Below are 93,554 nucleotides of genomic sequence, written 5' to 3' on the forward strand. Positions count from 1 at the left end.
TACTTGGCCCTGATAAGAAACCTGCCCGGTGAGGGCGCGGAACAGGGTGGTTTTGCCGCAACCGTTATGGCCGATAACTGCCACGAAGGCTGGGCCAGGCACCGTAAAACGCAAATTGCGGAGTAGGACGCGCTGTCCATACCCCGCAATCAGGTTATCAATAGAAAGTACTGAGTACTGAGACATGAGTAGTGAGAATCGGGCTACCGGCTGAACGGTACAAGTATCAACACTGACTACTCACTACTGCTTACTCATTACTACTAATACTCGTCTTCATTGAACATAAAGTCTTCCTTGGTCGGATAATCCGGCCAAACTTCTTCGATGTTCTCGTAGGGCTGACCGTCATCTTCCAGAGCCTGGAGGTTTTCTACCACTTCCATGGGCGCACCCGAACGGATAGAGTAATCAATAAGCTCATCCTTGGTTGCAGGCCAGGGAGCATCTTCCAGGTACGAAGCAAGTTCTAGAGTCCAGTACATAGTCGTGTGCTACTAAAAAAATGTGGTCAAAAGGTGAAATGCCGGTAGCAAAAATCCGGCCGTTGGGTCAGAACTGACACCATTACCGGTTCGGCGTTGCGCAGGTTGCTGACGACAACGTAAAATACGGGTTAGGGTTGGGCTAGCCAACCTGCTGCTGCTGGAAGATGGAAATCAACTCGTTTTTCGTGCGGATTTTTCGGTCGAACGCCCGGATTTTGCCCTGCAGCATCGTCCGGAATGCTTCGTTGCCGGGGGAGTCGCTGAGCTTGCCCAAATTCTCGTTGAGCACCTCCTGCTCCTGCTTGTCGAATTTGATGAACTCCTGCAACGCCTGCACGCGCAGGGCCGCCTGGCTTTGCGGGCTGCTGGTTTCGGGGGTAGCAGGGCGCTTGCGCATGTAGTGTTCCAAGGCGCTCATCTCAAACACTTTGTCGCAGGCCAGAATAAACTGCTCCCACACCCGGTCCGATTCTTCGCCGCGCACGGGGCCCACCTTTTTCCAGGCGGCCTGCAGCTCTTTGGCCCGAGCTACGGCCTCCTGCATGGGGCGGTTAAGCAGGGCGGTGGCCTCCGCTACCAGGGCGCGCTTGCGGCTCAAATTATCCTCGCCGGTGTTGCCCGTGGGCGTGAACTGCTGCTCCTGGCGCTTGCTTTCGATGTGGACCTTCAGGCGCTCAAAAAAGTGGTTGTGCGCCGCCCGGAACCGGGTCCAGAGGTCGTTGGCCTGCTTGCGGGGCAAAGAGCCGTCAATTTCTTTCCACTGCTGCTGCAGTACTTTCAGCTTGCGGGTGGTTTCCTCGAAATCGGGGGAGTTCTGCAACGCCTCCGACTTATGAATCAGGTCTTTGTACTGGTCGTATACCCGGTTGGTCATGGCCTTCTTCTCGGCCAGGAAATCCTTTTTGCGGGCGAAGAAGGCATCGACGGCGGTTTGGAAACGGGTTTCCAGCTCATCAACCAGCTGTTTTTCTACCGGGCCGGTTTTGATCCAGCCCTGGCGCAGGTCCTTGAGCTTGTCGCTGCCGGCTTGCCAGTCGATGGTGTCGTGGAGGGCCTCGGCCTCCTGAATCAGCCCGATTTTGGTGGCCAGGTTTTTTTCCCGGTTGCGGTTCACCGTTACTTTAATGGCCTCCTCTGCCTCAGTAAGGCGGTGGTGCAGGCTCTCGAAGTCACCCAGCGCATCGTAGGAGCCTACCTGCTCCTTTAGGTGCAGGGCCTTCATCAGGTAAGAGCCCTTGTTATCGGAGTCCTCGATTTTCTGCAGCAGCTCTTCTACCTTGGAGCGAAACAGGGTGAAGCGTTGGGCAAAATAGACCAGCGAAGCATCAGCAGATTCTTTTACCTGGCCCACCTGGCGAGCGGGCAGGTGTAGGAGCGGGCGAAGCCACACCTGGTCGCCCTCGATGTAGCCATAACGGCGGGCTTCGGCCAGCAAGTGGTCTTGTGAGTCCATAAATAGATAGCGGGGGAGCGAATAGGTGGAAAGGACGGAGTTGGGGCCGGAAAGATGTACAAGTTTACGGGTTGTGCGGTAATTCTTCAGCTTGGCCAAAGCTTCGGAATGTTAGCGTGGCCTGCCTACCTTTGGCTGAAAGCCCTACCAGGGCCACCGGAACAAGCTACGCACCCGCCGCCGCTGCGGTTATGGCTGCCCGGCTGGTAGCCGCCGCAGTAGGCAGGCTTCGGGCCTTGCACCCAAAGCCCGTCTACTGTTCTGCAAAATAGAAAGCCCCGGCAAACCAGCAAGGCTGCCGCTGTATTATCTGACCTCTGACCAACTCTTGACTATGTCCGACCAACCCACCATTATATTCTCCATGGCGGGGGTAACCAAAGTGTACCCGCCTCAGAAACAGGTTCTCAAGAACATCTACCTCTCGTTTTTCTACGGGGCCAAAATCGGGGTGCTCGGCCTCAACGGCTCGGGTAAATCTTCTTTGCTGAAAATCATTGCCGGCCAGGATAAGCAGATTCAGGGCGACGTGGTATGGTCGCCGGGCTACTCAGTGGGCTACCTGGAGCAGGAGCCCCAGTTGGACGCCACCAAAACCGTGCGCCAGGTAATTGAGGAAGGCGTGGCCGAAACGGTAGCGCTGCTCAAGGAATTCGACGAAATCAACGAAGCCTTTGGGGCTGAGGACGCCGACTTCGACAAGCTGCTGGAGCGCCAGGGCACCGTGCAGGAGCGCCTCGACCAGCTCGACGCCTGGAACCTCGACAACAAGCTGGAGCGCGCCATGGACGCCCTGCGCACGCCGCCCGAGGAGGCCATTATCGGTAACCTCTCGGGCGGGGAAAAGCGCCGCGTGGCCCTGTGCCGCCTGCTGCTGCAGGAGCCCGACGTGCTGCTGCTGGACGAACCCACCAACCACCTAGACGCGGAAAGCGTGCTGTGGCTGGAGCAGCACTTGCAGCAGTACAAAGGCACCGTTATAGCCGTAACCCACGACCGGTACTTCCTGGATAACGTGGCCGGCTGGATTCTGGAGTTGGACCGGGGCGAGGGTATTCCGTGGAAGGGCAACTACAGCTCGTGGCTGGAGCAGAAGTCGAACCGCCTCGCTCAGGAAGAAAAAACCGAGAGCAAGCGCCAGAAGACCCTGCAGCGCGAGCTGGAATGGGTGCGCATGGCTCCGAAAGCGCGCCAGGCTAAGAGCAAGGCCCGCCTCGCCGGCTACGACAAGATGGTGAACGAGGACTCCAAGGAGAAGGAGCAGAAGCTGGAACTGTTCATTCCGGACGGCCCGCGCCTGGGTTCCCAGGTAATTGAGGCCGAAGGGCTGCGTAAGGCCTTCGGTGACAAACTGCTGTTTGATGGGTTGAGCTTCCAGCTGCCCCAGGGTGGTATCGTGGGCATCATCGGGCCAAACGGTGCGGGTAAAACCACCCTGTTCCGCCTCATCACCGATCAAATGCAGCCCGACGCCGGTACCTTTGTGGTGGGTCCCACGGTGCAGACGGCTTACGTAGACCAGCAGCACGATACCCTGGACCCCAACAAGTCGGTGTTTGAAACCATTTCGGGCGGTACGGAAACCATGCTGCTGGCTGGCCGGCAGGTGAATTCCCGGGCCTTCGTGAGCAACTTCAACTTCCGCGGCGGCGACCAGGAAAAGAAAGTGGGCAGCCTCTCGGGCGGGGAGCGGAACCGGGTACACCTGGCCACCACGCTCAAGCAGGGCGCCAACCTGCTGCTGCTGGATGAGCCCACCAACGACCTGGACGTAAATGCCATCCGGGCCCTGGAGGACGCTTTGGAGAATTTCGCCGGGTGCGCCGTTATCATCAGCCACGACCGGTGGTTCCTGGACCGCCTGGCCACTCACATCCTCGCCTTCGAGGGCGACTCGCAGGTAGTGTGGTTTGAAGGTAACTTCTCCGACTATGAGGAAGCCAAGCGCAAACGCCTCGGCGACGTGGAGCCCAAGCGCGTGCGCTACCGCAGCCTGAATTAGGCAGATAGTAGATAAATGCAAAAGGGGCTCGGAACAGCATTCCGGGTCCCTTTTTCGTTGTTACAGGGGCAGGTGCTGGCTATTCAGCAGGTAGTGCCGGCTTCTAATAGGGATAACGGGACTTGGGATACACCCGCTCCGCGAAGTGATGGTCGGAGTCCAAGATGTCCTGCCCCCCGAGAAAGGCGCGGCCGTTTTGCATTACTTCGCCCGGCAGCTGGTAACTCATGATAGAGGCGGTGCTGGGGGAAGTGAACATACTGGTGTGCTCATTGAGCGGTTTGAGGACCGTTTCATCCTCCATGTGCTGGTCCCAACCTTTAGCTTCCCGGAAATGAGCGTAGGCTTTGGGCCGGTCGATGCGCGCAATGACTTCCTGGGGCAGGCTCTCGTGCCCGAAGCCCAATGCATGACCAGCCAAATGACGTACGACCCGCGCAAACTCAGCTTCCGGGGTACTCATGCTGAAGCCTTCCAGATTCAGCGTTGGCTTGTCGGACTGAATCAGCAGCAGGTCGGTGCCCAGGTACGACCAGTGCCCGCCTGGCTCGCGGGCTATGCGTACCTGGCCCACTTCCCGGCCGGCTAGTTGGAAAAGAACGTTGCTTTTCTTGCTCCAGGCATTCATATGACTGAGTATCCGGTCCCGTAGCGCCTACTCCGGGTTGTCCAGAAAGCTGACGGAAAGATTAACCCCAGTGGTGCGCCACAGCTTGGTAAAGTGCCGATGGGCATCCGGATGGGCACTTTCGGAGTACAGCTCTCTGGCAGTGCAGGGTAATAAGCCGGGATAGTGGGCGGCTTCGTTGGAAACGCTCATAGAAAGAGGAAAAGGAAACGGCTGGTGCAGGAAGAAGCAGGTTGAATTTATTGATTCGCACCGGGTGCTGTCCGCTAATGCGGCATGTGGCTGATTTTGGCTTCGTCGAGGTCGAGTTGGGCTTCCTGGTGGCGGAGCATTTCTTCCTCGAACACATCCTCACGGCGTAGCACGAACAGCTCCTCCCGCTGCACCTGCAGCACGTCCAGCAGCACTTGGTGGTAGCGTTGCAGAGCTTGGCGCTTGGTGTCGTCGTAGTCCAGGGCTTCCAGGAGGTTACCGGTACGCTGGGCCTCGGCCTGCATGCGATGTTGCAGGGCGTTTATCATCTCATTGTTTTCAATATCCTCGGGGTAGTGCCGGGCTAGGTGGGCGAGGGCCACGTGGCGCAGGCGCAGCCGGATGCCGGCTTCCTGGGCATCGGTGGGCATGCGCTCCTCCTGGTTGGCCACGCCCGTGAAGCGGATAACGGCTGGCAGCGTGAGGCCCTGAAATACCAGCGTAACCAGAATGACCACGAAGGTGATGAACAAGATGAGGTTGCGTTGCGGAAAAGCATCCCCGTTGGTGAGTAGCAGCGGTACTGACAAAGCCGAGGCCAACGACACCACGCCCCGCATGCCGGCCCAGCCGATGATAACCGGCCCCTGCCAGCCCGGGCTGGTTTCCTGGGTGCGGATGCTGCGGAACAGCCAGCGCGGCACAAACGCCGCCGGAAACATCCACAGCAACCGGATTATGATAACTATAGCGCTGATGATGAGGCCGTAGGCAATGGCCTGCTGCAAAGAGTAGTTGCCCAGGCCCTGCACCGCCACCGGCAGCTCTAGCCCAATCAGGATAAACACCAGCCCATTCAGGGCGAAGCCTACGCTGGCCCACACGCTGGTAGCCTGCAGGCGGGTATCGGCGTCGAACACGCGGTGGGAGTGGTAGGAGAGCAGCAGGCCTCCGCTCACCACGGCCAACACTCCCGAGAAGTGAAACTCTTCAGCCAACAAGTACATCACGTAGGGAGCCAGGAAAGTGAGTACTGTATTAATGCTGGGCGTGGTGGGCAGGTATTTATGAATCAGGTAGAAGCCGTACCCCACCGCCAGGCCTATGGCCAGCCCCATGCCACTGGCCAGCAGAAAGCTGGTAATGGCCTGATGCCAGGAAAAGGTGCCCGATACCACCGCCGCCAGCGCAAACCGGAACACAATCAGGCTGCTGGCATCGTTGATCAGGCTTTCACCTTCCAGAATACTCACAACCCGGCGGGGCACCTTGATGCCCTTGAGTACGGAGGTAGCCGCCACGGCATCGGGTGGGGAGATGATGCCGCCCAGCAGGAACCCCAGCGCCAGCGTAAAGCCCGGAATCATGGCTTGGCTCACGTAGGCCACAAGGGTAGCCGTAAAGAACACCAGCCCGAAGGCCAGCAGCGCAATAGGCCGCTTCCAACGCCAGAAATCCTGCCAGGAAGTGTCCCAGGCAGCCTGGTACAACAGCGGGGGCAAGAAAATCAGGAAAATCAGGTTGGGGTCGATAACAATAAGCGGCAGACCCGGCACGAAGCTCAGGGCCAGCCCCGCCAGCACCAGAAAAATAGGGTAGGAGATGCGCAACTTCTGGCTCAGCATTACCAGCAGCAGCATGGCAAACAGCAGCCCCAGCACCAGCAGAATGGTTCCGTGTAAGTTAGTTTCGGGCATAGGTGAGAGTAGGAAGGACAGGCAGTAGTAAAGCGGAAATATAGGTACAAGGCAGAAGGAGAATCCTAATTGACAAGCGGAAAGTAGGAGCAAGGCTTGACTAGGAAAGATTTGTCGCCTACCTAAATAACTATCGGGGCAACCTCAACTACTATATAGCGGTACTGCGTTGGGTGGCCTTGCAACTGTACTGGCGGATCCCGCCGGGGCAAGCTGGTTGTGCTACTATACTTGCTCGAACAGCGCTGCTGCCTTTGCTTGTTTACTACATCAATTCCGCACTGCGCTTGTGATGTGAATAGGTACCAGTACTTGCCTGCACCTTCAGTACTTTCGCACGTTACAGCTCCGCCCTCAGGCTCTGCCCCATCGATACCCATATGCAGGAATACCTTCCCTTGCTCCACCCATTGTTGACTCGTTCCAAGGCCGTAAATTTTGTGCTTCGGGAGGCCGATAAGCGCGTTGTGTACCTGAGTGAGGCCTATGAGCAGGTGTTCGGCGACCCGGCCGCTCATGCCACCGAGGACTGGCCCCACTGGTTGCAGCGAGTGCACCCCGATGACCGGAGGCTACTTGGCGACAAGCTCCGGGAGGCGGAAGAAGGCCAGCTTATCGAGGGTTTGCAACTTCGGGTAGCCCAATCGGAAGGGCGCACACAATGGCTGCGCCTGGCCATATGCCGCATCCGGGATGCAGAGGGCACGGAGTACCTGAGCGGGAGCTTGCGTGATAATACCGCCGCGCGGGAGGTTGCCATCAACGCCCATAAATTCAATACCAAGAAGAACGCCACCCTGGAAATACTCTCCCACGATTTGGCGGCGCCGCTGGCTTTGCTGCAGCAGCTCACCGAACATCTGCAGCACGAAACCGGGCCGGTTAGCGAGGAGGCCCGCCGGGTGCTGGAGCTCATGGAGCGTACCTGTCGGGAGGGCGTCACACTGATTCGGGACTTCGTCGACAATGAGTTTATGGAGTCGGCTGCGGTAAAGATGAAGTGGGAGCGGGCCGACCTGGGGGCTTGGCTACAAGCCCTCATGGAAGAGTACCAGGGCTCCGGGCGTCATACGCACCTGCAGTTCAGCTGCGCACTGCCACCCGTGCCCGTGTACGTAAACATGGATATCAACAAGTTTCAGCAGGTTGTAAACAACTTGGTGTCGAATGCCATCAAGTTTACCCCCGACGGGGGCCACATTGCCCTGAGTCTGGAGCACCACAACAACCAGGCGCTAGTACGGGTAGCCGACAACGGAGTGGGCATTCCGGCGCCCATGCAGCCCATGCTCTTTGATAAGTTTACGCCCGCCCGTCGGCCCGGCCTGCGCGGCGAGAAAACCACCGGCCTGGGCATGTCCATTATTCAAACTATTGTAGAGCTGCACCACGGGCGCATCACGTTTGAAAGCACGGAGGGGGAGGGGAGCACCTTCACCGTGGAGTTGCCCGCCGAAATGGTATAGCTTTCCGCTGGAGCCGGGCAGAAAAACCGGCGCTGTCCCCGGCTTAAAAGTGGTTTTGCAGGATGTCTTGGATTTTTTCCGTAGTCAGCGGCTTGCTGATGAAGCCGGCAACTACGGCCATCTGCTCCACCCGGGCCACGTCGCGGGGGTGCAAAGAGGTGGTGAGCATTACAATAACGGTAGGCCGCTGCATGGCCGCCGGCAGCTGTTTGTAGGCCTGCAGAAACTCAATGCCGTTCATGCCCGGCATGTTCACATCAAGCAGAATGAGGGTGGGGCAGTCGGTAGCGGGAGCGGCACAGAGTTCCTGAATGCGGGCCATGGCCTGCTCCCCATTCAGAGCAACCAGCACGTTGTTGGTTACCTGAAGGCGGGTTAACAGGCTTTTATTCAGAAAGTTGGTGGTATGGTCATCATCTACCAGAAGTACGCTCGACAGTGTTTTCATGCGGTAACAGGTACAGGAAGGCGGTAGGGCAGGGCCGCGCGGCTACACCTATACGAACATCAGCGCCGAAAGTACACGGTGAAGGTGGCGCCTTCGCCCGGCTGGCTCCGAACCTGGATGTGGCCACCGGCATTTTCCACCACTCGCTTAACCATGTACAAGCCTATGCCCGAGCCCTCCACGTGGGCATGGAAGCGGCGGAACATCTGGAACATTTCCGGCTGCCGGCTTTCCTCAATGCCCAGCCCGTTGTCCTGCACCTCCAGTACCACAAAGCCTTCTTCGGTGCGGCAGCTGATCTGTACTTGCGGCGGGCAGTTGGGACGGTGATACTTGAGGGCGTTGCTGAGCAGGTTATACACCACGGAACGCAGGTTTTTGGCCGAAAAAGGCACGCTGGCGCAGTCCGTTACATTTATGTCTACCTCGGCCCCGGTGGCCTGAATAAGCGGCTGCAAATCCTGATAAACGTCCTCCACTACCGGGGCAAGGGAGGTGTCCTGGGCAGGGCGGTCATACTCGCGCTGGAGCTTGGTTACGTCGCTCAGGTGCTCAATGGTGCGCTTGAACCGCTCTATGGCCGCCTGCATCATGGCCAGTACTGGTTGCAGCTCCGCCGTCAGGGGAAGGTCGGTGGGCAGCTGATCCTGCATCAGATATACCAAGCCTTCGATGTTGGTGATAGGGGCTTTGAGGTCGTGAGACGCTGTGTAAATAAAGTTGTCCAGGTCTACGTTGGTACGCCGGAGCTGCTCATTGCTGGCCTGCAAATCCGCATTCAGCGCCTCCGCCCGGTCGCGGGCCGTGCGCAGCTTGGTGGTGAGGCGCTGCAGAGCTTGCTCGCCTTGTTTCTGCTCGTGAATGTCGAATACCGTACCCACGAACCCATCAAACTCGCCGGTGCGCGTAAACCGGGGCAGGCCGCTGTCAATGGCCCAGCGGTAGCGCCCATCCTGCCGGCGCAGGCGGTAAAGCAGGCTGAATGGGGCCTGGCGGGCGGTGGCGGCCTCAAAGGTGGTGTAGGTGGCCTGCAGGTCGTCGGGATGCACGGCATCCAGCCAGCCCCGGCCAAGTCCGGTGGCTTCCGTCTGACCGGTGTAGGCGTACCACTGCTGGTTAAGGTAGATGCACTGGCCGGCCGTGTCAGTCACCCAAATCATGCTTGGTACGTTGTTGGCCATCTGGCGCAGGTACTGCTCATTGCGCTCCACCACGCGCCGGGCCTGCACCTGGTCGGTTACCTCATGGGCAAACACCAGTATGCCATCTACGTCGGCGTTGGCGTTGCGCCGGGCCTGATAGGTAAAGGTCCAGAATATCTGCTCCAAGGGGCCCCCTTCGTGGCGGGCCAGCTGAAGCGGAACTTCCTGGAACACGGCGGTTTCTCCGCTGCTGTACACCTGCTCCAGCGCCTCGTACACAAAAGTGCCTACCACTTCCGGCAACGCTTCGTGCATGGGCTTGCCCAGCAACTCCCGCCCCGGAAAAATGCGCTGATACGCCGGATTTACCAGCTGGTATACAAACTCCGGCCCATCAAGAATTACAATGGGTGCCGGGGCTTCCATGAATAGCTTATGCAGAAGCTGCTGCTGCCGCTCGGCGTCCTGCCGGGCTTCTACCAGGGCCGTTACATCGTTAACCACGGCCACGGCTCCCACTACCTGCCCACTCTGCACGTCGGGCACGTAGCTGGCCTGCACATGGCGGCGCGTGCCATCGGTATACGTCAGGCGCGTTTCGAAATCCACCCGCTCGCCGCCCATCACCCGCTCCAGGTAACCCCGTACTTTTTGGTAAGCAGGCTCGCCTACCACGTCGCGCACGGGGCGCCCCACCAGGCCGGTAGTTGGGTCGCGCCACCAATGCTCGTAGGCTTTATTAACAAAGCGGTAGGTTTCGGTGTGGTCGATGTAGCTGATAAGCACGGGCAGCGCATCCGTAATCAGCTCCAGTTGCCTGGCCGAGGCCTCGCTGGCCTGGCGGGCCTGCACCTGTTCCGTGACTTCAAAGGCAAACACCACCACGCCATCTATCACGCCTTGCTCATTGTAGTAGGCCTGCTGAATGTAGTTGAAGTAACGGTTTTCCAGTACACCGCTGGTAGGGTGAGTAAGCGGGATGAGGATACTCAGCTCTTGGTGTGTCAGGCCCGTATCGTATACCTGCCGGAAAGTATGGTACACGGTATGGTCCTGAATTTCGGGCAAGGCTGTCAGAACAGGCCGGCCCAACAGTTCACGGTCCGGAAACAACTGCTGATAGCCTGGGTTTACTAACTCAAACACCAGCTCAGGCCCCCGCAAGATGCAGATGGCTGCCGGGGCCTGCATAAACAGGCGCTCCAGGTGGGCGCGCTGGCGCTCTGCTTCAGCGCGGGCCGCCTGCGTTTCCTGGATGCGCAGGCTCACGCGGGTTTCCAGCTCCTGGTTAAGCAGTTGCAGTTGGTGCTGGGTACGCTGCAGCTCGGCATTGTTGAGGTGGAACTCTTCGTTGCTGGCCTGGAGCTCTTCGTTAGTGGCGGCTAGTTCCTCGTTGGCTTTACCTAGCCGCTGGTTGAGGTGCTGTACCTGCTGGTGAGCCAGTACCTGCGGGCTAATATCGTAGGCGAAAATAGTTATGCCCGTTACGGCCCCGGCCGCGCTACGAATAGCCTGGTAAGTGAAGTTGAAGTACACTGGTTCCGGTTGGCCCGAGTTGCTCCGGTCAATATATACTATCTGCTCCCGGCCGTGGTAGGTTTCGCCGGTGCGGTACACGCCCTCCAGCAGGTCGAAGAAGGGCTGCCCCTGCAGGTCGGGCCAGGCCTGGCGTAAAGGGCGGCCCAGCAGGGGCCGCTCCCCAACCAATTCCTGATAAAGCGGGTTTACGAGCGTGAATACCAAGTCTGGCCCTTCCAGGGTGGCAATGCAGGCAGGAGCCTGCATAAACAGCCGGTGTAAGTGCTGGCGCTGCGTTTCGGCCTCGCTACGGGTTTGCTCCAGGCCCTGGGAGAGAGTGGCTAGCTGCTGGCGGGCGGCTTGCAGCTGCTGGCGCAGCGCTTCTATCTGCCCGGCGGCCTGATCTTCGGTAGCTACCGGCGGCAATGGCGTATTGAGTTGCGCTGGCCGCTGGGTTTGGCTGTGTGGTTCGGGCACGTTAAAGCGCACCAGCAGCACTTCGGCGTGTCGGCTAGCCGCTAGGAGCACGGGGGCGCCGGTGGGCGTATACCCACTCAGCTCCAAACTAATGGTGCCTGTTTCGGCCCGAAACAGGCTTTGATAGAAGGAGAAGACGGGCCCCAGTTCGTTGCCGGAATACAGCTCGGTGTGCGTGCGGGTGGGCCGTTCGGGCAACTGCAGGAGCTGTTGTGCGGCCGGGTTCAGGTAGTCGTAAACAAAATCAACCGGCTCGGGGCTTCCCGCCCTGAACGTAGGCCGCAACAGGGCCATGGCTACACCAGACCAAGCCAGAGCCGTTTGCAGCAGACTATCGGGGGCAGCAGCAGAAGTATCAGCAGGGCGAAAACTCACCGGAAACAGGCGAAAAAAGCAGAACAAGGCAGGGGGTAGCTACCCGGATGAAAGCATATCAGCACAAAAGAAGAGAATTCTCAGCCTGTAATAAACACCCGTGCGCAGCTCCTACTGCGCCCCCCGTACCCGCATGGGGAGTACGTATACGGCCTCGGAGGCAGTAATGAACAGGGTGTCCCGCTTTTTACCCGCAAAGCACACATTAGCCGTCCACTTCTCCGGAATGGCAATCTGCTCAATTTTCTGGCCGGCGGGGCTGTACACGGTTACGCCGTTGCCCGTCAGGTACACGTTGCCTTGGCGGTCGATGGTCATACCGTCGGAACCCTGCTCCACGAATAGCTGCCGATTCTGCAGTCGGCCATCGGGCCCAATCTGGTAGCAGTAGGTTTTGCCGGCTCCAATGTCGGCCACGTACAGCAGTTTACCATCAGGCGTACCGATTATACCGTTGGGCTGCTGCAGCTTATCGTCCATGGGCACAGCAGTGGTCTGGTTGGCGGCCAGGTAGTACACTTTCTGCCCACCCAGGTCGGGGTCGGGGGCCTGGCGCGTCCAATAGGGCCGCTGGTAGTAGGGGTCAGTGAAGTAGATGCCACCCGTTTTGGGCCGCACCCATAGGTCGTTGGGGCCGTTCAGAGTATGGCCCTGTACATCCCGTAGCCGCACGGTCACCGTGCCATTGGGCGCAATAGACCATAGCTGGTTGTGTTCATCGGCGCAAGCCAGCAGGTTGCCTTGCTGGTCGAAGTACGTGCCGTTGGCGCGGCCCGCTGGCTCCAGAAAAATGGAGAGCTGCCCGCGGGTGTCATACTTCCAGATCCGGTTGTTGGGCTGATCGGTAAAGAACACGTTGCCGGCTTTATCCACGGCCGGGCCCTCGGTGAAGCTAAATTGCCGGGATACCAGCCGGGGTGTAGCCCCAGCCACTACCACGGAATTGGAGCTGGACTGGGCGTTGGCCGAAACAGCGCCAAGGGCCCCAAGTAGCAGTACCCCAACAGCCGCAAGCGGGTAAAAAGAGCAGTATTTCATAGCAAGGAAACAGGAACAGCCAGACCACCGGGCACTGGTGCGTATTCCCAAGACGAAAACCTGCGGCAATTGGCTGCATAAGCCTAAGCATTTCGGCCCCCTTCCCGCATTTACCGTTCGGGTTCCAGTCCACAAGTTGGCTAGATGCACCCCGATACGAGGTGCGGTTCGTGCTGCGGTCCGCTGCCTTTTACACTTCTTCGGTCCGCCCGCAGGCTTAGCCTTCTAGAGTGTATGGACAGTTGATAAAATGTCCAGCCTAGACTGTGTGGACAGTCACGCTTCTTACTACCAAGCGGAACGTCATGCTTCGCTATGCTCTGCATGACGTGGCATTATTTGGGCTTTCTTACTGTCCACACAGCCTAGTGGAGAATGGCGTTTTCTCCGCCCCGGCCCAATGCCCAGCCAAAGCAGCGGAGCAAAGTTTTGCCAAAATAAGGAGGGCGCGCCCTACTACCGGCCACTACTGGCTGGCAATGGGACGCGCCTGATGATTGCGCTCAGCAGGACTGTCTTTCTGCTTACTGTCCACACAGCCTAGCTAACCAGCCTGCCGATGAAGGACTGCGTTGCATACCCCTAACTGCGCCAGGCCGGCCGGTGAGCCGCCGCAAAAGAGCTTCGGTAGGCTAAATGGCGTGCTCTGAGAACTTACAGCTGCGTGCTTTCCTTGCAGAATAGGCGGAAACTACCGCAGTAGCTCGTTACGCCGTAGCGCCTTCGCATACGCCGACTCTGGCAAGCGCCGGCCGAATAGCTTGTTTAGCTTCTTCTTTGGCGGCACCTTAAGTGTCTTTTTAGTGGGCTCAGGCTCGGCCAAGACTTCAGGGGCAAAATAGCCGGCTGCTCCGGCCAGCAATAGGAAAGTAGCAACAGTTTTCATACCGCATCTATTAAAATGATGATAGGGGCACTTACCGACGGCGGGAGCGAAGACGACGGTAAGCTGGCGTATGGCTGCGCTTCTTGCGCTTAAACCAAGTGGGCACCGCTGATGCCGCTGCCTCACTACGTACTGATACGGCGCTATTAACAGGAGCTGGAGCCAGGGTGATGGCCGCCTCAGATGGCAAAAGAAAGGGCGCGACCAGAAGAGCGAGGAAAGTAGATTGCATAGGTTTAAAGGTGATTTGGTTGTGTTGATACAAGTATAAGTTAAATATTTTATTACTTAAGTTACAATAATGAAAAACACCAAAAAAAGCCCCTCCCGGATGGGGAGGGGCTTGTCGAAGTGGCTGGAGACTTCCTATTGCTCGTGGGTATCGGCTTCGGCTATCTTCGCAGTGGCAAAAATGGCTATGCTAGCCAGTACGGCCACTCCAATGATCAGCTGGGTGGAGGTGAAGCGCTGCGAGGCTTTACGCAGCAGGGCACTGCCGTTTTTCAGCAAGTCATCTAACTGGTCTTGCTCACCCTTGAACACGCCATAGGCGCTTTGCAGGGTATTGATGATGTCCTCAGGAACAATTTTTTCGATTTCTTTGGGGAGTTGGTTGCTCATAACGAGGAAAGGCAGAGAGGTGAAGAATGAAGTGGAAGCGCCGCTAGGCATTCCCGAAGGCTCTGTACGCAGGTCAGGATATTTTTGATACCTCCTTTTGGCGCCTCTTAGCAAGTCTTTTTTCTACGGTTCACCTTGCCTCCAGCTCCCAAAACCGGGGTGCATCATAACCTCTCACCTCACCGCTTAGGCTTGCTCCCAGAATACAAGAGGAGATACTCGCGCTGAACCCCAGCAGTAAAGGCCAAGAAAAAGCCCCGCCGGATACCGGCGGGGCTCTTAGGTGAAGGCAGAAAGGCGAAGCCTATTCGTAGACTTTCACTACAAATACATAGTCCTGGAGCTTACGGATCTGCTGCGGCCGGGAGGTACCAGCAAGCAGGTTGGTACGGGGCATGTTGTAGGGTTTGCCCGCGCCGGCCGTGCCCAGCGAGTCAACCAAGCGCATCAGATACGACGACTTAGTAGCAAAGGCGGCGCTCTGCACGTCCATTTGCCGCCCGCTGATGATGCCAATCAAGTTGCCTCGGTCATCCAGTAGTGGCCCGCCTGAGTTGCCGGGGTTTACCGGAATACTGATCTGGTAGAAGCCCGTGTCGCCCTCAAAACCTGAGCGGGCGCTCAATGAACCATCGTTAAACACCAGGTCCTCCCGCGGGTAGCCCAGCGTGTACACCCGCTCCCCCAACTCCGACTGCCCCCGCTTAAACGAGTAGGGCAGGCGGCCAAAGCCTTTGAAGTCTTTGTCTTTGATTTGCAGGATGGCCAGATCATGGGCCACGTCGGTGAATACCGTTTCGGCGCGGTAGCGTTGCCGGTCCTTGCTCTCAATCAGCAAGGAGTCGGCGCCCTGAATAACGTGGTAGCTGGTAACTAGGTAGCCGTCGGCGGTGAGGGCAAAGCCGGTGCCGCTGAACTTGCCCGGGTTGCTTTTTTCCGGCTGCGAAACGTCCATCTGGTTAAGGGTCCGGTTCATGGAGCGCTGGTTACGCTTGATGCGCTCCACCTCCCGGCGCAACACCGTATAGCCGTACAAGGAGGGCTTCTGGGCGGCCCGGTACATTTCCATCCCCAGCAGGGTGGTGAATACAGCCAGCACGGCCACGGCCGCGGCCACCATCATAGTAGCGCGGTGGCCCTGCCAGAAGGCGCGGAGCTTTTCCTCGGTGCGCGAAATGCGCAGAGCCGGGCGGGGGGCGCGGCCCGTGGAGAACTGCTCGTGGCGCTCATCTTCCTCGGCGGCTTTGGCCAGGGGCGTGAGGCGTACGGCGCGCTCCGCATCCATATCGGCATGAATGGCGTGGAGCTTACGGCGTAGGGCCAGCCGGCGGCCATAGGCCGTGAGCGTACCCGTCAGCTCCTCAAACTCGTGCAGGCGCTGCGCCAGCTGCGGGTCGGCGGCGAGGCGGTGCTCCAGGGCGGCGCGCTCCTCCTCGGCCAGCCCGCCGGAGCGGTAAGCGTCGAATAAGGCGTAATAGTCAGCTTCTGTTTTCATGCTTTTGTAGTGCCTAGTGTTCAGGGGCTGGTGCCTGGTTAGCGGAGAACCCCCCGCTGAACACTATCAACTAAACTCTATGTCTGTTCCTGGTACTGGTTGAAAAAGAGCTTCTTCAGGCGTACCAAGCATTTGTATTTCTGGTTCTTAGCGTTGTCAGCATTGGTGTAGCCGAACTCAGCCGTGAGTTGCTGCATGGACTTATCGAGCAGATAAAATCCTTCTAGAAGCGAACGGCACGGCTCCCCAATGCGGTCCAGAGCCTGGGCCATGGTGCCCAGCCGCCGGTCCCGCTCTTCGGCTTCCTCCAGGTCGGCCTCGGCCCCGGTTTCCAGAAAGGGCTCATGGTCGTCAAGGCGGCCGCCAAAGCGGGTTTTGTCGGTGAGGCGCTTAAGCCAGAGGCGGCGGCACACCGCGTAGAGGTAAGTTTTGATCTGGCAGCTCAACTCCAAAGAGCCGTCACGTACCTTCTCATAAAATACCATTACGCCCTCCTGGTACACGTCCTTGGCTTCGTCCTCCGTGCCGCTGTTCTGCAGTACGTAGTGCGAAATCATGGGGAAGTGTAACCGGTAGAGCTGCGCCAGCGCCCGGTCATCGTCGCGGCGGATGGCCGCCACAAACTCCTCATCGGTGTAGGAAGGTTGGCCCTTACCCATTCGCTTTGTGGCTTAATACGATGAAAATGGCGGAGTAACCCGCCAGAAAAATATTTTTCGAAAGCGGGTTACCAACTTCGAATACCGGTATTAAGGGCGTTTTTTGGACCAATTTTCTCAAACCTACTAGTACAATGAAGAACCTCCTGAAGGTATCCGCTCTGGCCGTTGTTTTCGCTGCTACCCTCGCTTCCTGCGAGACCAAGAAAGCTGAAGAAACCACCACGACCACGGAAGCTACGACTACCGAAGCTACTACGGTTACCACTGACACCACGGTTGCTGCTCCCGCTACTGCTGACACCACCGCTGCTGCTACCACTGCTGCTCCGGCTGCCACCACCACCACGGAAGCTACCACCACGACTGAAGTTAAGTAATTAAGCGCCGGCTCAGCCGGCACCTACTTACAACAGCCCGGATTTCGCTATGGCGAGGCCCGGGCTGTTTTTTTGTCCGGAGCCAAGCCGAAAGATACCAGGATTTGCCGGGTTAGCTCGGCCGCTGTTGGGAGCGAAGGGGGCTTGTTGTAGCAGTTGGCGCTAGATTTTTTCTTCCACCCACAACAGGCCCGCCCCTAGTACAAACAGGCCAAAGCCGAGCCACCGGGGCCAGGTAGTGGTGGCCGTTGCCGGTGCCCCAACCACTGCCTGAGCGCCCATGGCAGCGTTTTGCCGCGCTGCCCGCTGCCATTCCGCAAACCGGGGGAGGGGCCAAGCCATTGCGTCATACACGTAGAAGTGCCGGCTGGTGCTGCCCACGCGGGCCTCGTGCCAACCAGGCGCGGCAGCCCAGTACGGGGCCGTGGTCCATTCCGGAACGGCGGCATCCTGGCGCCGGACCAGTGTAGTGGTGTTCCTGGGGCTGATAATGGTGAGGGGGTTGCGGGTAGCCGGGCCTTCGTAGCGGAGCACAACCGGCTCGGCCGGGCGGGGCCAGGAGGAAAGTAACCGGAGCTCAGAATTGGTTTGCGCGGGCCGCACTGCGGAAAGCAGCTGGCTCCAGTAGGCGTGGTACACCCCCGACTGGCGCTGCAACAACCAGGGAAAAGTTTCGGTGACCGTGGTAACGGCTACCTGCCCCAGCCCCAGGCGGCGGCTGGCGGCAGCTACCTGCTGGTTGGCAGTGCTAAGCAGCGGCCGTAGGCTTGCTGAATTCAGGAGCACATGCGTGGCCGGTGCCGGAGCTGGCTGGGCAGTGCCCGGCCACTGCAGGGGCAGCGCAGCGGCATTGGCTGGCCGGGCCTGCAGCCGGAAAGCGGCGCCGCCTGGCAGCTGGCGCGGAATAGCGGAGCCATCGGCCAGGAGCAGCACGTTGCAGGTGCTCGTGCGCACACTTTGGCTCAGGGCCTGACTTTCATCAGCGGATAAGCTGGCCAGCGCGTCAGTATCAAGCAGGACCACATCGAAGGCGGCCAGCAAGCGGGGGGTGAGGCGACTTAAGTTGAGCGGGGCAGGTAGGTTAAGAAACTCCGTTTGAGCAAGGCCCCGGCTAACGCCGATGCGCAAAGCCACTTGGTGCTGACGGGCCGCCAGCTCATCCTTCAGAAACCGGATTTCAAAGGAGGGCGCGGAGGCCAGTATCAATAGCCGCAGGGGCTGAGTGGGCAGTATCTCCACGGGCACCGGTTCCTGGGACAGGAGCCGGCCCGTCTGGTAGGCCTGCACCTGATAAACGGCCGTGCCGACAGCCTTGGGAGTGAAGCGCAACCGGAAAGAGCCGCGCCCGGCCGGCAGCTGCACTGAGTCGCGGGGGGCACCGGCCGCCAGCAGCCGCACCCACACTGACCCCGAAGTTGGAGCGCTGAAAGAACCCTCTATCTGCCAGGGCTGGCCCAGTTCAGGCTGCGTAGGCCAAGCCGCCATGGCAAAGCCTAAACGGGAAGCATCGGCGTGCGGAACCAGGAGCAAGCCCTGCAGGGCGGCTACATCGGCAACGGGTAGCCCCTGGCCCAGCACGTGCAACCGCGTTATGCCGGGCAGCAACTGGCGTACAGCTGCCACATTCGGAATAGTGGTCGTATCATCGGCCCGATGCGAAGCCAGCCGCCATACCGGGGTGCCCGCCGCCACCTGGCGTTGCAGGGCCCGAAGCGTATCGGGAGAGTAGCCATCCGTGAGCAAAATAGCCGAAGCAGGAGCCGGTTGCGTGAAGCTGCGAGTAGGCGGAAACGCGGCAAGTATTAGCCCGGCAGCGGCCAGCAGCCCGGCCAGCAGCCGTAGCCCCCGCCGCCGGGTATCGGCGCGGCGGATGGCCAGCACAGTCAACAGCACCGCCAACAGCAGGCAAAGAGCAACAGCGTATAGCATTCGAGGAACGGAAGAAAAAGAATTAGCGGCTAAGCTCCTGGAAGTAGCGCCGGGTGAGCTGGTTGCCGGAACGCGTGGTGCGCACGGGCGCGGCCGGCGGTGGGGGCAGCAGGCTGGTGAAGGCGCGCTCAATCAGGGGCAAATTGTAGCGGGCAGCCGGCTGCTTGGCGCGCAGACCTGCCGTAAGCAGCCGTAACTCCCGCAATGCACCCAGGTAAGTGCTGGGCTGACGCAACGCGGCCTGCGCCAGCTGTTGCCCGCCCTGTTCCAAAGCAGCCGCAGTGCGGGCGGCAGCGTTATTCTGCCGAAGCTGGGCCAGGGCCCCCAGCGCCGCCCGCACGGCCGGCTGCTGGCTGGAAGGGGGCAACTGGGCCCGGCGCGTGGTAGCCGCGGCCCCGGCCAGGTCGCCGGTGAGACGGGTAGTGGCTTCGGGCATGGGCGGAGGCGTGAAACCGGCTTTCTTCACGTAGGCCCGGGTTTGCTGCTGCACCTCCTTGAGCAGGCGCAGGGCGCGGTACTCGTAGGGCAGAGCCTCGCGGGGGCGGCCGGTGCGTAGGCGCAGCTCCGATTCCCACATCTGGCTCAGTACGGCCTGCAGCTTGGCTTTCACAGTGGGCTCCAGAAAGTCGGCGGTTTCGGCGTCGTCGTGGTGGTGGATGTAAGGGTCCATCAGCTCGGCGGTGCGGGCCTCGTAGTCGGTGGCGCCGGCGGGTGCCGGGGAGTGGTGGTCGTGGCCGTCGTCGGGGCTGTGGCCGGGCTCGTCGGCGGAGTGCTGCTCGGGTTTGGCCTCGGCTTCGGTGTGGTCTTCGGCTACCACGGAGCCCAGGCCGGGCTCCTCGGCCGGTGCGTCGGCGGTGGGTGGGCCGGGCGGCGCGCCGCCGATGGTTTCATCAGCTTCCTCCCCCAAAAACTTGCCGTAACGCATCCGCAGCACTTTCTGGTCGAAGCCGATGGTGTTGGCTCGCTCCAGCAGCGTGGCGGGCGCCAAGGTTCGCTGCTCAGCCAGTAGCTTTTCGGTGTCAATGATAATTTGGCGCTGACTGCGGAAATAAGCCGGGGCCGTATTCACGCCCAAGGACACATCCAAGGCGCTTTCCTGCACGGTGGTATCTTCCCACTGCACCAGGTAGGTATCGGAGCGGGTCATGTGCTGCTGGTTATCCCAGGCCTGCACGTAGAAGTACACCTCGTCGCCGTAGGTGAGGCCCAGGGCCGGCAGGCGCAGCACCGGGCGCACGGTGGCCGCTGCGGGCTGCCCGGCCAGTGGGGCGCTCAAATCGGTAACTACTTCCCGAAACTTCACGCCCTCACCCTGGCCCTGGGCCACGGTAGCCACCAGCCGGGCGCGGGCCAGGCCGTAGTCGTCGCGCAGCTGGGCCTGAATGGCTACCTGCGGAGGGCGGCCAAACTCAACCAGCGTGTAGGCTTTGGGCGAGACGATGCGGATAGTCGGGGCTTGGTCGGGCTGTACCTCAATAGCGTACTCATCGGAAACCTGATTACCCAGCCGCAGCCGGTACAGCGCGGAGGCCTTGAGCTGCTGCTCGGCCACAAACCGGGTAGGCTGGCCCGCCACCGGCCGCAGCTTGATACGCTGGGTGCCCAGTTCCAGCACGGGGGGAGTTTGGGTGGGCCCGCTAACCGTAAGCCGCCACTGCACGCGGCTTTGCTGGGGGCAGCGGAATGAGGGCGAAGTGGGCGTAAACGCGGCGCGACGAGTGTAAGCCGGTGGCTGTACCAACAGGCGGGTTTCGGTGATGCGCGGGGCGGTGGCCGGTTGGGCTGGGGTTTCGGTGAAGTGCAGCGGCAGCGGTTGGCCCGCCGCTGGGGCGCTGGTGCCCGCCACCGGCCGCGCCCACCACAGGCCCGCCGCCAGCAGCAGTAAGCCCGCCAGGCCCAGGCCGTACGGCCGCCAGCGCACGGGCAACAAAGGCCCGGCGGCGCTCAGCTCCGGCAAACGACTAAGCAGCCGCTGCTGCTGCAGGTGTTCTAGTAGGTTGAGTTCCTCGGCGGGGCGCAGGAGCAGGGCCGCGCTGTCTTCCAGGGCCGGGTGCTGGCGGTTCAGGTGCCGGGCCACGCCCTCCAAAGGCTCCTGCCAGATTCGCCAAAGCCACCACGCCCCCGCCAGCAACCCCAGCCCCGCCGCCAGATACACGGCTGGGCGCGCCATTGGCCAGGCCACAGCGGCCACGGCCAGCACAGCGGCGGCCCCCGTGGCTAGCAGCAGCCCAGTAGCCGTGCGCCGCAGGGCCCAGGCGCGGGCGGCGGCCCGGAGCGGGGCAGCGGCCGAAACAGGAGAGGCAAGCAGCGTACTCATCAGGAAGTGAGGCTAGGAGAAGATACAGCTGCCCGGCGGGAAGCCAGGGCCCGCTCAAGGACAAAAAGCAGACCCGCCGCCAGCACCAGCCAGGGGGCCAGGGCCCGGCGCGGGGCCGTTGGGGCTGGCCCCCTGGCTGGCTTCTGCAACTGCGGGCCCTGCAACTGCGCAACCGGCAGCAGGCGTGAATCGGGGCTGCTGGGCGCGGTTGAAATAGGGTGCAGTAAGGGCAGCAGCAACGCGGGCAGGGCCGGGCTGTCGGCCAGCTCGCTCCAGCCGGCCCCGAGGCGGGTGTGCAGGTAGTAGCGGGTAGGAGTAGGCTGGCTGAGTACCGCCTGGCCGGTAGCCGTAACCCACACCGGGCCGGCGCCTTGGCGGCTGGTATCAAGCCGCTGAATGCGGGTGGGCTGGCTGAAGCCCGGCGGCTGAAAGGCCGCGTCTGCCTTGGCGGTGGTGCCCGGGGCTTCCTGCCACACCCGCGTGGTACGGGCTAAGCGTGGCGCCGGGGCATCCTGGAGCCAGAATAGCCAATCCAGGGAATCGGTAGGCGTGGTGGAGGCCACCGTGATGCGCGGGGGCAGCGGCAGCACGCTGCCCACGGCCCGCAGCGCCGCCAGCAGCACCCGCCCCGAGGCCGCGTGGGCCTCATCAATACTAAGGTGCCAGTGTGGGGCCCGGGTGAGTAGCGGCAGCAGCCGGTTACCCTGGTACAGCGCATGCTGTCCGGCCTCTACCCGCAATACCAGTCCTGGCCCGATAGGCAGCGGGCCGCTTTCTGAGGGCCAGGGCCGCCGAATTTTCTCAAAGCGAATGCCCGTTTCCTGACCCGTGGCCACCAGCACTACCAGGCTGTCGGGGTGGGGCTGCCAGGCGCTCAGGGCCCAGCGCAGGGAGTCGGGGGCGGGCACGGGCAGCCAGCGTACGGCGGCGGGCAACACGGGGCGGGTGCCGCTGAAAGAGGACAAATTGAGCGGGGTAACTACCACCAAAGGCCGGTTGGGCAGGGAGTCGGCGGCAGTTTGGGTCAGGTGCCACAGGTTGCCGGCGGCCACAGAATCGGGCTGAAAGGCAGAAGCAGCAGTAGTATCGCCGAGGCCGAGGCTGGCCCAGGGCAAGGGATTCCCAACGGGCAGGGCCGCGTGCAGCTGCCGCAGCTCGTAGCCCCGCTGCCGCAGCGAATCTAGGGCCGGGCGTAGCGGCTTAAGGGCCGCAGTTGTCAGGCCCGGAGCCAGTAGCACCTGCCCGCGGGCGGGCGGCGTGGGCAACAGCTGCGCGGGCTCGGCCAGGGCCAGGGCCAGTAGGGCTAGCAGAGCAGCCCGCAGCAAAAATAGCCACAGTTGTTCGGGGCGCAGGCTGCGGAGCCGCCGGTTAGCCGCTGCTTCCAGCCACCGCACACTGCCCACGCGTACTACCCGGCCCGGCCGCCGGTTCCAGAGGTAAATAGCCAGGGGTACTACCAGCGCCAGGAGGGCCAGCCAGCCAGCAGCGGCGTGCGAAAAGACAACGGGAACCAAACAGAGCAGGGGTTGGAAGTACGGACGGGCCCTCAACCTACGGAAGCCAGGCTACAGACACAACTTTCCACAGCAGCGTTGCCGCCGATAAGGCCCTGACCCGCCAAAAGTTTCCGCTCCTGCCAGCCTTATTCTATGGCAGCGGCTGGGCCAGGGCCTGCCCCAGCGAGGCGACCAGCACCGTCATGGCATCCTGAATACCCTGGCACTGCTGCAGCATGCGCGGTTTCGGCTCGCCCTTGTTCGTGTACTGGTCATAGTCGCGCAAAGCCGGCTCCACGGGTTGGCGGCGGTTTTGGGCGGCGGTAGTGCTGATGCGGGCAAAGTCATCGGCCCGCTGCCACTGCGCCAGCCCATCGGCAGCCAAGCCGCCGCTGGCATCACTGGCGGCACTGGTTACAGGATAATTTGGGTAGCTGAGGTCGGTTAGCTCATACTGCAGGCCGCCAGCCCGGGCTCTAAGCTGGAAGCGGAACAGCAAGTTGAAGCGGCGGGCCTCCAGGTTTTTCTGAGCCGGCCCCAGGGCTTGCACGATGGCCTGCCCGATGAGTACACCCCGACCGGCGTCGGCGAAGCGCACAACCTGGTCATACTGCTCAAACTGCCGGGCCAGCCACTCCTGGGCGCGGCCGTATACCTCGGTCTGGGGTAGCCCGGCGGCCGGCAACAGGCCCCGGTAAGTAATCAGGTGGGTTATGGAATCAATAGCAACAACGGGCAGGGGCCGCTGGTAGCTGGTTGGCAGCGGGGTCGTTTGGGCGTAGGCCACCGGAGTAGATAGGCCCAGCGCAAGTAAGCCAACGAGTAGATAACGGGTCATAGCGAGCAGGATAAGACGGTTGTGGCCGACTTCTCGCAACTATCGGGCCTGAGCCGGCCTGGCGGTCCGGCGGCTGGAAACCGTCGGGCCGGTTGTTGGTAGCTGATGTTGTTCCGTTGCCGGCCGGGTGGCGCAAGCTGATGTTGTTCCGTTGTCGTTCCGGCGTCAGCTTACGGCAACCGGCCCGACGGCTTCCAGCCGCCGGACCGGCCAAATGTCAGCCCCGGGCGCGGCGCCGCAGAAACTCCCGTAGCGCATCTGTCAGTGGTTCGGCCGTATTTAGCCGGTAATACTCGAAGCCCCGGGTGCGGGCCCGGCGGGCGGTTTCCAGCAGCCAGGCCTGCAGTTGCTGCTGCCATACCCGGCGCTGCTGGCCGGCGTCCAGCTGCAGCTGCTGGCCGGTTTCCAGGTCCTCAAAGGTTACGGCGCCGCGGTACGTGAAATCCAGCTCGTTGCGGGCCATCAGGTGCAGCAGCAGTACCTCGCCGGTAGCGGCGCGCAGGCGAGTGAGGAGCTGCTCAATTTCCCCGTTTTCCTCGTACAGGTCGCTCACGCACACGGTAAGGGCCGGCTGGCGGCGGGCGGTGAGGGGGGCCAAGGTGGTGATATCGGGGAAGCGGCCGGCGGCTTCAATGTGCTCCAGGGTGTGGTAGATGCGCTGCTGCTGGCGGGCATCGGAGCGGGGCGGCAGGTGCTGCAGGCCCCGGGGGTGCAGCACCGTCAGGGCTACGGCGTCGCCCTGCTGGGTGGCCACGTAGGCCAGGGCCGCGCACAGAAGGCGGGCGTACTCCAGCTTGCTCAGGCCATTATCGTCCCGGTGGTTCATGCTGGCGGTGGCATCCAGCACCAAGTGCACTACCAGGCTGGTATCCACCTCCGATTCGCGCAGGTAGTACCTATCGGAGCGGGCCGCCAGCCGCCAGTCGAGGCGGCGCAGGTCGTCGCCGGGTTGGTAGGGGCGGTACTGGTTGAACTCCATGCCCGCGCCCTTGCGCCGGCTGGCGTGGGCGCCGTGCAGCATACCCTCGGCCGCCCGCCGAGCCGCCAGCGGTAGGTTTTGCAGTGCGTGCAGGTATTCGGGCGTGAGCATGCTTAGTTGGTAGTTGCTGCTTGGTAGTTGCTGCTTGGTAGTTGCTGCTTGGTAGTTGCTGGTTGTTGGGAAGAGAATTTCATTCTGCCAACTACCAACCAGCAACTACCAAGCAGCAATTACCTCAAATTTGCACTGCCTTTAATAGCTCCCGCACGGCATCGTCGGGGGTGAGGCTCTCGGCTTCAGCATTGAAGTTCAGCAGCACGCGGTGGCGCAGTACGGCCGGGGCCAGGGCATGCACGTCCTCCAGGGTAGCGGCAAACCGGCCGTGTAGCAGGGCCCGGGCTTTGGCGCACAAAATGAGGGCCTGCCCGGCCCGGGGGCCTGCGCCCCAGCGCCCGTAGTCCCGGATAAACTTCACCTCCGAGGTGGCCGGGCGGGTGGCGCGCACCAGGCGGTTCACCAGCCCCATCAATTCCGCGCTGATGCTCACTTGGCGCGTGAGCAGCTGCAGTTGGCGCACTTCCTCCCCGCCCAGCACGGGCTGCACCTGCTGGCGGCTGGTGCCGGTGGTGCCGCTCAGTACGGCTAGCTCCTCCTGCTCGGTGGGGTAGCCGATGCGCACGTACAGCAGAAACCGGTCGAGCTGGGCCTCGGGTAGGGGGTAGGTGCCGCTCTGCTCAATAGGGTTTTGGGTGGCCAGCAGAAAGAACGGCTTAGGTAGGGCGTGCTCCTGGCCGGCGTAGGTTACGTGGCCTTCCTGCATGGCTTCCAGCAAAGCGGCCTGGGTTTTAGGCGGCGTCCGGTTGATTTCGTCGGCCAGCACCAAACTGGCGAAAATGGGGCCGGGGTTGAACTTGAACGAGCGGTGGCCGGTGCCGTGGTCTTCCTCCAGAATCTCGGTGCCCAGAATATCGGTGGGCATCAGGTCGGGGGTGAACTGGATGCGGCGGAAGGGCAGGTCCATGGCATGGGCCAGGGTGCGCACCAGCAAGGTTTTGGCCAGGCCCGGCACGCCTTCCAGCAGGGCGTGGCCCCCGGCCAGCAAGGCCACCAATACCTCTTCCAGCACGTCCTGCTGGCCCACAATCACCTTCCCGATTTCCTGTTTAAGCTGGGGTATTTTCTGAAGCAGGCGAGTTACGTCTTGTTCGGTCACGAAAACGGGCGTTGAAAAGTCTGGACGGAAGATAGAAGGGAAACTGATACAAAGTCAGCAGAAACGCGCCGGGGATGCTTCAAACTGCGGCTGGGCGCGTATTCTGGGTGTTGCTATAAATCAGGTTTAGGAAGCGGGGCTGAAGAAATACGTCAGGTTTAACTGGAAGCCCCGGGTTTTCGTGTCTGGGTCGAAGCCAATGTAGGGGCTTTGGTAGCTGTTGCGCAGGCCGTGACTGTGCGAAAGCTGCACCTGTAGCGGGCCGGTTTTGTAGCCCAGGCCCACGGTATAGCCCGCATCTAGGCGGCGGAAGTAGGTGTTATAGGCATCCTTATTTTCTTTCCCGAAGCCCACTTTCTCGTCCTGCTCAAATTGCGCCTGCGCGTAGGTCTGGTAATATTCCGAGGTGCGCACAGGCTTGTCGAACTCGTAGTGGTAGCGGCCGTTGAGGCCCACGCCCAGGTAGGGCCCAGCAAATAGCTGCACTCCGTGCACGGTAGCTACCAGGTTCACGGGCACCTCCAGGTAGTTGAGCCGCAGCCGCACAAGGCTATTATCGGTATAGGTAGTACCCTGCAGCTGTACGGTGCCTTCCTCCTTCACCCGAAACCCTTTCTGGACGAACACCACGGCGGGCTGCAGACTCAGCCAGCCCAGGGCGGCATCCAGTACCAAGCCACCTTGCCCACCCCAGAAGTTATACATGGGTTGCACGTTCTGGTAGCCGGGAGCCGTAGAGGTAGTGCGCGTAACCTGGGCGCCGCCCCGGATACCATAGCTAAGCTTGAGCGGACCCAGGGGCTCCAGCTTTACTTGTACCTGAGCGGTAGCGGAATAGCACAGGCCGAACAGCGCCAGCGCGGTGAGGGGTAGAAATTGGCGCACAGGGGAGGGAGATTAGAGGGCGGGCGTTAAGCGGTTAACGCATACAAGATAATATTCACCCCAAACTTGGTATTGTCCTCGGCCAAAAAGCGTTTGTTGCGGAAGTCGTAGTCCCACTCGCAGCCGTAGTCTTTGTTGGAGTAGAGCACGGCCAGCCGCCCGTTGATTTCGATGCCTTTCAGGTAGTCGTGCACTAGGTCGTCGCCCCAGCCATTGAGCTCGAAGCCGGTGTTGGGTGGGCCGTCGGGGAACTTGAAGAACTGGGAGTAAATCGGGTGCGACTTGGGCAGCTTTTTGAGGGCTCCGGCCCCGAAACACACCCGCATCTGCTCCTCGAAGCTGCGGGCAAACAGCCCGTCGATGTCGTGGTTACAGTCGTCCACAAACACAAAGCCGCCGCCCCGCACGTACTGCTCAAAGTTCTTGCGCTCAGGAGCCGAAAACTGCACCAGCCGGTGCCCCGAAAGGTAGCAGAACGGATACCGGAACAGCTCCGGCGAGTCGAGGGCCACCACTTTCTCCTTGGCATTTACCGGCACCTTGGTGTACTGTACCAGGGAGTGCAGCAGGTTGGCGGGCATCCGCTCATCCACGGCGTCCCAGTCGCCGGAGCGGTATTGGAGGCGTACAAAAGTGAACGGCGCGGGCATACGGGGCAGGGAACAGGAGAGTAAACGCGGGGCAAAGACACAGGCTCCGGGGTAAAGGTGGCACCAACCAGCCCAGCAGTAGCGCAGCAGGTGGCGGAGCCGCACCGGAAGGCAGTGGGGTTTACGGCGCTAAACATACGCCTTGAGCGGCAACTACCGTTACTGCAACTGGCGTACTGCCTGTAACCATCTACTACTCTTTGCTATGAAACGCACCTTGCTCGTAGTGCCGGCCCTGCTGCTGGCCGCCACCGCCCAGGCCCAATTTGGGGTGAAGGCCGGTATCAACGCCGCCGTGCTGGACGGAGAAAACCTGGGCTCCACCTCCACCCGGTACAAAACCTACTACCACGGCGGTATTTTTTATGAGGCCAACGTGCTGGGGCCGGTATCCATTCAGCCCGAGCTGCTCTACTCCCTGCAGGGCAGCTCCATCCGTACGGCCATTGGCAACTACGACGCCAAGCTGCACTACCTCAACCTACCCGTGCTGGCCAAGGTAACGGTGGGCCCGGTATTCGTGGAGGCGGGCCCGCAGGTGGGGTTTATGGTAGCCAACGAAGAAGCCAACCAGGTGGGCGGCGGGGGCGGCTACCGCTTCAAGCGCACCGACTTCAGCCTGGCAGCCGGGGGCGGCCTCAAACTCGGTAACCTACTGCTCGGAGCACGCTTCAACGCTGGCCTCAACGACATCGACGAAACGCCCTACCCCACCAACCTCAACGACCCCCGTTTCAAAAACCGCGTGATTCAGGGCTACGTGGCCTACCAGTTCGATAACGACTGAGGACTGCCGACCCGGAGCTACTTAGCTGCCGCGCCCAGCAGAAACTGATTGTACAGGTTGACAATCTGAGGGGTATCCTTATAATGAAACCCCTCACTGCCCTGCTTGATTTGGGTGCTGATAGCCAGACAGTCAGCAGTATACTCGCTCATCAGCTTACGGAAGTTGCCGTGGGAAAGTGCTACCAACTGGCCATTGCGCCGCACAAACCAGCGGTTGCGCTCCATGGCGCTGCCTCCCAGTTGGGCCAATACGGTGGCGCCAGCTAAAGCCGGGTTTACAACGGAGAAAATCAGCGGCACTTTATCACCCACGGAACCGCTGACGGCAAATAGCTCCACGGGGCCTTCCACTAAGCGCATGGCAAGCACCTCGGGGTAGCCGGCGGCCCCCATATTTTCCAACTGATGCCCCCGGATAGTGGCCGAGGATATCTTCTTGACATCTACGTACTGAATGCGGGGGAAGGGCCGTATCTCGGGGTTGCGGCTGAAGTAGAGAATCTTCTCTTCAAACCCAATGCAGTCGACCGGGAAATACGACCGGACGGTTTTGCCATCGGTAGTCTTGACTACGGCCAGCCCGTGCGGGGTTTTGGGGCCGGTATCCCGCCAAGCCACCGAGTCGGGCAGGGCTTGGGCAGTGGCAGCCGGGCCAGGGCCCAGGAGTACCAGGCTTGCAATACCGAGTGAAAATCCAAGCCGTACAAGTGGGTGCATCGAAATAAGGACGTTGGTAAGGATAGGTAAAGGTGGGGTGGCGTGTTCCGCAACTACTTGATAAATATCATTTTTTTGTCCGTAACTGGCTCTCGGCAGTGCAGAGAGCTTGAAATAGAGAAAAGGAAATCGTGGTACAGCCCGGCAGTGCCCGCACGCTGCTGAGCCTGGCTCCCCACCCTAAGCTATGTAGACAGTAACGTAACGCTTCTTGCTACCACTCAGAACGTCATGCAGAGCCGGAGGCGAAGCATCTCACGTGCTGACGCCTGAATAGCTTGGCAACGTCAGCACGCGAGATGCTTCGCCTGCGGCTCTGCATGATGGCCTTGTTGGATACCATGCATACAGCCAAGTGTCTGTTGGCCTGTAACCGGCCCCCGATTGGGGTATATTATTTACTGAGAAAGAAATAAACTGCGGGCTACGCCTGTGCAGTGAGAATTGGTGGGATGCCCAGGAGGCGGGAGTAATGCAGTTGGTTTTGGGGGCTGCAGGATTTTCTCCTACTTGCCGGCCGAATGTTTTTCTCTACCTATCTATGAAAAAAATTACTCTCGTGGCCACCCTGTTATTGGGTGGTGCCAGTATCAGTTGGGCACAAACGGGCGTGCAGGCGGGCCTTAAAGCGGGGCTTACTACGGCGGTGCTTAGTGGCAGTATCAATCAGAATACCAAGTACAAGTCTGGGTTTCACGTGGGGGGTATGCTGCGGGTACGCCCGAGCCGGGTTTTCGCCTTCCAGCCAGAATTGATATTCTCGCAGCAGGGCTCAAGCAATGAAATACCTCTGGGTCCGGTAACGCTCGAAAACAAGACCAAGCTCTCTTACCTGAACATCCCGCTGCTGGCGAAACTGTATCTGAGTGAGGCGGTAAATCTGCAAGTGGGGCCGCAGGTTGGGCTGCTGCTGGCCGCTCGCCAAACCGGCCAAACTGGCTACTACTCCGGTTCGGGCGGCTCCGGTTTCCGCACCGAGGATCTGGATGTAAAGGCCGATTACAAGGGCGACGTTGGCCTATGCATGGGTTTGGGGGTTGATCTGAAAAGCGGCCTCACTTTCGCCGCCCGTGTTAACTACGGCCTGACGGACATTAACAACAACGAGCAGGAAAAACAACTACGTGAGGCTCTGCGCATAAAGGGGCTATACAACCGGGTTCTGGAATTCTCTCTGGGGTATCTGTTCAGCTCAAAATAGCAGGCACCGCCTACCGTCACTTGCTAAAACGCCCGATCTGTTGGTCAGATCGGGCGTTTTGAATGTAGGCCTTGTTGCCGGTTTATACCGCGTCGGAAAGCGAGGTGAAAGTGAAGTCCCGGATTTTCAGGGGCGGTACCAGGTTGCCGCCCAGGCGCACGGGCTTGCCAATGGCCTCCACGTTGTTGAGCATGATAATGGGCGACTCGTTGAAACGGAAGTTCTTGATGGGGAACTTGATTTTGCCGTTTTCGATGTAGAACGTGCCGTCCCGGGTGAGGCCGGTGAACAGCAGCGTCTGCGGGTCCACGTCGCGGATGTACCACAGGCGCGTCACCAGAATGCCTTTTTCGGTGCTTTTGATGAGGTCCTGCACGCTTTGGGTGCCGCCTTCCATAATGAAGCTGCCGGGAAAAGGGGTGGCCTGCTTGCCGGTTTTCTGGGCCCAGAAGCGGGAGTAGTACATATTCTTGACCACGCCCTTTTCCACCCAGTTCATGCGCTTCACCGGCATGCCTTCCCCGTCAAACACGCCGCTGGGGGCCTGGGCATTCAGCGGATCGGAGTAAATGGTAATGCGCGGGTCGAAGAGCTTTTCGCCCAACTTGTTGCCGCCCCCCTTTTTACTCAGGAAGGAGCGGCCCTCATCGGCTTCCCGAGCGCCCAGGCTGTACATCAGGTTGTTCAGCAGCCCCTCATCCGACACCAGGGCGGCGGGCTCCAGAATAACGGTGTACTTGCCGGGCTCCAGGGCCTTCGCGTTGCGCGAGCCGGCGGCTTTATCGGCGGCGGTTTGGGTCAAGGTTTTGGCGTTGAACTTGCCGGCATCCGTGAAGTCGGCTACGGCGTAGCCCGAGCCGGTACCATCAGGAGTGCGCACCGTCACCGAAAAATCAATGCTGGTGCTCTGCTGATAGGCTTCCAGGCCCTTGTTATTGCGCAGGGCTTGGAAGTAGGCGCCGTCCTCCAGGTAGCCGGCCCCGGTTAGGCCCTTGGCCGCGCACAGGGCAATACTGTCGCCGGCGGCCTGGGCCCGGAAATCGGGGGTAATGGCGGCGGTACTGGCGGCGTAGCTCACGGGCGTGAGGTACTGCTGGGGGCCCAGCAAAGGCATGTATTCGGGGTCTTCCGGGGCGAGGCGGGCAATTTCCTCGGCCCGTTGCACGCAGCGGCGCAGCGTGGCATCGTCGAACTCATTGCAGGTGGCCACGCCCGAGCGTTTGCCGAAGCGCGACTCCACTACCAGCCGCACGTTGTCGGAGGCCCCGGCGGTGCTCACCGAGTTGCGGGCGTAGCGGATGTTGCCGGTAGTGCGCCCGTCCAGGCTGGCCTGGCACTCATCAGCGGTGCTAAACCCAATTACCTTCTTCAGGATAGCCTGGGACTCGTCTTTGGAGAGGATAGCCATGTAGTTAATGTGCAGAATGTAGAGGGAATGCGGAGAATGTGAAAAATGACCCGGTCAGGCAGCAAGGCTGAAATGACTGGCAGGCCAGCGCATGGAAATGTGTACACTGTTTGCTGACAGCACATTGGCCACATTTTTCACATTCTCACCACATTATTACTAGCCGATTTTGCGGGCCGTGTTGATAACGTTGACCGAGTTGAAGCGGGTGGTGCTGGAGCCGTGGCTCACGGCCGACGACTGGCTGGGCTGGCCTTTGCCGTCGTTGAAGAAGCCCGCAAACCGATAATCCGACTGGTCGCACACGGCCGCGCAGGAGTTCCAGAACTCCAGGGTATTGGTCTGGTAGGCCACGTCCTCGAGCATGCCCGTGATTTTGCCCTTCTCAATGGCGTAGAATACCTGCCCGCCAAACTGGGAGTTGTAGCGCTGCTGGTCGATGGAGAAAGAGCCGTTGCCGGCAATGTAAATGCCTTTGTCCACGTTTTTTACCATGTCATCCACGCTCATCTTGGCTGCGCCGGGCTTGAGGCTCACGTTGGGCATGCGCTGGAACTGCACATCCTGCCACGACTGCGAATAGCAGCACCCGTCCGATTCCGTCTGGCCCACGATGTGCGCCTGGTCCCGGATTTTCTCGTAATCCACCAGAATACCATCCTTGATGAGGTTCCATTCCTTGGTTTTCACGCCCTCATCGTCGTAGCCCACGGCGCCCAAAGAGCCGGGCTGCAGCTTATCGGCTACAATGTTCACCTGCTTCGAGCCGTAGGGCTGGCCTTTGGCTTTCCACTCCAGGGTGGCGAAGCTGGTGCCGGCAAAGTTAGCCTCGTAGCCCAGCACGCGGTCCAGCTCCAGCGGGTGACCCACCGATTCGTGGATGGTCAGGCCGAGGTGGTGGGGGTCCAGCACCAGGTCGTATTTGCCGGGCACTACGCTCTTGCAGGTAAGCTTTTCCTTGGCCTGCTTGGCGGCCAAAGCGGCATCTTCCAGCATATCGTAGCTGTTCTTGTAGCCGATAACGCCCGAGCCCTGGGGGCCGGCCACTTTGTCCTCGGCCTTGGGCGTAAGGTACTCGTAGCCCAGGCCCATGGGTGAGCTGAGCGCCTGGCGGCTGCGGAACTTGCCCGAGGCCCGGTCTACCACCGTTACCCCGAACGTGGGGAAAATACGGTGAATATCCTGGTCAATGTAGGAGCCGTCGGTGCTGGCGAAGTACTTCTGTTCATTTACCTGAAACAGCACCGAATTCACGAACGACGCGCCGTTTTCCAGGGCCTTGGCGTTGGCGGCCAGCAGCAAATCTACCTTGTCCTTGATGGGTACCTCGAAGGCGTTCTGTTTGATGGGCGCTTTCCAGGAAACCTCCCCAAAGCCTTTCTGCGGAGCCAGTTTCACTTGCTCCTTTTGCACCTTGGAGTTAGCCTTGGCAATCTGCACGGCCAGTTGGGCCGCTTTGGCAATACCGGCTTCCGTCACTTGGTTAGTGGAGGCAAAGCCCCAGGTACCGTTGGCAATTACCCGAATACCAGCCCCGAAACTCTCGGAGCTGACGATATTCTGCACCTGCTTTTCGCGGGTGAACACGCCCTGGTTCAAGTAGCGGCCAATGCGCACATCGGCGTAGCTGGCCCCGGCCGATTTGGCCGCGTTCAGGGCTACATCGGCCAGGCGCTTTTTCACAGCTACATCCAGACCCGGCTCCAGCAGGCGCATCGGGTCCACGGCTTCACCACCGAAGCTGGGCAAGGAAGGCAGCCACAGGGCACCAGCGGCCAGGCCGGTTACGCCCACAAAATTACGTCTGTTCACAAGGGTAGGGGTTGGAGAGTGTAGTTGTCATTCCGAGCGAAGCGAGGAATCTGGGGTTATCGATCGAAACGATTTACCCGGATTCCTCGCGCCGTTCAGAAAGACATTAACTGATTATATCATGTGTCAAATCCCGCCATTCGGGGTTACTGGTAGCTACCAGCGTATCCTTCTTTTCTCGCCGCCAGCCTTTGATTTCCTTCTCGCGGGTAATGGCTTGGGTGATGTCGCCGAACAGCTCCCAATGCGCGAGCTGGTTGCAGAAGTACCGCCCGGCGAAGGAGTGCGGCTGACCTTCATTTTCCGTGTGCTCTTCCAGGCGGCGCTGCAGGTCGTTGGTAACGCCGGTGTAAAGTGTGGTTCGCTTTGGGTTCGTCACCATGTACACGTAGTAATGATGAAAGCGCATACTACGGAACTTTACACTCGTCTGAAAGGCTGTTGAACTGTCATTCCGAACGGAGTGAGGAATCTGGGTTACTCATCAGACAGTTAACTCAGATTCCTCACTTCGTTCGGAATGACAGTTCTAAACTACACCGCGTCGGAAAGCGAGGTGAAGGTGAAGTCCCGGATTTTGAGCGGGGGCACTAGGTTGCCGCCTACCCGTACGGGCTTGCCGATGGCCTCCAGGTTGTTGAGCATGATGATGGGCGACTCGTTGAAGCGGAAGTTCTTCACCGGGTGCTTGATTTTGCCGTTTTCGATGTAGAAGGTTCCGTCGCGCGTCAGGCCGGTGTAGAGCAGCGTCTGCGGGTCAACGGGGCGGATGTACCACAGGCGCGTGACCAGGATGCCGCGCTGGGTGCCTTTGATGAGGTCGGCGGTGCTTTGGGTGCCACCTTCCATAATCCAGCCGCCGGGGCGCGGAATGTCCGGGATGCCAGCCTTTTGGGCCCAGTAGCGGGAGGTATAGAGGTTTTTCACCACGCCCTTCTCAATCCAGGTCATCTTCTGCTGGGGCCGTCCGTCGCCGGAGAAGGTGAGGTCGGCAATTTCGGGGTTCAAGGGGTCGGAGTAGATGGTTACCCGCTCGTCGAAGAGCTTTTCGCCCTTGCGGTTGCCGCCGCCTTTTTTGCTCAGGAAGGAGCGGCCTTCATCAGCGTTGCGGGCGTCGAGGGCGCTCATCAGCGCCTGCATCAGCGAGGCGTCGGTGTTGGCTACTAGGGCGGCGGGCTCCAGAATAACGGTGTACTTGCCAGGCTCCAGAGCCTGGGCGTTGCGCGAGCCAGCGGCTTTATCGGCCGCAATCTGGGTGAGGCGGCGGGCGTCAAACTTGCTGGCGTCGTTGTAGTCGGCGGTGGCGTAGCCCGAGCCGGTGCCGTCCGGGGTGCGCACCGTAATGCTGAACTCCAGGCCGGAGGTTTGCTGGTAGGCTTCGAGGCCCTTGCTGTTGCGCTTGGCCACAAAACCGGCCCCATCGTTCAGGAAAGCGGCCGAGGTCAGCTTTTTCTCGTCGCAGAGCTTCATGCTGGCCCCTACCTGCGTGGCGCGGTAGTCGGGCGTGATGTCGGCGGTGGCTTTGGCGAAGCTCTGGGGCGAAGCGAGGTACTTCTGGGGGCCCAGCAGGGGCATGTACTCGGGGCTTTCCGGGGCGAGACGGGCAATTTCCTCGGCCCGCTGCACGCAGCTGCGCAGGGTGGCGTCATCAAACTGGTTGCAGGTAGCCACGCCCGAGCGTTTGCCGAAGCGGGATTCTACCGTCAGGCTCACGTTATCCACGGCGCCGCTGGTGCTGATGGCGTTGCGGGCCGAGCGCACGTTGCCGCCGGTCTGGCCGTTGAGCGTGGCTTCACACTCGTCGGCTTTGCTGAAGCTCATCACCTTTTGCAGGATGCCTTGAGCTTCGGATTGGGAAAGTATTGCCATGTTTTTTGAATGTGCAGAATGTGGACCCCTCCCCAACCCCTCCCCTCCGGGAGAGGGGCTCTAACCTTAGTAATCTAGTTTTATAAATACTAGAACTAGAGCCCCTCTCCCGGCGGGGAGGGGTTGGGGAGGGGTTTGAGTAGGGTTTATCCGATTTTACGGGCGGTGTTGATGACGTTGACCGAGTTAAAGCGGGTGGTGGCGGAGCCGTGGCTCACGGCTGATACCTGGCTGGGCTGACCCTTACCGTCGAAGAAGGAGCCGAACAGGCGGTAGTCCGACTGGTCACAGACGCCGGCGCAGCTGTTCCAGAACTCCACCGTGTTGGTCTGGTAGGCCACGTCCTCAATCATGCCGGCAATTTTGCCCTTCTCGATGGCGTAGAACACCGTGCCGCCAAACTGGGAGTTGTAGCGCTGCTGGTCAATACTGAATGAGCCCCGGCCGGCAATGTAAATGCCCTTGTCCACCTTGCTGATCATGTCGTCCACGCTCATCTTCTCGGTGCCGGGCTTGAGGCTGATGTTGGCCATGCGCTGGAACTGCACATCCTGCCACGACTGGGAGTAGCAGCACCCGTCCGACTTGGTCTGGCCCACGATGTGCGCCTGGTCCCGGATTTTCTGGTAGTCCACCAGCTTGCCGTCCTTGATGATGTCCCACTGGCCGGTTTTCACGCCCTCATCGTCGAAACCTACCGCGCCCAAGGAGCCGGGCTGGGTTTTATCGGCAATGATGTTCACGAATTTGGAGCCGTAGGGCTGGTTCTTGGCCTTCCAGTCGAGGGTGGCGAAGCTGGTGCCGGCGTAGTTGGCCTCGTAGCCCAACACGCGGTCCAGCTCAGTGGCGTGCCCGATGCTTTCGTGGATGGTGAGGCCGAGGTGGTTGGGGTCCAGCACCAGGTCGTATTTGCCGGGCACCACGCTCTTGCAGGTAAGCTTTTCCTTGGCTTGCTTGGCGGCCAAAGCGGCATCCTCCAGCATATCGTAGCTGTACTTGTAGCCCGTCAGGCCGGTGCCGGCGGGTCCGGCAATTTTGTCCTGGGCTTTGGGCTGCATGTACTCGTAGCCCATGCCCATAGGCGAGCTGAGCGCCTCCCGGGTGCGGAACTTACCGGAGGCCCGGTCGATGGCCGTTACCGAGAAGTTGGGCCAGATGCGGTGAATATCCTGGTCGATGTAGGAGCCGTCGGTGCTGGCAAAATACTTCTGCTCGTTGATCTGGAACAGGGCCGAATTCACGAACGACGCACCGTTTTCCAGGGCCTTGGCGTTGGCGGCCAGCAGCAGGTCTACCTTATCTTTTACCGGTACTTCGAAAGCGTTAACCTGAATGGGAGTTTTCCAGGAAACCTCCCCGAAACCCTGCTGGGGAGCCAGCTTTACGGGCTCTTTCTGCACTTTGGCGTTGGCTTTGGCAATCTGCACGGCCAGTTGGGCCGCTTTGGCCATACCCGCTTCGGTTACCTGATTGGTAGAGGCAAAACCCCAGGTACCGTTGGCAATTACCCGGATGCCGGCCCCAAAACTCTCGCCGCTGGCAATGTTCTGCACCTGCTTCTCGCGGGTGAATACGCTCTGGTTCAGGTAGCGGCCAATGCGCACGTCGGCGTAGGTGGCCCCGGCCGATTTGGCCGCGTTCAGGGCCGCGTCGGACAGGCGTTTTTTCACGGCGGGGTCGAGGCCGGGCTCCAGCAGGCGGGCAGGGTCAACCAGGGTTCCGCCCAGGGCCGGAACCGTTGGCAGCCACAGCGCCCCGGCAGCCAGGCCAGTCAGACCCACAAAGTCGCGTCGTTTCAAGGAAGTACAGGTTTGGTGAGTGAAGGTGGAATTTGCAGGAATGTTAGCCAGAAGTGGCTGCAATTGCAACCAACTGACGAAAAAGCCGTAGCGGGGCTGCATTATTCTCAACAAAACCCGCAATTCAGTAGCGAAATATTAATCGGCTACTCTTCACTATTCTCAGAAGGCTGAATTTCTGATGTTATTCGCCTACCAGGGCCAGTAAGTCGGCGGCTATTTGGGACCAGGGTTGGGCCAGGTTGATGGTGACGATGCGCACCGGGTGGCCACCCAAAGTATAGCGCACATCCAGCGTCTGGGTGGCGGCCGGGTACAGCAAAATACCCTCCAGCTGCTGCTGGGGCTGCGTGGGCTGGTTTTGCAGGTAGGCGTAGAGTTGGTAAAGGTGGGGTGCCAGCAGCTTCTGCTGGTCGTAGCGCGGGCGCAGAGCGGCGGCGTAGTATTTGGTGTCGAGGATGATTTTGCGGGTCGGGCTTTCCAGGGTGGTATCAGTAATCATGGCAGGTAGAAATGCCAGGTCAGTGGCCTGCTCGGCTGCCGCCTGCCACTGAATGGTTTCGCTGAGCACCCGAAACCGGCGCTGCTCCAGGCGGTAAAAGTTGCGCACAAACTGCTCGAATAACCGCGCCATAAGCACCTCGTCGCGGCGGAAGTCGCGGAACCGAAACGGGCCCGTCTCGTCCGGATTCGGCAGCGCACTCTGGTAAATCAACTCACACACGTTCAGCAGGAAAGCCAGGGAGCCGGGCAGTCGCTGGCAGCGCAACCCGCGCAACGCAGCGGCCACCGATACGGCCGGGACCACGGCGGCCGGAAACCGCCGGCGCAGGGCGCGCACTTCCTGGCGAAGCGCGGGCGGCAGATGGCGGCTGCGGCCGAGCTGCTCCAAGGTGCCCAGGACCAGTTGGGCCAGGGGCGTATTGGTGCTCAGCTCATCAAAAGTGCATACGGCCCGGCCCCGGCGCAGCAAGTCGCGGCTGAGGGTGGGGGCCAGCTGCACCCGCCCGCGCAGCTCGGGCAGCTCGGCCACTTGCTCCACGTAGGCTACCGGTAAACCCTGACGCAGCTGTCGGCGCGTGGCCGTAAGCAGCAGGCGGGTGAGTAGTTCCAGGGGGCGGTGAAATTCCTCAGTGGCCGTGGTCTGTAGCTCCCCGAGGTCCGGTAGGCGGTTCCAGGCGTAGCACAGCAGGTAGTACAGGTTCTGAATGGGAATCATACGCGGGCCGTTAGCTCAGCAGCTTTTTCGTCTGCTGGGCCGCTTTGGCGGGCTGGTCTAGCCAGTAATCAGTCAGCAAAGGCGCAATTTCCTGATCCAGAATCAGTTGCAGCCAGGCGGTGGCTTCGGCCGGGTCGGGCGGCGGCTGGCAGAAGTAGCTGTGCCCGATGCAGTAGTCGGGGCCCAGTTCCGGGTCGTCGGCAATGACGTGGTTGAGGTCGGATAAACGGGTAGTGAGGCGGGTGATGATGGCCTCCGGCACACCCTGCTCGCTCAAAAACTGCTGCAACGGCGGGCCAAACTCGGGTTTCAGGTTCACGAAAGCAAAGCGGCGACGCAGGGCGTAATCCAGCGGGGCCAGGCTCCGGTCGGCCAGGTTCAGGGTTCCGATAATATGCACGTTGTCGGGCACGAAGAAGGGCGCACTCCCGGCCGGGGCGTAGGGCAGGCGCACGGCGTGGGCAGGGCCGCGCTTATCAGCTTCCAGCAGCAGCAGCAACTCCCCGAAAATGCGGGCCACGTTGCCCCGGTTCAACTCATCAATCAGCAGGAAATACGGCCGCTCCAAATCCTGGGCGGCGCGCTGGCAGAAGTTCAGCAGAATGCCGTTCTGGAGTTGAAACTGCCCCTGGCCGTCGGGCCGGAAACCCTGCACAAAGTCCTCGTAGCTATAGCTGGGGTGAAACTGCACCAACTCCACGCGACGCGCATCGGTAGCGCTCAGCTCCAGCCAGGCCAGCCGCCGGGCCAGAAACGTTTTGCCGGTGCCGGGCGGACCCTGCAGAATCAGGTTACGCCGCCGCCGCAGAGCCGCCAGGGCCGCGTCCAGCTTCTCCTCCGACATGAACAGCTCGGCCAACGCCTGGGGCTTGGCGTAGGGCTCGGGCGCGGCGTAGGAGGCCACCGGCTCCTGCACCTCGGCGGGCGCGGGGGGCACTGCCGCGTCGCTTCGGCGGGTTTTGGCGGGCGGCGCTTCCGGTACGGGGCCCGTGTACAACTCCTGCATCTGCTCCTGGGCGGCCACATCCCCATCCAGCAGCGGCGAGTTTTCCAGGGTGGGGCGCTTAGTGGCAATGGTGAAGCTAAGCTTTTCCAGCACTTGGTTGGTGGGCGCGCCGGCGGGCAGGGGCCACACCGCATCGGGCTGGCCCAGGGCCAGGCGGTAGGCCAATTGGGCCACGGCGCGGGGCGCGTACCGCTTGCTTTTGTATACCAGGTCATACACGGTGCTTAGCGGCATGCGCGGGCCCTCGGCGTCCATGTGGCGCAGGGCCTGCAACACCTGGGCGCGGGTTAGCTGGATCAGGTCGGGGGGAGGAGTGGGCATGCGGTTCTAAAGTACGGGCAAAACACCGGAGCGCGGCGGAAAGCTCCGGGTCAGGGCCGTCGGGGCACAAAAAAGCCCGGCTGCGACGCAACCAGGCTTTTCGGGTAGTAACCCCAGCGGCTTAGGAGCCTTTCTGGGTCGTTTTCTTCTTGCCGTCGGGCTTATCGGTTTTGGTTTCCTCGTTCTTCTTTTCGTCGCGCTTGGTGGCGGGGTCGGTATGCTGGGGCGTGGAGGTGGGCTGGGCCATGAGGTTCAGGTAAGGATGAATAGTGCCCAGGTGTACGCGGCCCCGGGACGAATGGTTGAACTGAAGAATAGCTGGATGGGTGTGTTGCTGAATGGATGGCAAGCTCAGGATGACAGATTACCTTGCTCAACTATCTACCCGCTCACCCGCTCACCCGCTCACCCGCTCACCCGCTCACCTCACTTCCACCGTGCGCTGAATGCCCAGCTTTTTCATGCGGGCTTCCAGGGTTTTGGGGTTGATATCGAGCAGGACGGCCGCGCCGTTGGGGCCGCTGACGCGCCCGCCGGTACGGTGCAGCGTCTGCAGGATATGGTCGCGTTCCTGGTCTTTGAGGGTTTTGATGGGGCCGTTGGGTTCCGGCAACGCCGGGGCCGTTTGGGTGGCGGCAGCAAACCCCTGAAACTCCAGAAACGCACCCTGGCTCACAATAACGGCCTGCTCCACCACGTGCTCCAGCTCCCGCACGTTGCCCGGCCAGCTGTACTGCTGCAGGGCCCGCAAATCCCGCTCCCGCAGGCCGCGCACGGGTTTGCCCATCTGCTTGGTGAAGCGCTCCAGAAAGTGCCGCATCAGGGGCTCCACGTCCTCGGGCCGCTCCCGCAAAGCCGGGAGCCGCACCGGAAACACATTGAGGCGGTAGTACAAATCGGCCCGGAAGCGGCCGGCGGCTACCTCGTCTTCCAGCACCCGGTTGGTAGCCGCCAGCACCCGCACATCAGTATGAATGACGCGCCGCCCCCCGATGCGCTCAAACTCCTTTTCCTGCAGAATCCGCAGCAGCTTGGCCTGCAAATCCAAAGGCAGTTCGCCCACTTCATCCAGGAAAATCGTGCCCCCATCGGCCAGCTCAAACTTGCCGATGCGCCGGTCGTGGGCCCCCGTAAACGCGCCTTTCTCGTGGCCGAATAGTTCGCTTTCAATCAGCTGGGCCGGCAGGGCCGCGCAGTTGATTTTGATGAGGGCCCGCTCCTTGCGCGGGGAGAGGTTGTGCAGTGCCCGGGCTACCAGCTCCTTGCCGGTGCCGGTTTCGCCGGTGATGAGTACGGTGGTGGTGGCGGGTGCTACCTGGGCCAGGCGGGTGTACACCTGCTGCATCACGGCGCTGCCGCCCACAAAATCGTCGAGGCGGGCGGCGGCGGTGGTGTTGATTTCGTCGATGAGGTAGGTTCGCTCCTGCTCCAGCTGGGCCCGCAGCGCGTCAATCTGCTCAAAAGCCAGCACGTTCTGGATGGCCAGCCGAACCTGCGGTACCAGGGCCAGAATCAGCTCCAGGCTTTCCTCGGTAAAGGCGAAGGGCTGACGACTGGCCATAATCAGCACGGTGGTGGCCTCCTCGGTGGTATCGAGGGGGGCGCAGAGCACCGAGCGGGTGCCGCGCTCCTCCCGAATGTAGCGCAGCAGTTCGTGGCGCCGAGCCAGGGCCTCGAAGTCCTCGCCCACGTACACGCCGGGCTCCCGGAAAATCAGCTGCATCGACTCCTTGGTACGCAAGGTCAGGGGCAACTCATCGAAGCGGTTTTCATCCAGGGGCTGAAAGGAGCCGTCGGGCTGTTTGTTGAACTCGGCCAGGGCCCGAGTGGGGGAGTTAGCCTCCCGGATTCGCACGCCAAAATAGTCGCAGGGCACCACCCGGTTGATTTCGGCGGCAATGGCCCGGAACAGCTCCCCCCGCTCCTTGATGCTGAGCAGCGCGTTGTTGAGGGCCAGTTGCATAGTTTTCTCCTGCTCCCGCCGGGCAATGTCCTCGAAAGCCAGCGTATTGGTGACGGCCACGGCCACCAGGCTGCCAATCTTTTCCAGCAAATCGGCATCCAGCGCTGACAGCTCCGGCCGCCGCCGGGCCACCAACGACAACAACCCGATGAGTTGGCCGCCGGTGCGCAGTGGTACTACTGTAAAATAGCGCATGCCTTTGGCCAGTAGTGCCTCAAATGGCTGAAAGCGGTACTCCCGCAGCATCTCCTGCAAATCGTACTGATGCAGCTGGGGCTGGCGCACAAACTGTTCGATGGGCGTGCCTTCTACCGGCAGGCGGCTGGGTTTGCGCTCCAGCGTATCGGGCAGCAGTACTTCCCCCAAATAGTCGCGCAGAAACACGCGGCGATACTGGTGCTCGGCATCCAGGGTGATGATGGTAATGGCATCAAAGGGGAATATCAGCCGCAGCTTTTCCGTCACGTTCCGGAACAAGGTTTCCTTATTGCGGGTGGTGGCAATGGCATCGTTTAGGTAAAGCAGTAAGGAATCGTCCTGGTCGGGCATGGGGCTGGAATACGGTTCAGGTGTACTGATTTATCCTGAAATATCAGGAATAAAAGTAAGGTATTCCTGATATTTAAGAAAAATAAGCAGTATTCGTTCTGTGCAATATTTAAATAGGTGAAAAATATTTTATGAGTTTGCAGGTCGTATGGCCACTTTTCAAAGCGCATTAAAATGATTTTAACGTGTTGGCATGCGGTTGGGTAAAAGGCAGACATCCAAAAGAGAAATTCGACATGCGTTTCCGACCTCAATACACCGCGCCGCTGCTCACTACCCTGGGGCTATTGATTGGCAGCGCGGCTTACGCCCAAGTGCCCCTGGCCGCTGCCACGGCCGGCGACTCTCTGTCGCTGGAAACAACGGTGCGCTCCGTACTGGATGCTAACCCGGCCATCAATGCCCTGCAGGAAGAAGTAAACCAGGCCCAGAGCCGCCTCGACGAGACGCGCACCTACCTCAAACCGGTGGTGGACGGTACCGCCAGCTATACCCGCATCGACCCGGTGGTGAAGATTCCGCTGGGTGACGCCACGTTCCAGCTGGCCCCGGCCAACAACTACGACGCCCACGTGACGGCCCGCTACACGGTGCTGGACTTCGGGCGGGCCAATGCGGCCATCAACGCGGCCAAATCCCGCGCCCTCACCGCCTCCGACCAGATCAACGTAACCCGCCGCGACTTAGCTTACGCCGCCGCTCAGAGCTACTACAGTATTCTGTTCGCCCGCGAAGCCATCCGGGTACAGGATTCACAGATTGCCTCCCTTAAGCAACACCAGCGCGAGATGGAGAAGCGCGTGGAAGGCGGCGTAAGCACCAACTTCGACGTGACGACCACGCAGGTGCGCATTGCCCAGGCCCAGGACCGCAAAATTGACCTGCAGAATCAGCTGCGCAACCAGGAAATTCAGCTGGCCCGCTTGCTGCACCGCCCCGAGGGCGAGGTAACGCCCGTGCGCGGCCGCTTCGAGTACAGCCCGCAGTCGGTGGATGTGCAGGATGCGCTGGCCCGCGCCGCCACCAACCGCCCCGAGGTGAAGCTGGCAAAGGACGCCGAGGAAACTGCCACCGCCCAGCTGCGCGTGGCCGAAGTCGGCAACAAGCCCACCCTGAACCTGGTGGCCCAGGCCGGCGGTAAAAACGGCTACATCGTGCCCAACCTGGAGCGGGTGCGCTTCAACACGGTGGCCGGGGCCCAGCTCAGCATCCCGATTTACGACGGGGACCGGAACAAATACCAGCGCGCCACGGCCCAGTCGGCCATCAAAGGCGCGCAGGCCCGCACCCAGGATACCCAGGAGCAGGTGCGCGCCGATGTGCTGCAGGCCGTGAACAACATGCAAACCAGCACCGCCCGCTACGACAACTCCCAGGTACAGATCGGGCAGGCCGCCGACGCACTAACCCGGGCTAAGGCCCGCTACCGCTATGGCGTGGGCTCCAACCTGGACGTGCTGGACGCCGAAACCCAGCTGGCCCAGTCCCGCCTCTCGCGCCTGCAATCCATCTACAACTACACCCTGGGCCAATACCAGCTCCGCCGCGCCACCGGCGAACAGATTTGGTAGCGGTGATTTAGCGAGTTAGTGAGTGATGTAGTTACGCTGATTCTCACTGATTTCGTCTTGATCAAAACAACAACTCACTAAGCCATCATTTCACTAAATCACCGCCATGACCATCCTCTGTCCGATTGATTTTTCTGCTGCCACGGAGGCCCTGGTGACGTACTCGGCGGCGTTGGCGGCTGGGACGAGGGCGGAGTTGCGGCTGCTGCATGTGCTGGAGCCGCAGCTCCGGACTGCCCCGGCCCCGGCCGATGATGTAGCCCTGGCGCAACGGCTGGCCCACCATCGGGAAGCCGCGCTGGCCTCCGGGGCCCGGGTTACCACGGCCGTGGTAACGGGCGAGGCCGCCGCCGAAATTGTAGCCGAAGCCCGCCGCCACCCCGTTGATATCATCGTTATCGGGGCGCACGGCCAGACGGGCCTTACGCGCTTTCTGATGGGCAGCACCGCCGAAACTGTCGTCCGGACGGCCCCGTGCGCGACGCTGCTGGTAACGCCCGGCTGCCCGCAAGCCTACCGCCAATCGGCGTAACATATTACGATTGTGCGGTTTGTACATGTGAACCGCTTTTTCTTCCTCTGAAACCCGAACAACTGAATACCCATATGGCAACTCCCGTTCAACACGATCCGGCCGTAGCGCCTACGCAATCTGCCGCTTACGAGCCGGCAGTGGACGAGCAAGCGGAGGGCGGCTCCAAGCGCCCGATTATCTTGATTATTCTGGCCCTGGTGCTGCTGGTAGGCGGTTACTTCGGCTGGCAGCGCTACCAGTTTGGGCAGGCCCACGAAGAAACTGACGATGCCCAGGTAGAGGGCGACGTGTACCCCATTCTGCCCCGGGTATCGGGCCCGGTACTAGAGGTAAAGGTGCAGGACAACCAGCCGGTAAAAAAAGGCGACGTGCTGGTAACCGTGGACCCCGCCGACCAGCAGCAGCGCGTGAATGCCGCCGAAGCCGCCCTGGCCGCCGCTCAGGCCAACGTAGTAGCCGCCCGCGCCGCCGTGGGCACGGCCTCGGCCAACGTCAGCTCGGCCCAATCGGCCATTGGCGTGAGTGATGCCACCCGCGCCCGTCTCGAAAAAGACCTGAAGCGCAGCCAGTTTCTGCGCAAGGAGGACATCATCCCGCAGAGCGAGTACGATGCCGTGCAGGCCAACCTGAAATCGACGACGGCCCAGCGCAGCACGGCCCAGCAGCAGGTGAAAGTGGCCCAGCAGCAGGTAGCCGCCGCCCAGCAGCAGGTAGCCGTGGCCGAAGCCGTGGTAAAACAGCGCCAGGCCGACCTCGACAACGCCAAATTGCAGCTGAGCTACACCACCATCACGGCCCCGGCCAACGGCGTGGTCAGCAAGAAAAGCGTGCAGCCCGGCCAGCTGGTGAGCCCCAACCAGCAGCTGATGGGCTTGGTAGCCAGCGGTAACACCTGGATTATTGCCAACTTCAAGGAAACCCAGCTGGAAAGCATGAAAGTAGGCCAGCCGGTGGAAGTGGAAGTGGATGCCTACCCCGACGAGGAGTTCCAGGGCCACATTGAGTCCTTGTCGGCCGCCACAGGGGCCCGCTTCGCCCTGCTGCCCCCCGATAACGCTTCGGGCAACTTCGTGAAAGTAACCCAGCGCGTGCCCGTCAAAATCGTGCTCGACAAAGTAGACCCCGAACACCCGCTGCGCGCCGGCATGAGCGTAACGGCGACGGTGAAGGTGAAATAGCAGTGATTTAGTGATTCAGTGACTTAGTGAGTTTTATGTTCTGAACAAACAGACAATGTTTTCAGAACGTCAAACTCACTGAATCACTAACTCGCTAAATCACCATCTCAGGGTTTCGCTTTCTTGCGGGCTTTGGATAAGAAGGACAGTATTTCCAGAAATTCTTTTTCCAAAGCCTGCAGGCGCGATTTTGGCATTATCGCCGCATCGCCCAGCAATTCCAGCCAGAAGAGTGTTTCATCGGCTTCTTCTACGCAGATGCAGAGCTTGGCATACCACTCAGCCGGTGAGCGTCCCCGGCAGGCGGCCCGATAATTTGCCGCTACTGAAGTTGCCGACCGCAAAAGCTGCTTGCCCAGTACGGTTGCTTCGCCAGAATGAGGTAGCTGTTGATATAGGCGAATTACTCGCAATGAAGCCTGTTTAGTTCGCTCCCGTAGCAACTCATTAAAGGTTGCTCGGTCTACCGGCTGATTTGAGTTCATACAATATAAGTAGTGATATGGATGAGGCTAAGAAAGATGCTTAAACCCACTCACTAAATCACTAAGTCACTAAATCACCGCATGGAAACCGGATTTACCAAGTGGATCATCGTCATTACGGTGGTGATGTGCTGCTTGCTGGAGCTCATTGATACCAGCATTGTGAACGTGGCCCTGACCCAGATGATGGGCAACCTCTCGGCCACGCAGCAGGAGGTCAGCTGGGTAGTGGCCTCCTACGGCATTGCCAACGTCATCGTGATTCCGATGACGGGCTTTCTGGCCGAGCAGTTCGGCCGCAAAAACTACTACCTGTTCTCCGTAATTCTGTTCACGCTGGCCTCCATGGCCTGCGGACAGAGCACCAACATCTGGGAGCTGGTTGCCTTCCGCTTTATTCAGGGTATTGGCGGCGGGGCCCTCATGGCTACCTCCCAGGCCATCCTCATCGACACGTTTCCGCCCAAGCAGCTGGCCCTGGGCCAAGCCCTGTTCGGGATGGGCGTGATTATCGGCCCCACCATTGGGCCCACGCTCGGCGGCTGGATTGTAACTAACTACGAGTGGCCCTGGATTTTCTACGTGAACATTCCGGTGGGCATTATGGCCAGCATTTTCACCGTGCTGTTCATTCGCGACCCGGAGCGCATCAAAAACGCCATTCCGCGGCCCCTGCGCGAAATCGACTGGCTGGGTATTTTCCTGCTGATTCTGGGGGTGGGCTCCTTGCAGCTGGTGCTGGAGCAGGGCGAAACCGAAGACTGGTTCGAGAGCCTGTACATCAACTTCTTTACCCTGCTTTCGGTAATCGGCGTGGTGGGCTTCATCTGGCGTGAGCTGACGGCCAAGCAACCCATCGTGGATTTGCGGGTGCTCACGCGCAGCCGCAACTTGGCCATCGGGGCGTTCCTGTCGTTTATTCTCGGGTTCGGGCTGTTCGCCTCGGTGTTCGTCTTTCCAATTTTCTGCCAGCGGATTCTGGGCTTTACGGCCGAGCAGACCGGCTACATTTTGCTGCCGGGGGCCCTGCTTTCGGGCTTTATGATGCCGGTGGTGGGCAAGATGATTCAGGGTGGCGTGCCGCAGAAGTACATTCTGCCGGTGGGCTTCATCACCTTCTTCTTGTTCTCGTACTGGATGAGCACCCAAATTTCGCCCACGGCCGGGGAGAGTGACTTTTTCTGGCCGCTGCTGCTGCGCGGGTTCGGACTAGCTTTGCTGTTTCTGCCCATCACTACCATGTCGCTCAGCGGTATCAGTGGCAAGGATGCGGGCCAGGCCGCCGGCCTCACCGGTATGATCCGCCAGCTCGGCGGGTCGTTCGGGGTGGCGCTGGTGGGCACCTACCTGGAACGCTCCATTGCCCAGAACCGGGTGGGCGTGGCCTCCAACGTGTCGCTCTACGACCCCGAAACCCAGCAGCGCCTGCAGGGCCTCACGGCCAGCTTCATGAGCAAAGGCGCTAGCTTCCTCGATGCCCAGCAACAGGCTTACGCCGCCCTCAGCGGCATGATCATGAAGCAGACCTCCATCATCACCTACGGCCAGACCTTCCTGATGATTGGTGCCTTCTTCTTGCTCTGCCTGCCCCTGATGCTCCTCATCCAGCGCGCCAAACCCGGCGAAAAAGTAGACCTGAACGCCGCGCACTAGCGGTGATTTAGCGAGTTGGTGACTTAGTGAGTTTGATGTTCTGGCAACTTGCAATTACGCAAAGCGGCCCCCACAACGTTCGTTGTGGGGGCCGCTTTCGTTTTCATAAAACAAGGAGTTTGGTGTTCTTTCCGCGCAAACCAATGCCTCCCGAACATCAAGCTCACTAAATCACCAATTCACTAAATCACCGCTGCCGCTACTGATACTGAATGTACAGTGGCTTGGGGGTTAGCTCGGCCAGCACCTCCTTGGGCGTCATGATGTGGTGGGGCTTGGGGCGGGCGTCGTACTCGTAGAACAGCTTGAAGCCGGTGTACTGCACGGGCTCGTTCTGGATGTAGGCTTTGTAGGAATCCTTTTTCAGGGTTGGTTCGCCGTGGCCGTCCATGTGCATCACAATCTGCACGCGCGGGTCCAGCTTGATGTTTTTGTAGTTGCTGATCATCTTGCGGGTGAAGCGGTGCACCGTCAGCACTTTGGGCGGGAGCTTGTTTTCGCTCACGATGCGAGCCAGGAAGTTCACCGTGAAGTTTACGTCCTTAGCATCCAGCGTCCCGATTTTCTGGTTGGGGCGCACGCCGGGCATGGTGGAGAGCGAAAACTCGGGGTCGATGCCCAGGTGCACGATGGGGTCCTTCAGGTACTGCTCCAGCTTGGGCAGCTCGGCCTGCAAGGTGCTGTGGCCCGGCTGCACGTCCAGGAACAAAATGCAGTTGTGCTCCTTGGCCCAGCTCAGCACTTCCTCAATAGTGGCTTTGGAGTTCATCAGGCGCCACTTGCCATCCTTGCCGGGCGTGCCCTGGGCCGTGATGGTCACGTTGTGCAGCGCGGCCTGCACCGGAATGCTGGGGTCGGCGGCCTGCCATTCCTTCAATACGCCCTCAAACTTGCGGAACATCTGCTCCTTCGGCTCCCGGCCCAGAATACCCATGCCCTTCGAGCGGATGTTGCCATAGAAAGCTACGATGCGGTGACCCGGCAGAATAGCACCCGGCAGCTGGCCGTTTTTCTTGGCGATGGAGTCGGCCTTGAGCGAGTCGCGGCGCATGGCTTCCATTTTCAGCTTCACCGTGTCAACCACAGCAGGCTTAGTGGTATCGGCTACCACGGCCGCATTTTCCGAGTCGGTGCCGGAGCGGGAGCCGCAGCCGGGCAGGGTGGTGAGGGTAAAGGCGAGGCCCAGGGAAGCCAGCGCGGGGGCCGTCAGGCGGGTGAAGGTCCGGAAATAAGACACTGAGTGGAAAGGTATTGAAGTCAGGAAACGCAGCGAAGGTACGGGTTTCTCAAAAGTGAAATTGCGAATTTGTGAAATTGTGAGCCGGGCACTCCAACGGTGCAGTCTGCGCAGGTCCTGGTAAGCGGGCGTTCAGCTGACAGCTGCACCCTGCACAAGCTCACTACTCCCTTTTCACTGATACTGCACGTAAAGCGGGGCGGGCGAGAGGCTAACGACTTCCTGAGGCGTCATGAGGCGGGAGCCGGGGCGCTGGTCGTTGCGGAAGAACAGCTTGAAACCAGTGTACTCTACGGGCTCCTTTTTGATGAATTTCCGGTAGGAGCTGCGCTTGATGCGGGGGGTGCCCCAGCCATCCATGTGCATCACAATCTGCACGCGCGGGTCCAGCTGAATGTTCTGGTAGTTGGTCACCATATCCTGGCGGAAGCGGTGTACTACCAACACCTTGGGCGGCAGCTGGTTTTCACTTACCAGCCGGGCCAGAAACTGGCGGGCATAGTTGATATCGGCCGCGTCAAACTCGCCCACCTCCGTGCCCGGCCGCCGGCCCGATTTCATGGAAAACTCCGGGTCGATGCCCAAGTGCACGAAGGGCAGGCGTAAGTACTTGGCCAGGGGCGGCAGTTCGTGCTGCAAGTCGGAAAGGCCCACCTGCACATCCAGAAACACCAGGGCCCGGTGCTCCTGCCCCCAGCGGATCACCCGCCGAATGGTGCTGTCGGGCAGGGGCAGGCGGTATTTGCCATCGGCCCCGGAGTCGCGCTGGGCAATAACGGCCGTCATGTGCAGGGCGGGCAGCACTGGCAGGCTGTCGGCTTGCTGCCACTGGGCGGTTTGGTAGCGGAGGCGGCGCAGCATTTCCTCCTTGGGGTACTGGCCCAGTATGCCCATTTTCTTGTGCAAGGGGTTGCCGTAGAAAGCCACAATGCGGTTGTCGGGCAGTACGGCCCCCGCCAACTGCCCCCCGGCCCGGGCTATGGAATCGGCGCGGAGTGAATCGTAGCGCACTACCTGGCGCTTGTGCCGGGCCAGTTCGGTGGCGGTAGGCTGGCGCGGGGCGGGCTCACAGCCGGTTATCAGTACGCTACTGAGCAAGCTACCCAGCACCAGCAAGCGGCATAACCACTGAGGAGGCGTAGCTTCTTTTCTCTTCCAGATCATTCGTATAAAACAAGCAGTGGCCCCAGCAGAATCACCCAACATCCCAAGCGGCGCAGTGTTAGCGGGCACTCGGGGCTAATATACGGCCCTAACGCCAAACCGCTGCCCACTTGCTAGTGAACAGCGGTTTGGATAACTACTTGAATAGTAGATTATTTTAAGGAAAACTGCACGGGAATAGTATAGCGGGTAGCTACGGCTTTCCCGTCGCGTAGGCAAGGCGTCCAGCGGCCGGGCAGCGTTTTAACGGCCGCTAGAGCTTCTGATTTCAGCGCCTCTACGGCAGGGCTGGGCCCTTTGGGGGCATTCATTACCTCTGCGTCCTGGATGAGGCCCTGTTCACTTACCACAAACCGCACGAAAACAGTGCCGCCCACTTTGGCCTCTTTGGCAACGGCCGGATACTTTACCCGCTTCATCACGTCAGCCAGTAGTTGGGTCATGCCTCCGGGATAACCGGCAGGAGTTTGCCCCTCACTTTCGTAGAGAACTGGTGGGGGCGGGGGCGGAGCCAGCGCAGCATCGGCCACGATGGTAGGTGGGGGCGGGGGCGGCAATTCGCCGGCTTTTTCGCAGGCTGCGGTGGCCGCTAGCAGGGCCGTGCCCAGCGGCAAGAGCAGCCACTGTTTCCAGCGGCGTGCGGGGGAGGATTGGGTAAGCATACGGATACGGGTAAGGGTGAGGGATTGAGTGAAAGAATGGGTAAGCGGTAAGTCGGGATGAAAGGACTGCAGCGCCAAGCGGGCCAGCAACCCGGAGTACACGGCCGGGGCTCCATTAGCTGGGGCAGCTACTGTGCGTAGGGCTTGCGCATCGGCCATAAACTCCTGCACCTGCGTAAGGGCTTTGGGGAAAAAATGCACGAAGGGGACCGGCCACAGCAAGGCGCGCACCAGCTCCAGGCGCAGTTTCTCGGCGGTGTGGCCCTGCCGGACGTGAGCTATTTCGTGGGCCAGTACGGTACGGACCTCCTCGGGCGTAAGCGGGACGGTTTCATCCCAGAACACCCAGCGCCCAAACGAGCTGGTGGGGCGCTGCCCGCCGGTATGCACCAACACGTAACCGGAGCGCGCCTCGCGCGGGAGCTGACGGGTGCTGAGCCACAGGTGCAGCACTTGCCCGCCCAGGCGCAGCAGCAGGGCCAGCACCCCGGCGTAGTACAATAGAGGTAGCCACTGCGGCAAACTGTAGAGCGCGCTGCCCGCCGCCTGCACGGTGGGGCCCGGCAGTAGGCCCCCGTTCAGTACCCCCGAAGCCTGGTTGGCCGCCGCTGGCCACCAAGTGGGCAAGTGGGGTAGAGCTACCGCCACCAGGCGCGGCAGCAGTAACGCCAGCCAGGGGGTAAACTGCAGAAAGCGGCGGTTGTAGTGAAAAAACCGCTCCTGCTGCAGCATGCAACGATACAGCAACCAACAGGCCCCCAGGCACAGGGTGCTTTGCAGCAGCCAGCCCAGCAACTCAGGCGTGGTGCTCGGAAGTAGGGTCGGGCTCATTGGTGGGAGGGGTTGGAGTGGAAGCCTGGGCATGACGGAGCAATTCATCCAGCTGGGCCGCGTCCAGGTTTTCTTCCTGGGCGAAGAAGGACACCAAGCGGGTAAAGGAGCCCCCGAAGTAGCCGCCCAGCAGCTTGCGCAAGGAGAAGCGCCGGTACTCATCCTGGGCTACTAGGGCGTGGTAGCGGTGGGTGCGCCCAAAGGCCTCGTGGCCCACAAAGCCCTTCTGCTCCAGAATGCGGATGATGGTGGATACAGTAGTAATAGCCGGGGCTGGGGGCGGAAGCTCGGGTACTAGATCCTTAACGTAAGAGGGCCCCCGCTGCCAAAGCACCTGCATTACCTGTTCTTCGGCCCGGGTCAGTTCCGGGAAATTATTCTCTGCCATATATGTCGGGGTGAATGAGTAGACCAATATAACTAATTGTTTAGTTAATAAACTAATTTCTTAGCTGAAAAAAATTGCCGGATAATAACCGCTCAACCAGCCGGAACAAGAAAGCCTCGATCCAGTGTTGTAAGGCTGTATTCAGGATTCAGCTAATCAACTGCTTGTGATAGTAATTTCCCGGCTGCGCACCTTGGCGCACACGCATAAAATGGGCTTGGTAGGCTTGGTAGCCACCCTGTGGCTGGGGGCCAGCTGCCAAAGCTCGGCCTCCGATCCGGCACCCGCTCCTACTACCCCCGAAGCTGCGGTGCCGGCCACTGTGCTCACGGGCAGCACGCTCTTGGGTGAGTACACGCCGGCGCAACTAGCGGCGCGGGTACAGGATATTCCGCTGGTCGGCTCTCTGGCCCGCTACTCCGTGAAGGTGTACCGCCTTACCTATACCACCCGCAACACCGACGGGCAAGCGGTAACGGCCTCCGGGGCGCTGCTGGTGCCGGTAGCCACTGCGGCCCTGCCCGTTATCAGCTACCAGCACGGCACCATCCGGCCCGATGACGAGAACCGGGCGCCTTCGTATTACAGCCAAAGCAGCGAGTTGTGGTCGGCGGTATCAGTGCTGGCGGCCACGGGCTACGTGGTGTCGGCCCCCGATTACATTGGCTACGGCGCCTCCAAGGCTCTGCCGCATCCGTATGAGCACGCTGCCTCCCTGGCCTCGGCCTCGGCCGATATGCTGCGGGCGGCCCGGGAATTCTGTAAGAAGGAAAACATCAGCGTGAACCAGAAGAACTTTCTGCTGGGCTACTCCGAGGGCGGGTACGCCACCATGGCTTTGCACAAGTACTTGGAGGAAAAATTTCCGACGGAGCTGCCAGTAACGGCCAGTGCCCCGGGGGCGGGGGCCTACCATAAATCGGCGTTTGCCAAGTACATCATGAGTTCCACGCAGCCGCTCAACTTCCTGAGCACCTACGTATGGGTGCTGGATACCTACAACCGCGTGTACAAGCTGGGCCGGCCGGCTACCTACTATTACCAGGAGCCCTACGCCAGCCGCCTGCAAACCAACCCGTTCAGCGAAGTGCCTGCCCAAGCCAGCGCCCTGTTTGCTCCCGCGTTCCGGCAGGCAGTAACCACCAGCTCGGATGCAGCCCTTACGGCCTCGCTCACGGATAACGACATCTACGACTGGAAGCCCAAAGCCCCGGTAGCCCTGTTCCACGGCACCGCCGATGATTACGTGCCTTACTTCAACTCGCAGGATGCTTATACCGCCATGCGCGCCCAGGGAGCCACGCAGGTAACGCTCCGGCCCATCCAGGGAGGTAACCACTTCAGTTCGGTAGCCACCTACACGCTGCAGGCTTTTGCCTTTATCTCGCAGTATTAAAAACGTAGTCAGCTACAGAAAAGCCTGGCCGTACTCGTTGCGGCCGGGCTTTTTCTGTAGCTGAGCATGATGCGCGGAGGGATGAGCCCGAGCTTAGCCGGGGTTGCGGGCAGACTGATTGGTGGGAACTACTGCGGGCTTTACGGCTCTACGTAGCAATGCCCCGGATAAGGCAGCCAGGCCGCCCACCAAACCCAGCAGCAGGCCACTTACTGCTACCAGTAGCCAGGGCTGGCCTCCCAGGGGCAGCAACGTAGCTAGCCGGGCAGCCAGCAGGCCCGCGCCGTGGGTGTTCAGCCAGGCCGCGGGCAACCACCAGCTCAGCCCCGTTCCCAGTAGCCCCGCCAAGAAAGCCTCCCCAGCCGAAACCCGCCACCACGCGGCTCCCGCCAGACACAGCAGCACTACGCTCCACCAAGGCAGCACCAGTTGCAGCAACACACTCCCCAGGAAAATAAGCAGGAGTAACGCGAGAGTACCTTTCATAGGAAGGGGGAGAGGGGAAGGCCTAGTTCTCGGAGCCGGCTTTGCGGGGCAGCTCGGGGGCGGGCATGGGAATGAGTACGTTCTGGCGCACGGCAATGGGTTGGCCGGAGGCGTCGCGGGCCGGGGTCCAGGTGGGCATGGCGCGCACTAGGCGCAGGGCTTCCTCGTCGCAGCTGCGGCAGAGGGGGCGCACCACCTCGGCCGCCCCAATTTTGCCGTCGGCCTGCACCACGAAGCGTACCTCCACCGCCCCGCGCAGCTGTTCCTGAGCCAGTACTTTGGGCTCTTTGAGCTTCTCCGTGAAATACTGCCGCAGGGCCACGCCGCCCCCGTTGAAGCTGGCCTGCGTTACCGCCTCCCGGGGCTCGAACACGTGCGTGGGGCTGAACATCTGTAAGGTATGCGTGAGCTGGACCCGCACGGTTTGTCCGTTCTGCTGGCCCGGCTCCAGACGGGGCAGCTTGGCTACGGCAGCCAGGGCGGCAGCATCACAGGCCGTGCATAGCCCTCGTATTATTTTGGCTTCTTCAGCATTGCCTTCCCGGCTCACCACGAAGCTCAGGTACACCCGGCCTTCCTTGTCACCTTTCACTACATCGGCGGGCAGTACCACGGCCGCCTGCAAGGCCGAGGCAATGCTCACTTCCCTGGTGCCCGCCACGGCCGGCATTTGCTCTACGTAGGTGTATACTTTATCCTCAGGCTTAGGTAGGGTAGGTAGGGGCGGAATGGCTACGCCCGGGGCACCCGGGGTAGTTTCAAGGTTGAAGGTGACCGGCAAGGTGTGCTGCACGGCCACGGTACGGCCATTCTGTTTACCCGGCTCAAAGGGCGGCAGGGCTTTAATAACGCGCACCACTTCCTCGTCGCAGTCAGCCCCGAGTCCTTTCGCAATTTCCACGTTATCCACTTGGCCCGTAGGCTGTACTACAAACCGGACAAACACCCGGCCCTCTACTTTATTGGCCAGGGCTGCCGCCGGGTAGCGCAAACTCGCCTGCACATATTTCATTAAGTACTCCTGCCCGCCCGGAAATACCGGCATCTGCTCCACGTAGGTATATACCTTATTCTCCAGTACCTCTTCCACCACCCGCCTCTCGTTCTGCAAACCCGACAAGTCGGGCACTGCCTGAACCGGGGGCTCAAACAGAATGGAAATCGGATACTGCACGGGTACGGGCTTATCCTGGTAACGGGCGGGACGCCAGCGGGGCATGGCCTGTACTAGGCGCAGGGCCTCGGCGTTGCTGGCCGCGCTGAGGCCCTGGGCAATGAAGGCGTCGGTGAGGCGACCATCCGGCTGCACGATGAAGTAGACCGTTACCGTGCCCCGCTCCTTGCCTGCCTTCACGGCGGCCGGCTGGCGCAGCTGGCTTCGCAGGTACTGCCGTAGCGCGTATTCGCCCTCCGCGTACTCGGGCCGCGTCTGCACTTCATATAGGCTATAAATGCGCGGCGTGGGTGGCAGTTTGGTAACAGTAGCCAGCTTTTTGGTGGTTTTTTGAGCTTGCACTGTTGGTACGGCTGCTCCCGTGAGGCAAGCTGCCAGTACTATTCGATGCCACACAGAGCGGCTACACGGTAAAGACATTTCTGAAGTCAGATAGAAGCGGAGACAGGATAGGGTCAGCTCAGTAAGATAAGCACGGAACCGGCACCAAACGGCATTATTGTTCCAGCCGCCAGGCCGCTTGCAGGCGGGGGTGGTTTTCGTCGGCAGCGCGCAGGAATACCAGCTCATCCAACTTGCCCACGCGCCAGCTTTCCAGCATATCATCATAATACGCCGAGGCCGGGTTGCCGCTTTGCCCCCCAGGGAAGATGCCGTAGGCCTTTACCTGCGGCCCTAACGCCACCACCATCCGCCAGGAGGGGCCGTTGCGCGGGGTAGTGGCATTTACAGTGCCCCGGCTGCCGGCGCACACGATATCCTGGTGCCCAAAGCCCGCCAGCTGGGCCAAATGGTTGATGTCGGTGCTTTTCTGGTTGGCCCAACCCCACTTCGGCCCCAGCGGCCCGAACTTGCGCGTGAGCGAGTCCACGGCAAAGTGCAGGGAGGCCATCAGTAGGTTGTGCACATTTTCCTTCTGCGGTGTGCGTCGGTCGTCAATCCAAGGGCTGCCATCCTGGAAGCAAGTAGCCGGATTGCCCGATTGGGTAAGTAACAACCGATTCGTTCGGTCTTGCGAGGGGGGGCGCATTTCCAACCCGGTAGCTGCTTTGCCGAAATCATCATCCCAGAGACGCTTGACCAGTTCCTGATACCACAGCTCGAAGATGGTAGCGGCCACGGCATCGGTGGTGTAGCGGTAGTCCCACTTCTCCAACTCCCGCACTGCCGCATATTCCGGTGAGTTTGGAACTGGCGGCACATAGCAATTATCGGTCATCTTGCTACCCTCCATTGTAGCCAGCATCCACGGCAGCATGGTTTGGGCGTTGATGCCGAGGTTGTCGTTCTGGAGCAGGCGTAGGGTATCGGCAGTGGCGCGGTGCATCTTGGCCAGCTGCTGGTTGATGCGGTGGCCCCGGTCCCAGGGCACGTAGTCCCAGCCGATGTAGTAGGGATAGTCGGGCCCGGCGGAGTGCTGATTGGCCGACGATACGAAGCCCCGGGCCGGGTTCTGCACCCGCGGCGTCTGCGTCATTGGAATCCAGCCCTGCCAGTCGGCGCGGGCATCGGTGCCGTCGAGGATGAACTTACCCTGTTCGGGCCACTTCAGTGGGTAACAGCCGTTGGGCCGGATGGCAATGTCGTTCTGGTTGCTGGCGAAGATGAAGTTCTGAGCCGGGGAGCCGTAGGTGCGCAGGGCTTGGTCGTAGTCGTGGTAGTTGCGGGCGTGGTTGAGCTTCACGAAGGCCAGTACCTCGTCGGCGCCCTCGTGGGCCGTCCAGCGCATGGCGTGTTGGGTGGGCGTTTGGGCGTTGAAGGGCTTCTCGTCGTGGTCATACACCACGGGGCCGTGGTGGGTGTAGAGCACCGTGTCGAGGCGGTCGGGGAGGCCGCGTACCACAATGCGTTCCACCACCCGGCGCACGGGTTTCCAGCGGCCGTCGTGCCAATACTCACGCTTCGAGTTGTCCCGGAATTTGAGTTGGTACCAGTCCAGCACGTCGCCGCCCACGTTGGTTACGCCCCAGGCCACGTCCTCGTTGAAGCCGATGATGACGGCCGGCGCACCCGGAATGGTCACGCCGTACACGTTCTGGCCGGGCGCGTGCAACTGTATCTGGTACCAGATGCTGGGCAGGTTCAGCTGCAGATGCGGGTCGTTGGCCAGCAGCGGCAGGCCCGAGGCTGAGCGGCTGCCCGCCACGGCAAAATTGTTGGACCCCAGCTCGGCATCCGGCTCCCGCTGCGGCACCTTATCCGATAAGGCCGCCGTGAACGAAGGCGGCGTGGCCGGCACCGGCAGCGGCTTGAAATCCAGGGGCGTGCCCACGGGCACAATCGGGTCTTCGCGGAAGGGGTAATCCGGGAATAGGTCCTGCACTACCTTCGACCCGTACTTGCTTAGGATGTTGCTCAGGCGAAGGTCGTCGGAGCGGCCGCTCAGGTCCCAGGCCATCAGCTTCAGCAGCAGCGCGCACTTGAGCGGCTGCCAGGGCTCGGGGGTATAATCGAGCAGCTTATACTCAAAGGGATATTCCCGAGGCGAAAGGCTGCTGATGTAGGCATTCACCCCCGCCGAGTACGATTCCAGCACCAAGCGCGTCGTGTCGTTTTTCAGCATGGACCGCAAGGAGTTTTCGGCCCCGTAAGGCAACCCCATGCGCCGCTGAAACCGGTCGTACTCCAGAGCCCGCGGACCTACCACTTCCGAAATGCGGCCGGCCGCCACCCGGGTCATAAACTCCATCTGCCAAAGTCGGTCCCGGGCCGTGAGGTAGCCCTGGGCGTAGTATAGGTCGTGGTTGTTCTGAGCGAAGATGTGGGGCACCCGCCGGTCATCGAACCGCACGCGCACCGGCTGATGCAGGCCCGAAAGGTGCAAGGTTTGCTGTTCCGGAAAGCTAGCCGGCGTTTCACCGTTCTGCCAGAAGCCTCGGTACGGACTCAGCAGGCGCGCCACGGGCGGCACGTCGCCCTGCTTGGTGTTCAGAACCCAGGTGAGGGTAAGCGTAACGAGGAGCACCAGAGTGCCCGGAAGAAATCGAAGCATATACAGGAAGCACAAAAGCCAGGTCAACATCCGACAAAAAAAGGCGGCACGCAACTACCCCGTGCGTTGCGTGCCGCTCAGATGCTGACTGCGGTAGATTGTGCTAGCGAATGGAGATGATGCTGCTTACTTGGTGCTGGGTAAAAGCAGGGCAAACCCGGCCTGAACGTCAAGGTTGCCATTGGTGCGGTCGGGGCCCAGTGTGCTACGCTTGTAACCGGCAGTCAGCTCCAATGCCGCGCTCGGAGTGATAAAATAATTATAACCCAGTCCGGCGCCATACTCCTGATAATCTATCGTTCTTTCACGCTTAGTCTCATAGCGACCCGAATAAGTGTTCTGTTGCCGGTTCCGTAGCCACCCCAGGCTACCTGAAATCTGCCCAAAGAGCCGGTGAGAACCAGCGCCCGGCAGGTAGTACCGCACGAAGGGAGATACGCCAAACGTAACGTCACTGACCGAAACCTTCTCGTCGGAGCCGATTGTTCCAGAGAAAATATACTCGTATCGGTAGTGAGAGTAGCCAAGCGGCACCTCTGCCCCTACCAGAAAGTTGGTAGCTACAAAGCGTCCGGCCGCTGGCAGTAGCGTACCACTAATACTGCGAAAATTGTCTTCCGCCCGCTGCGTGTAGCTGATATTGCCCGCGTTGATGCGCAGGTAGGTAGTTCCCTGTAAGGTTTGCGCTTGAGCTTGAGCAGCGGCAGCTGTTAATAGTCCCAGTGCTAGTGTAGTCGGTATTATTTTCATGATTGAACTGAGAGAAGGTGTGGCTCATCAACGGTTCCCGTGAATAGCCTAGTGTACAGTCGTGCTGAACTATATAAAACCTCCGCTATTTTCTCGTGTATACCTTCTTTCAACCAGCTATTTATCAAGCAGTACATGAAAATAAAAAAGCAGCTGATCCAGAAGGATTAGCTGCTTTTTTTCAAAAATAGAATAACTACTTACAGATTCTCGCCCTGCCTCACCAGTCCGGCCACGCCCACGCGGGCCAGCCGGAGCCGGACTTCATCGGCCTCGGCCTGGGTGGCGAAACGGCCCACTACCACGCGGTTCAGGGCCCGGCCCTCGGCGGTAGTGGTGGCCACGGTGGTTACCAGCAGCTTGGGTTCCACGCTCTGAATCTTGTCCATCACGGCGCGGGCGTTGCGCGGGTCGCCGAAGGTGCCGGCCTGAATCACGAAGGTGGCGGCGGGCTCGGGGGTAAGGGCTACATCGGCGGCTTCCGTTTCGCCAGCCACAATGTTGGTGTGAATATCAGCGGTAATAGTGGAGTCAGCTGCCAGCAGGGCCAGGTTCTCCGGCGCCTCGGTGGGGCCGAGGGGCGTGGTCGGGTCCACTACCTGCGCTACCACTGCTACGGCTCCGTGCGTAACAATGCCCAGCGGCCGGGCGGCAATTTCCGCCAGGTCCAGAATACGCTGGTGGCGAAATGGGCCCCGATCAGTAACGCGTACCACCACCGATTTGCCGGTTTCGGGGTTGGAAACCCGCAATTTGGTACCGAAAGGCAGGGTTTTGTGGGCGCAGGTGTACTTATTCCGGTCAAACCGCTCCCCATTGCTGGTGCGGTGTCCTTGGTGCTCACGACCGTACCAAGAGGCGCGGCCCCGCATGGTTGCTGTCTTTTTGACGGCCGCAGCCGGGGCTTTTTCATCCTCACTTGCCCGCCGCGCGCTTGCTGAGGCCGAGAAGGCCGTCAGCAGTACCAGCAACAGGCTCATCATCAAGCCCGAGAGATGCAGTCGTACAGTCAACTTCATAAAGTCCCTTGGTTGGTGAATGCGACAAATCTAGACGCCCCCCAGAAATCGGACCCGCCGTTCCAACCGTATTAGGCTGGCACTAACTTTATAAATTGACCTTTTCGAAGAAATTTTGCATTTAAATTATTGAATAGAAAGTGCGTAAAAAGCGTATTGTGTTTCGTTAAGATGGATTTTGCACTCTTTTTATACCAGTGCTAATCGTTTGAGAAAATGCGACTATCCGCCGCTTAAAAAATTTTGTCATTTGGGGAGGATGCCAGGGCAAAGGCAGGTTGCAAATGTCGCGGAAATGTGCTAAGCACTATGTGTTCGATACCGGCCACCCTTTGGAGCGAGTTGGTAGCCAGGAGCCGGGGTTTTGCCGTACCTTCGGGTATGGATTTTGGCCGCCTTTCCGACCTGCGCTACGTTAACTTTCGCCTGCCCCCCGACCACCCCGATACGGCCGGGGTGCTGGCCCGGGCCCTGCCTACCCAACCGGCACCCCCGGCCGTGTATGTGGGCTGCCCCATCTGGACCAATAAGGCTTGGCTGGGCAGCTATTTCCCCATGGGTATCCGGGACGCCGATTATCTGCACCACTACGCCCGGCAGTTCAACAGTATCGAGCTGAATACCACCCATTACCGGATTCCGGATGCCCCCACCGTGCGCAAATGGCGCGATGCGGTGCCGGCTACGTTCCGCTTCTGCCCCAAACTGCCCCAAATCATCAGCCACGACCGGGCCCTCTACAATGCCGACGACCTGACCCAAAGCTTTTGCCGGGCCATTGAGGGATTGGGGCCTACGCTGGGGCACGCGTTTTTGCAGCTGCCGCCCACTTTTGGCCCCGAGCATCTGCCTCGGTTGGAGCGCTACCTGCTGGATTTTCCGGCCTACGTGCCGCTGGCCGTGGAGCTGCGCCACCCCGCCTGGTTTGCTGACAAAGGCCTGCTGGATTCGGTAGCAGCCATGCTGGAAGCCTTGGGAAAGCCCTTGGTGCTGAGTGATGTGGCCGGCCGCCGCGACGTGCTGCATCTGCGCCTGACTACGCCCGTGGCGTTTTTACGCATCAACGGCCACGCCCTCATTGATTCCGATTTTAAGCGGGCCGACGATTGGGCTGCCCGCTTGGCCGGCTGGCTGGAGGCCGGGCTGCACACGGCGTATGTATTTATCCACCAAAAGGATATTATGCATTCCCCCATCTGGGCTGAGCATTTCCTGCGCCGCCTCCACGAGCTAACGGGCATGGCCGTGCAGCCGCCCCGGGTTATTCCGCAGGCGGTACAAGGCAGCTTGTTTTGAGTGGTGAAATAGTGAGCTGGTGAGTTTGATGTTCTAGCGGCTAAGGCTGAGCAAGTGGAGCATATAGAACGTCACACTCACCAGTTCACCAACTCACTATTTCACCACTTTTCCCAGGCTGAACTTGATGCCTAGCTCCGTGGCAATGCCGAGCTGTGGAGCCTGCCTCCTGGGGCCGGTGTAATCGTAATAGGTGTAGCCCGCATCCCGGCCCAGGCCCGCGCCCACGTAGGCATCAAACCAGCCGTATTTGCCCAGGCGGCGCTGCATGCCCCATTGCACCGTGAGGGTGGAGTAGTTGTAGGGCGTGCGGAAGCTGGCGGTGGTGAATGCGGAGCTGGACTGCAACGACAGATAATTGCCCACAAACGGGCTGGTTTGCCGGCCTTTCTGCCGGCGCTTTTCCTGATTGTAATAGTATTTCACGCCCACGTCAAAGCCATAGTCGCCGATGGGGGAGGGGCGGGAGCCATCGAGGAGCCGGTTGCCACGCCCTATTTTGACGCCGGCAAAACCGTTGCCGTACACGCTTATAGTCGGGGTGAGGTGATGCTCGGCTCCTACCACTACCGGCACCGACAGCCCCCAGTAGCTGGTGCTGAGGCCCCGGGTGAGGCCCGTACCTACCTTAATAAGGGTACCCGAGCCGTTGCTGGGCTCAGTTGTTTTTCGGCTGATTCCGAGGGTGGGTGCGGTGGTAGTTGAGTCGGTGGTTTGGGCCGCGGCGGCCGTAGTCAGCAAACAGAACAGCGCCATTGGCAGCGCCCGGGAAAGGATACGCATAGAAATAGGGAAAAGGTAAAATGTAGCAGGAGGAGGCCGCCTCGCCCGCTATGGTTGCCTGGAGCGGAATAAATGCGGAGAAGCGGCGTCTGGGGCCAGCAATAATTCGTAATTCCTGTACTTTACCTCTGGCCCTGGGCCTTACTCCTGCATAATATGATGCGTACAATTTTTACGCTTACTCTGGCGCTGGCAGCCTGCTGGTTCTGGCCCCTCTCCCTCATGGCTCAGGCCTTGGTAGCTTCAGAAACGCATTGCCTGCTGGTGCCTTTGGATCCGGCCGCGCGCACTGCCCGGGCCAGCCGTATTGTGGAGGCCGAGGTGCTGGATGCGGTTGGCTTTCGGGGGGAGAACGGGCGGATATTTACTCGGCACCAGCTGCGGGTATTCAAGCAGCTAAAAGGGCTAGCGCAACCCACGCTTACTCTTATAACGGAGGGGGGCACCGTGGGCCTGGAGCGGCAGCAGCTTACCAATACCCTGAGCCTGGTGCCCGGTGAGCAGGGCGTGTTTTATCTGGAGCCGGCTGCTTTTGCTGGTCTTGCTGCGGGCAGTGGGTGGCAGGCCTACGGCAGTGAGCAGGGCTTTATCCGCTACGATGTCCGGGCTGGTACGGCCGCCGAGCCCTTCCGCCGCTACTCGCTCACGGATGCCACCTTTTACCGTGCCGTAGCCGGAGCCACGCCGCAATTGGTGCAGACCAACCCAAGCCTGGATGCCGCCTTGCAGCAGCTGCGTCAGCCGGCTGCGGCTGCTAAAGGGGCCGCGCCGGTTATAGCCACCCTGTCGCCGACCAGTCTCACGGCCGGTACCAGCGCGGTGCTCACTATTTCCGGCTCCGGTTTCGGGGGTACGCGGGGCACGGGCAGTGTAGAGTTCCGCAATGCTGATGATGGGGGCGCAACTTATACCAAGGTTAATGATGATGACTACCTGAGCTGGACGGATACCCGCATTCAGGTGCGGGTGCCCTCATCAAGCGCCAGCCGCAACCCGGCCGGCACTGGGCCCGTGCGCGTTACTACCAGCGGGCAGTTGGCCACGGTAAGCCTCGGCTCGGTTACTATTGTGTACGCGGCCACCAACGTGCTGGATACCAATACCGGCCAGCGCGCTGTGCCGGGGCACCGCAATTTCGACGGGGCCGGGGGCATGACCTTCCGCTTCGACCCCGACTTTGCCGGCAACACGGCCGCTGCTGCCTCCTGGCAACGGGCTCTGGCTACCTGGCGCTGCCAAACCGGCGTTAACTGGACCTTGGGTACTACCCGCACCAGCTCCGGGGTGGCCGACGACGGCGAGAATTCGGTGGGCTTTGATGGTAGCGGGCAGTTGCCCAGCGGCGTACTGGGCCGCACCACCAGCTACTACCGGGGGTGCTACCGTGCCAACGGCAGCGTGGTGTTTTACGTGCAGGAAGTAGATACCCAATTTGATGATGCCGCTAACTGGCAGTTCGGGCCGGCCAACCCTTCCGTAACGCAACTGGATTTTGAATCGGTAGCGGTGCACGAGCTGGGGCACGCCCAGCAACTCTCCCACCTGATTCTGCCTACGGCCGTAATGCACTTTGCCATTGCCCGGGGCCAGCGCAGCCGCGTACTGGCCGCCAGCAGCGACATTGCCGGGGGGCGCTACATCTTGCGTACCCGCAGCTTTCAGCCCGATATCTGTGGCCCCTCGCCCATGCTGCCGGCCCCGCTTACCAGCCAGGCCGCTGTGTTGGCAAGTGGCTCCGGGGTTACGGTGCAGTGGACCACGCGGGAGGAGTGCTACCTGAGCGGATTTGTAGTAGAGCGGGCCTCTGCGGACACCACGGCCGGCTGGCAGACCGTGGCCACGGTAGCCGCCGGGGCCGGGGGCGGGCAGTACCGTTTCGTGGATGCCCAGCCCCGGCCGGGGCTGAGCTATTACCGCCTGCGGGTGCGCCGCCCCGATGGCTCCCTGGATGCGGCTCGGCCCATAGGCGTAACCGACGAAGCGGCGGCCGCCACTTCCCTGCTGATTTACCCCAACCCCGTAGATGGTAGCGGCCCAATAAACCTACAGTATGTGGGCGGGGCGGCGGCCGGAGCGGTAGTGGTGCGCTTTTACGATGCGGTGGGCCGTTACCTGGGCGGTACCCGCTTCGAGTACCTGCCGGGGGTGAACATAACGACCATCAACCCGCCCCCACTACGTGCGGGCTACTACCTTATCCGCTGGACCGATACCAACGGCCGCGACGGTACCACGCCATTCGTAGTGACGGAATAGTGAATGCCTAAAAGCAAACGCCCCGCTACCTAGCGGGGCGTTGGCGGTTACAGCGCTACGAGCAGGGGGGCTAGCGCTCCAGCAGCATAGCCCCGTAGGAATAGCCACCCCCAAATACTGTTACCACGATGTGGTTGCCGGGCTGCAGCTGACCCCAGATGTCGGCGAGAGCAATGGCGGCACCGGCGCAGCCAGTATTGCCCAGCTCTTCAATGTTGGATACACCCCGTTCCTCGGGCAGACCCAGCTGCTGTAGCACATTTTTGGTGATGCGCAGGTTGGCTTGGTGCGGAATCAGGAAAGTCACGTCGTCGATGCCCAGGTTGTTCTGGTCCAGAATCTGCTGGGTTACGCGCGTCATGTATGTGCAGGCGTGGATGAATACGTCCTTACCGAATGGCATGACAATGCCCCGCTCCACCGGCTTCAGCGTTACCGATTGGTCGGCCTTGCCCACGTTGCCGGCTCCGCCCGTCCGGATGGACTGCACCCGCAGATCCTGGTCCGAAATACGCTCCTTGGAAAGCAGCAGCACCGCCGCCCCATCGCCCCACAAATGGCCCGCTACGGTATCAAGGTCGTTGTTGTAGGCGGTGTTGTGCTCACTTACCACTACCAACGCCCGGCTGGCTTTGCCCAGGGCAAAATAGCCTTCCACAATTTCCACCGCATTCAGTAGGGAGGAGCAGGCTGAGGAAATGCTGACCACCGGAATATCGGACACGTTCAGCTCCCGCTGCACGGCGTGGGCCACGGTATAAATAGTGTCGTGGGGAGTGTAGGTGCCGCCCACAATCAGCTCAATGGAAGAGGCCGAAAAGGTAGGCGCCTCCGCCAACGCCCGGCGCGTGGCCTCTATGGCCATCGTGTTGGTGTTTTCACCGGGGCTGGCTTTCCGACGGGCCCGGATACCCGTGCGCTCCGTAATCCACTCGTGGGAAAGGCCGTTGAGGCGGGTAAAATGTTCGTTGGTGATAATGTCGGTGGGCAGGTACGCCGCCACGTGGTGAATATACACGGTATGTACTGGAGGTGGTGCAGAGCAAAAAGAGGCGGCAAGGTACGGCCTTTGCAGAAAGTCGGGGGCTATTCCGGCAGGGGCCCGTACTTTGCGCGGCCGCAATTCGTTGAACGCGGTACCCAGGGCCGGGTTCAGGGCCGCACTAACAAGATTATGACGTTTCACAATTGGCTTCGGGCAGGTGCACTGCTGCTAGTAGTATCCGGTGCAGATGCACTGCTGGCTCCGGCCGCGCAGGCCCAGAAATACCACACGGCGGCCGGGCTGCGGCTGGGTAAAAACAACTACGGCCTCACGGTGCAGCAAAAAATATTTGAGAAGACCACGCTGGAAGGCCTGGCCCTGGTGGGCTCCCGGGAAGTAAGCGCCACGGTGCTGGCCGAGCGGCATTTCGGCATTCTGGGACCCAGCCTGAACTACTACTTTGGGGCGGGCGGGCATCTGGGCCGCAATAAGGATACTGGCGGCTTTGGGGGCTTCGATGCGCTGGCAGGAGTAGAGTATAAAGTTGCCTTCGTGCCGCTGGTGCTGAGCCTGGATTTCAAGCCCACCGTGGAGATTAACTCCGATGACTGGGCCCGGTTCCCGACGGCCCTTTCCCTGCGCTACGTGCTCATCAAGGACAAGTCGAGCGTGTTCGACGGGCTGTTCGGCGACAAGAAAAAAAACAAGAAAAAGTCGAAGGCCAGGGACGGCAGCCGTAAGGGGCTGTTTGATTTCTAGCCGCTACCTCGGCTGTTGCCTGGGCGCTGCCCCCGCTTTGTTGCGCCCTCAGGGGCCGATGAAGCGGGGGCAGTATGCGTATGCACGGCTCTATGGCTGAATCCTGAATATATAATAAACCGCATATATAAACCAGCTTTACGTCTTTGCACAGGTATTACCCACTTGCAGCCAACACGGAATAATGTAAACCATATTATTTAATTAATACAATAAAAAATAAATAAGTTGCAAAATAATAAATTGTTGCTACCTTCAATGTTATGAATTGTATTGTCTTTATTATATAAAATCATCTTAAGATGATGAAAAGCTCCTCTTTCCCGCATTTTAAATGGGTGATTCGCTTGGTAGCGGCGGTAAGCCTGTTTGTCAGTACGTTTGCCAGCGCGCAAGCCCCCGGGTGTAGCGGTACCGACCCCAGTGGGCAGCCGGCCAGCAGTGGGCTGTACGCGGAGTATTACCGGGGCTATTTCGAAGATGATCCGGGCTTTTTCTCCGACAACAACCACCCCGTAGGCCTACGCCGTACCGAGCCGGATGTGAATTTCACAACCTCCGCCAGCTTCGGCAACCTACTGCCGTTTTCCGATGGCTCGGCCCAGGACCCCGAACGGTTTAGCCTGCGCCTGCGCGGGAGCCTGAACCTTGCCACGACCGGCAGCTATACCTTCTACCTCACCGCCGACGACGCGGCCTACCTCTGGCTGGATAATGCCGCGCTGGCGCTACCACCAGCGGTAAGCGCGGCGGCTATCAACAACGGGGGGCGCCACGCGGCTACCACTCGTTCAGTAACTCTTACGCTCCCGGCGGGGCAACATAACGTGCTGATTCTGTACGGGGAGGACTGCTGCGAAAACACGCTGGTGTGGGAGTACGAAGGCCCGGGTATTGCGCGGCAACCAGTACCAACCAACGTCCTGTGCACAGCGCTGGTGGCCCAGCCTTCGGCTCCCAAGGGCATCAGCTACAGTCCGGCTGCCCGGGCCCTGCCCACAGGAAGTACGCGCAGTTCCGGTACACCGGTAGTAGATGATGGCGGTACGGCGGTGACCGGATTTGCCCTGAGCAACGCCAGCGACCTACCAGCGGGCATCAGTGTGAATGCCACGACCGGCGTGCTGACGGCTGATGCTACCGTGCCCCAGGGAGCCTACGACGTTGATGTGGCCGTGAGTAATGCCAACGGCACCAGCACCTTCCGCAACGTGTTTCGGTTTCAGGTAACAGCCCCATTGCCCAGTGGCTGTGGTGGTACCGAGGCCGGTGGAGAACCTGCTTCGGCCGGGCTGTACGCGGAGTATTTCGCGGGCTATTTCGATGATAATATGGCCTTTTTTACCAGCGCAACGCCGGGCCTCACCCGCACTGAGCCCACCGTTGATTTTGGCAGTTCGGACAGTTTCGGCAACCTGCTGCCCGTGGCAAGCGGTACCCCGCAAAACCCCGAACGGTTTAGCCTGCGCCTGCGCGGGAGCTTGTATATTGCCACGGCTGGCAGCTACACCTTCTACCTCACGGCCGACGACGCAGCCTACCTCTGGCTGGATAATGCGGCGCTGGCTGCGCCGGCCGTGCGCGCCGATGCTACCATTGACAACAGCGGCCTGCACCCGGCTACTACCGTTGCCGCAACCATAACGCTAAGCGCCGGCCTGCACAACTTGCTACTGCTCTACGGCGACAATGCCCAGGATAACGTGCTTCGGCTAGAGTATGAAAGTGCTGGCTTGGGCATTGCCCGGCAGGTGGTACCCAGCACCGCGTTCTGCGGCTCGGTGCAGCCGGCTTTGCCCTTGCCTACGGCCCTGCGCTATTCGCCCAATGCCCTGCGGGTAACTGTACAAACGCAGGCGGCCTCGGCAGTACCGGTTGTTACCAGCGCCTCGCCAGTTACCAGCTATGTGCTTACCAATGCCGCCAGCCTGCCCGGTGGTATTACCATCGACGCCAGCACCGGGCAGGTGCTGATTGATGCCACCGTACCGGAGAATACCTACCAGCTGGATGTAGCCGCGCGCAATGCCGGGGGCAGTGCCGTGTTTGTGGGGGCCCTGCAGGTGCAGGTAATTGCCCGCTCGCCCGCGGGGTGCTCCGGCCTTGATGGGGGCGGGGTGGTAGCTTCATCGGGCCTGTACGCAGAGTTCTTCCCGGGCTATTTCAATGATGATCCGACCTTTTTCACCAGCACCGCTCCGGCCCAGAACCGCAACGTGCAGGTACTCAACTTTGGCAGCACGGCCAGCTGGGGTGACCTCACCGGCGCAGCAAGCGGCCCCACCCAGGACCCTAACAACTTCAGTGTCCGGTTTCGGGGGCGCATCACTATTCCTGCTACTGGTAGCTACACCTTCTACCTCACGGCCGATGACGGGGCCTTCCTCTGGCTGGATAATGCCGCGCTGGCTACTACGCCCACGCTGGCCTCGGCCACCATCCAGAACGGCGGCATTCACCCGGCTACTACAGTTACAGCAACCGTGCAACTCACGGCGGGCTTGCACGATATGCTGGTGCTGTACGGAGAGGCTACTGGCAGCAACACGCTACGGCTGGAGTACGCCAGCCCGGCGGCCGGAATAACCCAGCAGCTGGTACCCGCAGCAGGCTTGTGTACTACCACCTCCAACGCCCCGCTACCCGTTACGCTCACCCGGTTCGGGGCAGTTTCCCAGGGGGTCGGCATATCGGCTTCCTGGGAAACTGCCCAGGAGTTGAACAGCGCCTATTTCGTGCTGGAGCGCTCCGGCAACGGGCAGGTATTTGAGCCAGTGGGCAAAATAGCCGCGGCCGGCACTACCCAGCAGCACCAGCGCTACGCTTACCTGGATGCCGCTCCACTGCCCGGCATCAACTACTACCGCCTGCGCCAGGTAGACCAAGACGGCACGGAAGCCCTATCGGCGGTGGTGTCAGTAACCTTCCGGGGTGGCCTCGCTGCCCGCGCCACGCTGGCTCCCAACCCCAACCAGGGCACGGTGATAGTGCGGGTGGAGCTGCCCCAGGCTGCGCCGGCTGTGCTGGAACTACTGGATGTCCGGGGGGCGGTGGTGCTGAGGCGCCAGCTACCGGCTGCGCAGGTGCAGGAAACCCCGCTCGACCTGACAGCGCTGCCCCAGGGCGTATATGTGTGCCGCATTACCTCACCTGGGAGCGTGCTTACGCATCGGCTGGTGCGCGAGTAACGCGGGCTGAGTAAGAGCACGAAACACAGTGGGTGCTGCCGGCTAAGCTGGCAGCACCCACTGTGGTTTCTTGGATAGAACAAACGGCCCCTATTGCCGGTGCACGCGGCCACTGCCTACCACCGAGCTTTTCACCTGCGGGTTGCCAGTCACGTACACGTCGCCGGAGCCTACAATGCTGGCCTCCAGCAACTCGGTAGCCTGCACCCGGCAGCCACCCGAGCCGCTGATGCTGATGCTGCAGGTTTTGCTTTGCAGCTTGGGAGCTTGGACGCCGCCCGAGCCGCTCACGCTGATTTCCTGAGTGGGGGCCACGCCAGCAGCCTGAATGGAGCCGGAGCCGGAAAGCGCCGAGCTGATTTTGTCGGCGGTTACGCTGCTCAAAATAATGCTACCCGAACCGCTTACGCCCAAGTCCAGCTTGTCAGCTTTAATGGCATCGGCGGCCTTGATGCTGCCCGAGCCACTTACTTTCAGCGCCTTAATGCTGGGCACTGTCACGTACACCGTTACGCTGCCTTTATAGTTATGCCAATTGTTGCCGCTGGTTTTCTTGGTGCCAATGCGCAGGCTGCCGTTACTTACCACGGTTTCCAGGTACGCCAAATCATCGGCCTCACCTTCTACCTCCACCTTCTGGGGGCTACCCTGGCGAAGTACTACCTTCGTAGAGCCGCCCAGGTTCACGGCGCTAAAGGCCTCTACGGAGCGGGTTTCGCGGGTGCCGGCTACCCGAAAGGCCGACAGTACTACCAAGGCCATGAGCAAAACAGGCAACAGAAACCGGAGCGTTTTCATACGGTGCAGAAGTTAAAGTGAGACATCTGAGGGTATAGATGACAGCCCCGGAAAAACCGTTGCCTATGCGGTGTAATGAATTTGTAAAATGCTGAATAGTAATGCCCAATGCATTTTTGTGGCGTTGATTTTCGTTGCTTGGCCAAGGCAGGCTTACTCGTGTGCAAAGCTCAGTGCCCAGGGAATGAGTGCACAAGGGTTGAGCCTTTTTGGGTAGCTTTGATGGCCCCAATTTCCGGGCGCCCGTCTCATGCATCCGCACCAAGCCCTGCTCAACCGTTTCTACCAGGCCTTCCAGCGCCGCGACCACGCCGGTATGGCCGCCTGCTACCACCCCGAAGCTACTTTCGAAGATGCCGCGTTTCGGCTGAAGGGTATCGAAATCGGGCAGATGTGGCGGATGCTCTGCGAGCGGGGCGGCGACCTGCGCTTAGCTTACAACGACGTGTGGGCCGATGAGCACAGCGGCCGCGCCACCTGGGATGCCCGCTATACTTTCAGCAAAACCCGCCGCAAAGTGCATAACCACGTGCAGGCCCACTTCACCTTCCAAGACGGCCTCATTCGCACCCACCACGATGAGTTCAGCTTCTGGCGTTGGTCGCGGCAGGCGCTGGGGCCGATGGGCTGGCTGCTGGGCTGGTCGGGGTTTCTGCAGGAAAAAGTGCGTAAAACTGCCCGTGAAGGGTTGGAGCAATTCATGGCCCGCCCAAAACAGTAAGCGTGCCGGTCCGGCGGCTTCCAGCTGCCAGAACAAAAGCAAAAAAGCCTTTCTGCACTGCGCAGAAAGGCTTTTTTGCTTCAATTTTAGAAAGTCAGCTTACCAGATTTTCACCCGGGCCGAATCGGGGAGGTAGAGCTTCTGGCCGGGCTTCACGTTGAAGGCTTCGTAGAACTCGGGCACATCGGCGAAGGGGCCGTTGATGCGGAATTGGGCCGGAGAATGCACGTCGGTGAGGATGGCCTGGGCCAGCCGCTCGTCGCGCTGGTGGGTTTGCCAGCCCAGGGCGTACCCCAGGAAGTAGCGCTGGGTGGGCGTGAGGCCGCCAATCTTCTCGCCCTTCTTGTACTGCTCAGTTTTCTTGAAAGCATCCAGGGCAATGACGATGCCGCCCAAATCGGCAATATTTTCGCCGGCCGTGGCCTTGCCGTTGATGTGCAGGGAGTCCAGCACGGTGTAGCCGTTGAATTGGCGCACAATGCCGTTTACGCGCTGCTGGAAAGCCGCCCGGTCCTTTTTGCTCCACCAGTTGCGCAGGTTGCCTTTCTCGTCAAACTGGCTGCCCTCGTCGTCGAAGCCGTGGGTAAGCTCGTGCCCAATGGTGCTAGCCCCGGCGTAGCCGTAAATAATGGCGTCGTCGGCGTTGGCGTCAATCAGGCCGGGAATGGCGAAAATGGCGGCCGGCAGCACAATTTCGTTGTTGCTGGGGTTGTAGTAGGCGTTGTAGGTTTGGGGCGTCATGCCCCACTCAGTGCGGTCGACGGGTTTGCCCAGCTTGTTGAGGTTGTAGCGGTAGGCCCACTCGTTGGCGCGCATGACGTTGGCGGCGTAGGAGCTGCGGTCCACTTTCAGAGAGGAGTAGTCCTTCCACTTATCGGGGTAGCCTACTTTGCGGGTAATTTTGGTGAGCTTCACCAGCGCCTTCTGCTTGGTGGAGTCGCTCATCCAGTCCAGCTTCTGGATATGGTCGCGGAAGGAGGCTACCACGTTTTCAGTGAGGTCCTCGTAGCGCTTCTTGGTTTCGGGCGTGAAGTACTCTTTCACGAACAGCTGACCCAGCATCTCGCCCATGGCATTTTCCTCGGCATCGAGCACCCTTTTCCAGCGAGGGCGCTGCTCCTTGGCACCCTGCAGCACGGTGCCGTAGAAGCGGAAATTCTCGTTGTCGAACTCCTGGCTGAGCGTGCCGGCGTAGGCGTGCACCAGCTGCCACTGCAGGTAGGCCTTCCAGTCGTCGAGGGGTGCGGTGGTGAGCAGGCGGCCGGCTTCCCGGTAGAACTCCGGCTGGCCCACGATGACCGTATCCACTTGGCTGAGCTGCATCTGGGCCAGCCAGGGCTTCCAGCTGATACCGGGCGTGAGCTTATCCAGGCCCGCAACGGCCATCTTGTTATAGTTAGCGTAGGGGTCACGCAAGGCTTCGAGCTTGCGCGAGGAGGCGGCCAGCTTGGCTTCCAGCTGCACCACGCGCTGGGCGTTGGCCTGGGCCGTGGCCGCATCCTGGCCCAGTAGCCCGAACATCTTGGTCAGGTGCTGGCTGTACTCCTTGCGGATGTTGCTGGTGCGGGCGTCCTTGTTAAAGTAATAGTCGCGGTTGGGCAGGCCCAGGCCCGACTGCCAGAGCTGCAGGGCCATTTTCTCGCTGTTTTTGGCGTCCTGCCCCACGTAGTAGCCAATGAGGGCATTCACGCCCAAGGGCTGCAGGCGGGCAATAGTGGCCTGCACGTCCGCCACCGATTTGATGGCCTGAATGCGGTTCAGTTCGGTTTTCAGCGGGGCTACGCCCTGCTTGTTGATGGTGGCGCTGTCCATGCCCGTGGCCCAGAAGTCGCCGATTTTCTGCTGTACCGAGCCGGCAGCGGTGCTGGCCTTAGCCGCGTCTTCGTTGAGCTTGCGCAGGCGGGCGTACACCTCGTTCTGCACTTCCTTGCCAATACCCCAGTTGCTTTCCGAAGCCGGAATGGGGTGGTTTTTAAACCAGGCCCCGTTGGCGTAGTTATAGAAATCGTCGCCGGGGCGTACGGTGGTGTCCAGGTTGGCCTGGATGAGGTCGGGGCCGGTAGCTGTGGATTTGCCGCCGGGTTGGCAGGCCGTGAACACGAGGCCCAGCAGCGGGGCCGCCAGCAGCCAGGGCCGCCGAGTAGGGGAGAGGGTCATGGGAAATGGCAAATAAGGGAAGGCGAATGTAGCGCGAATGGGTTATTTCGCGTAGCGGCAAGGACGCGGCTATTTTTCGGGCCGTTGCTTACCCATGAAACTCCTGCACCTGCTCCTGCTCAACTTAGCCTTGGCCGCCTACCTCACCGGGCTCATCTGGACGGTGCAGATGGTGCATTACCCCGGTTTTGCCTACGTGACGCCCGAGAAATTCGGGGCGTTTCATCGGCACCACACCCGCACCATGAGTTGGGTGGTGCTGGCTCCGATGGTACTGGAGCTGGGCCTGGCCGGGTGGCTGGCCGGGGCGGCCCCGGAGCTGGGCGCGGCCCGCTGGGGGCAGTTGGCGCTGGTGCTCCTGATCTGGGCCAGTACGTTCTTCATTTCTGTGCCTTTCCATAACCGCCTGGCCGCTCACGGCTACAACTACGTGGCCATCGACGGGCTGGTGCGTACTAACTGGCTCCGTACCGTAGCTTGGACCGCCCGCTTCGGCCTGCTGGGCTGGCTGCTGTGGAAAGTTTTGTAGCGCGAAGCTTTTGCTTCGCGTATCGTTGCAAAGTGGTTCGGCGCGGGCGTCCCAGGGCTGAAGCCCTGGGCTAGTCAGCGAAATAAGCCAAAGAGCCATAAAGCCACTCCGTAGCCCAGGGCTTCAGCCCTGGGACACCCGCGCCGCCACAACAACCAACCGTATACCGAGGCGCGAAGCAAAGGCTTCGCGCTATAACCTGCCCCCAATGCTTCCCGCCGCCGCCGACTTCCTGCCCGAACTCCAGTTTCAAACCAGCCGCAGCAGCGGCCCGGGCGGCCAAAACGTGAACAAAGTGGAAAGTCGGGTAGAGCTACGCTTCCGCCTCCTCGATTCTCAGCTGCTTACCGACGAGCAGAAACAGACACTGCTGCAGAAGCTGGCCTCCAAGCTCACCGCCGAAAGCGAATTGCTGGTGGTAGCCCAGGAAGACCGGAGCCAGCTGCGCAACAAGGAAACGGCCCTGCGCAAATTCCACGAGCTGCTCAGCAAAGCCCTCTACAAGCCTAAAGCCCGCCGCGCCACTAAGCCTAGCAAAGGTGCCGTGCGCCAACGCCTGGAATCCAAGAAGAAGCACGGCGACAAAAAAGCCAACCGCGGCCGGGTGGATTTTTAAGGCGAGACGATGCTGTACTCAAGCGCTCAGAACGTCACTCCGAGCGAAGCCGAGGAATCTCGTGCGCTGATGGTAGAATAGTACCTCAGCGTCAGCACACGAGATGCGTCGACAAGCTCAGCATGACCGTTTTGGAGTTTTCAGACACAGTCTAATTCAAATCCAAACCGAACAGGACGCCAAACCAGGGGCGGTGCTGGTAAATCCAGTGGCGGCCGTCGGGGCCCAGTAGGTGGTCGGCCCCCACGGCCAAGCCAAGGTTGAAAATGTGCGCGTCGTAAATAGTGGCGGCCCCGACGTGTAGCACAAAGCCCTCGTAGTCGGTGGTGGCGTGCTGGCGCGTGAAATCGGGCGTGATGACTGAGGAACCCAGCCCCGTGAACAGCCCGTAGCCCAAGCCCGTGGTGCGCACCAGCGGCCGGCGCTACCCGCCCACTTGGCGGTGACTGGTGAGGTGGTAAAAATCGAGGCGGCGCCCCAGGTACAGTGCCGCATTGAAGTTGGAGTTGAGCTGCACCGGCAGGCCGGCCCGAGGCGGACGAATTTTAAACGGAATTGTAAATACGTCGAGGTCGAAGCGGCGGGCGGCCAGCACTACGTGGCGACCCGGCTGCAGCCGATAGTAGAGCGGCATATCCGGCGCTGGAGCCTTGCGGCTAAGACTATCCGGGAGCAGATACAGCGTATCGGCGCTCTGGCGGGCGTACACCGGCTGGCCCAGCGGCAGCCGGGCATGCAGCGTCGCATCGTTGGTTTGGATGGCGCGGTAGCGGCCTTCGGGAAGCGTATCGAGCTGGCCCACGGCGGCGCAGCCGCCCAGCAGGGCCAGGGGGGCAGCCTGCAGTGCGCGCAGGCTCCGGCAGTGAATGGGAAACAGGCGAAACTTCATCAGAAACAGACTATATAAACCTGCTACCTTAAATCCAGCCCTTGCGCTTAAACCACACGTAAATCCCCACCGAAATAACCACCATTGATACGATAGAAAGCGGGTAGCCCAGTTTCCAGGTCAGCTCGGGCATGTAGTTGAAGTTCATGCCGTAAATGCCGGCAATGAAGGTAAGCGGCAGGAAAAACGCTGAAAACACCGTGAGCACCCGCATGGCCTCGTTGGTGCGCTGCGACGACAACGAGAGGTACAGGTTCATCAGGTTGGTGGCGGCCCCGTCGAGCTGCTGGTAGAGCGTTTCCACCTTCACCAGCAAATCCTGGGTGTCTTGGAGCAGCGTTACGTGAACGGTGGCGCTGGCCGTCTGGCGGCGCAGCATCAGCAAAATGTCGCGGGTAAGCAGGAGGAGCTGCTTGGCGGCCGAGGCTTTGCGCTTCAGAAAATACAGGCCCTGCAACGCATTGGGCACTTCCTGCTTCAGAAAGATTTCCGCCTCGTAATCGTCCAGCTCCTTGGTAAGGGTGAGGGCCGGCTGCACGTAGCTATTGAGGGCGTAGCGCACCAAATGAATGGCTACCTCGGCGGGCGTATTGCACTCCTGACCGGGGGCGCGGGCCACGCTTTTCAGTTCACTCAGCACCGGATGCGGCCGGCGGTGCACGGTAATAAGAAAATTGGCGGTATAGAACACGGCAATTTTGGTGCTCAGCTCCTGAATGGTATCGGCCTGAGTGCTCTCGGGCATGCTGAACACCCGCAAAATCACGAAGCTCAGTCCGTTGGTGGCCTCAAACTTGGGCAGGTGCGTCGGTTCCAGGCAGTCACGCACCAGGGCATCGGGCAGGCTGTACTGCGCGGCCACGGCCTCCAGCTCAGCGGCGCTGGGGTTGGTGATGTCGAGCCAGGTAAAGTGCGTTTCCTGTTGGGTAAGCAGCTGTTCGGTCATGAGAGGGGAGAAAGTAGCTGGTTCGATTTTTCCGCCCGCGCCCAAACTGCCGCACTGGCTTCAGGAAGAGGCTGCTTACAGCAGCGTCCCGCGCAGCACAAAAGTGGCCACGGAGAAGTAGATGATCAGGCCGGTAACGTCTACCAGCGTGGCTACGAACGGGGCCGAAGACGTGGCGGGGTCGAGGCCGAGGCGGCGCAGCAACATAGGCAGCATGGCCCCCGACAGCGCGCCCCACAGCACAATACCCAGTAGGGAGAAGCCCACCGTAGTGGCAATCAACTGCCAGTAAGGGCCAAAATAGCCGGGGTCGATGTAGTTGGCCCAGAGCACAATGCGCAAGGCGCCTACCACCCCCAAAATGCTACCCAGGGCCAGGCCCGAAAGCAATTCCCGCCGCATTACCAGCCACCAGTCGGAAAGGGAAAACTCGCCCAGGCTCATGGCCCGGATGATAAGCGAAGTTGCCTGGGAGCCCGCGTTACCCCCGGCCGAGATAATTAGTGGAATAAACAAGCCCAGCACCGCCGCCTTCTGCAAATCATCCTCGAAGTGGTGCATGGCCGAGGTGGTGAGCATTTCCCCAATCAGCAAAATCACTAGCCAGCCGGCCCGCTTCTGCACCATTTTCCAGATGGGCGTGTCGAGGTAGGGCTCATCCAGGGCTTCCGAGCCGCCCAGCTTCTGAATATCCTCGGTGTCTTCTTCTTCCCGGATATCCAGAATATCATCAATCGTAACAATGCCGAACAGCACGCCTTCGTCATTCACCACGGGCAGGGCCACCCGGTCGTTGCGGCGGAACACCTCAATGGCCTCTTCCTGGTCCTGCATAGTGTTGAGCTGCACGAAGCGCCGGTCCATCAGCTCATTCACGCGCTTTTGCGGGTCGGAGAGCAAAAACTCCCGAATGCGAATGTCATCTACCAGCACGCCCCGCTCATCGGTTACGTACAGTACGCTCAGCGTTTCCGACTGTCCGCCGTGGCGGCGAATGTAGTCGAGCACCTGCTGCACCGTCCAGTTTTCCCGAATGGCAATGTAGTCGGGCGTCATCAGGCGGCCCACCGAGTACTCGGGGTAGCCCAGCAGCTCCAGCGTTACCTTGCGCTCCGGCTCCGACAGCGTCTGGATCAGCTCCCGCACCAGCTCGTCGGGCAGAAACTCCAGCAAAGCCGTCCGGTCATCGGGCGACATTTCGTTGAGAATGTCCGAAATTTTATCCTGCGAGAGGTTGGCCAGAAAATGCTTCTGAATGTCGAGGTCCAGGTATTCGAACACTTCCGTGGCCAGGCGTAGGGGCAGCAGCCGGAAGATGATCAGCTGTTCCCGTTCTTCCTCCTGTTCCAGTAGCTCTACTACTTCGTTCGGTTCAAAGGACTTCAGCGCCTCCTTGAGTTTGAAAAACTCGCCCTCCTGAATCAGGGACGTGATGTGGTCGGTAGTTGGGTGCTGATTCATGAACGGCAAGAGGGGTGTTTTTCGCTAGGCAAACAGGACTTGGTGAGGCGGTAAAAACCGGCGCGCAAAAGTAGGCTTTTCAGGGCCGGTTTCCGTGCCCTGCGGCCAAGTTTCTGACCAGTTCGGTGGCCTATACGCGAAACCCAACCGTACGGCCAGGACTTTGCCTGCTGGTAGGCCGGCGCGGGCGGCCCGGCATGGCCGCTGGTTGCCGAATTGCGCGGGCCGCGTACATTTGGCCTTAGTTCCTTCCCGCCCTATATGCCCCATTCGTCTACTGTTCAGCCGCTCGGTACGCTGGTCGCCCTCGGCGGGGGCGACGACGATGCCCTGCTGGCCCTGCTCTGCGACATGTTGCCCAACTCCGGGTTGCCAGTTGAAATTATTACGGTAGCCTCCCGCGACGATGCCCGCTCGGCCCGGGCCTACGAGCGGGCCCTGCGAGAGTTAGGCTGCACCAGCGCCCGGCACCTGCGCATCAGTGAGCACCACCCCGCCGATGCCCCCGACACGCTGCGCCGCCTGCGCAAGGCCGGCCTCGTGTTCTTCAGCGGCGGCGACCAGGAGCGCATCACCGACTTTCTGCTGAACACGGAGTTTCTGCGGGTATTGCAGGAGCGGTATGAGCAGGAACCTGAGTTCATCATTGCCGGTACCAGCGCCGGGGCCGCCGTGATGCCCGAGCTAATGGTGGTGCAGGGCTACGGGTGGCGGGCTTTGCGAAAGGGTGGTATGCTCACCAGCCACGGCCTGGGCCTACTGCCCCGCCTGCTCATTGATCAGCACTTTGTGGAGCGGGGCCGCTTTGGGCGACTGGCCCACGCCCTGCTGGCCCACCCCATGTGCCTGGGTCTGGGTCTGGCCGAGGAAACCGGCCTTATCATTCGCCAGGGGCGCTATGCCGAGGCCTTCGGGGATGGGGTGGTGATGGTAGTGGATGGCCGCCACCTCACCGGCAGCAACCTGGGCCGCATTGGCCGGGGGGAGCCCGTCAGCGGCCAAAACTTCCGGGTACACCTGGTGGTGGCGGGCCAGGTGCTGGACCTCCACTCCCGGGAAGTAACGCTTACCAAGTAAAGAACTCACCTAATGCTGGAGTACGGCAGTATTGCCATGTATAATATAGCTGAGGAAGTACTCACCAACTGCGCGTTTCTACCACAGAAAGTTATTCGGCACGCCGAGTAAATAGTGGCATTTTTCCCTACATTTAGGGCACTAACCCCCAACTTCTCACTCACCTCTTTTACTTCAACATGAAGCTACAATCTCTACTCCTCGCGGGAGGGGCGCTGCTCTCGGGTACGGCAGCCTCGGCGGGTGGCTACCAGGTAACCCTGGCAGGCCAGAAGAACAACGGCATGGGCGGCGTGGGTGTTGGCTTGTCGCTGGACCAAGCGGCCATGTTCTACAACCCCGGTGCCCTGGCCATGGTGAAGGAACGCGGCGTGCAGCTTGGCGTAAGCGCCACGCTGGCCCGGCAAGCCTTCCGCGCCGAAAACGGCAGCGTGCAGCGCGAGTTGCAGAATAATACCACTACCCCCTTCAGCGCGTTTGTGGGCTTCGGCCCTACGGAAGGCAAATTCCGGGTGGGCATTGCCGTATATACTCCCTTCGGTAACAAGCTGGAGTATGCCCCCGGTTGGGAAGGCCGCTTCGCCCTCACGGAAATTGACCTGAAGTCTATTTACGTGCAGCCCACCGTGAGCTACGCCATTACGGATAACCTGAGTGTAGGTGCAGGCCTGACGTATCTGGCGCTGGGCTCCGTGAACCTGAAGCGCGACATTCCGGCCCAGAACGCTAGCGGTGATTTTGCCAGCATTGAACTGGATGGCAAAGCTGAGCGCAAGTTTGGCTTCAACGCCGGGGTGTTCTTCAAGCCTTCGGAAAAGCTGAGCATTGGGGTAAGTTACCGCTCCAAAATTGACGCAAAGGTGAAGGGTGGCGACGTGAAGTTCACCAACCTGTCGGGCACGGCGGCGCCTAACTTCCAGGCCACCGAGTTCGGCGCCACGCTGCCCCTGCCTGCTACTACCTCGGTGGGCATTGGCGTAATGCCGAACGAGAAGCTGACCATCGGTTTCGACGTGAACTTTGTGGAGTGGAGCGCCTACAAAACGCTTGATTTCCGGTTTAATGCCCCCGTAAACGGCCAAACCGTGAGTTCCTCCAAGCGTTACTACGAGGATGCCCTCACCTTCCGCCTGGGTGGCCAGTACCAAATCACGAGCGGCCTGACGGTGCGCGCCGGTGGTGCCTACGACAACTCCCCAGTGCGCGACGGCTACGTAACCCCCGAAACGCCGGATGCCGACCGTATTACTGGTACCTTGGGTGCTTCCTACAAGTTTGGTGAGCATTTCAGCGTTGATTTGAGCACGCAGTTCGTGAACCTCAAAAAGCGCACTGAAACGCAAGCCGACCTGATCAATAACGGTACCACCGACCGCGTGGCCGGTACCTACAAAACGCAGGTAGTTGTGCCCGGTGTGGGCCTGAACTACACCTTCTAATTTTTGCTGCTTCTACTTCTATGAATATGTTTTCCTCTAAGAAAACTTGGTCGGCAGCAGCCCTGATGGGGTTGGGCCTGGCCGCCTGCCAGCCCGAGCTGGATGCTCCCCGCGCCGACAGAGGCTCCGCTGACTTCACCAGCTACGTGGCCATCGGTAACTCCCTCACCGCCGGTTTTCAGAGCGGCGGACTGGCTAATTTTGGTATCACCACCTCGTACCCTGCCATTCTGGCCCAGCAGTTTGCCAAAGTAGGTGGGGGCGAGTTTGTGTCGCCCACCTTTGCACCCGAGCGCGCCGACGGGTCGGGCTACCTGAAGTTCTACGGTATTACCACCGCCGGTTCGCCCATCATTCTGTCGCCCGGCCAGAGCACTACTGCTACGCTGGCCGGCCAGACTACTCCCCAGACTTTCACCAATAACCCAGCAGACTACAAACTGGCCTTCACAGGCAACCGTTTGCCATTGCCTACCCCTACAACGGGTGCTATGGAACTGACACCGTTCAACACTGTACAGCCGAACAACCTAGGTGTGCCCGGTATTTCGGTTCTCAGCGCCGACCGCACAGCCTCAGCCGTGCCGCAGGTGGCTGCGCTGGCGCAGGGCTACGGCTTACTCAATAACTATTACCAGCGTCTGCTACCAGCCGCTGACCGTGGTACTACAGATTACACCACGTTTATCAGCCGCAAGAATGCCACGTTCTTCACCTGCTGGCTAGGCAATAACGATGTGCTCACGTATGCTACCAACGGGGCAGTAGCAGTAGCCTCCAACCCCTTCAGCAACCTGACGGACACCACCAGCTTCGGCCGGGGGTACCGCAATATTGTGCGCACCATCAGCAAAACGGGTACGGTGAAAGGCGTGGTAGCCAACATTCCGAACGTAACCAACGTGCCGTATTTTACGGCCGTAACCGTGCCAACTATCATTGCGGGCATCAAGGCCAACCCAAACTTGCCAAACGCCGCTGCTGCTAGCCTATACATTACTACCGGCACCGGTACTGTGCGGGAGGCTACTGCCAATGACCTGCTGGTTCTGCCATCTTCGGCTGTAATTGGTAGTGCCTCCACTACTCCGGGCAATCCTCTGCCAGTAGGAGTAGGTTACTCGGGCACGCAGGCCAACCCGTTGCCTAGCCAGTTTGTGCTGGATGCTGCCGAAGTTACCGCCATTCAAACCCGCACTACGCAGCTAAATAATATCATTGCCAAAACCGCCCGCCAGTATAATGTGGGTCTGGCTGATATGAACTCGTTCTTCACCACGGTAGCATTGGGTGGCATTGCCATTAACGGAACGGCTAATAACGCCGGCTTTATCCGGGGCAACTTGTTCTCGCTGGACGGCGTGCACCCCACTTCGCGTGGCTATGCCGTAATTGCCAATGAGTTCATTAAGGTAATCAACTCCACCTATGGGGCCTCAGTGCCGCAGGTAAATCCCATCGATTACAACGCCCTGCTGTTGCCCTAAGTAGTAGTAGGTAGCTGTAATATTACGTAAAGAGCCCGTTTCCAGTAACTGGAGGCGGGCTCTTCGCATGAGAAGCTATGGAGGAGGACTGTCGATGAAAAGCGCCTACGAGAGCTGCACCTGTTGCAACACTGCGGGCAGCTGCGGACGGGCCTCGCCGGCCAGGCGGGCGGCTATGAGTTGGGCGTGGTAGCGGCCGTTTTCAATAAACCAGCGGCTGGTATTGAGGCCCCCGCACACGGTGCCGGCCAGGTAAAGGCCGGGGCGGTTGGTTTCCAGCGTATCAGCGTTGTGGGTGGGCGTTTGGGCAGCGTCGGTGCCGCAGGTGATGCCCAGCGCGGCCAGGAAGGAGAAGTCGGGATGGTAGCCGGTGAGGGCGTATACGTGCTGAGCGGGCAGAGTACGCGAACCGTCAGGCGTGTGCACTTCCACGGTGGTGGCGGTAATGCGCGCCACGGTGCTATTGAACAGGCAGCCAATGCGGCCTTCCTTAATGCGGTTCACCAGATCGGGCCGGATCCAGTACTTCACCGACTCACTGATTTCCGGGCCGCGCACTACCAGCGTGGGGCGGGCCCCGGCGCGCAGTAGCTGCAACGCAGCCTTAGCCGAGGAGTTCTTGGCCCCGATAATCACCACGTCCTGGTCGGCGTGGGCGTAGGGCTCCTTATAATAGTGCGTAACGTGGGGCAGGTCCTCGCCGGGCACGCGCAGCAGGTTGGGTACATCGTAGAAGCCAGTAGCAACAATAACGAAGCGTGCCCGAATGCGGCCCTTGTCCGTTACCACGGTGTAGTTATCCAGGGAGCCTTCCAGACCAATTACCCGCTCATACAGGCGGAGCGGAAGTTTCTCGGTGAAGGCCACGCGGCGGTAGTAGTCCAGGGCATCTTCCCGTAGCGGCTTGTAGTGTAGTGTCGTCATGGGGTAGCCGCCTATTTCCAGTAGCTCGGGGGTAGAGAAAAACTCCATGTTGGTAGGGTAGCCAATAATGGAATTCACCAGCGCACCCTTGTCCACCACGCACACGGAGAGGCCGCGCCGCTGCACTTCCAGCCCGCAGGCCAAGCCCACCGGCCCGGCCCCAACCACCACCACATCGAAAGAGGAATCTGTCATATACTATACTACCAGCTTCGGGGCCAGTGGTTTTTAAACAAGCAGTTTGGGCCAGCATGGGCAGTGTCAGGATTTCTTTTCCAGCGCATTTAACGCCCCCGTCGACCACAGAGCCACACCCATCAGCACTGGCTGCATGAACAGCCGCCCAAACCGCTTGGCATCGGTATCGAGGCCGAAAGCGGAAATATGATGGGTGTATTGGTGAATGTTGCCGGGGAAAACGGCCGCATAGAAAGCTGCCAGCCCAATACCCATGCGTACCCGATTTTTGCCTTTCAGCGTCAGCAAGGCCAGACCCAAGCCGATTTCCACTACGCCTGAGGCTAGTACGGTTGTGTCTTTATCCAGAGGGACAAAATCTGGCACTTGGGCTTGAAACTCCTGACGGGCAAACGTGAGGTGGCCAGTGCCGGCCACAAGCATAAAGGTGCCCAACAGCCCTCGGGCTACGTTTTGCAAAGTGGTGGTATGAGGAGGTTGCTGCATGAGAGTACGCCAGGATTTGCCCGGCTACTTCGGCTATACGGGCCCGCTACCGCCGCGGATATACCGCGGCCTGTCCCAGCACTCTTGCTTGGTAAGGGCCGTAGATTAACACCCAACCACTACCATCTTCCTATTTCCAGGCGTGCAATAACCTCCGAATCAAAACGATTTCGCCGGTGTGGTAGGCCGTGTGGTCTCCAATCAGCATTGCCTCGCGCAGTAGCGTTTGGCCGTCGCCGTGCCGAATGGGCGCCAGCAGATCAGTAGTTGGGCTTTGTAGCAGAGCTATGAACCGCTGCCGGTCAGCCTGAATCTGGTCGAGGGTGTGTTGCCAGATGGTTTCGTCGGCGGGGGCGGAGGTAGCAGGCCAATAGCCGGTGGGCCAGTCGGGTGAAGTATGCCCGGCACCAAGGGAAAATTCCACAATATCCCACTGGGCAATACGCACGTGCTCTACCAGCTGCCAAATGGTATAGGGGACCTCCGGTACGTGCTGGTTCCACTGCGCCGGGGTAAGGCCGGCGCACGCCTCCTCAAACGTAACGTGGGCATTGGCCTCAGTGAGCAGATTAATCAACTCTGCTATAATGCCTTGTTTAGTGGGCTGGTCCATAGTGTTAGGCACGTATTAGTGAGCTTGCAGCCAGTTCTGACCGGTACCTACTTCTACTTCCAGCGGCACGCCGTGGGGCAGTAGTAAGGCCGTGGCCATCAGCTCTTTGATCTTGGGGGTGATGTAGTCCACTTCTTCCTTCACGGCGTCAAACACCAGTTCATCGTGCACCTGCAGAATCATGCGGGTTTTGAGGCGTTCCGCACGCAGCCACTCGTGAATGTTAATCATGGCCTTCTTGATAATGTCGGCCGCGGTACCCTGGATGGGGGCGTTGATGGCGTTGCGCTCGGTGTAGCCGCGCAGGGTGGCGTTGCGGGAGTTGATGTCGCGCAGGTAGCGGCGGCGGCCCAGCAGGGTAGTGGCGTATTCCAACTCCCGGGCCTTATTGATGCTTTCATCCATGAACTGCTTCACCGAGGCAAACTCCTCAAAATAGGTATCGATAATTTCGGTGGCTTCCTTGCGCGAAATACCGATGCGCTGGGCCAGGCCAAAGGCTGAAATACCGTAGATAATACCAAAATTGACGGTTTTGGCCTTGCGGCGCATCTCCCCATCCACTTGGTCGAGGGGGACGTGGAATACCTTGCTGGCGGTGCTGGTGTGAATGTCGAGGCCCTGGCGGAAGGCTTCAATCATGGTTTTATCCCCCGAGAAGTCGGCCATGATGCGCAGCTCCACTTGCGAGTAGTCGGCGGCCAGCAGCACGTGGTCGGCGTCGCGGGGCACGAAGGCTTTACGAATCTCCCGGCCCTTCTCCGTGCGGATGGGAATGTTCTGGAGGTTGGGGTTGGTGCTGCTGAGGCGGCCGGTAGCCGTTACAGCCTGGTTGAAGCTGGTGTGTACGCGCCCATCGGCTTCGCACACTAACTGGGGCAGGGCCTCCACGTAGGTGCTGCGCAGCTTGGTGAGTTGGCGGTGTTCCAGAATGAGGCCGGCAATGGGCGCATCGGCGGCCAGCTGGCTGAGCACTTCCTCGCCGGTGGCGTACTGGCCGGTTTTGGTTTTCTTGATTTTGCCCCGGCCCAGGTCCATCTTATCGAACAGCACCTCACCCAACTGCTTGGGCGAGCCAATGTTGAACTCCTGCCCGGCCTCCAAAAAAATCTGCTTTTCAATATCCACAATGTAGCCCTGCAGCTCGGCCGAGTACTCACCCATAGCGGAGGAGTCGATTTTCACGCCCTCGTACTCAATGTCGGCCAGCACCGGCACCAGCGGGTTTTCTACCTCGTTCAGCAAATCCAGCAGGCCTACCTCTTTCAGCATGGGCTCAAACACGTGCTTGAGCTGTAGGGTCACGTCGGCGTCCTCGCAGGCGTAGTCCTTCACCTCGGCCGGCGGAATATCGGCCATGGTTTTCTGGTTTTTACCCTTGGGGCCAATGAGGTCAGTAATGGGCACCGGGGTGTAGTGCAGGTAGGTTTCGGCCAGCACGTCCATGCCGTGGCGCATATCGGGCTCCAGCAGGTAGTGGGCCAGCATGGTGTCGAACAGGGGCCCGCTCACCTGCACGTTGTAGTGCTTGAGAATGGTGAGGTCGTACTTGATGTTCTGGCCCACTTTGGTAATCTGCCGGGCCTCAAAAAAGGGGCAGAACTCATTTAGCAGGTCCTGGGCGGCGGCGTGGTCGTCGTGGGGTACGGGCACGTAATAGGCCTCGCCGGGCAGCCAGCAGAAACTCAGGCCTACCAGCCGGGCCGTCATGGTGTCGAGGCCGGTAGTTTCGGTATCAAAGCTGACCTCGGTTTGCTGCAGCAGAAACTCCAGCAGGCTTTTGCGCAGCTCGGGCGTGTCGATGAGATGGTAGCGCACGTCCACGTCCTGTAGGGTGCGCCGTGGGCCGGCCGGGGCGCCGAAGCTGCCCGTTTCGCCTTCCTCGGCCGCAATGCCCACGGCCGCATCGGCGGAGGAGGCAAACAAGCTGCCCTGGCCCTCGGCCACTTTGGGGCGGCGGGCCCCGCGCGGGGTAGGAGCAGCAGCGCTGGTGCCAGCCGGGCTACCCCCGCCCAATAGGCGGGTGGCCAGCTGCCGGAACTCCAGCTCCTCAAACAGCTGCTGCAGAGCTTCCACATTCGGGGCTTCCATGCGCAAGCCTTCCTCGTGGAACTCAATGGGCACATCCAAGTGAATGGTGGCCAGCTCCTTGCTCATCAGGCCCTGCTCGGCGAAGTTGCGCACGTTTTCCTGCTGCTTGCCCTTGAGCTCGTCCACGTTGGCAATCAGGTTTTCCACCGAGCCGTACTTCTGAATCAGAGTTTTGGCCGTTTTCTCCCCGATGCCCGGAATGCCCGGAATGTTGTCGGAGGCGTCGCCCTGCAGGCCCAGAATATCGATTACCTGCTCGGGCCGCTCAATCTCGAAGCGCTGCAGCACGTGCTGCACGTCCAGCACCTCGGCGGCGTTGCCCATGAAGGCGGGGCGGTAAATCTTCACGCAGTCCGTCACCAGCTGGCAGTAGTCCTTGTCAGGCGTCATCATAAACACCTCCCCGAAACCCTGCTGCTCGGCCCGGCGGGCCAGGGTACCAATCACGTCGTCGGCTTCGTAGCCATCCACCACCAGAATGGGGATGTTGAAGGCCGTGATAATCTTCTTGATGTAGGGAATGGCCAGCCCAATATCCTCGGGCATAGCCTGACGCTGGGCTTTATAGTCGGCAAACTGCTCGTGGCGGAAGGTTTTCTTTTGCGCGTCGAAGGCCACCCCAATGTGGGTGGGTTTCTCCTTCTGCAGCACCTCCACCAGCGTGTTGGTGAAGCCCAGAATGGCCCCAGTGTTCAGGCCCTTGGAGTTCACGCGCGGGTTTTTGCTGAAAGCAAAGTGGGCCCGGTAGATCAGGGCAAAGGCGTCGAGCAGGAAAAGCTTATGGGGCTGGGCGGCGGGGGCGTCAGGAGTCATGCGGGCGAAGGTACGGAAGGAGAGAAGCGCGGACGGTAGCCGCCGCGCCGGATAAGTATATAACCGGCCAAAAGAAAAAGTGGCGGTGTATACTACCCCGGATAGCCGGCCGGAGTTGCGGATACGGGACAGGCGCCACAAAAAGACGCAAAGCCACCCCGCCCAGGCAGAGTGGCTTTGCTAAAAAACGGCCCGGCCGGTTACAGTGCGGGCTTCACCTCCAACACAGTGCGGCTGCTGCCAGCCTGCCCGTTAGGGGCAAGGCCCTGCACAACTACCAGATAACGGCCGGCTTGGTCGCCGGTATAAAACTCCAGCTTGCGGGGGCCGGCGGCCGTGGTAGTCACACTTGGGTTCCAGTACAATAGGTTGCGCATATCGGGCAGGCGGCTTTGCTTCTGCTGGGGTGTATCGTAGCGGGGCGAGTAGAACTCCCGCTGCGCTTGCAGGACCTCGTACTGCTGAATCAGGGCCCGTGGGTCCAGCTCAAAACCTTCCAAATCACCCTTGTAAGTGGTGTAGCTCACGATGCCGTTGTACACGGTGGAGCCGTGGAAGTAGCGGCTGTCGATTACCTCCAGCTTCTGAATTTTCAGCGGGTCCATGGCCATCATCTTGTTCACGCTGAAAACGGGTACTCCATCCAGCAGAACCATCGGGTTTTCGGTCAGGAAGGCGTTATTGACCTTATCCAGCACCATAAAGTGGAAACCGTCTTTGCGGATGCGGACCATGACACCCGGTACGTATTCCCGCATCACTTCTTCCAACACTTTGAAGCGAGTGTACTTGTCCAGGAAATAGGTTTCGCTCGGCTTGCCATAAAACGCCAGGCTATCGGGCGGGGCCGGGGTGGGGCGCAGGGCTTCTTTGGGGGCGAAGATGGTTTGTACCTGGGTCTGGAAGTGCCGTTTCGTGTAGGCCGCCTCCAGGCTGGGCAGGGCTCTAAATGCCGGAGCCAAAGCAGGAGCATAGCGGCCGGAAAATGGCGAGAGTAGCTTGATTTGCGCGGTGCTATCCTGGCGCGGGTCTGTCTGAATAATTAACTCCCGGGTACCGCGGGCCGCGTCAGCCTCAAACTGCACCAGCCCATCGGCATTGCTCACGGCATTGGTCAGGCGGGTAAGGCGGCTGGGCGAGGCCAGGTAGGCCGTCACGCCCGGCCGGGGAATATCGGTGCCGGGCTGGGTCAGGCGGGCCTGCACCAGCGGGCCGCGCAGCTCGGGCAGATAGGGCAGTGGGGCCGGCGCGGAGGCCAGTACCTGCTCCCATCGAAACCGGCTCCAGCCCTGGGTGAGCATTAAGTTATCGGTGGCTTCGGCGGCCTCGGGCCCGGTGGCGGTAAAGTAGTATTCGGGGCTTTCAACCTCGCCTTTCAGGTCGGCACTCAGCCACAGGTAGCTGTTGATATCCGCGGGCCGTGGGCTCGATAATGAATCCAGCCGGTACACGGCCACCGACAAATTGGCGGCCAGAGCCTGCCCCGCCCTGGCCGCAGTAGCCAGGCTCAGGGCCACCTGGTCGCGCAGGGCGTAGTGATTCTTGTCGGTTTGAGCGGTTACGGTGAGCTTATTGCGGGGGGGCTGGAAGTAGAGCCGCTCACACAGCGGCTTGCGGTCAGCGTTAAACAGGGTAAAGTGCGAAATACCATCGGGCAACTGGCCGGGCTCCACGGTGAAGGTGGCGCCACCGTTACGTAGAGTGGCCTGAGCGGCCACGGCTACAGTTTGGCCGGCGTGGCCCAGCAGGTACACGGTTTCGGGCTGGGTGGTAGTGGCGCGCACGGTTATGGTGAGCGGGGCGTTGACCGGGCGTTCCAGGCGCATGGCATAGCCCTGCGCATACACTGGGGGCAGCTGGTAGCGCCCCGGCTTGCCCTTGCCCTGGGTTACTACGGCCGTGTAGGTGTTGCCCGCTTCCGGGGTAAAGCTAAAGCTGCCCAGGCCGAAGCGCAGCGTTTTGAAGGTAGCCACAACCGCGCCGGTCTGGGTAAGCACTTTGCCCTCCACGGACACTCCCTTGCCGCTGGAGCTGGTGGCCTGAAAGCCGACTTTACCGGGCAGGCCCTGCACCAGATTACCGCCTTCCGGGAAGAACTGAACGGTGTAAGGCTTAATCGAGTCCTGGGCGGCCGTGCCGGAGGCCGCAAACGTATTGACTACCGTTACGGAGCTGTGGAAGTAATATTCCGGCCCGAAATTCTGCATCCAGTTGGTATAGGCCCGCACCGTGTAAGTGCCCGAAGCCAGGGAGGCTGGCAAGGTGAAGGAGCCCTGCCCGGTGGCCTGCCGGAGCTCCACCCGGGCCTGGAGTACGGGCTTATTTTCGTGGTTGAGCACCTCCACATTGGCCACTTTGCTCATGGGCAGGGGGCGGCCGGAAGTGCCATCCACGGCGTACACCTTAAACCACATGGTTTCTCCGGCCGTGTAAAAAGGCCGGTCGAGGTGCAGAAACAGCTTTTCGGGTATGGCCGTGCGCTGGTAGCGTCTGAAAACGCGCGTTAGGCCGCCCAATGAATCGGGGGCGGCTTGGGCCGCCGCGCCGCTGGCGGCTGTCAGCCCCAGGCCCAGGGCCACCAGCAGGCTGCGGTAACGGGTAGTGGCGGTTTTGCTTCGCAATAGAGTACTAGCGTAATACATAGCAGCTTATCAAGAACTACGGCCAGAAATCGGGCTTCACGGCGGTGCCGCGCAGTCGACAATCAATACACTCGCGGGATCTGGCCGTGTAGCCTCCATCCACTTCATTAATTGGCAGGTAGCCCGGGATACTAAAGGCCGCTTTCAATATTTCCGCCGGCGACTTGAATCCGGTATAGAGTTTCACGGTGTCAGGCGGCAGGCAGCCTTCGTAGCCGGATTGAATGAGCCACGTGCGGGGAAGCTCGCCCCGGCCGATGAACAGGCGTTTCTGCGCCAGCGAATGCGCACTGATAAAGCCCAGGGCTAACTCATTCTCGTCGTTCAGGCAGCGGATATTACCCGTCAGCTGCGAGGGAAGCGGATCGAAGAGCGTGCCGATATTTTCGGTGTTCTTCCGCAACAGCTCCCAGTACATGTACTCCTCGGCGGTTTGGGCGTGCTGGCTTACCAGAATACTGTAGCGTATGCGCAGCCGGTCAGTGGTAGTAGGCAGGGAGCGAAGTAAGTAATTGGAAACTCTGTCCTCCGTGAGCCGAACAGTGCTGGCTATTTCAATATCGGAGGAGGTGCCCGTCGACCAGCAACTTGTGGGGAAAGGCGTGGTGATTTCCTGCATGCGGTTGTTCTTGTACTCAACCGTTGGGTTATAGGGGGAGGCTATTTCCCAGGTTTCGGCGTACTCCCACCGGTAATACCGCGTCTGGCCGGAGGCATCATACGAGCTGAGGGAAATATCCACCCCCTTGTCGCTGGCCTGCCAGGTTATGTCCCCGATAGGAGGGGTGGTTTTAACGGCCGTGTAGGCGGAAGCGTACTCCTTGCCGGTCGCTGTAAGGATGCGCAGCCGGTAGTTTTTCTGGGGGTTCAGTGTGAGCGGGGCCGAGGAGTAGGTGCCTTTTACTGCGCCTTCCGGCAATACGTACCGGGCGCCGTTTTCTTCCTCAATGGAAACAACGGCGCCTTTTTCGGGTGGTGGGGGCGTTTTGGTGGTAATATCAATGGTGCGCTGCAGCGAAATAGTGGTAACCCCTTGGCTATTGATGAAGCCATCAACCACCAGGAAATGTCGGGGGCTACTCAGCACCTCAGGCGAGTAGGAATCAATGCAGCCGGGCAGCAGCAGGGCCACTACCCACAACGCGGCCGTGTATAGTATGGAAAGGCGAGGATGCATCTAGAATTTGAAATTATAGGTGATAGTAGGAATGGGCTGGCCAAAGATGGACAGCTGGTAGCCCCGAATCTGCCCGTTTTCTGACTTGAAATAAACCGAGTACGGGTTGCGGCGCCCAGTGAGATTGTACACGCCCACCGTCCAGGAGCTGTGGGCCAGCTTCTTCACCTTGTGGTTGCCTTCCATGTTCAGGGCAAAATCGGCGCGGTAATAATCCGGAATGCGGTAGGCGTTGCGGTCAGAGTAGTACACCCGGGTGGAGTTGCCGATGGTGTACTTGGCCAGCGGGAGCGTGATGGGCCGGCCGGTGCTGTACGTGAGGTTGAGGGAGGCACTAATGCGGCGGCTGAAGCGGTAGTTACCTACTAGCGTGGCATCGTGGGGCTTATCGAAGTTGCTGGGGTAGTAGCGGCCCCCGTTCACCATATCGGAGGTGGTGGCCGCATTCACCCGCACCAGGGAGCGGGAGTAGGTGTAGCTGAGCCAGCCGTTCACCTTGCCGGTCGTTTTCTTCACCAGCACCTCCACCCCGTAGGCCTTGCCCAGCGCATTCACAATGTCCGTTTCAATGTGGGGGTTCAGAATCAGGGTAGCCCCGCTCTTGTAGTCCACAAAATCCCGCAACGACTTGTAATAGGCCTCCACGGAGGTTTCAATGGTGTTGGATTTGAAGTTGCGGTAGAAGCCCACCGAGTACTGGTCGCCCACCTGGGGCCGCACGTTGGCGTCGGAGAGCTTCCAGATATCGGCCGGCGACACGGAGGCCGTGTTGGTAAGCTGGTGGATGTACTGCCGGGTGCGGTTGTAGCTGAGCTTTACCGAGGAGTTGTCGGTGAGGGCGTAGCGGGCCGAGAGACGGTACTCGGGGCCGTGGTAGGTAGCCAGCACCTTGCCTGAGCCGTAGCGCAGCGTATCGGTAATGGTGTTTTCGGATTTGGACAGGCCGGCCGCGTACTGGTACACGTCCCGCGGGCCCAGGGCATTGAACAGGGAGTAGCGCAACCCCACCGCCACCGAGAAGCGTGGGCTTACGTCAATCCGGTCCGAAACGTAAAGGGCGCTTTCCAGGGCCTGCTCGCGGGCCAGCACGTCGGGTATGATCAGGGAACCCTCCCCGTTGGGCTTCAGGCTGCCCGGCGAAATCCGGTACAGCAGGCTGCTCACACCAAAATCAATGGTGTGCTTGGTGTTGGGGAAGTAGCTGAAGTCAGCTTGCAGGTTGGTTTGCTTGATGCCGTACTGCAGGCGGGAGGCCGTTACCGGGTTTTTCTCGCTGGTAATATCGTAGCCATAGTGGCTGTAGGCGCCCGTGAATACGCCGTAAATCTTGTTGTTGAAGCTGTGCTGCCATTTCAGACTACCGTTCTGGTTGATATACTGGTAGGTGGTATCACTGGCCAGCCGAAACCGGTCGGTGCTGAGGTAGCCGGTAGCGTACACGCTGTTTTTTTCGTTGAACTGCTGGCTGACGTGGGCACTCACATCATAAAAAGAGGCGGTGCTGTTGCGGAAGGAGCTGTTGGATAGTCGCCGCAAAATCCAGTCAGAGTAGCTACTGCGCCCACTGATGATAAAGCTGCTTTTATCCTTCACAATGGGCCCCTCCAGCGTCAGGCGGCCCGTAAGTGGGCCAATGCCCCCGGAGCCGGAGAACTTCTTGCGGTTGCCCTCCCGGGTAGTAATTTCCAGCACCGACGACAGCCGCCCGCCGTACTTGGCCGGAATGGCGCTCTTGTAGAGCTCCACCGTCTGCAAAATATCGGGGTTGAAGGCCGAGAAAAAGCCAAACAGGTGGGAAGGGTTATAAATGGTGGTGCCGTTGAACAGAATCAGATTCTGGTCGGTGGCGCCGCCCCGCACATTCAGGCCCGTATTGCCTTCCCCCACCGATTTTACCCCCGGCAGCGTCAGAATTACCCGCAGAATATCGGATTCGCCGAAGGCTGTGGGTACCTGACGGATGGTTTTGATATCCAGCTTCGTCAGGCCCATTTGCATGCCCGCCACGTTCTTGTCTTTCTCCGCCTCAATTACCACTTCCTTCAACGAGGTAATATCCTCTTCGACCTCAATTTCCAGCCGGCCGTCACCGCGCAAAATCACCTGCCGTTTCGTGTTCTTCACGCCAATTCCCCGGATTTTGATGTCGCGGCGGCCTACCGGAACCGTGAGGGAATAGTAGCCGAACTGGTCGGTGCTCGTGCCCACGTCCGGGTTTTCGGTGTACACCGTTGCCCCAATAATAGGCTGCCCCGATTTCAGGTCGCGCACGTGACCGGCCAGCGTGGCCTTGCCGCTGCCCGTGCTGCTGCCCGTGCCAATGTCGTGCACCACATATTCGGCCTCACGCACGTAGCGCGACCGGCCAACGGGGGTGGTCTGCTGGGAGGGAGTTGGGTAGTTGCGGGCAACTGCCGGGCCTTCGGTGGTATTCTGGAAGAAAATACCGGGCAGAGTTGCCTCGATGGGTTTGCCCACCGTAACGAACACGCGCTTCTCGTCGTCCACGGCAAAGCGGAAAGCCGTGGGGCGCAGCGCCTGCTCCAGGGCCGCTTCTACCGGCAAGTTCTGCGCTTTCAGAGTAATGAACAGACTATCCGTAGCGGCCGCATTGAAATAGAACCGGTAGCTGGTCTGACTTTCAACCAGGCGGGCAAACTGCTCAAAGGGTACGCGGGTAAAAGTGCCATCCAGCACCTTGTCGGTTTGCTGCGCGTAACCGGCAGAAGGAAGCATGGAGCCGCACAGAAGGAGCAGTACTGCGTAAGCGTGTTTCATAAAGAGCGAAAAAGTAGAGCAAGAATAAATACACAGAAAAATAGAATGCTATTTATTGGGTAGCCCATTGTAATAAGTGGCTAGATTGACTAATGTAGATTCAATATTTTTTTTATTGAATTTTAATTTTTTAGATTGGATATACAGCTGCATTTCTTTCGAATGACTAGTAAAAGCACGTAGAATACTGCCTTTAGAATCGGCGGGGTAATAATGCCCATTGTGTTGTAAAAAAAACTTGTCTTTCGAGGAAAATTCAGCTTCTACCTTGCCTTGTCTGATTTGCTTTTGCATGTGTTTGCTGCGCTTGGCTAGAGCCTGGGCACTGCCAGAGGTCAATAGTTCATAGTAGCCGGTAGAAAGAGTTTTTTCAGTAATGCTATCAGCTACCACTCTAATAAAATGGTGGTTGTTGATAGTAAATTCATCTACATTCTCATTTACTGCTCGTAGCCTGAATGGGCTATTGGGGAATGATAATACAACCTGGTCTAATACTATATCATACGCCAATAACAGGCCGGAATAATATTGCTTGTTGTATACAATGGTGCCCAGTTGCTTGTCGGACCACATATAAAACTGGTGGCCAATACGGGTATTAAATCGTAATGAATAGTCGGCATATTCAGGCCCGTTATATAATTGTGATGAATTAGCAAATATGATATCGTACTGTTGCTGTAGTGCGGTGGTGTCAGGCTCAAGCTCAACCGTAGATGAGGCAGATTGACTGAAGCCAGCTAAACAATGGATAAAAGAGCTTACAATAAGACAAATAGTAAAAGGTGTTTTCATGCTATTATAGGATAAATAGGCTCAGAATTGACAACAAGAGTACAGTTAGAAGGAAAGTTATCCTAAATTATTGAAGACGGATGATAAATTTTCCAATTCAATCCGCGAACCTGTTTAGGAAGGGGGCAACAGGCTAAAACAGAAAGGACTCCCACAACATGAGCGAAATTTGAGGTGCGACCCATCTCCTTTCTCTCCGCT

Annotated in this window: 76 protein-coding genes (1 of these 76 running past the window's edge); 20 read left to right on the top strand and 56 right to left on the bottom strand. The window is 60.1% G+C overall.

From position 1 onward, the window contains the following. The 3 genes from ABIB60_RS13435 to ABIB60_RS13445 all read right to left on the bottom strand — a co-directional run. Positions 1–186 carry the start of an ABC transporter ATP-binding protein gene (locus ABIB60_RS13435; RefSeq protein WP_354580547.1) on the bottom strand. 555 nt of this gene lie to the left of the window's left edge, so 186 of the gene's 741 nt are visible here — the first part of the coding sequence; its start codon is at positions 184–186; its stop codon lies beyond the left edge, outside the window. A 77-nt stretch (positions 187–263) separates the two neighbouring features. Next, positions 264–485, bottom strand: coding sequence for a DUF2795 domain-containing protein (locus ABIB60_RS13440; protein WP_019948259.1), 222 nt, complete (start codon positions 483–485; stop codon positions 264–266). Positions 486–627: 142 nt separating this feature from the next. Beyond that, on the bottom strand, positions 628–1,941 hold the full coding sequence (locus tag ABIB60_RS13445; protein WP_354580549.1) for a DUF349 domain-containing protein: 1,314 nt from the start codon (positions 1,939–1,941) through the stop codon (positions 628–630). Positions 1,942–2,275: 334 nt separating this feature from the next. Here ABIB60_RS13445 and ettA point away from each other — a divergent pair, with 334 nt between their 5' ends. Further along, positions 2,276–3,943 (top strand): energy-dependent translational throttle protein EttA, encoded by a 1,668-nt coding sequence (ettA, locus tag ABIB60_RS13450; RefSeq protein WP_354580550.1) that lies wholly within the window; start codon positions 2,276–2,278, stop codon positions 3,941–3,943. 103 nt (positions 3,944–4,046) lie between these two features. On the opposite strand, the gene ABIB60_RS13455 is transcribed toward ettA, so the two are convergent. From ABIB60_RS13455 to ABIB60_RS13465, 3 genes are all read right to left on the bottom strand, one after another. Next, complete coding sequence (locus ABIB60_RS13455; protein WP_354580552.1) at positions 4,047–4,571, bottom strand: zinc metalloprotease; 525 nt, start codon at positions 4,569–4,571, stop codon at positions 4,047–4,049. Positions 4,572–4,598: 27 nt separating this feature from the next. Beyond that, on the bottom strand, positions 4,599–4,763 hold the full coding sequence (locus ABIB60_RS13460) for a hypothetical protein (RefSeq protein WP_354580553.1): 165 nt from the start codon (positions 4,761–4,763) through the stop codon (positions 4,599–4,601). Positions 4,764–4,837: 74 nt separating this feature from the next. Beyond that, positions 4,838–6,460 (bottom strand): Na+/H+ antiporter, encoded by a 1,623-nt coding sequence (locus ABIB60_RS13465; protein ID WP_354580554.1) that lies wholly within the window; start codon positions 6,458–6,460, stop codon positions 4,838–4,840. A 413-nt stretch (positions 6,461–6,873) separates the two neighbouring features. Between ABIB60_RS13465 and ABIB60_RS13470 the strand changes: the two genes are divergently transcribed. Further along, positions 6,874–7,926 carry a PAS domain-containing sensor histidine kinase gene (locus ABIB60_RS13470; RefSeq protein WP_354580555.1) on the top strand — a complete coding sequence of 351 codons (1,053 nt, stop codon included), beginning with the start codon at positions 6,874–6,876 and terminating at the stop codon, positions 7,924–7,926. A gap of 43 nt (positions 7,927–7,969) precedes the next feature. Here the strand turns inward: ABIB60_RS13470 and ABIB60_RS13475 are convergent, their stop codons facing one another. From ABIB60_RS13475 to ABIB60_RS13500, 6 genes are all read right to left on the bottom strand, one after another. Beyond that, positions 7,970–8,374 (bottom strand): response regulator, encoded by a 405-nt coding sequence (locus ABIB60_RS13475; protein WP_354580556.1) that lies wholly within the window; start codon positions 8,372–8,374, stop codon positions 7,970–7,972. A gap of 59 nt (positions 8,375–8,433) precedes the next feature. Further along, positions 8,434–11,886, bottom strand: a complete 3,453-nt coding sequence (locus tag ABIB60_RS13480) for a PAS domain-containing protein (RefSeq protein ID WP_354580558.1) — start codon at positions 11,884–11,886, stop codon at positions 8,434–8,436. A gap of 111 nt (positions 11,887–11,997) precedes the next feature. Then, positions 11,998–12,924, bottom strand: coding sequence for an SMP-30/gluconolactonase/LRE family protein (locus tag ABIB60_RS13485; RefSeq protein WP_354580560.1), 927 nt, complete (start codon positions 12,922–12,924; stop codon positions 11,998–12,000). A gap of 1,252 nt (positions 12,925–14,176) precedes the next feature. Continuing rightward, positions 14,177–14,431 carry a hypothetical protein gene (locus ABIB60_RS13490; protein WP_315998211.1) on the bottom strand — a complete coding sequence of 85 codons (255 nt, stop codon included), beginning with the start codon at positions 14,429–14,431 and terminating at the stop codon, positions 14,177–14,179. 304 nt (positions 14,432–14,735) lie between these two features. Further along, complete coding sequence (locus tag ABIB60_RS13495) at positions 14,736–15,926, bottom strand: trypsin-like peptidase domain-containing protein (RefSeq protein ID WP_354580562.1); 1,191 nt, start codon at positions 15,924–15,926, stop codon at positions 14,736–14,738. Between the two features lie 77 nt (positions 15,927–16,003). Then, positions 16,004–16,585, bottom strand: a complete 582-nt coding sequence (locus ABIB60_RS13500; protein ID WP_354580564.1) for an RNA polymerase sigma factor — start codon at positions 16,583–16,585, stop codon at positions 16,004–16,006. A 134-nt stretch (positions 16,586–16,719) separates the two neighbouring features. On the opposite strand from ABIB60_RS13500, the gene ABIB60_RS13505 reads away from it, so the two are divergent. After that, positions 16,720–16,965: a hypothetical protein gene (locus ABIB60_RS13505; protein WP_354580565.1), complete on the top strand. Its 246-nt coding sequence runs from the start codon at positions 16,720–16,722 to the stop codon at positions 16,963–16,965. A gap of 162 nt (positions 16,966–17,127) precedes the next feature. Here ABIB60_RS13505 and ABIB60_RS13510 read toward each other — a convergent pair whose 3' ends face one another. The 8 genes from ABIB60_RS13510 to ABIB60_RS13545 all read right to left on the bottom strand — a co-directional run bounded on the left by ABIB60_RS13510 (position 17,128) and on the right by ABIB60_RS13545 (position 27,272). After that, a complete protein-coding gene (locus ABIB60_RS13510; RefSeq protein ID WP_354580567.1) occupies positions 17,128–18,894 on the bottom strand; it encodes a hypothetical protein in 1,767 nt (588 codons plus the stop codon). 22 nt (positions 18,895–18,916) lie between these two features. After that, a complete protein-coding gene (locus ABIB60_RS13515; RefSeq protein WP_354580569.1) occupies positions 18,917–21,211 on the bottom strand; it encodes a hypothetical protein in 2,295 nt (764 codons plus the stop codon). Next, complete coding sequence (locus ABIB60_RS13520; protein ID WP_354580570.1) at positions 21,211–22,725, bottom strand: BatA domain-containing protein; 1,515 nt, start codon at positions 22,723–22,725, stop codon at positions 21,211–21,213. Before ABIB60_RS13520 ends, ABIB60_RS13515 begins: the two co-directional genes overlap by 1 nt. Before the next feature lie 133 nt (positions 22,726–22,858). Then, positions 22,859–23,545, bottom strand: coding sequence for a DUF4468 domain-containing protein (locus tag ABIB60_RS13525; RefSeq protein ID WP_354580572.1), 687 nt, complete (start codon positions 23,543–23,545; stop codon positions 22,859–22,861). A 217-nt stretch (positions 23,546–23,762) separates the two neighbouring features. Then, on the bottom strand, positions 23,763–24,635 hold the full coding sequence (locus ABIB60_RS13530; protein ID WP_354580573.1) for a DUF58 domain-containing protein: 873 nt from the start codon (positions 24,633–24,635) through the stop codon (positions 23,763–23,765). A 124-nt stretch (positions 24,636–24,759) separates the two neighbouring features. Then, on the bottom strand, positions 24,760–25,737 hold the full coding sequence (locus ABIB60_RS13535) for an AAA family ATPase (RefSeq protein ID WP_354580574.1): 978 nt from the start codon (positions 25,735–25,737) through the stop codon (positions 24,760–24,762). Positions 25,738–25,863: 126 nt separating this feature from the next. Beyond that, entirely contained in the window at positions 25,864–26,622 is a 759-nt protein-coding gene (locus ABIB60_RS13540) for an outer membrane beta-barrel protein (protein ID WP_354580575.1), read from the bottom strand. 26 nt (positions 26,623–26,648) lie between these two features. Then, entirely contained in the window at positions 26,649–27,272 is a 624-nt protein-coding gene (locus ABIB60_RS13545; protein WP_315998222.1) for a DUF4159 domain-containing protein, read from the bottom strand. A gap of 205 nt (positions 27,273–27,477) precedes the next feature. Here ABIB60_RS13545 and ABIB60_RS13550 point away from each other — a divergent pair, with 205 nt between their 5' ends. Continuing rightward, entirely contained in the window at positions 27,478–28,059 is a 582-nt protein-coding gene (locus ABIB60_RS13550; protein WP_354580577.1) for a porin family protein, read from the top strand. A 17-nt stretch (positions 28,060–28,076) separates the two neighbouring features. Here the strand turns inward: ABIB60_RS13550 and ABIB60_RS13555 are convergent, their stop codons facing one another. After that, a complete protein-coding gene (locus ABIB60_RS13555; RefSeq protein WP_354580578.1) occupies positions 28,077–28,778 on the bottom strand; it encodes a hypothetical protein in 702 nt (233 codons plus the stop codon). A gap of 541 nt (positions 28,779–29,319) precedes the next feature. On the opposite strand from ABIB60_RS13555, the gene ABIB60_RS13560 reads away from it, so the two are divergent. Next, a complete protein-coding gene (locus tag ABIB60_RS13560) occupies positions 29,320–29,979 on the top strand; it encodes a porin family protein (protein ID WP_354580579.1) in 660 nt (219 codons plus the stop codon). A gap of 82 nt (positions 29,980–30,061) precedes the next feature. On the opposite strand, the gene ABIB60_RS13565 is transcribed toward ABIB60_RS13560, so the two are convergent. The 9 genes from ABIB60_RS13565 to ABIB60_RS13605 all read right to left on the bottom strand — a co-directional run bounded on the left by ABIB60_RS13565 (position 30,062) and on the right by ABIB60_RS13605 (position 41,925). Then, complete coding sequence (locus tag ABIB60_RS13565) at positions 30,062–31,387, bottom strand: TldD/PmbA family protein (protein WP_354580581.1); 1,326 nt, start codon at positions 31,385–31,387, stop codon at positions 30,062–30,064. A 159-nt stretch (positions 31,388–31,546) separates the two neighbouring features. Next, entirely contained in the window at positions 31,547–33,199 is a 1,653-nt protein-coding gene (locus ABIB60_RS13570) for a TldD/PmbA family protein (RefSeq protein WP_354580582.1), read from the bottom strand. Positions 33,200–33,305: 106 nt separating this feature from the next. Beyond that, complete coding sequence (locus tag ABIB60_RS13575) at positions 33,306–33,608, bottom strand: GIY-YIG nuclease family protein (RefSeq protein ID WP_354580584.1); 303 nt, start codon at positions 33,606–33,608, stop codon at positions 33,306–33,308. A 125-nt stretch (positions 33,609–33,733) separates the two neighbouring features. After that, positions 33,734–35,068: a TldD/PmbA family protein gene (locus ABIB60_RS13580; protein WP_354580586.1), complete on the bottom strand. Its 1,335-nt coding sequence runs from the start codon at positions 35,066–35,068 to the stop codon at positions 33,734–33,736. Between the two features lie 146 nt (positions 35,069–35,214). Beyond that, entirely contained in the window at positions 35,215–36,867 is a 1,653-nt protein-coding gene (locus ABIB60_RS13585; protein ID WP_354580588.1) for a TldD/PmbA family protein, read from the bottom strand. Positions 36,868–37,051: 184 nt separating this feature from the next. Then, positions 37,052–38,086 carry a 5-methylcytosine restriction system specificity protein McrC gene (locus ABIB60_RS13590; RefSeq protein WP_354580590.1) on the bottom strand — a complete coding sequence of 345 codons (1,035 nt, stop codon included), beginning with the start codon at positions 38,084–38,086 and terminating at the stop codon, positions 37,052–37,054. 10 nt (positions 38,087–38,096) lie between these two features. After that, a complete protein-coding gene (locus ABIB60_RS13595; RefSeq protein WP_354580591.1) occupies positions 38,097–39,413 on the bottom strand; it encodes an AAA family ATPase in 1,317 nt (438 codons plus the stop codon). A gap of 121 nt (positions 39,414–39,534) precedes the next feature. Further along, entirely contained in the window at positions 39,535–39,762 is a 228-nt protein-coding gene (locus tag ABIB60_RS13600; protein WP_354580593.1) for a hypothetical protein, read from the bottom strand. 72 nt (positions 39,763–39,834) lie between these two features. Further along, on the bottom strand, positions 39,835–41,925 hold the full coding sequence (locus ABIB60_RS13605) for a sigma 54-interacting transcriptional regulator (RefSeq protein ID WP_354580594.1): 2,091 nt from the start codon (positions 41,923–41,925) through the stop codon (positions 39,835–39,837). Between the two features lie 236 nt (positions 41,926–42,161). Between ABIB60_RS13605 and ABIB60_RS13610 the strand changes: the two genes are divergently transcribed. The 3 genes from ABIB60_RS13610 (at position 42,162) to ABIB60_RS13620 (ending at position 45,209) form a co-directional block, all read left to right on the top strand. Continuing rightward, positions 42,162–43,496, top strand: coding sequence for a TolC family protein (locus ABIB60_RS13610; RefSeq protein ID WP_354580596.1), 1,335 nt, complete (start codon positions 42,162–42,164; stop codon positions 43,494–43,496). 106 nt (positions 43,497–43,602) lie between these two features. Beyond that, entirely contained in the window at positions 43,603–44,028 is a 426-nt protein-coding gene (locus ABIB60_RS13615; protein WP_354580597.1) for a universal stress protein, read from the top strand. A gap of 74 nt (positions 44,029–44,102) precedes the next feature. Beyond that, the gene (locus tag ABIB60_RS13620; RefSeq protein ID WP_354580599.1) at positions 44,103–45,209 is read left to right on the top strand and encodes an HlyD family secretion protein; all 1,107 of its coding nucleotides are present in this window, start codon (positions 44,103–44,105) and stop codon (positions 45,207–45,209) included. Positions 45,210–45,316: 107 nt separating this feature from the next. Here the strand turns inward: ABIB60_RS13620 and ABIB60_RS13625 are convergent, their stop codons facing one another. Beyond that, positions 45,317–45,694 (bottom strand): four helix bundle protein, encoded by a 378-nt coding sequence (locus tag ABIB60_RS13625; protein WP_354580601.1) that lies wholly within the window; start codon positions 45,692–45,694, stop codon positions 45,317–45,319. A gap of 81 nt (positions 45,695–45,775) precedes the next feature. On the opposite strand from ABIB60_RS13625, the gene ABIB60_RS13630 reads away from it, so the two are divergent. Further along, the gene (locus ABIB60_RS13630; protein WP_354580602.1) at positions 45,776–47,347 is read left to right on the top strand and encodes a DHA2 family efflux MFS transporter permease subunit; all 1,572 of its coding nucleotides are present in this window, start codon (positions 45,776–45,778) and stop codon (positions 47,345–47,347) included. 199 nt (positions 47,348–47,546) lie between these two features. Here the strand turns inward: ABIB60_RS13630 and ABIB60_RS13635 are convergent, their stop codons facing one another. The 4 genes from ABIB60_RS13635 to ABIB60_RS13650 all read right to left on the bottom strand — a co-directional run bounded on the left by ABIB60_RS13635 (position 47,547) and on the right by ABIB60_RS13650 (position 51,629). Further along, a complete protein-coding gene (locus ABIB60_RS13635; protein WP_354580604.1) occupies positions 47,547–48,584 on the bottom strand; it encodes a hypothetical protein in 1,038 nt (345 codons plus the stop codon). Between the two features lie 174 nt (positions 48,585–48,758). After that, entirely contained in the window at positions 48,759–49,748 is a 990-nt protein-coding gene (locus ABIB60_RS13640; RefSeq protein WP_354580606.1) for a hypothetical protein, read from the bottom strand. 152 nt (positions 49,749–49,900) lie between these two features. Then, positions 49,901–51,241: a TonB family protein gene (locus tag ABIB60_RS13645; RefSeq protein WP_354580608.1), complete on the bottom strand. Its 1,341-nt coding sequence runs from the start codon at positions 51,239–51,241 to the stop codon at positions 49,901–49,903. Beyond that, positions 51,207–51,629, bottom strand: coding sequence for a BlaI/MecI/CopY family transcriptional regulator (locus ABIB60_RS13650; RefSeq protein ID WP_354580610.1), 423 nt, complete (start codon positions 51,627–51,629; stop codon positions 51,207–51,209). The genes ABIB60_RS13645 and ABIB60_RS13650 overlap by 35 nt, the downstream gene beginning before the upstream one ends. Positions 51,630–51,795: 166 nt before the next feature. Here ABIB60_RS13650 and ABIB60_RS13655 point away from each other — a divergent pair, with 166 nt between their 5' ends. Continuing rightward, the gene (locus tag ABIB60_RS13655; RefSeq protein ID WP_354580612.1) at positions 51,796–53,025 is read left to right on the top strand and encodes an alpha/beta hydrolase family protein; all 1,230 of its coding nucleotides are present in this window, start codon (positions 51,796–51,798) and stop codon (positions 53,023–53,025) included. 93 nt (positions 53,026–53,118) lie between these two features. Here ABIB60_RS13655 and ABIB60_RS13660 read toward each other — a convergent pair whose 3' ends face one another. The 5 genes from ABIB60_RS13660 to ABIB60_RS13680 form a co-directional block, all read right to left on the bottom strand. Next, a complete protein-coding gene (locus ABIB60_RS13660) occupies positions 53,119–53,511 on the bottom strand; it encodes a hypothetical protein (protein ID WP_354580614.1) in 393 nt (130 codons plus the stop codon). A 22-nt stretch (positions 53,512–53,533) separates the two neighbouring features. After that, a complete protein-coding gene (locus ABIB60_RS13665) occupies positions 53,534–55,027 on the bottom strand; it encodes a TonB family protein (RefSeq protein WP_354580616.1) in 1,494 nt (497 codons plus the stop codon). A gap of 154 nt (positions 55,028–55,181) precedes the next feature. Then, on the bottom strand, positions 55,182–57,677 hold the full coding sequence (locus ABIB60_RS13670) for a penicillin acylase family protein (RefSeq protein WP_354580618.1): 2,496 nt from the start codon (positions 57,675–57,677) through the stop codon (positions 55,182–55,184). A 126-nt stretch (positions 57,678–57,803) separates the two neighbouring features. Next, entirely contained in the window at positions 57,804–58,427 is a 624-nt protein-coding gene (locus tag ABIB60_RS13675; RefSeq protein WP_354580619.1) for a hypothetical protein, read from the bottom strand. A gap of 200 nt (positions 58,428–58,627) precedes the next feature. Further along, complete coding sequence (locus ABIB60_RS13680; protein WP_354580620.1) at positions 58,628–59,446, bottom strand: septal ring lytic transglycosylase RlpA family protein; 819 nt, start codon at positions 59,444–59,446, stop codon at positions 58,628–58,630. A 381-nt stretch (positions 59,447–59,827) separates the two neighbouring features. On the opposite strand from ABIB60_RS13680, the gene ABIB60_RS13685 reads away from it, so the two are divergent. After that, positions 59,828–60,742, top strand: a complete 915-nt coding sequence (locus tag ABIB60_RS13685) for a DUF72 domain-containing protein (protein ID WP_354580622.1) — start codon at positions 59,828–59,830, stop codon at positions 60,740–60,742. 96 nt (positions 60,743–60,838) lie between these two features. Here ABIB60_RS13685 and ABIB60_RS13690 read toward each other — a convergent pair whose 3' ends face one another. Further along, positions 60,839–61,525, bottom strand: a complete 687-nt coding sequence (locus ABIB60_RS13690) for a hypothetical protein (RefSeq protein ID WP_354580623.1) — start codon at positions 61,523–61,525, stop codon at positions 60,839–60,841. A 156-nt stretch (positions 61,526–61,681) separates the two neighbouring features. On the opposite strand from ABIB60_RS13690, the gene ABIB60_RS13695 reads away from it, so the two are divergent. After that, a complete protein-coding gene (locus tag ABIB60_RS13695; protein ID WP_354580625.1) occupies positions 61,682–63,781 on the top strand; it encodes a matrixin family metalloprotease in 2,100 nt (699 codons plus the stop codon). A 70-nt stretch (positions 63,782–63,851) separates the two neighbouring features. On the opposite strand, the gene ABIB60_RS13700 is transcribed toward ABIB60_RS13695, so the two are convergent. Further along, positions 63,852–64,799 (bottom strand): 3-oxoacyl-ACP synthase III family protein, encoded by a 948-nt coding sequence (locus tag ABIB60_RS13700; protein ID WP_354580627.1) that lies wholly within the window; start codon positions 64,797–64,799, stop codon positions 63,852–63,854. Between the two features lie 156 nt (positions 64,800–64,955). Here ABIB60_RS13700 and ABIB60_RS13705 point away from each other — a divergent pair, with 156 nt between their 5' ends. Together ABIB60_RS13705 and ABIB60_RS13710 are read left to right on the top strand one after the other, a co-directional pair. Continuing rightward, entirely contained in the window at positions 64,956–65,525 is a 570-nt protein-coding gene (locus ABIB60_RS13705; protein WP_354580628.1) for a hypothetical protein, read from the top strand. Between the two features lie 305 nt (positions 65,526–65,830). Beyond that, entirely contained in the window at positions 65,831–68,713 is a 2,883-nt protein-coding gene (locus tag ABIB60_RS13710; RefSeq protein WP_354580629.1) for a PA14 domain-containing protein, read from the top strand. A 90-nt stretch (positions 68,714–68,803) separates the two neighbouring features. Here the strand turns inward: ABIB60_RS13710 and ABIB60_RS13715 are convergent, their stop codons facing one another. Next, positions 68,804–69,511 (bottom strand): head GIN domain-containing protein, encoded by a 708-nt coding sequence (locus tag ABIB60_RS13715; RefSeq protein ID WP_354580630.1) that lies wholly within the window; start codon positions 69,509–69,511, stop codon positions 68,804–68,806. A gap of 250 nt (positions 69,512–69,761) precedes the next feature. Here ABIB60_RS13715 and ABIB60_RS13720 point away from each other — a divergent pair, with 250 nt between their 5' ends. Then, positions 69,762–70,232, top strand: coding sequence for a nuclear transport factor 2 family protein (locus tag ABIB60_RS13720; RefSeq protein ID WP_354580632.1), 471 nt, complete (start codon positions 69,762–69,764; stop codon positions 70,230–70,232). A gap of 99 nt (positions 70,233–70,331) precedes the next feature. Here the strand turns inward: ABIB60_RS13720 and ABIB60_RS13725 are convergent, their stop codons facing one another. Further along, positions 70,332–72,389 carry a M13 family metallopeptidase gene (locus ABIB60_RS13725; protein ID WP_354580633.1) on the bottom strand — a complete coding sequence of 686 codons (2,058 nt, stop codon included), beginning with the start codon at positions 72,387–72,389 and terminating at the stop codon, positions 70,332–70,334. Positions 72,390–72,483: 94 nt separating this feature from the next. Between ABIB60_RS13725 and ABIB60_RS13730 the strand changes: the two genes are divergently transcribed. Together ABIB60_RS13730 and arfB are read left to right on the top strand one after the other, a co-directional pair. Then, positions 72,484–72,918: a hypothetical protein gene (locus ABIB60_RS13730; protein ID WP_354580635.1), complete on the top strand. Its 435-nt coding sequence runs from the start codon at positions 72,484–72,486 to the stop codon at positions 72,916–72,918. A gap of 208 nt (positions 72,919–73,126) precedes the next feature. Further along, entirely contained in the window at positions 73,127–73,534 is a 408-nt protein-coding gene (gene arfB, locus ABIB60_RS13735; protein WP_354580636.1) for an alternative ribosome rescue aminoacyl-tRNA hydrolase ArfB, read from the top strand. 151 nt (positions 73,535–73,685) lie between these two features. On the opposite strand, the gene ABIB60_RS13740 is transcribed toward arfB, so the two are convergent. The 4 genes from ABIB60_RS13740 to mgtE all read right to left on the bottom strand — a co-directional run bounded on the left by ABIB60_RS13740 (position 73,686) and on the right by mgtE (position 76,830). Continuing rightward, on the bottom strand, positions 73,686–73,946 hold the full coding sequence (locus tag ABIB60_RS13740) for a hypothetical protein (protein WP_354580638.1): 261 nt from the start codon (positions 73,944–73,946) through the stop codon (positions 73,686–73,688). A 12-nt stretch (positions 73,947–73,958) separates the two neighbouring features. Beyond that, on the bottom strand, positions 73,959–74,423 hold the full coding sequence (locus ABIB60_RS13745; protein ID WP_354580639.1) for a hypothetical protein: 465 nt from the start codon (positions 74,421–74,423) through the stop codon (positions 73,959–73,961). 28 nt (positions 74,424–74,451) lie between these two features. Beyond that, positions 74,452–75,369 (bottom strand): magnesium transporter CorA family protein, encoded by a 918-nt coding sequence (locus tag ABIB60_RS13750; protein WP_354580641.1) that lies wholly within the window; start codon positions 75,367–75,369, stop codon positions 74,452–74,454. A gap of 75 nt (positions 75,370–75,444) precedes the next feature. After that, on the bottom strand, positions 75,445–76,830 hold the full coding sequence (gene mgtE, locus ABIB60_RS13755) for a magnesium transporter (RefSeq protein WP_354580643.1): 1,386 nt from the start codon (positions 76,828–76,830) through the stop codon (positions 75,445–75,447). A gap of 261 nt (positions 76,831–77,091) precedes the next feature. Between mgtE and ABIB60_RS13760 the strand changes: the two genes are divergently transcribed. The 3 genes from ABIB60_RS13760 to ABIB60_RS13770 all read left to right on the top strand — a co-directional run bounded on the left by ABIB60_RS13760 (position 77,092) and on the right by ABIB60_RS13770 (position 80,833). Next, positions 77,092–77,907 (top strand): cyanophycinase, encoded by an 816-nt coding sequence (locus ABIB60_RS13760; protein ID WP_354580644.1) that lies wholly within the window; start codon positions 77,092–77,094, stop codon positions 77,905–77,907. A 179-nt stretch (positions 77,908–78,086) separates the two neighbouring features. Next, positions 78,087–79,346: an OmpP1/FadL family transporter gene (locus ABIB60_RS13765; protein ID WP_354580645.1), complete on the top strand. Its 1,260-nt coding sequence runs from the start codon at positions 78,087–78,089 to the stop codon at positions 79,344–79,346. A 26-nt stretch (positions 79,347–79,372) separates the two neighbouring features. Further along, positions 79,373–80,833: an SGNH/GDSL hydrolase family protein gene (locus ABIB60_RS13770; RefSeq protein ID WP_354580647.1), complete on the top strand. Its 1,461-nt coding sequence runs from the start codon at positions 79,373–79,375 to the stop codon at positions 80,831–80,833. Positions 80,834–80,938: 105 nt separating this feature from the next. On the opposite strand, the gene ABIB60_RS13775 is transcribed toward ABIB60_RS13770, so the two are convergent. From ABIB60_RS13775 to ABIB60_RS13810, 8 genes are all read right to left on the bottom strand, one after another. After that, positions 80,939–81,952, bottom strand: a complete 1,014-nt coding sequence (locus ABIB60_RS13775; RefSeq protein WP_354580649.1) for a YpdA family putative bacillithiol disulfide reductase — start codon at positions 81,950–81,952, stop codon at positions 80,939–80,941. A gap of 66 nt (positions 81,953–82,018) precedes the next feature. After that, on the bottom strand, positions 82,019–82,441 hold the full coding sequence (locus ABIB60_RS13780; protein WP_354580651.1) for a DoxX family protein: 423 nt from the start codon (positions 82,439–82,441) through the stop codon (positions 82,019–82,021). A gap of 130 nt (positions 82,442–82,571) precedes the next feature. Beyond that, positions 82,572–83,054 carry a DinB family protein gene (locus ABIB60_RS13785; RefSeq protein ID WP_354580653.1) on the bottom strand — a complete coding sequence of 161 codons (483 nt, stop codon included), beginning with the start codon at positions 83,052–83,054 and terminating at the stop codon, positions 82,572–82,574. A 15-nt stretch (positions 83,055–83,069) separates the two neighbouring features. After that, positions 83,070–85,958 carry a DNA polymerase I gene (gene polA / locus ABIB60_RS13790; RefSeq protein WP_354580654.1) on the bottom strand — a complete coding sequence of 963 codons (2,889 nt, stop codon included), beginning with the start codon at positions 85,956–85,958 and terminating at the stop codon, positions 83,070–83,072. A 200-nt stretch (positions 85,959–86,158) separates the two neighbouring features. Next, positions 86,159–88,600: an MG2 domain-containing protein gene (locus ABIB60_RS13795; protein WP_354580655.1), complete on the bottom strand. Its 2,442-nt coding sequence runs from the start codon at positions 88,598–88,600 to the stop codon at positions 86,159–86,161. A 16-nt stretch (positions 88,601–88,616) separates the two neighbouring features. Further along, the gene (locus ABIB60_RS13800) at positions 88,617–89,777 is read right to left on the bottom strand and encodes a DUF4249 domain-containing protein (RefSeq protein WP_354580657.1); all 1,161 of its coding nucleotides are present in this window, start codon (positions 89,775–89,777) and stop codon (positions 88,617–88,619) included. Next, positions 89,778–92,513, bottom strand: coding sequence for a TonB-dependent receptor (locus ABIB60_RS13805; RefSeq protein ID WP_354580658.1), 2,736 nt, complete (start codon positions 92,511–92,513; stop codon positions 89,778–89,780). 90 nt (positions 92,514–92,603) lie between these two features. Beyond that, a complete protein-coding gene (locus ABIB60_RS13810) occupies positions 92,604–93,353 on the bottom strand; it encodes a hypothetical protein (protein ID WP_354580659.1) in 750 nt (249 codons plus the stop codon). Positions 93,354–93,554: the final 201 nt, after the last annotated feature.

The organism is Hymenobacter sp. UYP22 (assembly GCF_040547285.1).
GTDB lineage: Bacteria > Bacteroidota > Bacteroidia > Cytophagales > Hymenobacteraceae > Hymenobacter.

Bases quoted from the DNA above. Each gene is read 5' to 3' on its own strand.
- ABIB60_RS13515 (WP_354580569.1), bottom strand. From the start codon at position 21,211: ATGAGTACGCTGCTTGCCTCTCCTGTTTCGGCCGCTGCCCCGCTCCGG.
- ABIB60_RS13670 (WP_354580618.1), bottom strand. From the start codon at position 57,677: ATGCTTCGATTTCTTCCGGGCACTCTGGTGCTCCTCGTTACGCTTACC.
- ABIB60_RS13575 (WP_354580584.1), bottom strand. From the start codon at position 33,608: ATGCGCTTTCATCATTACTACGTGTACATGGTGACGAACCCAAAGCGA.
- ABIB60_RS13455 (WP_354580552.1), bottom strand. From the start codon at position 4,571: ATGAATGCCTGGAGCAAGAAAAGCAACGTTCTTTTCCAACTAGCCGGC.
- ABIB60_RS13690 (WP_354580623.1), bottom strand. From the start codon at position 61,525: ATGCGTATCCTTTCCCGGGCGCTGCCAATGGCGCTGTTCTGTTTGCTG.
- ABIB60_RS13750 (WP_354580641.1), bottom strand. From the start codon at position 75,369: ATGACCGAACAGCTGCTTACCCAACAGGAAACGCACTTTACCTGGCTC.
- ABIB60_RS13770 (WP_354580647.1), top strand. From the start codon at position 79,373: ATGTTTTCCTCTAAGAAAACTTGGTCGGCAGCAGCCCTGATGGGGTTG.
- ABIB60_RS13720 (WP_354580632.1), top strand. From the start codon at position 69,762: ATGCATCCGCACCAAGCCCTGCTCAACCGTTTCTACCAGGCCTTCCAG.
- ABIB60_RS13745 (WP_354580639.1), bottom strand. From the start codon at position 74,423: ATGAAGTTTCGCCTGTTTCCCATTCACTGCCGGAGCCTGCGCGCACTG.
- ABIB60_RS13800 (WP_354580657.1), bottom strand. From the start codon at position 89,777: ATGCATCCTCGCCTTTCCATACTATACACGGCCGCGTTGTGGGTAGTG.
- ABIB60_RS13625 (WP_354580601.1), bottom strand. From the start codon at position 45,694: ATGAACTCAAATCAGCCGGTAGACCGAGCAACCTTTAATGAGTTGCTA.
- ABIB60_RS13590 (WP_354580590.1), bottom strand. From the start codon at position 38,086: ATGATTCCCATTCAGAACCTGTACTACCTGCTGTGCTACGCCTGGAAC.
- ABIB60_RS13580 (WP_354580586.1), bottom strand. From the start codon at position 35,068: ATGGCAATACTTTCCCAATCCGAAGCTCAAGGCATCCTGCAAAAGGTG.
- ABIB60_RS13610 (WP_354580596.1), top strand. From the start codon at position 42,162: ATGCGTTTCCGACCTCAATACACCGCGCCGCTGCTCACTACCCTGGGG.
- ABIB60_RS13660 (WP_354580614.1), bottom strand. From the start codon at position 53,511: ATGAAAGGTACTCTCGCGTTACTCCTGCTTATTTTCCTGGGGAGTGTG.
- ABIB60_RS13695 (WP_354580625.1), top strand. From the start codon at position 61,682: ATGATGCGTACAATTTTTACGCTTACTCTGGCGCTGGCAGCCTGCTGG.
- ABIB60_RS13495 (WP_354580562.1), bottom strand. From the start codon at position 15,926: ATGAAAACAGAAGCTGACTATTACGCCTTATTCGACGCTTACCGCTCC.
- ABIB60_RS13445 (WP_354580549.1), bottom strand. From the start codon at position 1,941: ATGGACTCACAAGACCACTTGCTGGCCGAAGCCCGCCGTTATGGCTAC.
- ABIB60_RS13725 (WP_354580633.1), bottom strand. From the start codon at position 72,389: ATGACCCTCTCCCCTACTCGGCGGCCCTGGCTGCTGGCGGCCCCGCTG.
- ABIB60_RS13775 (WP_354580649.1), bottom strand. From the start codon at position 81,952: ATGACAGATTCCTCTTTCGATGTGGTGGTGGTTGGGGCCGGGCCGGTG.
- ABIB60_RS13555 (WP_354580578.1), bottom strand. From the start codon at position 28,778: ATGCACCCACTTGTACGGCTTGGATTTTCACTCGGTATTGCAAGCCTG.
- ABIB60_RS13680 (WP_354580620.1), bottom strand. From the start codon at position 59,446: ATGAAGTTGACTGTACGACTGCATCTCTCGGGCTTGATGATGAGCCTG.
- ABIB60_RS13705 (WP_354580628.1), top strand. From the start codon at position 64,956: ATGACGTTTCACAATTGGCTTCGGGCAGGTGCACTGCTGCTAGTAGTA.
- ABIB60_RS13795 (WP_354580655.1), bottom strand. From the start codon at position 88,600: ATGTATTACGCTAGTACTCTATTGCGAAGCAAAACCGCCACTACCCGT.
- ABIB60_RS13630 (WP_354580602.1), top strand. From the start codon at position 45,776: ATGGAAACCGGATTTACCAAGTGGATCATCGTCATTACGGTGGTGATG.
- ABIB60_RS13730 (WP_354580635.1), top strand. From the start codon at position 72,484: ATGAAACTCCTGCACCTGCTCCTGCTCAACTTAGCCTTGGCCGCCTAC.
- mgtE (WP_354580643.1), bottom strand. From the start codon at position 76,830: ATGAATCAGCACCCAACTACCGACCACATCACGTCCCTGATTCAGGAG.
- ettA (WP_354580550.1), top strand. From the start codon at position 2,276: ATGTCCGACCAACCCACCATTATATTCTCCATGGCGGGGGTAACCAAA.
- ABIB60_RS13475 (WP_354580556.1), bottom strand. From the start codon at position 8,374: ATGAAAACACTGTCGAGCGTACTTCTGGTAGATGATGACCATACCACC.
- ABIB60_RS13490 (WP_315998211.1), bottom strand. From the start codon at position 14,431: ATGAGCAACCAACTCCCCAAAGAAATCGAAAAAATTGTTCCTGAGGAC.
- ABIB60_RS13545 (WP_315998222.1), bottom strand. From the start codon at position 27,272: ATGCCCGCGCCGTTCACTTTTGTACGCCTCCAATACCGCTCCGGCGAC.
- ABIB60_RS13460 (WP_354580553.1), bottom strand. From the start codon at position 4,763: ATGAGCGTTTCCAACGAAGCCGCCCACTATCCCGGCTTATTACCCTGC.
- ABIB60_RS13810 (WP_354580659.1), bottom strand. From the start codon at position 93,353: ATGAAAACACCTTTTACTATTTGTCTTATTGTAAGCTCTTTTATCCAT.
- ABIB60_RS13675 (WP_354580619.1), bottom strand. From the start codon at position 58,427: ATGAAAATAATACCGACTACACTAGCACTGGGACTATTAACAGCTGCC.
- ABIB60_RS13805 (WP_354580658.1), bottom strand. From the start codon at position 92,513: ATGCTTCCTTCTGCCGGTTACGCGCAGCAAACCGACAAGGTGCTGGAT.
- ABIB60_RS13710 (WP_354580629.1), top strand. From the start codon at position 65,831: ATGAAAAGCTCCTCTTTCCCGCATTTTAAATGGGTGATTCGCTTGGTA.
- ABIB60_RS13440 (WP_019948259.1), bottom strand. From the start codon at position 485: ATGTACTGGACTCTAGAACTTGCTTCGTACCTGGAAGATGCTCCCTGG.
- ABIB60_RS13605 (WP_354580594.1), bottom strand. From the start codon at position 41,925: ATGCCCGACCAGGACGATTCCTTACTGCTTTACCTAAACGATGCCATT.
- ABIB60_RS13685 (WP_354580622.1), top strand. From the start codon at position 59,828: ATGGATTTTGGCCGCCTTTCCGACCTGCGCTACGTTAACTTTCGCCTG.
- ABIB60_RS13560 (WP_354580579.1), top strand. From the start codon at position 29,320: ATGAAAAAAATTACTCTCGTGGCCACCCTGTTATTGGGTGGTGCCAGT.
- ABIB60_RS13510 (WP_354580567.1), bottom strand. From the start codon at position 18,894: ATGCTATACGCTGTTGCTCTTTGCCTGCTGTTGGCGGTGCTGTTGACT.
- ABIB60_RS13565 (WP_354580581.1), bottom strand. From the start codon at position 31,387: ATGGCTATCCTCTCCAAAGACGAGTCCCAGGCTATCCTGAAGAAGGTA.
- ABIB60_RS13760 (WP_354580644.1), top strand. From the start codon at position 77,092: ATGCCCCATTCGTCTACTGTTCAGCCGCTCGGTACGCTGGTCGCCCTC.
- arfB (WP_354580636.1), top strand. From the start codon at position 73,127: ATGCTTCCCGCCGCCGCCGACTTCCTGCCCGAACTCCAGTTTCAAACC.
- ABIB60_RS13465 (WP_354580554.1), bottom strand. From the start codon at position 6,460: ATGCCCGAAACTAACTTACACGGAACCATTCTGCTGGTGCTGGGGCTG.
- ABIB60_RS13715 (WP_354580630.1), bottom strand. From the start codon at position 69,511: ATGAAAACGCTCCGGTTTCTGTTGCCTGTTTTGCTCATGGCCTTGGTA.
- ABIB60_RS13785 (WP_354580653.1), bottom strand. From the start codon at position 83,054: ATGGACCAGCCCACTAAACAAGGCATTATAGCAGAGTTGATTAATCTG.
- ABIB60_RS13620 (WP_354580599.1), top strand. From the start codon at position 44,103: ATGGCAACTCCCGTTCAACACGATCCGGCCGTAGCGCCTACGCAATCT.
- ABIB60_RS13645 (WP_354580608.1), bottom strand. From the start codon at position 51,241: ATGAGCCCGACCCTACTTCCGAGCACCACGCCTGAGTTGCTGGGCTGG.
- polA (WP_354580654.1), bottom strand. From the start codon at position 85,958: ATGACTCCTGACGCCCCCGCCGCCCAGCCCCATAAGCTTTTCCTGCTC.
- ABIB60_RS13640 (WP_354580606.1), bottom strand. From the start codon at position 49,748: ATGATCTGGAAGAGAAAAGAAGCTACGCCTCCTCAGTGGTTATGCCGC.
- ABIB60_RS13485 (WP_354580560.1), bottom strand. From the start codon at position 12,924: ATGAAATACTGCTCTTTTTACCCGCTTGCGGCTGTTGGGGTACTGCTA.
- ABIB60_RS13500 (WP_354580564.1), bottom strand. From the start codon at position 16,585: ATGGGTAAGGGCCAACCTTCCTACACCGATGAGGAGTTTGTGGCGGCC.
- ABIB60_RS13765 (WP_354580645.1), top strand. From the start codon at position 78,087: ATGAAGCTACAATCTCTACTCCTCGCGGGAGGGGCGCTGCTCTCGGGT.
- ABIB60_RS13595 (WP_354580591.1), bottom strand. From the start codon at position 39,413: ATGCCCACTCCTCCCCCCGACCTGATCCAGCTAACCCGCGCCCAGGTG.
- ABIB60_RS13550 (WP_354580577.1), top strand. From the start codon at position 27,478: ATGAAACGCACCTTGCTCGTAGTGCCGGCCCTGCTGCTGGCCGCCACC.
- ABIB60_RS13530 (WP_354580573.1), bottom strand. From the start codon at position 24,635: ATGCTCACGCCCGAATACCTGCACGCACTGCAAAACCTACCGCTGGCG.
- ABIB60_RS13615 (WP_354580597.1), top strand. From the start codon at position 43,603: ATGACCATCCTCTGTCCGATTGATTTTTCTGCTGCCACGGAGGCCCTG.
- ABIB60_RS13780 (WP_354580651.1), bottom strand. From the start codon at position 82,441: ATGCAGCAACCTCCTCATACCACCACTTTGCAAAACGTAGCCCGAGGG.
- ABIB60_RS13525 (WP_354580572.1), bottom strand. From the start codon at position 23,545: ATGACCCGTTATCTACTCGTTGGCTTACTTGCGCTGGGCCTATCTACT.
- ABIB60_RS13505 (WP_354580565.1), top strand. From the start codon at position 16,720: ATGAAGAACCTCCTGAAGGTATCCGCTCTGGCCGTTGTTTTCGCTGCT.
- ABIB60_RS13650 (WP_354580610.1), bottom strand. From the start codon at position 51,629: ATGGCAGAGAATAATTTCCCGGAACTGACCCGGGCCGAAGAACAGGTA.